Source organism: Staphylococcus sp. HMSC070D05 (genome assembly GCF_001815595.1).
GTDB lineage: Bacteria > Bacillota > Bacilli > Staphylococcales > Staphylococcaceae > Staphylococcus > Staphylococcus hominis.
On record NZ_KV821090.1, the window covers coordinates 1 to 115,343 of the forward strand.

104 protein-coding genes, 1 other RNA gene, 1 riboswitch and 3 other annotated features (1 of these 109 running past the window's edge) are annotated in these 115,343 nt (G+C 31.1%); of the genes, 90 read left to right on the forward strand and 15 right to left on the reverse strand.

Translation table 11 applies throughout. From position 1 onward, the window contains the following. Positions 1-142 precede the first annotated feature (142 nt). Positions 143-1,030 carry a transglycosylase domain-containing protein gene (locus HMPREF3046_RS00390; RefSeq protein ID WP_070715496.1) on the reverse strand — a complete coding sequence of 296 codons (888 nt, stop codon included), beginning with the start codon at positions 1,028-1,030 and terminating at the stop codon, positions 143-145. 348 nt (positions 1,031-1,378) lie between these two features. Between HMPREF3046_RS00390 and tyrS the strand changes: the two genes are divergently transcribed. Further along, positions 1,379-2,641: a tyrosine--tRNA ligase gene (gene tyrS / locus HMPREF3046_RS00395; protein ID WP_070715498.1), complete on the forward strand. Its 1,263-nt coding sequence runs from the start codon at positions 1,379-1,381 to the stop codon at positions 2,639-2,641. 66 nt (positions 2,642-2,707) lie between these two features. Here the strand turns inward: tyrS and HMPREF3046_RS00400 are convergent, their stop codons facing one another. Further along, positions 2,708-3,964, reverse strand: coding sequence for a S1C family serine protease (locus tag HMPREF3046_RS00400; RefSeq protein WP_070715499.1), 1,257 nt, complete (start codon positions 3,962-3,964; stop codon positions 2,708-2,710). 167 nt (positions 3,965-4,131) lie between these two features. Between HMPREF3046_RS00400 and HMPREF3046_RS00405 the strand changes: the two genes are divergently transcribed. The 3 genes from HMPREF3046_RS00405 (at position 4,132) to HMPREF3046_RS00415 (ending at position 8,053) form a co-directional block, all read left to right on the forward strand. After that, positions 4,132-4,749, forward strand: coding sequence for a lysophospholipid acyltransferase family protein (locus HMPREF3046_RS00405; RefSeq protein WP_070715502.1), 618 nt, complete (start codon positions 4,132-4,134; stop codon positions 4,747-4,749). Between the two features lie 520 nt (positions 4,750-5,269). Next, the gene (gene nagE / locus HMPREF3046_RS00410; RefSeq protein WP_070715503.1) at positions 5,270-6,730 is read left to right on the forward strand and encodes an N-acetylglucosamine-specific PTS transporter subunit IIBC; all 1,461 of its coding nucleotides are present in this window, start codon (positions 5,270-5,272) and stop codon (positions 6,728-6,730) included. Between the two features lie 195 nt (positions 6,731-6,925). Next, entirely contained in the window at positions 6,926-8,053 is a 1,128-nt protein-coding gene (locus HMPREF3046_RS00415) for an HAD family hydrolase (RefSeq protein WP_070715504.1), read from the forward strand. Between the two features lie 47 nt (positions 8,054-8,100). On the opposite strand, the gene serA is transcribed toward HMPREF3046_RS00415, so the two are convergent. The 3 genes from serA to HMPREF3046_RS00430 form a co-directional block, all read right to left on the reverse strand. Further along, positions 8,101-9,696: a phosphoglycerate dehydrogenase gene (gene serA / locus HMPREF3046_RS00420; protein ID WP_070715507.1), complete on the reverse strand. Its 1,596-nt coding sequence runs from the start codon at positions 9,694-9,696 to the stop codon at positions 8,101-8,103. Then, positions 9,686-10,849: a pyridoxal-phosphate-dependent aminotransferase family protein gene (locus tag HMPREF3046_RS00425; RefSeq protein ID WP_070715509.1), complete on the reverse strand. Its 1,164-nt coding sequence runs from the start codon at positions 10,847-10,849 to the stop codon at positions 9,686-9,688. Before HMPREF3046_RS00425 ends, serA begins: the two co-directional genes overlap by 11 nt. Positions 10,850-10,952: 103 nt before the next feature. Further along, positions 10,953-11,396 carry an OsmC family protein gene (locus tag HMPREF3046_RS00430; RefSeq protein WP_070715511.1) on the reverse strand — a complete coding sequence of 148 codons (444 nt, stop codon included), beginning with the start codon at positions 11,394-11,396 and terminating at the stop codon, positions 10,953-10,955. A gap of 78 nt (positions 11,397-11,474) precedes the next feature. On the opposite strand from HMPREF3046_RS00430, the gene HMPREF3046_RS00435 reads away from it, so the two are divergent. Then, positions 11,475-12,221: a glycerophosphodiester phosphodiesterase gene (locus HMPREF3046_RS00435; RefSeq protein WP_070715513.1), complete on the forward strand. Its 747-nt coding sequence runs from the start codon at positions 11,475-11,477 to the stop codon at positions 12,219-12,221. A gap of 52 nt (positions 12,222-12,273) precedes the next feature. Here the strand turns inward: HMPREF3046_RS00435 and rpsD are convergent, their stop codons facing one another. Together rpsD and HMPREF3046_RS00445 are read right to left on the reverse strand one after the other, a co-directional pair. Further along, positions 12,274-12,876, reverse strand: coding sequence for a 30S ribosomal protein S4 (gene rpsD, locus HMPREF3046_RS00440; protein ID WP_070715515.1), 603 nt, complete (start codon positions 12,874-12,876; stop codon positions 12,274-12,276). A gap of 231 nt (positions 12,877-13,107) precedes the next feature. Beyond that, positions 13,108-13,575, reverse strand: a complete 468-nt coding sequence (locus HMPREF3046_RS00445; protein WP_070715516.1) for a GAF domain-containing protein — start codon at positions 13,573-13,575, stop codon at positions 13,108-13,110. Between the two features lie 130 nt (positions 13,576-13,705). Here HMPREF3046_RS00445 and ezrA point away from each other — a divergent pair, with 130 nt between their 5' ends. From ezrA to HMPREF3046_RS00480, 7 genes are all read left to right on the forward strand, one after another. Beyond that, positions 13,706-15,400: a septation ring formation regulator EzrA gene (gene ezrA, locus HMPREF3046_RS00450; RefSeq protein ID WP_070715519.1), complete on the forward strand. Its 1,695-nt coding sequence runs from the start codon at positions 13,706-13,708 to the stop codon at positions 15,398-15,400. 164 nt (positions 15,401-15,564) lie between these two features. After that, entirely contained in the window at positions 15,565-16,701 is a 1,137-nt protein-coding gene (locus HMPREF3046_RS00455) for a cysteine desulfurase family protein (protein WP_070715521.1), read from the forward strand. Next, positions 16,702-17,925 (forward strand): tRNA uracil 4-sulfurtransferase ThiI, encoded by a 1,224-nt coding sequence (gene thiI / locus HMPREF3046_RS00460; protein WP_070715523.1) that lies wholly within the window; start codon positions 16,702-16,704, stop codon positions 17,923-17,925. Between the two features lie 31 nt (positions 17,926-17,956). Continuing rightward, a complete protein-coding gene (locus HMPREF3046_RS00465; protein WP_083316349.1) occupies positions 17,957-18,742 on the forward strand; it encodes a sulfite exporter TauE/SafE family protein in 786 nt (261 codons plus the stop codon). Positions 18,743-18,835: 93 nt separating this feature from the next. Continuing rightward, entirely contained in the window at positions 18,836-19,330 is a 495-nt protein-coding gene (gene tpx, locus HMPREF3046_RS00470; RefSeq protein WP_070715524.1) for a thiol peroxidase, read from the forward strand. A gap of 123 nt (positions 19,331-19,453) precedes the next feature. Then, on the forward strand, positions 19,454-20,401 hold the full coding sequence (locus HMPREF3046_RS00475) for a class I SAM-dependent methyltransferase (protein WP_070715527.1): 948 nt from the start codon (positions 19,454-19,456) through the stop codon (positions 20,399-20,401). Positions 20,402-20,483: 82 nt separating this feature from the next. Then, positions 20,484-21,680, forward strand: coding sequence for an acetate kinase (locus tag HMPREF3046_RS00480; RefSeq protein WP_070715529.1), 1,197 nt, complete (start codon positions 20,484-20,486; stop codon positions 21,678-21,680). Positions 21,681-21,861: 181 nt separating this feature from the next. Here HMPREF3046_RS00480 and HMPREF3046_RS00485 read toward each other — a convergent pair whose 3' ends face one another. Continuing rightward, complete coding sequence (locus tag HMPREF3046_RS00485) at positions 21,862-22,359, reverse strand: universal stress protein (protein WP_002448964.1); 498 nt, start codon at positions 22,357-22,359, stop codon at positions 21,862-21,864. Positions 22,360-22,511: 152 nt separating this feature from the next. Between HMPREF3046_RS00485 and ald the strand changes: the two genes are divergently transcribed. Further along, entirely contained in the window at positions 22,512-23,630 is a 1,119-nt protein-coding gene (ald, locus tag HMPREF3046_RS00490; RefSeq protein ID WP_070715530.1) for an alanine dehydrogenase, read from the forward strand. 89 nt (positions 23,631-23,719) lie between these two features. Here the strand turns inward: ald and HMPREF3046_RS00495 are convergent, their stop codons facing one another. After that, positions 23,720-24,775: a M24 family metallopeptidase gene (locus tag HMPREF3046_RS00495; RefSeq protein ID WP_070715532.1), complete on the reverse strand. Its 1,056-nt coding sequence runs from the start codon at positions 24,773-24,775 to the stop codon at positions 23,720-23,722. A gap of 129 nt (positions 24,776-24,904) precedes the next feature. On the opposite strand from HMPREF3046_RS00495, the gene HMPREF3046_RS00500 reads away from it, so the two are divergent. Beyond that, entirely contained in the window at positions 24,905-25,594 is a 690-nt protein-coding gene (locus HMPREF3046_RS00500; RefSeq protein WP_070715533.1) for a metal-dependent hydrolase, read from the forward strand. A gap of 57 nt (positions 25,595-25,651) precedes the next feature. On the opposite strand, the gene HMPREF3046_RS00505 is transcribed toward HMPREF3046_RS00500, so the two are convergent. Further along, positions 25,652-26,065 carry a universal stress protein gene (locus HMPREF3046_RS00505; RefSeq protein ID WP_070715535.1) on the reverse strand — a complete coding sequence of 138 codons (414 nt, stop codon included), beginning with the start codon at positions 26,063-26,065 and terminating at the stop codon, positions 25,652-25,654. Between the two features lie 216 nt (positions 26,066-26,281). On the opposite strand from HMPREF3046_RS00505, the gene HMPREF3046_RS00510 reads away from it, so the two are divergent. From HMPREF3046_RS00510 to pyk, 7 genes are all read left to right on the forward strand, one after another. Beyond that, complete coding sequence (locus HMPREF3046_RS00510; RefSeq protein WP_070715537.1) at positions 26,282-27,580, forward strand: DRTGG domain-containing protein; 1,299 nt, start codon at positions 26,282-26,284, stop codon at positions 27,578-27,580. Between the two features lie 30 nt (positions 27,581-27,610). Then, complete coding sequence (locus tag HMPREF3046_RS00515) at positions 27,611-28,549, forward strand: DHH family phosphoesterase (RefSeq protein WP_070715539.1); 939 nt, start codon at positions 27,611-27,613, stop codon at positions 28,547-28,549. A gap of 20 nt (positions 28,550-28,569) precedes the next feature. Then, positions 28,570-31,773, forward strand: a complete 3,204-nt coding sequence (locus HMPREF3046_RS00520; RefSeq protein ID WP_070715542.1) for a DNA polymerase III subunit alpha — start codon at positions 28,570-28,572, stop codon at positions 31,771-31,773. A gap of 451 nt (positions 31,774-32,224) precedes the next feature. After that, positions 32,225-33,091: an acetyl-CoA carboxylase, carboxyltransferase subunit beta gene (accD, locus tag HMPREF3046_RS00525; RefSeq protein WP_070715544.1), complete on the forward strand. Its 867-nt coding sequence runs from the start codon at positions 32,225-32,227 to the stop codon at positions 33,089-33,091. After that, positions 33,084-34,028, forward strand: coding sequence for an acetyl-CoA carboxylase carboxyltransferase subunit alpha (locus tag HMPREF3046_RS00530; RefSeq protein WP_070715547.1), 945 nt, complete (start codon positions 33,084-33,086; stop codon positions 34,026-34,028). The genes accD and HMPREF3046_RS00530 overlap by 8 nt, the downstream gene beginning before the upstream one ends. A gap of 171 nt (positions 34,029-34,199) precedes the next feature. After that, positions 34,200-35,168 (forward strand): 6-phosphofructokinase, encoded by a 969-nt coding sequence (gene pfkA, locus HMPREF3046_RS00535; protein WP_070715549.1) that lies wholly within the window; start codon positions 34,200-34,202, stop codon positions 35,166-35,168. 17 nt (positions 35,169-35,185) lie between these two features. Next, positions 35,186-36,946, forward strand: coding sequence for a pyruvate kinase (gene pyk, locus HMPREF3046_RS00540; RefSeq protein ID WP_070715552.1), 1,761 nt, complete (start codon positions 35,186-35,188; stop codon positions 36,944-36,946). A gap of 302 nt (positions 36,947-37,248) precedes the next feature. Here pyk and HMPREF3046_RS00545 read toward each other — a convergent pair whose 3' ends face one another. Continuing rightward, the gene (locus HMPREF3046_RS00545) at positions 37,249-38,607 is read right to left on the reverse strand and encodes an amino acid permease (RefSeq protein ID WP_070715555.1); all 1,359 of its coding nucleotides are present in this window, start codon (positions 38,605-38,607) and stop codon (positions 37,249-37,251) included. Positions 38,608-38,955: 348 nt separating this feature from the next. Between HMPREF3046_RS00545 and HMPREF3046_RS00550 the strand changes: the two genes are divergently transcribed. From HMPREF3046_RS00550 to HMPREF3046_RS00685, 28 genes are all read left to right on the forward strand, one after another. Then, positions 38,956-40,074 carry a citrate synthase gene (locus HMPREF3046_RS00550; protein WP_070715556.1) on the forward strand — a complete coding sequence of 373 codons (1,119 nt, stop codon included), beginning with the start codon at positions 38,956-38,958 and terminating at the stop codon, positions 40,072-40,074. Positions 40,075-40,109: 35 nt separating this feature from the next. Next, positions 40,110-41,381: an NADP-dependent isocitrate dehydrogenase gene (gene icd / locus HMPREF3046_RS00555; protein ID WP_070715558.1), complete on the forward strand. Its 1,272-nt coding sequence runs from the start codon at positions 40,110-40,112 to the stop codon at positions 41,379-41,381. A 230-nt stretch (positions 41,382-41,611) separates the two neighbouring features. Next, on the forward strand, positions 41,612-42,322 hold the full coding sequence (locus HMPREF3046_RS00560) for a response regulator transcription factor (RefSeq protein WP_070715562.1): 711 nt from the start codon (positions 41,612-41,614) through the stop codon (positions 42,320-42,322). Next, positions 42,322-44,019, forward strand: coding sequence for a two-component system histidine kinase PnpS (gene pnpS, locus HMPREF3046_RS00565; RefSeq protein WP_070715565.1), 1,698 nt, complete (start codon positions 42,322-42,324; stop codon positions 44,017-44,019). The genes HMPREF3046_RS00560 and pnpS overlap by 1 nt, the downstream gene beginning before the upstream one ends. Positions 44,020-44,197: 178 nt before the next feature. After that, positions 44,198-46,834 (forward strand): DNA polymerase I, encoded by a 2,637-nt coding sequence (gene polA, locus HMPREF3046_RS00570; protein WP_070715566.1) that lies wholly within the window; start codon positions 44,198-44,200, stop codon positions 46,832-46,834. Between the two features lie 15 nt (positions 46,835-46,849). Beyond that, entirely contained in the window at positions 46,850-47,722 is an 873-nt protein-coding gene (mutM, locus tag HMPREF3046_RS00575) for a bifunctional DNA-formamidopyrimidine glycosylase/DNA-(apurinic or apyrimidinic site) lyase (protein WP_070715568.1), read from the forward strand. Positions 47,723-47,743: 21 nt separating this feature from the next. Next, the gene (coaE, locus tag HMPREF3046_RS00580; RefSeq protein WP_070715572.1) at positions 47,744-48,343 is read left to right on the forward strand and encodes a dephospho-CoA kinase; all 600 of its coding nucleotides are present in this window, start codon (positions 47,744-47,746) and stop codon (positions 48,341-48,343) included. A 192-nt stretch (positions 48,344-48,535) separates the two neighbouring features. Beyond that, positions 48,536-49,561, forward strand: a complete 1,026-nt coding sequence (gene gap, locus HMPREF3046_RS00585) for a type I glyceraldehyde-3-phosphate dehydrogenase (RefSeq protein WP_070715574.1) — start codon at positions 48,536-48,538, stop codon at positions 49,559-49,561. A 282-nt stretch (positions 49,562-49,843) separates the two neighbouring features. Next, entirely contained in the window at positions 49,844-50,314 is a 471-nt protein-coding gene (nrdR, locus tag HMPREF3046_RS00590; RefSeq protein WP_017176137.1) for a transcriptional regulator NrdR, read from the forward strand. Beyond that, entirely contained in the window at positions 50,315-51,685 is a 1,371-nt protein-coding gene (locus HMPREF3046_RS00595) for a replication initiation and membrane attachment family protein (RefSeq protein WP_070715576.1), read from the forward strand. Further along, positions 51,686-52,606: a primosomal protein DnaI gene (dnaI, locus tag HMPREF3046_RS00600; RefSeq protein WP_070715578.1), complete on the forward strand. Its 921-nt coding sequence runs from the start codon at positions 51,686-51,688 to the stop codon at positions 52,604-52,606. A 310-nt stretch (positions 52,607-52,916) separates the two neighbouring features. Then, entirely contained in the window at positions 52,917-54,854 is a 1,938-nt protein-coding gene (gene thrS / locus HMPREF3046_RS00605) for a threonine--tRNA ligase (protein ID WP_070715580.1), read from the forward strand. Positions 54,855-54,902: 48 nt separating this feature from the next. Then, positions 54,903-55,078, forward strand: a riboswitch (Lysine riboswitch). Positions 55,079-55,230: 152 nt separating this feature from the next. Continuing rightward, complete coding sequence (locus HMPREF3046_RS00610) at positions 55,231-56,724, forward strand: amino acid permease (protein WP_070715582.1); 1,494 nt, start codon at positions 55,231-55,233, stop codon at positions 56,722-56,724. Positions 56,725-56,786: 62 nt separating this feature from the next. Next, positions 56,787-56,914 (forward strand) — a sequence feature (ribosomal protein L20 leader region). Between the two features lie 23 nt (positions 56,915-56,937). Beyond that, on the forward strand, positions 56,938-57,465 hold the full coding sequence (gene infC, locus HMPREF3046_RS00615; RefSeq protein WP_070715760.1) for a translation initiation factor IF-3: 528 nt from the start codon (positions 56,938-56,940) through the stop codon (positions 57,463-57,465). Positions 57,466-57,492: 27 nt separating this feature from the next. Beyond that, entirely contained in the window at positions 57,493-57,693 is a 201-nt protein-coding gene (gene rpmI / locus HMPREF3046_RS00620) for a 50S ribosomal protein L35 (protein ID WP_002448990.1), read from the forward strand. A gap of 53 nt (positions 57,694-57,746) precedes the next feature. Next, the gene (rplT, locus tag HMPREF3046_RS00625; protein WP_070715584.1) at positions 57,747-58,103 is read left to right on the forward strand and encodes a 50S ribosomal protein L20; all 357 of its coding nucleotides are present in this window, start codon (positions 57,747-57,749) and stop codon (positions 58,101-58,103) included. Between the two features lie 179 nt (positions 58,104-58,282). Next, positions 58,283-58,894, forward strand: a complete 612-nt coding sequence (locus HMPREF3046_RS00630; RefSeq protein ID WP_070715586.1) for an NUDIX domain-containing protein — start codon at positions 58,283-58,285, stop codon at positions 58,892-58,894. Between the two features lie 12 nt (positions 58,895-58,906). Beyond that, positions 58,907-59,824 carry a hypothetical protein gene (locus tag HMPREF3046_RS00635; RefSeq protein WP_070715590.1) on the forward strand — a complete coding sequence of 306 codons (918 nt, stop codon included), beginning with the start codon at positions 58,907-58,909 and terminating at the stop codon, positions 59,822-59,824. A gap of 154 nt (positions 59,825-59,978) precedes the next feature. Then, positions 59,979-61,295: a trigger factor gene (gene tig / locus HMPREF3046_RS00640; protein ID WP_070715592.1), complete on the forward strand. Its 1,317-nt coding sequence runs from the start codon at positions 59,979-59,981 to the stop codon at positions 61,293-61,295. A 156-nt stretch (positions 61,296-61,451) separates the two neighbouring features. Next, positions 61,452-62,714: an ATP-dependent Clp protease ATP-binding subunit ClpX gene (gene clpX, locus HMPREF3046_RS00645; protein ID WP_070715593.1), complete on the forward strand. Its 1,263-nt coding sequence runs from the start codon at positions 61,452-61,454 to the stop codon at positions 62,712-62,714. A gap of 152 nt (positions 62,715-62,866) precedes the next feature. Continuing rightward, a complete protein-coding gene (gene yihA, locus HMPREF3046_RS00650; protein WP_070715595.1) occupies positions 62,867-63,457 on the forward strand; it encodes a ribosome biogenesis GTP-binding protein YihA/YsxC in 591 nt (196 codons plus the stop codon). A 136-nt stretch (positions 63,458-63,593) separates the two neighbouring features. Further along, positions 63,594-64,931, forward strand: a complete 1,338-nt coding sequence (gene hemA / locus HMPREF3046_RS00655; protein ID WP_070715597.1) for a glutamyl-tRNA reductase — start codon at positions 63,594-63,596, stop codon at positions 64,929-64,931. Between the two features lie 21 nt (positions 64,932-64,952). After that, positions 64,953-65,765, forward strand: a complete 813-nt coding sequence (gene ccsA, locus HMPREF3046_RS00660) for a cytochrome c biogenesis protein CcsA (RefSeq protein WP_070715599.1) — start codon at positions 64,953-64,955, stop codon at positions 65,763-65,765. A 28-nt stretch (positions 65,766-65,793) separates the two neighbouring features. Then, positions 65,794-66,726 carry a hydroxymethylbilane synthase gene (gene hemC / locus HMPREF3046_RS00665; RefSeq protein ID WP_070715600.1) on the forward strand — a complete coding sequence of 311 codons (933 nt, stop codon included), beginning with the start codon at positions 65,794-65,796 and terminating at the stop codon, positions 66,724-66,726. A gap of 31 nt (positions 66,727-66,757) precedes the next feature. Continuing rightward, complete coding sequence (locus tag HMPREF3046_RS00670; protein WP_070715602.1) at positions 66,758-67,429, forward strand: uroporphyrinogen-III synthase; 672 nt, start codon at positions 66,758-66,760, stop codon at positions 67,427-67,429. Beyond that, on the forward strand, positions 67,429-68,403 hold the full coding sequence (gene hemB, locus HMPREF3046_RS00675) for a porphobilinogen synthase (protein ID WP_070715603.1): 975 nt from the start codon (positions 67,429-67,431) through the stop codon (positions 68,401-68,403). The genes HMPREF3046_RS00670 and hemB overlap by 1 nt, the downstream gene beginning before the upstream one ends. 21 nt (positions 68,404-68,424) lie before the next feature. Continuing rightward, entirely contained in the window at positions 68,425-69,708 is a 1,284-nt protein-coding gene (gene hemL / locus HMPREF3046_RS00680; RefSeq protein ID WP_064207065.1) for a glutamate-1-semialdehyde 2,1-aminomutase, read from the forward strand. A gap of 103 nt (positions 69,709-69,811) precedes the next feature. Further along, positions 69,812-70,879: an AbrB family transcriptional regulator gene (locus tag HMPREF3046_RS00685; protein ID WP_070715605.1), complete on the forward strand. Its 1,068-nt coding sequence runs from the start codon at positions 69,812-69,814 to the stop codon at positions 70,877-70,879. Between the two features lie 51 nt (positions 70,880-70,930). Here HMPREF3046_RS00685 and HMPREF3046_RS00690 read toward each other — a convergent pair whose 3' ends face one another. Continuing rightward, on the reverse strand, positions 70,931-71,488 hold the full coding sequence (locus HMPREF3046_RS00690) for a DNA-3-methyladenine glycosylase I (RefSeq protein WP_070715606.1): 558 nt from the start codon (positions 71,486-71,488) through the stop codon (positions 70,931-70,933). Positions 71,489-71,546: 58 nt separating this feature from the next. After that, positions 71,547-71,773, forward strand: a binding site (T-box leader). 39 nt (positions 71,774-71,812) lie between these two features. On the opposite strand from HMPREF3046_RS00690, the gene HMPREF3046_RS00695 reads away from it, so the two are divergent. The 5 genes from HMPREF3046_RS00695 (at position 71,813) to HMPREF3046_RS00710 (ending at position 77,722) form a co-directional block, all read left to right on the forward strand. Then, positions 71,813-74,443, forward strand: a complete 2,631-nt coding sequence (locus tag HMPREF3046_RS00695) for a valine--tRNA ligase (protein ID WP_070715608.1) — start codon at positions 71,813-71,815, stop codon at positions 74,441-74,443. 11 nt (positions 74,444-74,454) lie between these two features. Continuing rightward, positions 74,455-75,723 (forward strand): bifunctional folylpolyglutamate synthase/dihydrofolate synthase, encoded by a 1,269-nt coding sequence (locus HMPREF3046_RS00700; RefSeq protein ID WP_070715609.1) that lies wholly within the window; start codon positions 74,455-74,457, stop codon positions 75,721-75,723. A 249-nt stretch (positions 75,724-75,972) separates the two neighbouring features. Continuing rightward, positions 75,973-76,662: a prepilin peptidase gene (locus HMPREF3046_RS10925; RefSeq protein ID WP_083316350.1), complete on the forward strand. Its 690-nt coding sequence runs from the start codon at positions 75,973-75,975 to the stop codon at positions 76,660-76,662. A 23-nt stretch (positions 76,663-76,685) separates the two neighbouring features. After that, entirely contained in the window at positions 76,686-77,363 is a 678-nt protein-coding gene (radC, locus tag HMPREF3046_RS00705) for a RadC family protein (RefSeq protein WP_070715611.1), read from the forward strand. Between the two features lie 125 nt (positions 77,364-77,488). Next, the gene (locus HMPREF3046_RS00710) at positions 77,489-77,722 is read left to right on the forward strand and encodes a hypothetical protein (protein WP_242290604.1); all 234 of its coding nucleotides are present in this window, start codon (positions 77,489-77,491) and stop codon (positions 77,720-77,722) included. A 91-nt stretch (positions 77,723-77,813) separates the two neighbouring features. Here the strand turns inward: HMPREF3046_RS00710 and HMPREF3046_RS00715 are convergent, their stop codons facing one another. Further along, positions 77,814-77,993, reverse strand: coding sequence for a hypothetical protein (locus HMPREF3046_RS00715; RefSeq protein WP_070715613.1), 180 nt, complete (start codon positions 77,991-77,993; stop codon positions 77,814-77,816). Positions 77,994-78,166: 173 nt separating this feature from the next. On the opposite strand from HMPREF3046_RS00715, the gene HMPREF3046_RS00720 reads away from it, so the two are divergent. The 24 genes from HMPREF3046_RS00720 to HMPREF3046_RS00830 all read left to right on the forward strand — a co-directional run bounded on the left by HMPREF3046_RS00720 (position 78,167) and on the right by HMPREF3046_RS00830 (position 101,394). Further along, a complete protein-coding gene (locus HMPREF3046_RS00720; RefSeq protein WP_371093786.1) occupies positions 78,167-78,631 on the forward strand; it encodes a DUF4930 family protein in 465 nt (154 codons plus the stop codon). A gap of 80 nt (positions 78,632-78,711) precedes the next feature. After that, the gene (locus HMPREF3046_RS11450) at positions 78,712-78,840 is read left to right on the forward strand and encodes a hypothetical protein (RefSeq protein WP_017176153.1); all 129 of its coding nucleotides are present in this window, start codon (positions 78,712-78,714) and stop codon (positions 78,838-78,840) included. Positions 78,841-79,010: 170 nt separating this feature from the next. Beyond that, positions 79,011-79,847 carry a rod shape-determining protein MreC gene (mreC, locus tag HMPREF3046_RS00725; protein ID WP_070715615.1) on the forward strand — a complete coding sequence of 279 codons (837 nt, stop codon included), beginning with the start codon at positions 79,011-79,013 and terminating at the stop codon, positions 79,845-79,847. Next, the gene (gene mreD / locus HMPREF3046_RS00730; RefSeq protein ID WP_070715616.1) at positions 79,847-80,347 is read left to right on the forward strand and encodes a rod shape-determining protein MreD; all 501 of its coding nucleotides are present in this window, start codon (positions 79,847-79,849) and stop codon (positions 80,345-80,347) included. Before mreC ends, mreD begins: the two co-directional genes overlap by 1 nt. Before the next feature lie 54 nt (positions 80,348-80,401). Then, positions 80,402-80,486: a sequence feature (ribosomal protein L21 leader region), on the forward strand. Between the two features lie 13 nt (positions 80,487-80,499). Continuing rightward, the gene (gene rplU / locus HMPREF3046_RS00735; RefSeq protein ID WP_002448968.1) at positions 80,500-80,808 is read left to right on the forward strand and encodes a 50S ribosomal protein L21; all 309 of its coding nucleotides are present in this window, start codon (positions 80,500-80,502) and stop codon (positions 80,806-80,808) included. A 2-nt stretch (positions 80,809-80,810) separates the two neighbouring features. Continuing rightward, complete coding sequence (locus HMPREF3046_RS00740; RefSeq protein ID WP_070715618.1) at positions 80,811-81,131, forward strand: ribosomal-processing cysteine protease Prp; 321 nt, start codon at positions 80,811-80,813, stop codon at positions 81,129-81,131. Between the two features lie 11 nt (positions 81,132-81,142). Then, on the forward strand, positions 81,143-81,427 hold the full coding sequence (gene rpmA, locus HMPREF3046_RS00745) for a 50S ribosomal protein L27 (RefSeq protein ID WP_002449010.1): 285 nt from the start codon (positions 81,143-81,145) through the stop codon (positions 81,425-81,427). 143 nt (positions 81,428-81,570) lie between these two features. Continuing rightward, positions 81,571-82,863: a GTPase ObgE gene (gene obgE, locus HMPREF3046_RS00750; RefSeq protein WP_070715619.1), complete on the forward strand. Its 1,293-nt coding sequence runs from the start codon at positions 81,571-81,573 to the stop codon at positions 82,861-82,863. 12 nt (positions 82,864-82,875) lie between these two features. Continuing rightward, positions 82,876-83,331 (forward strand): ACT domain-containing protein, encoded by a 456-nt coding sequence (locus HMPREF3046_RS00755; protein ID WP_070715621.1) that lies wholly within the window; start codon positions 82,876-82,878, stop codon positions 83,329-83,331. A gap of 11 nt (positions 83,332-83,342) precedes the next feature. Beyond that, positions 83,343-83,948: a Holliday junction branch migration protein RuvA gene (gene ruvA / locus HMPREF3046_RS00760; protein ID WP_070715623.1), complete on the forward strand. Its 606-nt coding sequence runs from the start codon at positions 83,343-83,345 to the stop codon at positions 83,946-83,948. A gap of 29 nt (positions 83,949-83,977) precedes the next feature. Continuing rightward, positions 83,978-84,973: a Holliday junction branch migration DNA helicase RuvB gene (ruvB, locus tag HMPREF3046_RS00765; RefSeq protein WP_070715624.1), complete on the forward strand. Its 996-nt coding sequence runs from the start codon at positions 83,978-83,980 to the stop codon at positions 84,971-84,973. A 9-nt stretch (positions 84,974-84,982) separates the two neighbouring features. Further along, the gene (gene queA, locus HMPREF3046_RS00770; protein WP_070715627.1) at positions 84,983-86,008 is read left to right on the forward strand and encodes a tRNA preQ1(34) S-adenosylmethionine ribosyltransferase-isomerase QueA; all 1,026 of its coding nucleotides are present in this window, start codon (positions 84,983-84,985) and stop codon (positions 86,006-86,008) included. A gap of 19 nt (positions 86,009-86,027) precedes the next feature. Then, positions 86,028-87,167 carry a tRNA guanosine(34) transglycosylase Tgt gene (gene tgt / locus HMPREF3046_RS00775; protein ID WP_070715629.1) on the forward strand — a complete coding sequence of 380 codons (1,140 nt, stop codon included), beginning with the start codon at positions 86,028-86,030 and terminating at the stop codon, positions 87,165-87,167. A gap of 16 nt (positions 87,168-87,183) precedes the next feature. Next, positions 87,184-87,444 carry a preprotein translocase subunit YajC gene (yajC, locus tag HMPREF3046_RS00780; protein WP_002448938.1) on the forward strand — a complete coding sequence of 87 codons (261 nt, stop codon included), beginning with the start codon at positions 87,184-87,186 and terminating at the stop codon, positions 87,442-87,444. A gap of 195 nt (positions 87,445-87,639) precedes the next feature. Beyond that, positions 87,640-89,925, forward strand: coding sequence for a protein translocase subunit SecDF (gene secDF, locus HMPREF3046_RS00785; protein WP_070715630.1), 2,286 nt, complete (start codon positions 87,640-87,642; stop codon positions 89,923-89,925). A gap of 125 nt (positions 89,926-90,050) precedes the next feature. Further along, complete coding sequence (gene recJ, locus HMPREF3046_RS00790; RefSeq protein WP_070715631.1) at positions 90,051-92,324, forward strand: single-stranded-DNA-specific exonuclease RecJ; 2,274 nt, start codon at positions 90,051-90,053, stop codon at positions 92,322-92,324. Positions 92,325-92,345: 21 nt separating this feature from the next. Continuing rightward, on the forward strand, positions 92,346-92,864 hold the full coding sequence (locus HMPREF3046_RS00795; RefSeq protein ID WP_054105785.1) for an adenine phosphoribosyltransferase: 519 nt from the start codon (positions 92,346-92,348) through the stop codon (positions 92,862-92,864). 335 nt (positions 92,865-93,199) lie between these two features. Further along, complete coding sequence (locus HMPREF3046_RS00800; protein ID WP_070715633.1) at positions 93,200-95,389, forward strand: RelA/SpoT family protein; 2,190 nt, start codon at positions 93,200-93,202, stop codon at positions 95,387-95,389. 15 nt (positions 95,390-95,404) lie between these two features. Then, a complete protein-coding gene (gene dtd, locus HMPREF3046_RS00805; protein ID WP_070715634.1) occupies positions 95,405-95,857 on the forward strand; it encodes a D-aminoacyl-tRNA deacylase in 453 nt (150 codons plus the stop codon). Beyond that, positions 95,854-96,729 carry an N-acetylmuramoyl-L-alanine amidase family protein gene (locus HMPREF3046_RS00810; RefSeq protein WP_070715636.1) on the forward strand — a complete coding sequence of 292 codons (876 nt, stop codon included), beginning with the start codon at positions 95,854-95,856 and terminating at the stop codon, positions 96,727-96,729. The genes dtd and HMPREF3046_RS00810 overlap by 4 nt, the downstream gene beginning before the upstream one ends. Before the next feature lie 352 nt (positions 96,730-97,081). Further along, positions 97,082-98,359 carry a histidine--tRNA ligase gene (hisS, locus tag HMPREF3046_RS00815; RefSeq protein WP_070715637.1) on the forward strand — a complete coding sequence of 426 codons (1,278 nt, stop codon included), beginning with the start codon at positions 97,082-97,084 and terminating at the stop codon, positions 98,357-98,359. Continuing rightward, the gene (gene aspS, locus HMPREF3046_RS00820) at positions 98,359-100,125 is read left to right on the forward strand and encodes an aspartate--tRNA ligase (protein ID WP_070715638.1); all 1,767 of its coding nucleotides are present in this window, start codon (positions 98,359-98,361) and stop codon (positions 100,123-100,125) included. The genes hisS and aspS overlap by 1 nt, the downstream gene beginning before the upstream one ends. Positions 100,126-100,338: 213 nt before the next feature. Continuing rightward, positions 100,339-100,529: non-coding RNA, 6S RNA (gene ssrS, locus HMPREF3046_RS00825), on the forward strand. 88 nt (positions 100,530-100,617) lie between these two features. Continuing rightward, entirely contained in the window at positions 100,618-101,394 is a 777-nt protein-coding gene (locus HMPREF3046_RS00830; RefSeq protein WP_002487991.1) for a tRNA threonylcarbamoyladenosine dehydratase, read from the forward strand. Between the two features lie 55 nt (positions 101,395-101,449). On the opposite strand, the gene HMPREF3046_RS00835 is transcribed toward HMPREF3046_RS00830, so the two are convergent. Then, positions 101,450-102,718 (reverse strand): replication-associated recombination protein A, encoded by a 1,269-nt coding sequence (locus HMPREF3046_RS00835; RefSeq protein ID WP_002448955.1) that lies wholly within the window; start codon positions 102,716-102,718, stop codon positions 101,450-101,452. An 83-nt stretch (positions 102,719-102,801) separates the two neighbouring features. Here HMPREF3046_RS00835 and cymR point away from each other — a divergent pair, with 83 nt between their 5' ends. Further along, a complete protein-coding gene (gene cymR / locus HMPREF3046_RS00840; protein WP_002448977.1) occupies positions 102,802-103,224 on the forward strand; it encodes a cysteine metabolism transcriptional regulator CymR in 423 nt (140 codons plus the stop codon). Between the two features lie 109 nt (positions 103,225-103,333). Next, positions 103,334-103,477, forward strand: coding sequence for an SAS049 family protein (locus HMPREF3046_RS11170; RefSeq protein ID WP_141755509.1), 144 nt, complete (start codon positions 103,334-103,336; stop codon positions 103,475-103,477). Between the two features lie 98 nt (positions 103,478-103,575). On the opposite strand, the gene HMPREF3046_RS00845 is transcribed toward HMPREF3046_RS11170, so the two are convergent. Continuing rightward, positions 103,576-104,580, reverse strand: coding sequence for an LLM class flavin-dependent oxidoreductase (locus HMPREF3046_RS00845; protein WP_070715640.1), 1,005 nt, complete (start codon positions 104,578-104,580; stop codon positions 103,576-103,578). Between the two features lie 199 nt (positions 104,581-104,779). On the opposite strand from HMPREF3046_RS00845, the gene HMPREF3046_RS00850 reads away from it, so the two are divergent. The 10 genes from HMPREF3046_RS00850 to HMPREF3046_RS00895 form a co-directional block, all read left to right on the forward strand. Next, the gene (locus HMPREF3046_RS00850) at positions 104,780-105,919 is read left to right on the forward strand and encodes a cysteine desulfurase family protein (protein ID WP_070715642.1); all 1,140 of its coding nucleotides are present in this window, start codon (positions 104,780-104,782) and stop codon (positions 105,917-105,919) included. 3 nt (positions 105,920-105,922) lie between these two features. Beyond that, positions 105,923-107,035 carry a tRNA 2-thiouridine(34) synthase MnmA gene (gene mnmA / locus HMPREF3046_RS00855; protein ID WP_070715644.1) on the forward strand — a complete coding sequence of 371 codons (1,113 nt, stop codon included), beginning with the start codon at positions 105,923-105,925 and terminating at the stop codon, positions 107,033-107,035. 86 nt (positions 107,036-107,121) lie between these two features. Beyond that, entirely contained in the window at positions 107,122-107,793 is a 672-nt protein-coding gene (locus HMPREF3046_RS00860) for a tetratricopeptide repeat protein (protein ID WP_070715645.1), read from the forward strand. Position 107,794: 1 nt separating this feature from the next. After that, on the forward strand, positions 107,795-110,209 hold the full coding sequence (locus HMPREF3046_RS00865; protein ID WP_070715648.1) for an SF1B family DNA helicase RecD2: 2,415 nt from the start codon (positions 107,795-107,797) through the stop codon (positions 110,207-110,209). A gap of 279 nt (positions 110,210-110,488) precedes the next feature. After that, positions 110,489-113,119, forward strand: a complete 2,631-nt coding sequence (gene alaS / locus HMPREF3046_RS00870) for an alanine--tRNA ligase (protein WP_070715650.1) — start codon at positions 110,489-110,491, stop codon at positions 113,117-113,119. Positions 113,120-113,183: 64 nt separating this feature from the next. After that, positions 113,184-113,444, forward strand: coding sequence for an IreB family regulatory phosphoprotein (locus HMPREF3046_RS00875; RefSeq protein WP_002448947.1), 261 nt, complete (start codon positions 113,184-113,186; stop codon positions 113,442-113,444). After that, positions 113,445-113,873 carry a Holliday junction resolvase RuvX gene (gene ruvX, locus HMPREF3046_RS00880; RefSeq protein ID WP_017176179.1) on the forward strand — a complete coding sequence of 143 codons (429 nt, stop codon included), beginning with the start codon at positions 113,445-113,447 and terminating at the stop codon, positions 113,871-113,873. It abuts the gene before it with no gap. A 14-nt stretch (positions 113,874-113,887) separates the two neighbouring features. Beyond that, complete coding sequence (locus HMPREF3046_RS00885; protein ID WP_070715652.1) at positions 113,888-114,196, forward strand: DUF1292 domain-containing protein; 309 nt, start codon at positions 113,888-113,890, stop codon at positions 114,194-114,196. Between the two features lie 260 nt (positions 114,197-114,456). After that, the gene (locus tag HMPREF3046_RS00890) at positions 114,457-115,092 is read left to right on the forward strand and encodes an O-methyltransferase (protein ID WP_070715655.1); all 636 of its coding nucleotides are present in this window, start codon (positions 114,457-114,459) and stop codon (positions 115,090-115,092) included. Positions 115,093-115,094: 2 nt separating this feature from the next. Continuing rightward, positions 115,095-115,343, forward strand: partial view of a peptidase U32 family protein gene (locus HMPREF3046_RS00895; RefSeq protein ID WP_070715656.1) — the start only. The gene runs 675 nt beyond the window's last position; the window shows 249 of its 924 coding nt (coding positions 1-249); its start codon is at positions 115,095-115,097; its stop codon lies off the right edge, out of view.

A 115,343-nucleotide genomic window follows, 5' to 3' on the forward strand; every position in this document is an offset into this window, starting at 1 on the left:
TTAAGTTCCCATTTTAAGGGTTCAGTGCCTTTACTGTCTCAGACGTTTTTTGTTTTCCCATATTTATTTTAAAAATCTCTTGAATTTAGTACTCATAAACCATTTAAATTAGTATAATGTGCGATATAAGATATTGATTGGTTCATTGAGGCTTAGTTAATAAATGATCATAAATAGTATATTGTTTTGCTTGTTGATATGTCTTTTTAGTAATTATCCCTTCCACTAGCATTCGTTTTAATACATAATGCTGACGGTCAATACTAATTTTAACTTCGTTATAAGCCTTCAAATCACCATTATTTTCATACGGTGTATACGTATAAGGGCTCTGCAATAACCCAACAAGATAAGCGGATTGTGCAACATTTAACTTGGAGGGGGGAACGTTAAATAAACTATAGGAAGCAGACGCAATTCCAGTTATATTTGCACCATTATAATCGCGTCCAAACGGTACAATATTTAGATATGTATAAATAATTTCATTTTTAGATAATATTTTTTCAAGCCGCATCGCTAATATAATTTCATTTGCCTTACGACTGTATGTTTTTTCATTTGTTAAGACTTGATTCTTTATTAATTGTTGTGTAATTGTACTTCCTCCAGAACGAGAATTTAGACTTAAAACATCTTGTATCATTGCTCTTATTAACGCTTTTGGTAAAATTCCATCATGTTTAAAAAATAATGTGTCTTCAGAAGATATTAATGCTTTAATTACATTTGAACTTACATGTTTTGGACCTACGATGAGAGAGTTCTGAGAATGATCATATTCAGTTAAAATATTTTTATCATGATTCAACATCTCATCACCTGAAAAGTGTAATACACGGTGTTTTAATTCAGTATCACTTATATTTGAAGCTTCTTGAGTGAGATGATGAAAATATGTGGCAGTACCAAGAACAATAAGTATAGAACCTAAGACTATAATACTCAAAAGGCCTACCATAATATGTTTTATAAATTTATAATTTTTTTCAAACGTTTTAAATTGAACATCTTTAAATAATAATTTCATGGTAGCCCTCCTAAAATTTAAATACAGTATATCATATCTAGTATATTTGACTTTTAGAAGAGGTTTTTTTATAATTATTATCAATTCAATATGTATTGAATAAGAGGAGAAGTAATATATAAATTAACTTAACAGAGAGTTAGTGGATGCTGTGAACTAACATGTGTTTATATATGAATACACCTCATACCTATTTATTCAACGTTTATTAATGAGCGTATCATTAATAGAGTAAACAATTCTACTTGAATTGTTAAGTATGGTGGTAACGTGCATAAGCGCCCTTACATTGTTGTGAGGGCGCTTTTTTATTTAATAAAAAAATAAATTTTATAGGAGGATATAACTATGTCAAATGAATTACTAGAAGAATTACAATGGAGAGGTTTAATTTATCAACAAACTGATGAACAAGGTATTGAAGATTTATTAAATAAAGAGCAAGTAACGTTGTATTGTGGTGCAGATCCAACTGCTGATAGTTTACATATTGGTCATCTTTTACCATTTATGACATTACGTCGATTCCAAGAACATGGTCATCGTCCAATAGTACTGATTGGTGGAGGCACTGGTATGATTGGAGACCCATCTGGTAAATCTGAAGAACGTGTATTACAAACTGAAGATCAAGTAGCAAAAAATGTTGAAGGCTTAAGCGCTCAAATGCATAAATTATTTGAATTTGGTACAGATAAAGGAGCCGTACTCGTTAATAATAAAGACTGGTTAAGTCAAATTTCACTAATAAGTTTCCTACGTGATTATGGTAAACATGTAGGTGTCAATTATATGCTAGGTAAAGACTCAATTCAATCACGATTAGAAAATGGAATTTCATATACAGAATTTACGTATACTATTTTACAAGCAATTGACTTTGGTCACTTAAATCGTGAACTTAATTGTAAAATTCAAGTTGGTGGTTCTGATCAATGGGGTAATATTACAAGTGGTATTGAGTTAATGCGACGTATGTATGGTCAAACAGAAGTTTATGGTTTAACTATTCCATTAGTGACAAAGTCTGATGGTAAAAAGTTTGGGAAATCAGAATCTGGAGCTGTTTGGTTAGATGCTGAAAAAACAACACCATATGAATTTTATCAATTCTGGATTAATCAATCTGATGAAGATGTTATTAAATTCTTAAAATACTTTACATTCTTAGGTAAAGAAGATATTAATCGCCTTGAACAATCTAGAGATGAAGCACCACATTTACGAGAAGCTCAAAAAGCACTTGCTGAAAATGTAACAGAATTTATTCATGGTAAAGAAGCACTTGATGATGCAATTAGAATTTCAGAGGCATTATTTAAAGGTGATTTAAAATCTTTATCAAGTAAAGATATCAAAGTAGGGTTTAAAGAAGTACCTCAAGTTGAAGTTTCTAAAGCAACAACTAATCTTATTGATGTTTTAATTGAATCTGGAATTGCTTCCTCAAAACGACAAGCAAGAGAAGATGTAAACAACGGAGCAATTTATATTAATGGTGAAAGAAAACAGTCTGTTGATTACAACTTAACTGATGAAGATAAATTTGATAACGAATTTACAATTATTCGCCGTGGTAAGAAAAAATACTTCATGGTAAATTATAAATAATCTTATCTGAGAAGAATGTATTGAAAACGAGGTTAATCCATTATTTTGGATTAACCTCGTTATTTATTATCGAATAAATTGACTATTATTATCTTCAGAACTATATGATTGAGAAGATATTGATTTTTGATTTTTAAGAGTAACTGATACGTCTTGAGTTTTACCATCACGTATAACAGTCAGCTTCACGGTTTCACCGGGTTTTTTATTTTGATATAAGTACGTTCTTAAATCTGTATCATCATCTACTTTTTTACTATCCACTTTAGTAATAATATCACCAACTTTTAATTCACTAGAGTGGCTAACTTTTGCAACATACACGCCAGTATCACGATCAGTTTTCAATTCTTTTTTATAAGACTCTGGAATATCACTTAAATTAAGTAACCCTATTCCAATTGAAGGACGTTCTACTTTACCATGTTTAACAAGTTGTTCAATTGTAACTCTTACTTCATTACTTGGGATTGCAAAACCAATACCTTCAACTTGGTCAGCAGCAATTTTCATTGAATTAATACCTACTAAATTACCATTAACATCTACTAATGCACCACCAGAGTTACCAGGATTAATTGCTGCATCTGTTTGTATCACATTTACTTTAGTTCCACCAGAAGTGGTATTAGATTCAATTGTACGTTCATTTTCAGAAATAATACCTGATGTTACTGAGTTAGCAAATTCTAAGCCAAGTGGGTTACCCATTGCGAAAACACTATCGCCAGTTTGAACTTTAGAAGAATTTGCAAATTTCATTGCTTTAATGCCTTTTTGAGAATCAATTTTTAAAACTGCAATATCTGAAACTGCATCTGTACCTACAAGCTTTGCTTCTACTTGTTTACCGTTATGTAATTGTACTTTAATTTGTGATGCACCATCAATAACGTGATTATTAGTGACAATATAAGCAGAATTGTTGTTAATTTGATAAATAACACCAGAACCGACACCGGCTTCTTGAGCTTTAGTTGATTTACCTTGTAATAAATCGTCAAAACTTGTTGCCTTTTGCATATTGATGACACCTACAATAGCAGGAGAGACATCTTTGATCATGGCATTAACCGATTTATATTTATCACTTTTACCGTCTAACACATTGCCACCTTTATCATTCGTAGCTTGTTGGACTTGAGATCCACCACTATTTGAATCATCTCCATTCATAAGTCGATTAACTCCTAAAACAATTAATGCCCCTATGATACCAGCGATTAGAGCAATAATAATAATTCTAAACCATGGAAACTTCGGTTTAGGTGGACGTGAATGCTGATAATCACTGGATTGAAAATATTGATTATATTCTGTCATATTAAACCTCCGTATATATAATAACCATTATCTCAATTATGAAGAAAATATTTAAATATTTCTAGTAAATAGCTATCAGACTTAAGATGTATCTTTTAAAATCTTGTTCACGTGATAAGTTAATGATAAAATCGACTAAGTGTAGAAACTTAGAAGTAGGTGACAAAATGTATAAATTTATTAGTAAATTTTTAGAATTAATAATTGTAAAAATGGCACGCTCATTACATATTGTAGGTAAAGAGAACATTCCTAAAGATAGTAAATATGTTGTGACTTGTACCCATGAAAGTTATAATGAAGTGATTTTATTAGGATTAGCTTTAATTCCAAATGAAATTCATTATATGGCTAAAAAAGAATTATTTAGTAATAAATGGGGTGGCAAATTTTTAAGATCTTTAAATGCTTTTCCAGTAGATCGAGAAAATCCGGGACCTAGTACGTTAAAACAACCTGTAAAATTATTGAAAGATTATAAAACAGTAGGTATCTTCCCAACTGGTCATAGAACTTCAGTTGAAGGCGCGCCTTTAAAACGTGGAGCTGCAACGATTGCTATGCTAGGTAAAGCACCAATCTTACCAGCTGCTTATGTTGGACCAACGAAGCTACATGGTTTAGTCACTGGTCAAGCGATGATTAAATTTGGTAAACCTATTTATCAGTCTGACATACCTAATGATTTAAAGCGTAACGAAAAAATTGATTTTCTAACTAAAGAAATAGAAAGACGTACAGCACAGTTACAACATGAACTTTATATTATTCAAGAACGTCTTTAATAGATATTGATAGCGTTATTCATCAGAAGATTTTCTAAATAGAGAATCTTCTTTTTTTTATAAGTAATAATAATTAATTGGTAAATGAATGATAGAAGTACAATGAGTAAAAGTGACAAGTTTTTAAGAAATCTATTTTTCATTAGTAGCATATCTTACCAGATTTATTGAGTTTTTTATTATAGTTACAACAATTATGGTTATCTAACGTAGTGTTCTTGTTATTTTGACTTTAATCATTTTTATTTAATCAATGCAGAAAGATTATTTAGTAAAAAAATAGTTTTGAAATAAAATATCAGTTAATTATCTCAACCAATAATAAAAATCATTTATATTATCTTATTAAATATATACGTTTTAATCTTTATTGGTTAAAGCGTATCATTTTTATTTTGTCATCACATTGTCTATTTATATAATATGAACATATAGCGTAACCGCTTACAAATGTGATAAATTATATATTAGACTAAATACATAAAAAATATAATTTTTAATAAATAAAGGAGGATAAAAGATGTTTAAATTCTTTCAAAATCTCGGAAGATCGTTAATGCTCCCTGTAGCTGTTTTACCAGCAGGAGCGATCATAACTGGGATAGGCAACTTACTAAACGCACTTCATATTCTTCCTACAGTAGCCATGTTCTTTTCAATTGTAGGAACAGCTATTTTAGAACAATTAGGACTAATTTTTGCTATCGGTGTAGCTATTGGTATGGCTAAAAAGAACGATGGTGCGGTTGCTTTGGCAGGTGCGTTAGGATATGCTATGGTAACGAAAGTATTAAATCCAGAAAATGTGGCTAAGTTATTTAATATAAAAGAAAAAGCAGTTAACTTAGGGTTTACAAAAATGGATAATTCTAATGTATTTCTTGGTATTATTATCGGGTTAATTGCAGCATATTCTTTTAATAAATTTAGTGAAGTTGAATTACCTATGGCCTTATCATTTTTTAGTGGTAAACGATTAGTACCTATTATGACTGTATTTTTTAGTACCATATTAGCAGTAATACTATTATTTATTTGGCCTATGGTCTTTTCAGGCATTGTTGCATTTGGAGAATGGTTAGTAGATTTTGGTTCATTCGGTGCATTTTTATATGGTGTCTTTAATCGACTACTTATTCCTACTGGTTTACATCATGCATTGAATGCAGTATTTTGGTTCGATACAGCAGGAATTAATGATATCGGTAAATTCCAAACAGGTGTAGATGCAGTAAAAGGTATAACAGGACGTTATCAAGCAGGTTTCTTCCCAATTATGATGTTTGGTATACCAGCAGCAGCACTTGCAATGTATCACAGTGCTGAGACAAAGCAACAAAAGCAAGTATGGGGATGGTTTTTAGCAAGTGCTATTTCAGCATTTGTAGTAGGAGTTACAGAGCCAATTGAATTTGCATTTATGTTTGTTGCACCTGTACTTTTTATAATACATGCCTTATTAACAGGGCTTTCATTATTTGTTGCATCTCTATTTCATTGGACTGCAGGATTCTCATTTAGTGCAGGATTAATTGATTATGCTTTATCACTCATTAATCCAGTCGCAAATCATCCTTTAATGCTATTAGTTCAAGGTATTGTATTCTTTATTTTATATTATGTTATTTTTAGAGTTATGATTAAAGTATTGAATTTAAATACAATAGGACGTGGTGATAACTTACTTGCTGATCCAGTAGTAGAAGAAACGACGACTACAGATAAATCAAAAAGTGGAAAATATCATCAACTAGCTACACAAATATTAGAAGGTTTAGGTGGAAAATCTAATATTGATAGTTTAACAAACTGTGCTACACGACTTCGTTTAGAACTAAAAGATAATACGATTATTGATGAACAAAAAATTAGAAATGCTGGAGCTGTTGGGGTGACGAAAAATGGGCATCATTCAACACAGGTAATTATTGGTACACATGTTCAACAAGTAGCAGATGAAATTGAAAAACAGATGAAATAATTCAATAGAAACAATAAAAGCGACATTATATGTCCGAATCATTTGTTACACTATAGTCCTATTGATAAATATTGTTTATATAAAAGAGCTAATGCTAGATTTTAAGCATTGGCTCTTATTTTTATTACATTGACTTTATATAAATGTTCGTTATGATTATAAGTATCAGAATAGTCGAAAAATGGAGAGATGTCGATGAAATCAATTTTATTTGATGTAGATGGTGTGTTTTTAAGTGAAGAACGTTGCTTTGATGTATCCGCCTTAACAGTTGAAGAACTATTAAAGAGTGATGATTTTTTAGGTTTAGATAGTGCTCAACATTTTAATCATATGAATGATGAATTAATTGAAGATATAAGAACACGAGTATTTTTAAACGATCAAATTTTAAATCAATTAAAATCTTTAGGGCTTAATTCTAACTGGGATATGTTATTTGTTGTATTTAGTATTCATTTCATCCATCTCTTGAAACAGTTGGATTCAGAAACAATTAGACAAGTAACTCATGTTGAAACGTTTTCAGTTGAGATCCTACGTGACTTACAATCTTATAATTATCAATTTAAAGTTAATTATGCAGTACCGTTAGAATTTATTCAAAATAGTCAAAGTGGTAAAGAGAATATTTATCTTGAATTAGAAGATTACGCAAAAGATCAATTAAATATTGAAAATGCTAAATTATTTAATTTAAAAAGTCCGCTTTGGAATTTAGCTAGAGCAGTATATCAAGAATGGTATTTAGGGACAACTTTATATGAAAAAGTAGAAAAACTTACTCCTTTGTCTATTCCTAAGTCTGGTTTTATTTATGAAGAAATGATCTTACGTCCTGTGGAAGAAATTAAAACATTATTAAATGATATAAAACAAGCAGGTTTTAACATTGCCATTGCAACTGGTAGACCAAGAACAGAAACTATTGTTCCATTTGAATCCTTTGGTCTTAAATCTTTTTTTAATGAAAAGCATATTGTCACAGCGAGTGAAGTATTGAAAGCTGAGTCAATATTTCCAAAAGAAGGGCCACTAGGTAAACCTAATCCATTTAGTTATATTGCAACTCTTTATGGAAACAATAAGGAAGATTATTTGCACTATATTCAAAATCAAAAACATATTGTTAATAAGGATGATGTATTTATTGTTGGTGATTCATTAGCGGATTTATTATGTGCTAAAAAGATTGGGGCAACATTTATAGGTACTTTAACTGGTTTAAGTGGGGAAGCAGCAAAAGAAGCGCTAGAGCAACATGGTGCTGACTATATTGTTAATCATATTTGTGACATTAGACATATTCTACTTAATAAATAATAAAAAGAAAGGAACGCCGAATATTATCATCGTTCCTTTCTTATTTTTTATATTGATAAAGTAGTACCGTAGATTTTATCAAAATCACCAATTTCATATAATTCTTTAATAACTTGTTGAGTAATAGGTTGATCTATTGACAAAATCATCATTGCTTGTCCGCCTTCAGAACTTCTTCCTAAAGACATTGAAGCTATATTGATATCATGTTTACCGAGTAGTTGACCTGTTAAACCTACCATTCCTGGTAAGTCTTTATGATAAGAAATAAATTGATAAGCATTAGGTTTAAAATCTACTGAATAATCATTAATTCTTACAATACGTGCACCAAATCCGTCTATGACAGTTGCACCAATTTTTACTTCTTCATGTTCACTTATCACATTAATTTGAATATAGTTGCTGAATGTCCCCTGTGAAGCACGATTTTCAATATGATGAGTGATACCTTGTTCGTTTAATAATGCAATTGCATTAATTAAGTTCACGCGTTCACCTAAATTTTGTTTTAAAATTGACGTGACGATTGATCGAGTAATTAAATCAGCTTCTTTTTTAGCATTTTCTCCGTTAAAAGTCACTTTAATCTCTCTAGGCGCATCATCTAATAATTGTATAGCCAATTCACCTGAAAGCTGGCTAATACGAAGCCATTGTTGTGTCTTCTCATCAATATGGTTTAAGTTTAACTTAGGTGCATTGACTGCGTTTGTAACATGACCATTTTCTAAAATATCAACAATTTCTTTAGCAACTGATACAGCTACTTTTTCTTGTGCTTCGATCGTAGATGCACCTAAATGAGGAGTTACAATAATATTTTTATGATCGAGAAGTGGTGAATCTAGGGGAGGTTCATTTTCAAATACGTCTAATGCTGCTCTAGCAATTTGATGTTGATTTAAGGCATTAAGCAAGTCGTTTTCATTAATAATTCCGCCTCTAGCTACGTTAATGATTTGTAATGTTGGTTTAGCTTGATTAAAAAAATGAGCATCGATAATTCCTTTTGTTTTAGATGTTAACGGTGTGTGAACGGTAACAAAATCTGAACGTTGAGCAATTTCATCAATTGTTGCTAGTTCAATACCAAGTTGCTCTGCTTTTTCTTTAGTCAAAAAGGGGTCATAAGCTAAAACAGTCATACCAAAACTTTTTAATCTTTCTGCTACACCTAAACCAATACGTCCTGCTCCAATGACACCTAATACTTTTTGATATAATTCAACTCCTTTAAATGCTTTACGATTCCATTCTTTATTCTTTAGTGATGTGTAAGCTTGTGGAATATTTCGTGCCATTGCTAAAATCATAGCAACTGAGTGCTCAGTAGCAGAAATCGTATTTCCATCGGGAGCATTTACAACGAGTATACCGTTTAGAGTTGCTGATTTTATATCAATATTATCCACGCCTACACCGGCTCTAGCGATAACTTTTAAGTTTGAAGCATGGTTAATAATAGATTCTGTGACTTGAGTTTGACTACGTACGATTAACCCTTGATAGTTAGGAATAATATCGACAAGTTCTTCTTCAGTTAAACCTGACTTAAAATCAACTTTAAAATCAGGATGATTGATTAAACTTTGTAAACCTTCTTCTGAAATTGGATCTGAAACTAAAATATTATGCGTCATGTTGAATTACCTCCGTAAATTTTAGCGTAGCTTTACCAATATAATTGACTTTACGATAATCTGTAAGAATTATTTCTAAAGCTGAAACAACAGATAAAATATCAAAAGGTGACACTTTTCCCATGTGACCAATTCTCAAAATTGTTCCTTTTAGTTTGCCTTGACCACCAGCAATAGTAATATTAAATCTTGATTTTAGTGTTGCTTTAATATACGTTAATTCGTCTTTATCGTGAGGGATAAAAGAAGTAACAGTAGGAGAGGCATATGAATCTTTAGTAACTAATAATTTTAAATCTAATGCTTTTAAACTTTCTCTTAAACCATCTCTAATCAAATAATGTCTGTGAATGGTATTGTTAAATCCTTCTTTTTTAATAAGTGCAGCATAAGCGTTAACTGCTCTAAATAATCCAACATTTGGTGTGAATGGAGTAGAATTTTGTTCAATAGAATCAAAGTACTTATTTAAATTTAAATAAAAACGTGGTGTTTTAACTGCTTTAAATCGCTCTTGTGCACGATGATTATAAGCAACAAAAGATAGACCAGGCGGTAACATTAAAGCTTTCTGGCTACCTGACACAAGTACATCAATATTGTCTCTTTCTAAATCGACATCAACGGCACCAATACAACTTACGCCATCGACAACGAAGTAAATGTCTTGATTGAATCCTTTAATCACTTTTCCTAATTCGCGTATAGGATGAAGTACAGCAGTAGAAGTCTCGCAAAATTGAGTGAATACAGCAGTAATATCATGATTAAGTGAATGTAAATATGTTTCAAATGCTTCAATGTCGACAGCTTTTCCCCATTCTACATCATAAACATGTACATTCTTATAATATGTTTCAGCAATTTGTTTAAAACGATTGCCAAATGCGCCTGATACAATGACTATAAAATGATCCTCAGGATTGACTATATTTACCATACTAGCTTCTAAGACGCTAGTACCGCTTGAAGTAAGAATCATTACTTTATTTTTAGTTCCAAACATAGGTTTTAAATGATTAAATGCTTCTTCTGCGACAGCTTCAAAATCTGAAGAACGATGACCTACCATTGATAAATTGAGTGCATGTGTGATTTCATCAGGTACAGGGGTTGGTCCAGGTGTTAATAATAAAGGTTCATAATAATACATCGTAAATCTTCCTCCTGATATAAGATTTTTTAATTTTACCAAATATTCTGAAAATTTAAAAGTCTAAAATAAAAAGCGGCAGTTAAATCGACCGCTTTTAGTTCTAATCTTGAATGGTTGCTTGAATTTCTATTTCAACATTGTTCCGAATTGAGTTAGATATCATACAATGATGATCAGCAATATCTAAAAGTTTAGGAAGTCGTTTATTAAGATACGTTTTTTCTTCTTCCGGAAGAGATATTGTTGGATAATGAGTGATTTTTTCCATTTTAAATTTTCCATTTTCAAAAATTGCACTCCCGATTGACTTAATTTCTAAATGAATATGAGTAAATTTAGCTCTTTCAAGTGTAGCAGCTAAAGAGATAATATAACATGAGGAGGCTGCTGCAACTAACATTTCATCGGGATTTGTCCCAGTTCCATTACCACCAAGTGAAGAGGGAATAGAAATTTGTTCAGAAATTACATCGCCTTTAACTTTACCGATTTCTTCACGACCTCCACGCCATGAAGTATGAACTACAAAATCGTGTTTAACCATTATTATTGACCTCCTATATCATTATGGTAATTTAAGTGTAGTTGAACATATAATTAATTTAAAGGATGGTATTTAAAAATGAAAATACAAAAGCCTAATACATCATTTCAAATCGTTGCACACCGTGGATTATCGCAGAAATATCCTGAAAATACGTTGGAAGGTTTTAAAGCAGCTCTTATGCAACATATTGATATGTTAGAAATTGATGTACATTTTACAAAAGATAAACATTTAGTAGTCATTCATGACGATTCCATTGACCGCACATCGAATCAAAAGGGTAAAGTAAAAGATTTTACTTTAGAAGAATTAAAACAATTTGATTTTGGAATTAAACATGGTGAATCTTTTAAAAATACCTGTATTTCTACTTTTAGCGAAGTACTTTCTTTATTTAAAAATTATTCTAAAACATTACTTATTGAAATAAAAAAACCAGAACAGTATCCTGGCATTGAAAAAGCGTTACTTGAGGAACTAGATAAATTTCAAATTCCCTCTCATAGAGTCATTATTCAATCATTTGATGTGGAAAGTGTTAAAAGAATGTCTGAATACACAAAGAAATATGTACTAGGTGTTTTAATAAGTAAAAAGCAATACTGGTACAAACAACCTGATTTTGAAAATATAGCTTCTTTTGCGCAATTTATAAATCCTAACTATAAATTAATAAATAAAAAATTTATCAAACGTGCTCATGAACACCATTTAAAAGTAATACCTTATACAGTAAATAATGGGAAAGATGTGAAGAAACTGATTCATTTAGGAGTAGATGGAATTATCTCAGATATACCCGATGATATATTTAAGTTATAAATAAAAAAACCACCCTAACCAAAATGGGAAGGGTGGTAGAATATTAATCAACTTATCTTGAGTAGTACTCAACGATTAATTGTTCATTAATTTCAGCTGGTAATTCACTACGTTCTGGTAAGCGAACGAAAGTACCTTTTAAGCTGTCAGCATCGAAATCTAAATATTCTGGTACGAAATTGTTGATTTCAACAGATTCTTTAACGATATCTAAGTTTTGTGATTTTTCACGAACTGAGATAACTTGACCAGGTTTTAAAGTGTATGATGGGATATCAACACGTTTACCATCAACTTCAATGTGACCATGACCAACTAATTGACGGGCTTGACGACGTGTACGTGCTAAACCTAATGAGTAAACGACTGCATCTAAACGGCTAGCTAATAAAATCATAAAGTTTTCACCGTGTACACCGTGTTGTTTACCAGCAATATCAAATGTGTTACGGAATTGTCTTTCAGTTATTCCATATAAATAACGTAATTTTTGTTTTTCACGTAATTGTAAACCATATTCTGATAATTTTTTACGTTGGTTTGGACCATGTTGTCCTGGTGCGTAAGGACGTTTTTCTAATTCTTTACCAGTACCACTTAATGAGATACCTAAACGACGAGATTTTTTCCAATTAGAACCTCTGAAACGAGCCATAATAAGACTCCTCCTTTTTCTTTTTTGTTGGAATGAATAAACAAAAAAGGGTGTTGTATGCTCATTAAGATATATTGTTTTATGTGTCTTCACCTTATAGCTACAGTTACATGACACGTCCACATCGGGAACAACATAGAGCTTAATAATATACAACTGCTATTTTCGTTAATTCACACAAAATCCATTGTACCATTACTTTTTAAAGTGTCAAGGATTCATTTAAAGTTATTATTTTGATAATTGATGTTCTAAGATAGATACGATCTCTTCTAGTCCTTGTTGATCGTCTTTATTAAATCGTTGTGTAATAGGTGCATCAATATCTAATACACCTATTATTTCATTATTAACATGGATTGGAACGACAATTTCAGATTTACTATTAGCATCGCAAGCGATGTGACCAGGAAATGTATTTACATCATCTACAAGTTGTGTTTGGTTATGTGCAACTGCAGTTCCACATACACCTTTTCCTATAGAGATATGCATGCAAGCAGGATGTCCTTGGAAAGGACCTAAAATAAGTTCATTATTTTCAATTAAATAAAATCCTAGCCAATTGATTTGATCTAAGTTGTCATTGAGTAAAGCTGAAGTATTACTTAAAATTGCAATTAGATTTGTTTCATCTTCAATAAGACTTGCAAGTTGTTTACCTAATAAGTTGTAATTTGTTTCTTTAATTGTGGGCATATAAAAACCTCTCTATCAATATTTTGGTTATTAGTATAAATGTAAAAATTTTTTCAATCAATTTTTTGAATTTTATTTTAATGACGAGATAAGATACGTTATAATAATGATAATATAGGAGGAGAATGAGATGGTTTTATACATTATATTAGCAATTATTATTATTATATTGATTGCTGTCGGTATTGTGTTTTATTTACGTTCTAACAAACGTAAAATGGTTGAGCAAGCAGAAGAACGTAAATTAAAAGTTCAACAGTTACCTTTTGAAGATAATTTAGAAAAGTTATCAGCTTTAAATCTTAAAGGTGAAACGAGAACAAAATACGACGCGTTAAAACAAGATACATTAGATCACACTAATAACTATTTAGCACCAGTAGAAGAAAAAATTCATGACGCTGAGCTTCAACTTGATAAATTCCAATTTGCAGGAGCTCAAACTGAAATTGATGATGCTCATGAGTTAATGGATAGATATGAAGCTGGTTACCAGTCACAAGTAGATGAAGTAAATGAAATTCTTTCTCTACATAAAGATAACGAAGCAATCTATGAAAAATGTAAAACAGATTATCGTGAAATGAAAAGAGATGTTTTAGCAAATAGACATCAATTTGGAGAAGCGGCACCCCCTCTTGAAAAACGTATAGAGGCTTTTGAACCAGAACTTGATCAGTATGAAATGCTGAAAGAAGAAGGCAACTATGTACAGGCTCATAATCATATTAATGGATTAAATGAATCTATTAATGAAACGAAAGAATACATGGATGAAATTCCAGATTTAATTAGAGAAACTCAAAAGGAGTTACCAGGACAATTCCAAGATTTAAAATATGGTTGTAGAGATTTAAAAGTAAATGGTTATGACTTGGATCATGTAAAAATTGATGGTACATTACAAAGCTTAAAAACTGAATTAAACTTTGTAGAACCTATGATTAGTCGTCTTGAATTAAAGGAAGCTAATGACAAATTGCAACAAATTAATGATAAACTTGATGAAATGTATGATTTAATTGAGCATGAAGTAAAAGCTAAAAATGAAGTTGAAGAAACAAAAGAAGATATTACAAATGAATTATTCAAAGCGAGAGAAATGAACTATACACTTAGAACAGAAATCGATTATATTCGAGAAAACTATTTCATTAATGAAAGTGATGTTCATAGTATTAGACAACATGAAAATGAAATTCAAAATCTAGTTGTAGTATATGATGATATTCTAAAAGAAATGTCAAAATCTGCTGTGAGATACAGTGAAGTAAAAGATAATTTAGAATACTTAGATGAACATGTAAAAGTGATTAATGAAGAACAAGAAAAATTACAAAATCATCTGATTCAACTTAGAGAAGATGAAGCTGAGGCTGAAGATAATCTATTAAAAATTCAATCGAAAAAAGAAGAGATTTATCGTCGACTTCTTGCTTCGAACTTAACAAGTGTTCCAGAGCGATTTGTTATTATGAAAAATGAAATCGACCATGAAGTAAGAGCGGTCAGCGAACAATTTAACGAACGTCCGCTTCATGTTAAACAACTTAAAGATAAAGTTTCAAAAATTGTAATTCAAATGAATACTTTTGAAGATGAAGCGAATGATATATTAGTCAATGCAGTCTATGCAGAACGATTAATTCAATATGGAAACAGATATCGTAAAGATCATCATACTGTAGATAAAAGCTTAAACGAAGCAGAACGTTTATTTAAAAACAACCGTTATAAACGCTCAATTGAAGTATCAGAGCAAGCACTTGAAAGTGTAGAACCTGGTATAACAAAACATATTGAAAATGAAGTAATTAAAGAATAATACATTTTTATAGTTAGAGAATGACCTAGACATCCACATATTTCTAGGTTATTCTCTTTTATTTTTTAAAAAAAATAGTATAATGCTTGAGTGTCTATCTTTAAGTCGAGAAATCTAAAATATGTTTTAGATATGTTATTGATGAAAGTGAGTGTTCTATATATATGATTTATTTAGACAATGCTGCCACAACTAAACCAAACCAAGCGGTTTTAGATTCATTTCTAAAAGTAAGTGAGAAAGCTTATTATAATGCTAGTAGCCCTCATCAAATGGGTTTACAATCAGAAAAAATATTATTACAGGCTAAGTCGCGTGTAAAAGAGATGTTAAACCTCAATAAAAATACTGATGTCATATTTACAAGTGGTGCCACTGAGTCTAATAATATTGCACTCAAAGGTATTGCATTAAGAAAAAAACAGTTTGCGAATGTAATCATTACCTCAGTCTTAGAACATCCATCAGTATTAGAAGTGATGCGTTATTTAGAAACACAAGGGTTTATATTGAAATATGTGAATGTGACTTCAAATGGTCAAATAGATATTAATCATTTAGAACAATTAATGACGGATAATGTAGGCTTAGTTACATGTATGTATGTCAATAATGTTATGGGACAAATACAACCGATAAAAGAAATTGGATCATTATTAAAACAATATCCTAAGGCACATTTTCACGTAGATGGTGTACAAGCTTTAGGGAAAATTCCGATGCAATTAGAGGATGTAAACAGTATTAGTTTTAGTGGTCATAAATTTAATGGTTTAAAAGGGCAAGGCATATTAATTATCGATAATAAGGAAAAAATTGAACCAACAGTATTTGGCGGTGGCCAAGAATATGGAATTAGAAGTGGCACTGTAAATTTAGCAATGAATGTTTCACTTGTGAAAGCAATGGAAATTGCAATGCAAAATTTAAATGAGCTTAACCTTCGTCTATCACGCTATAATAAAGTAATTAGAGAATGTTTAAGTCAATATAAAGGAGTGTATATTAATTCTCCAGAAAATAGCGCTCCGCATATTTTAAATATCGCTTTTCCAGGAGTAAAAGGAGAAGTGCTTGTTAATGCGTTCTCAAAATTGGATATTATGGTGTCGACTACAAGTGCATGTTCGTCTAAAAGAGAAAAATTAAATGAAGTTTTGTTAGCAATGGGCATTAAGGATAACAGAATAGAGGGAAGCGTTCGCTTATCCATGGGTGAAACGACAACAGAAAAAGATATCGAACAATTTAAAGATAAATTTAAATTAATTTATGCTCAAATAAAGGAGTTGTTGAAATAAATGAAATATGACCATATTTTGGTAAGATATGGAGAACTTACGTTAAAAGGAACAAATAGAAGAAAATTCACAAATGTATTAAAAGAAAACGTTATTCAATCATTACGTTCATTAGAAGGTACACGAGTTAAATATGAGAGAGATCGCATGTTTATCTCGCTTTTTGAGGAAGCGGATGTTAATGAAGTCATGAATCGTTTAACAAAAATATTTGGTATAAAGTCTATCAGTCCAGTATTTAAAACAACACAGAATCTTGAAGATATAAAACAACTTTGTGTCTCTTTAGCTAAAGAGTTTGCAAATGGAGATACTTTTAAAGTTGATGTAAAACGTGTAGATAAATCATTTTCATTAGATACGTATCAACTACAAAGAGAACTAGGTGGCGCTATTTTAAAATCAGTTGATCATTTAAAAGTAGATGTTAAACGTCCAACACATAATATTAAAGTAGAAGTACGTAAAGAAGGCGTATATATCTATACTAAAGTTATCAATGGCGCTGGCGGATTACCTACCGGTACAGGTGGTAAAACACTTCTTCAGTTGTCAGGTGGAATTGATTCACCCGTAGCTGGTATGGAAATTATGAAACGTGGAGTAAAAATAGAAGCTATTCATTTTCACAGTCCACCATTTACAAGTGAAAAAGCGAAAGACAAAGTGATTGAACTGACACGCATATTATCTGAACGTGTAGGACCAATTAAACTACACATTGTTCCTTTCACAGCACTTCAAAAGCAAATCAATAAGTCTGTGCATCCACGATATACTATGACATCTACTAGACGCATGATGTTACGAGTGACAGATATTATCTTAGAACGTATTGGAGCGAATGCTATCGTAAATGGTGAAAATTTAGGTCAAGTAGCTAGCCAAACATTAAAGAGTATGTATGCAATCAATGATGTTACATCTACTCCTATTTTAAGACCACTTGTTTCTTTAGATAAAGAAGACATCATTAAAAAAGCAAAAGAAATAGGAACATTTGAAGTTTCAATACAGCCTTATGAAGATTGCTGTACGATTTTTACGCCTAAGAACCCTGTAACTGAACCAGATTTTGATAAAGTTATTAAATACGAAAGTGTGTTTAACTTTGATGATCTTGTTCAAGAAGCAGCAGACAACGTAGAAACGATAGAGATTAATAAAGATTATAAAACTGAAAAAGATAAACATACTGATGCGCTTATTGATGAATTATTTTAATATGAAAGTATTAAAGTGATTTAATAGGTGGGTGGACGTTATAGAATTAAGTTTTCATATTATTTTCATTATTATTAGTTTTGGTTTCTTGGCAGCATTTATAGATGCCGTTGTGGGTGGCGGTGGTTTAATATCAATTCCTGCACTCTTAGCTATAGGAATGCCGCCATCATTAGCATTAGGTACAAATAAATTAGCAAGTGCGTTTGGTTCATTAACGAGTGCAATCAAATTTTTAAAGTCTGGAAATGTTGATACAAAAATAGTATTTAGACTATTTCCGTTTGTATTTATATTTGCAGTTGGTGGAGCAAGTTTAGCAACTTTCTTACCATCAGAAGTTTTGAAACCACTCGTTATAGTCATATTGACACTTGTTTTAATTTACACCATTTTTAAGAACGATTGGGGTAATGTCAGAACGTTTTCTAAATTTACTATTAGTAAAGCGATTGCCTTTATATCACTCCTGCTTTTAATTGGATTTTATGATGGATTCTTAGGCGGTGGTACTGGATCATTTATGTTATTTGTATTATTAATGTTTGGATTTGATTTTTTAAGTGCAGCTGGAAATGCAAAAGTATTAAACTTTGCTTCAAACGTTGGTGCATTAATATTATTTATTATTCTTGGCCAAGTAAATATAGTATATGGATTAATTATGGCGGCCAGTATGGTGATTGGGTCGTATACTGGTGCACATTTTGCAATCAAAAAAGGTGTAGGATACGTTAAAATTTTATTTATAATTGTCACCATTTTACTTATTTTAAAAAATACCTTGGATTATATCATGCAAATTATTTCAAATTAAAATAGTAGTTAGCGTTTTAAATGATTGAAATAAGTTTAAATACTATCGTATCATTAAACTATAATTTAAATAACTAATGGGAGGTCATACAATATGACAGAGATTACTTTTAAAAATAACCCTATACATTTAGAAGGAACTGAGGTTTCAAAAGGAGATGAGGCTCCTAATTTTAAAGTTTTGGATAATAATTTAAATGAAGTTACATTAGATGATTTTAAAGGACAAAAGAAACTGATTAGTGTCGTTCCTTCTATTGATACTGGTGTATGTGATCAACAAACTCGAAAATTTAATGAAGAGGCTTCTCAAGAAAATGGTGTAGTACTTACAATTTCAGCGGATTTACCTTTCGCTCAAAAAAGATGGTGTGCATCAAATGGTCTAGAAAATGTAATTACGTTAAGTGACCATAAAGATTTATCATTTGGTGAACATTATGGTGTTGTTATGAAAGAAATGAGATTATTAGCTCGTTCTGTTTTCGTATTAGATGAAAACAATCGTGTAGTTTATAAAGAATTAGTTCAAGAAGGTACTGATTTTCCAAATTTTGAGGCTGCTTTAGAAGCATATCGTAATATTTAAGTTACTACTAAACGATTAAATTAAAGATATAATACTAATATTGTCCATATGTATTTTAAAATGAATGATTTCGTTTTAAGACATTTGCATTATGGACATTTTTTTATTGGAAAGGAATTAAATATGGCAGAAGAACAAACTATTATGGAAAGACTATTCCGAACTTTAGATGATAAAGCTAAGTCATTAAATGAAGAAAATGGACAAAGCTTTATAGAAAATTTAGGCTTAGCAATGGAAGATGTATATCGTAATCAACGTACCTTATTAGAACAAGCTACGCTTCAAGATCGTCGAAAAGCATTTCAATTTGCTTACTTAAGCTTATTACAAGAAGAAAATATTCAGGCAAATCATCAAATTACACCAGATTCTATTGGTTTAATTTTAGGTTTTTTAGTACAAAAATTCACAGAAAATAATAAAGAATTACAGATTGTTGATATTGCAAGTGGGGCTGGTCATTTAAGCGCTACAGTGAATGAAGTATTAAAAGATAGCGAAGTTATGCATCACTTAATTGAAGTAGATCCCGTTTTATCGAGAGTGAGTGTGCATCTAGCGAATTTTTTAGAAATACCATTCGATGTGTATCCTCAAGATGCGATTATGCCATTACCATTGGAGGAAGCTGATGTTGTTGTTGGAGATTTTCCTATTGGATATTATCCTTTAGATGAACGTAGTAAAGAAATGAAACTTGGATTTGAAGAAGGTCATAGTTATTCACACTTTTTACTTATCGAACAAGCCGTCTATGCTTTAAAACAAAGTGGCTATGCTTTTTTAGTAGTACCTAGTAATATTTTTGAAGATGAACATGTGAAACAGTTACAAAATTTTATTACTACAGAAACTGAAATGCAAGCATTTTTAAACCTTTCTAAAACATTGTTTAAAAATGAAAATGCACGTAAATCAATTTTAATATTACAAAAGAAAAAAGCAAATGAAACTAAGCCAATAGAAGTGTTATTAGCTAATATTCCGGATTTTAAAAATCCTAATCAATTCCATGGTTTTATTAACGAATTAAATGAATGGATGGACGCAAATCATTCACAAAAATAAACTGTGATATTCTTGAATTACTTCTGTATTAGTGGTTAAATAGATATGGATATTTAATATATAAATTGGAGGACAATGAATCATGTCTAAATTAGTTTTAGCGATTAATGCGGGAAGTTCTTCTTTAAAGTTCCAACTTATCAGAATGCCTGAAGAAGAATTAGTTACAAAGGGCTTAATTGAACGTATTGGTATTAAAGATTCAATATTTACTATTGAAGTAAATGGTGAAAAAGTAAAAAGAGTTAAAGATATTAAAGATCATGAAGAGGCAATTAATATCATGTTAGATAGCTTCAAAAAACATGGTATTATTAATGATATTAATGATATTGCTGGTACAGGGCATCGTGTTGTGCATGGTGGAGAATTATTCCCTAAATCTGCTTTAGTCACTGATGAAGTAGAAGAAAAAATTGAGTCATTAAGTGAATTAGCACCATTACATAATCCAGCAAACTTAATGGGAGTTCGTGCCTTTAGAAAGTTATTACCTAATATTCCACATGTTGTAGTGTTTGATACTTCATTCCATCAAACTATGCCAGAAAGTTCTTATTTGTATAGTTTACCGTATAACTATTACAAAGATTTTGGTATTCGTAAATACGGTTTCCATGGTACAAGCCATAAATATGTATCACGACGTGCGGCTGACATTTTAGAAAAACCTATTGAAGAATTACGTATTATTTCTTGTCATATTGGTAATGGTGCGTCAATTGCTGCAATTGATGGTGGGAAATCTATCGATACATCAATGGGCTTCACTCCATTAGCAGGTGTAACAATGGGTACACGTTCAGGAGATATTGACCCAGCTTTAATTCCATTTATTATGGAAAAAACAGGTAAAACTGCTGATGAAGTTTTAACAGTTTTAAACAAAGAATCTGGATTATTAGGTATCTCTGGTACTTCAAGTGATTTACGTGATTTATTAGGTGAAGCTGCAAATGGCGATGAACGAGCTGAACTTGCTTTAGATATTTTTGCTTCTAGAATTCACAAATACATTGGTTCTTATGCTGCAAGAATGCATGGTGTTGATGTTATTGTCTTCACAGCAGGTGTCGGTGAAAATTCATCACCAATACGTGCTAAAATTTTAGAAGGCTTAGAGTTTATGGGTGTTTATTGGGATCCTAAGAAAAATGAATCTACTCATGGTGAAGAAGCTTTCATAAATTACCCACACTCTCCAGTTAAAGTAATTGTTGTTCCAACTAATGAAGAAGTCATGATTGCAAGAGACACAGTAAAATTCGGTGAACTATAAGATATATATATAAAACGATGAGATTAAATTTATCTCATCGTTTTTTAGAACATAACAAGGGAATAGGATAAGATTCATGTTGGATTTGTTGTTCCACCTTGGTGATGTATCTCTAACATAATAAAGAGGTCTGAGACATTTCCTTATGTCTCAGACCTCTTTATTTAAATACATTACTTTATTAAGAAAATTGTTTTCTAAATTCAGGAGTTGCAACTTCAGGTTGGAAATCATCTGGAATTTCTTCAGTACGCACGACAAGTACGTCACATGGTGCATGACGAACGATTGCTTCTGAAACAGAACCAACGATAAATCGTTCTACTGCATTTAATCCTGAAGTACCACACATTATTAAGTCGACACCTAATTCATTTGCTAACTTTTTAGGTATAATCGCTTTAGGTGAGCCAAATTCTAGACGAGTTTCTACATTTGTAACACCAGCACGTGAAGCAACTTCTTTATAGCCTTTTAAAAGTTCATCAGAAAAACCTTTAGATTTTTCTGTGAATTGAGCATCGTACACTTCATAAGAAGAGTAAGTTCTTGAATCGATAATATTAACAATAGTTAATTGAGCATCATTACGTTTAGCAACGTCTAAAGCTTTGTTGAAAGCCCATTCTGCTTCATGTGACCCATCAACTGCGATTAAAATGTTTTTATAGGTTAACATCTTAATTCCCCCTTAACTTTTCTTAATTCAATTTTAACATAAATTTCTGAATATTTAATATTTATAATTCAACAATTATGTGGACATTGTGTATTTTCGATGATTGCGCTTTCATTAATTTAGCGTTACCATAAGGAGTGGAGGTGTATGGAATGAAAATCGGTATTCCAAAAGAAATAAAAAATAATGAAAATAGAGTAGGTTTATCACCAAGTGGTATACATGCATTAGTTGAACAAGGACATACAGTACTTGTTGAAACAAACGCAGGTTCTGGTTCATATTTTGAAGACGAAGATTATAAACAAGCTGGTGCAGAAATAGTTGATGATGCAAAAACAACTTGGGATGTAGACATGGTGATTAAAGTGAAAGAACCATTAGAAGAAGAATATAAATATTTCAGAGAAGGTCTTATCTTATTCACATACTTACATCTTGCTAATGAGGAAAAACTTACTCAAGCATTAGTTGATAATAAAGTAGTTAGTATTGCCTACGAAACAGTTCAATTATCAGATCGTTCTTTACCTTTATTAACTCCAATGAGTGAAGTTGCAGGACGTATGTCAGCTCAAATTGGTGCAGAATTTTTACAAAAAATTAACGGTGGAATGGGTATTCTACTTGGTGGCGTGCCAGGTGTACCAAAAGGTAAAGTTACCATTATTGGTGGCGGTCAAGCAGGTACAAATGCTGCTAAAATTGCTTTAGGATTAGGTGCAGATGTAACTATTTTAGATGTGAATCCTAAACGTTTAGCGGAATTAGAAGATTTGTTTGACGGTCGTGTTAATACAATAATGTCTAACCCACTTAATATTGAAAATGCAGTTAAAGAAAGTGACTTAGTTATTGGTGCAGTATTAATTCCTGGAGCGAAAGCACCAAGTTTAGTTACTGAAGATATGATTAAACAAATGAAAGACGGTTCGGTAGTAGTTGACATTGCTATTGACCAAGGTGGTATCTTTGAAACTACTGATAAAATCACGACACATGATAATCCAACTTATGTTAAACATGGCGTTGTACATTATGCAGTAGCGAATATGCCTGGTGCAGTTCCACGTACTTCTACTATTGCTCTTAATAATGCTACTTTACCTTATGCACAGTTACTTGCTAATAAAGGTTATAAAGAGGCATTTAAAGCAAATCAGCCTCTTTCATTAGGTTTAAATACGTATAAAGGTTATGTAACTAATAAAGGTGTTGCAGAAGCCTTTGATTTAACTTATACATCTATTGAAGATGCATTAAAAAAATAATCTAAATTAATTCAATAAAAAGCGGAATAGCATTCTTTATGAGTGCCTATTCCGCTTTTTTGATATAAAAGAGAGATGTAACTTTTAAATTACTTATTATAATGTGTAAGTACTTCAAACCCAGTATCAGTGACTAAAATATCATCTTCAATTCTGACGCCAGCGACATTAGGCACATAAATGCCAGGTTCAATTGTAATCACCATACCTGCTTCAAGTAAATTTGTATTTGTACTTGATACATCTTGATATTCATGTTCTTCTAAACCGAGTCCATGTCCCAATCGATGAGGGAAGAAATCACCGTAACCCGCTTCTGAAATAATGTCTCTAGCAATTTTATCAATATTTTGTAAAGGGATACCTGGTTTAATTGCTTCAATAGCACTTTGTTCAGCTTTTAATACAATATCATAAATCGTTCTTGCTTCTTTACTTGGTTCACCAAATTTTATAGTTCTTGTCATGTCACTACAATAATGATTATAGACTACACCTAAATCAAATAATACATATTCATTCTTAACTAATGTTCGATCTCCAGGGGTGCCATGTGGAGAGGCAGCATGGTCACCAAATAGTACCATTGTATCGAAACTCATTTCACTGACGCCATATTTTTTAATTTCATTTTCAATATGATTTACAACTTCTCTTTCAGTTACGCCTTCAGATAAAAATGAAACACCAATATCTATACATTTATCTGCAAGTTCAGCAGCCTTTTTTATATTTTTAACTTCATTTTCATCTTTAATATTTCTTAGCTTTTTAATAGTTAAATCGATATCTTCATACGTTTTAACGTTAAAGTTATTCGTAAGTTCTCGTTGACGTTTAACAGTAAGATGTTCACTTTCAATTAATAATTTATTAAATGTATGGGGTGCTAAATCGAAAGGACTCTCAGTATCTAAATAGCCAACAATATTTCCATTAAAAGGTGAATGATTAACTTCTTCAACTTCCATTTTAGGACAATATAATGTGCATTCACCATTTGAAGTTATAAGTAACGCAAACAATCTTTCATGAGGTTCACTTCTATAACCTGTGAAGTAGAATATATTAAGTGGAGTAGTAATCCATGCTGCATCAGCATTTCTATCTTTTAATGTTGCAATAATTTCGTCTGTTTTAATCATAATACGTATCCTCCTATAGTTTAATCAATTTAATTTTACGTCTAAATAGAAATGAATTCAAAGTGTTTCAAGTTATAAATAGAATTATCAGGGTATAATAATAGTATTAAAATATAGGAGGTTCTATATATGAAACTTTCATTTCATGGACAATCAACGATTTATTTTGAAAGTAATGGTAAAAAAGTAATTGTTGATCCGTTTATTTCTGGTAATGATAAAAGTGATTTAGATGAGCAGACATTAGATGTGGATTATATTATTTTAACGCATGGACATGGTGATCATTTTGGTGATGTAGTTGAATTAGCTAATCGCAACCATGCTACAGTGATTGGTTCTGCAGAAGTACAAGGCTATTTAACCACTTATCATGGAATTGAACACGCACATGGTATGAATATTGGCGGTAAATACAAATTTGATTTCGGTACAGTAAAATTTGTTCAAGCCTTCCACAGTTCAAGTTATACTAATGAAGATGGAATACCTGTTTATTTGGGTATGCCAATGGGCGTTATCATTGAAGCAGAAGGTAAAACGATTTACCATGCAGGAGATACTGGTTTATTTAGTGATATGAAATTAATTGCTGAACGTCATCCAGTAGATGTATGTTTTATTCCTATTGGTGATAATTTTACTATGGGTATTGAAGATGCAAGTTATGCAATAAATGAATTCATTAAACCTAAAATTTCAGTGCCGATTCATTACAATACATTCCCATTAATTGAACAAGATCCAGAGAAATTTAAAGAAGCAGTATCTCAGGGAGAAGTACAAATTTTACAACCTGGTGATGAAGTGACATTTTAATGATATATAGAAAAGACGGCAAATATAGTATTTACCGTCTTTTTTATAAGATTAAAATTATTTAACTATTAAAACAGGGATAGTAGCACGTTTAGCAACTTTATGACTAACACTACCTAAAACAAATTTCTTTTGTTGTTCAGCTTTACGGTTACTTAATACGACAATGTCATATTTACCACTATTTGCATGTTTCACTAATTCATCTTTTGGATTTCCACGAACGATAATTTGATCATAATTAATACCATAATCATCTAAAGTATGACGTGTTTGTTCAAGTCCTTGATCACGACGATGTGTCAATTTTTCGATGTGAGTCCCTCCTTTAATAGAGGCTTGGATGTCTTGTTCACCAATCGCATTCATGATTGTAACAACGGTATCTGGGCCAGCTAATTTTGAAATTTCTTTCAATGCTTTGTCATTTTTTAATTGAGTATCTACACCTAGTAATATGTTTTTATACATAGGTCATCCCTCCTTATATTTAATTATATAATTAGTGATTTAATATTTCCATCAAATATATATTTTTATTATTTAAATTAACTTCATTTATTTACATTAAAAACAAAATGATACCGATATATCAGTTTTTGACACTTTTGTTACATTCAAATCGATTTTTATAAATAAAAAAGTTATAATATATTAGACATTGTCTAAAAATGAAGAGGGTTGAAAATGACTAAACATGAACAAATTGTATCCTATATAGAATCATTAAATATAGGACAAAAAATTTCAGTTAGAAAAATAGCCAAAGTAATGAATGTTTCTGAAGGGACTGCTTATAGAGCAATTAAAGATGCTAGTCAACTTGGCTTTGTAACTACCATCGATAGAGTAGGTACGGTTCGGATAGATAAAAAGAGCCGTGAACAAATTGAACATCTTACTTTTCAAGAAATTGTGAATATTATTGAAGGTGACATCATAGGTGGGAAAAATGGTTTAAATAAAACTGTTGGTAAATTTGCAATAGGAGCTATGGAACTAAAAGATGTAGTAAAGTATATTGGAAATCAAACGTTATTGATTGTAGGTAACCGTCCTGAAGTTCAGATGGAAGCATTAAAAAGAGGAAGCGGTATACTTATTACCGGTGGATTTAGTACAGCTCAAAATATTATTGATTATGCAAATAAACAAGAGCTACCTATTATTTCTTCAAATTATGATACATTTTTAGTAGCTAATATCATTAATAGAGCCATGTATAATCAAATGATAAGAAAGGAAATACTTATTGTTGAAGATATCGTAAAACCTATCAATGATATGACGGTAGTGTTTGATGAAATGGGCTTAGATGACTATATTGCTCGTGCAAAAGTTACAGGACACTCTCGTTTTCCAGTAGTAAATAAAGATTGGAAACTTGTGGGAATTGTAACGAGTAAAGAAGTTATTCATATGAACGAAGATGTTAAGATTAATAAAGTCATGACAAGACGACCAATTAATGTTGAATTAACAACTACAGTAGCGAGTTGTGCTCATATAATGATTTGGGAAGGAATTGAAATTCTACCTGTCACAACAAGAAATAAAAAAGCAATAGGTGTTATTACACGAAATGATGTGTTAAAAGCAATGCAATTAATTGGAAGACAACCTCAAATCGGAGAAACCATTATCGATCAAATTGCCAAACACATCTCAATAAATCATAATGGGACTTCTGTTAAAATTTCACCAGTTTTAACCAACCAATATGGTACGTTGAGTAAAGCAATATGTGTCGCAATTATTGAAGAAACAATTAAACATGAATTACGTAAGTATAAAAAAGTAGATGTTATGATTGAAAGCTTGAATATCATTTATATTAAAAATGTCGCAATTGAAAGTACGCTTGATATAAAGTATAACATGTTAGATGTAGGAAGAAATTTTGCTAAATTAGAGGTCACTATGACTTGTAAAGATGAGAGAGTTGCAAATGCAATGATCATATGTCAGATGTTTGAAGATATTTAAAATAGTTTTTGAAATTAAAGGAGAAAAGAAATGGTAGAAATTTTTAATAAAATAATGAGTGAAATTGATAAATATGAAACTGTTATTATTCATAGACACGTTCGTCCTGATCCAGATGCATATGGTTCACAGTTAGGCTTAAAATATTATTTGCAACGTAAATTTCCAGAAAAGTCTATTTATGCAGTTGGACAACCAGAATCTTCTTTAGCATTTATAGGGGATTTAGACAGAGTTAGAGATGATATGTATCAAAACGCTCTAGTGATTGTTTGCGACACAGCAAATGCACCTCGTATCGATGATCAGAGATTTAATCAAGGCAAAGATTTAATTAAAATTGATCACCATCCTGCTACTGATCAATATGGCAAAATAAATTATGTCGATACCAATGCAAGTTCAACAAGCGAAATCATTTTTGATTTTATTACGCATTTTAATGATATTAATATTATCGATGAATCTGTCGCACGTGTTCTATATTTAGGAATTGTCGGAGACACAGGTCGTTTTTTATTTAATAATACTACACCACATACTATGAATGTTGCTAGTCGTTTGCTAGAATTTCCATTTAATCATAATGATGTATTAAATCAATTGGGTGAGAAAGATCCAAAACTTATGCCATTCCAAGGATATATTTTACAAAATTTCCAATTAAGTGAAAATCATCAATATTGTCAAATAAAGATTACTAAAGACGTCCTAAACCGATTTCAAATTGCACCTAATGAAGCATCTCAGTTTGTTAATACTGTTGCGGATATCAAAGGTCTAAAAATATGGATGTTTGGTGTTGATGAAGGTGATCAAATTAGATGTCGATTACGTTCTAAAGGAATTACTATTAATGATATAGCTAATCAATTTGGCGGTGGAGGACATCCAAATGCATCTGGAGTCTCTGTTGAAAATTGGGAACAATTTGAGACTTTAGGTGAAGCCTTGCGCCAAAAACTATAAATTACGAAAGGAAGTCATACATGTTTGTACATTTGAATATTCATTCAACATATGATTTATTATATTCAAGTTTAAAAATTAACGATGTCGTATCAAAGGCAAAAGCAAATAAATATCAAGCACTTGCAATTACAGATACGAACGTATTATATGGCTTCCCTAAGTTTTATGACGCATGTGTTAATGAGGGAATTAAGCCAATATTTGGAATGACTGTAATGGTTTCTGATGACATCAGCACAATTGAAACAGTATTATTTGCAAAGAATAATGAAGGCCTCCATGCTCTGTATCAACTTTCTTCTGCAATTAATATGAAACAAAAGACTACGATACCCTTAAAATGGCTACAAAAATATAGTTACCATCTTGCTATTGTTTTTAAAGATGCTAATGCGTCTCATCAATCATTAATTCAAACACTAAAGAATAATGAGTCTGTATTTATAAATCACACAAGTCAATTAGATTTTTCAGACGATAAAATTGTCTTTCTTAATAATGCAAGATATTTAAATCCTGAAGATGCAGATACAATACCTGCATTAAAAGCAATAAAAAATAATTCAAAATTAGATTTAGTAAATGATATCAAGGATGCTCATGAATATTTTCCAACTAGTGAAAATATTAAAGAACTTCAATTGTCTGAAAAAATAATAGCTAATACAAAGGCTTTAGCTGATAAGTGTAACGCAGAAATTCAATACCATCAAAATCTATTGCCTAACTTTAAAACGCCCAATCAACAAAGTGCTAAATCCTATCTTTTAGAAATGTTAAAATATCATCTTAAAGAATTTAAATTAGATAAAGATCAGCGATATATTGATCGATTACATCATGAATATTCAATAATAACGAATATGGGATTTGAAGATTATTTTTTGATAGTGAGCGACTTAATACATTTTGCTAAAACGCATGATGTGATGGTTGGACCTGGGCGTGGTTCATCTGCAGGATCTTTAGTTAGTTACTTATTAGGTATCACGACTATTGATCCAATTAAATTTGATTTATTATTCGAGCGCTTTTTAAATCCAGAACGTGTCACTATGCCAGACATCGATATCGATTTTGAGGATACGAAAAGAGAAAAAGTGATTCAGTACGTACAAGAAAAGTATGGTCAATATCACGTATCAGGTATCGTCACTTTTGGTCACTTATTAGCAAGAGCTGTAGCGAGAGATGTAGGCCGTATTATTGGTTTTGATGAAAAAACATTAAATGAAATATCGAATTTAATCCCTCATCAATTAGGTATTACACTAGAAGAAGCCTACCAAAATGAAAAATTTAAAGCATTTGTTCATAAAAGTTATCGTCATGAAAAATGGTTTGAAATTAGTAAAAAGCTAGAAGGCTTACCACGTCATACATCCACCCATGCTGCAGGAATAATTATTAATGATAAACCATTGTATCATTTTGCTCCTTTAACAATGGGAGATACAGGTATATTGACTCAATGGACAATGACTGAAGCGGAACGATTAGGTTTATTAAAAATTGACTTTCTTGGTCTTAGAAATTTAGCAATTATTCATCAAATTATCACTCAAGTAAAAAAAGATTTAGATATTGATATCGATATAGAACGAATCCCTTTTAATGATCAAAAAGTATTTAAATTATTATCTCTAGGAAACACTACAGGTATATTTCAATTAGAATCCGAAGGTGTTAGAAAAGTATTGATGGAATTACAGCCTGAACACTTTGAAGATATCGTTGCTGTAACATCATTGTATAGACCTGGTCCAATGCAAGAAATACCTACATACATATCAAGAAGACATCGTCAAAGTGACATTAAATACTTACATCCTGATTTAGAGCCTATTTTAAAGAAGACATATGGCGTCATTATTTATCAAGAGCAAATCATGCAAATTGCTAGTCAATTCGCTAATTTTAGTTATGGTCAAGCAGATATATTAAGACGTGCAATGAGTAAAAAAAATAGAGCTATTCTAGAAAGTGAACGTCAACACTTTATTGAAGGGGCTGTAAGTAATAATTATGATTCATCAATTAGTGAACGTATTTTCGAACTAATATTAAAGTTTGCTGATTATGGTTTTCCTAGAGCCCATGCGGTGAGTTATTCTAAAATTGCATATATCATGGCCTATTTAAAAGTGCATTATCCTAATTATTTCTACGCGAATATTCTCAGTAATGTTATAGGTAATGAAACAAAAACGGCAATAATAATAGAAGAAGCTAAAACACAAAGTTTAAATATTTTACCTCCAGATATTAATAAAAGTCATTGGTTTTACAAAGCGACAGAAAAAAATATTTATTTATCGTTAGGTGCAATAAAAGGTGTCGGATATCAAAGTGTCAAATCTATAGTAGACGAACGATTTGAAAATGGATTGTATAAAGACTTCTTTGATTTCACTAGAAGAATTCCTAAGAGAATTAAAACTAGAAAATTATTAGAAGCATTAATATGTGTGGGCGCATTTGACTCATTTGGTAAAACTAGATCAACACTATTATCTACAATTGACGAAGTTATTGATCAAGTTTCGAATGTTGAACAAGATGAATTTTTATTTAATATGTTAACACCAAAACAATCATATGAAGATAAAGAGGAATTCAGCGATCAAATCATTAGTGCTTATGAAAAAGAATACTTAGGATTTTATATTTCTAACCATCCGGTTGAAAAATTATTTTATACCAAACAATATTTAGGTATATTTACGATTAAGAATAGCTTAGATTATCAACCTATACTTGTTCAGATTAATCAATTTAAGCAAATAAGAACAAAAACTGGACAACATATGGCCTTCTTAGTTCTAGATGATGGTAGAACCACTATTGATGGTGTTTTGTTTCCAGATAAGTACAAACAATATGAGACAGTGATTCAACAACAAAATGATATTCTAGTCGTTCATGGCAAATTTGAAAAACGAAATCAAAAGAGACAAATTATCATTCAAAATATTGATACAATTAACGACTTTGAAAATAACAAATTATCTCAAGCCAAACAAATAATGATTCGAAACGTCAATCAATTAGAAGATATTAAATCATTTTTAATGGATAAAACTACACATAACGATTTAGAAGTAGTTTTATTTAATGAAAAGCAACAACAAACTCAATCTTTAGGATTTTTACAAAAAGAAATGGAACAAGTCGAAAGGTTTATAAAGATGTTCAAGCCAAGTGACATCAGAATTATATAACTTTTATATGCAAAAAAATTATGATATAGTTAGTTGATGGTTATAAAGAAGAATTAATAATTTTGTAGTAGAATCATTTAAAAAATCTATGAAGAACCAAAACTTGTATACGATCATACAATCCAGAAATCAAACCTGATGATGCAAAAGAAGTAGTACTAAAGTAGTAGGAACGAGACGACCTTATTTTTCAAATTAAATTAATAAGGGGTTAGCTTTTCTAGGTGTTTTTAGAGATATCTTAGATATTGAATCTACTCCCTTCAATTAAAGAGTGACACGAGATTTGACGCGATCTGCTATAGAATTAGGTGTTGCATGTATTGAAGTAGATTTCCAAGAAGTATATGATAAAACAATGAAGTTAACAGACTTAAAATAAAGTAAGCGAATTTAAAAGTAACTATTTAAAATAACGAAATTATTGAGTGAGTTATGCGGAGGTTTACGCATGTTTAAAGATTTTTTTAATAGAAGCAGTAAAAAAAAGAAATATTTAACGGTACCGGATTCTAAACAAAATGACGTACCAGCGGGTATCATGACTAAATGTCCTAATTGTAAAAAAATAATGTATACAAAAGAACTAACTGAAAATTTAAATGTATGTTTTAATTGTGATCATCATATCGCACTTCCTGCGTACAAAAGAATAGAAGCTATTTCAGATGAAAATTCGTTCATAGAATTCGATAAAGAAATGACATCTTCTAATCCTTTGGATTTTCCTGGTTATCAAGAAAAAGTCGAAAAAGATCAAAAGAAAACAGGTTTAAATGAAGCCATCGTAACTGGTACAGCAGAATTAGAAGGCGTGAAATATGGTATTGCAGTCATGGACTCACGATTTAGAATGGGAAGTATGGGTTCAGTCGTAGGGGAAAAAATCTGTAGAATTGTTGATTATTGTACTGAACATCGGTTACCATTTGTATTATTTTCTGCAAGTGGCGGTGCCAGAATGCAAGAAGGTATTATTTCATTAATGCAAATGGGAAAAACAAGTGTATCATTAAAACGACATTCTGATGCTGGATTATTATATGTTTCATATTTAACACATCCTACTACTGGTGGTGTATCAGCTAGTTTTGCCTCTGTGGGTGATATTAACCTAAGTGAACCTAAAGCTTTAATCGGTTTTGCTGGACGTAGAGTTATAGAACAAACAATTAACGAAAAATTGCCGGAAGATTTCCAAACTGCTGAGTTTTTATTAGAACATGGTCAATTAGATAAAGTTGTGCATAGAAAAGACATGAAAGCAACACTTTCTGAAATTTTAAAACTACATCAAGAGGTGAAGACGAATGCTTGATTTCGAGAAATCTTTATATGAGATTAAAGAAAAGATTAATTCATTGAAGGAATCTCAAGAAAAAAATGACGTCGACTTACAAGATGAAATTGATTTGTTAGAAGCCTCTTTGGAAAGAGAAAGAAAAAAAATATATACCAATTTAAAGCCTTGGGATCGAGTACAAATTGCAAGACTTCAAGAAAGACCTACAACACTTGATTATATTCCATATATTTTCGACTCATTCATTGAATTACATGGAGATCGTAATTTTAGAGATGATCCTGCGATGATTGGTGGAATAGGATATCTCAACAATCAACCGGTAACTATCATAGGTCAGCAACGAGGGAAAGATACGAAAGATAATATTTATCGTAATTTTGGAATGGCTCATCCTGAAGGTTACCGTAAAGCTTTACGCTTAATGAAACAAGCTGAAAAATTTAAACGTCCTATTTTTACATTTATTGATACAAAAGGTGCATATCCGGGAAAAGCAGCTGAAGAACGAGGACAAAGTGAATCAATTGCGAAAAATTTAATTGAGATGGCTTCGCTTAAAGTCCCTGTGATTGGTGTTGTCATCGGTGAAGGTGGAAGCGGTGGTGCGCTTGGTATTGGTATAACTAATAAATTATTAATGCTTGAAAATAGTACTTATTCTGTTATTTCTCCAGAAGGGGCGGCAGCATTACTTTGGAAAGATAGCTCTTTAGCAAAAATGGCTGCTGAAACGATGAAAATTACTGCAAAAGATTTACTGGAATTAAACGTGGTAGATGAAGTTATTAATGAACCACAAGGTGGCGCTCATAGAGACATCGTTTTTCAAGCAAAACAAATTAAACAATCTTTTATTCATCAGCTTAATGAATTAAATAAATTAGATGGACAAGCTTTAGCGAATCATCGATTTAATAAATTTAGAAATATTGGTACTTTTATTAATTAACATAGAATGACTAGAAATTTTAATTAAATTTCTAGTCATTTTTTTATATAAATTAAATTAAAAATTTAAAACGTTTACATATATATAATCTATCAATATTAATGGAATAGATAATAAAATTATGGTAATTTATACATGAAGATTATTATAGTTAGGAAAGGGTATGTCGCTATGAAGAGAATTGCGGTATTAACAAGTGGTGGAGATTCACCAGGCATGAATGCTGCTGTTAGAGCAGTCGTACGAAAAGCAATTTATAATAATATTGAAGTTTTTGGTATTTATCAGGGTTATCAAGGTTTACTTGATGATAATATCCATAAACTTGAATTAGGAAGTGTTGGAGATACGATTCAACGAGGAGGAACTTTTCTATATTCTGCTAGATGTCCTCAGTTTAAAGATGCGAGTGTAAGACAAAAAGGTATTGAGAACTTACACAAGCATGGTATTGAAGGACTTGTAGTAGTTGGTGGAGATGGCAGTTATAGAGGTGCTCAACGTATTAGCGAAGAAACAACCGATATAAAAACAATTGGTATCCCTGGAACAATTGATAATGATATTAATGGTACTGATTTCACTATTGGTTTCGATACAGCATTAAATACGATTATTGACTGTGTCGATAAAATCAGAGATACTGCTTCAAGTCATGCGAGAACTTTTGTTATAGAAGTAATGGGACGTGATTGTGGTGATTTAGCGCTGTGGGCTGGATTGTCAGTAGGTGCTGAAACTATCTTAGTTCCAGAAGAGCATACAGATATTAAAGATGTTGCTGAAAAAATTGAAAGTGGTCTTAAACGTGGAAAAAAACATTCTATCGTTATGGTAGCAGAAGGTTGTATGAGCGGCCATGAATGTGCAGAACAATTAACTAAATATATCAATGTTGATGCACGTGTATCTGTTCTTGGTCACATCCAACGTGGTGGTAGTCCATCTGGTGTTGATCGAGTGCTTGCTTCAAGATTAGGCGGTTATGCTGTAGAATTGTTAATGCAAGGTCAAACAGGACTTGGTGTAGGTATACAAAATAACCAACTTACAACAACACCATTTGATGAAATTTTCAATAATGAAAGCCATAAATTCAACACTCGTATTTATGACTTAGCAAAAGAATTATCTATTTAATTTAGGAGGCTTTTATAATGAGAAAGACTAAAATTGTATGTACTATAGGACCTGCTTCAGAGTCAGAAGAAATGTTAGAAAAATTAATGAATGCTGGAATGAACGTTGCGCGTTTAAATTTCTCTCATGGTAGTCATGAAGAACATAAAGCACGTATTGATTCAATTCGTAAAGTATCTAAAAAATTAGGTAAAACTATTGGTATTTTATTAGATACTAAAGGACCTGAAATTCGTACACATGATATGAAAGATGGCTTAATTGTACTTGAAAAAGGTAAAGAAGTTATTGTGAGTATGTCTCAAGTTGAAGGTACGCCTGAAAAATTCTCAGTCACATATGAAGATTTAATTAATGATGTTCAAATTGGATCATACATTTTATTGGATGATGGGTTGGTAGAATTACAAGTTAAAGATATTGATAAAGACAAAGGCGAAGTTAAATGTGATATCTTAAACACTGGTGAATTAAAAAACAAAAAAGGTGTAAACTTACCTGGTGTTAAAGTAAACTTACCTGGTATCACTGATAAAGATGCTGCAGATATTAAATTTGGTATTAAAGAAGATATTGATTACATTGCAGCAAGCTTTGTACGTCGTCCTAGTGATGTATTAGATATTCGCGAAATTTTAGAACAAGAAAATAATGATAATGTTACTATCTTCCCTAAAATTGAAAACCAAGAAGGTATTGACAATATCGAAGAAATTTTAGAAGTATCTGATGGTTTAATGGTTGCTCGTGGTGACATGGGTGTTGAAATTCCACCTGAATCTGTGCCAATCGTTCAAAAAGATTTAATTAGAAAATGTAATAAATTAGGAAAACCTGTTATTACTGCGACTCAAATGCTTGATTCAATGCAACGTAATCCACGTGCAACAAGAGCTGAAGCAAGTGACGTTGCTAATGCAATCTATGATGGTACAGATGCAGTTATGTTATCTGGTGAAACAGCTGCAGGACAATATCCTGAAGAAGCAGTTAAAACAATGAGAAATATTGCAATTTCAGCTGAAGCTGCTCAAGATTACAAAAAATTATTATCTGATCGTACTAAATTAGTAGAAACATCATTAGTAAATGCGATTGGTGTGTCAGTAGCACATACTGCTCTAAACTTAAATGTTAAAGCAATCGTAGCTGCAACTGAAAGTGGTTCAACAGCGATTACAATTTCTAAATATCGTCCACATTCAGATATTATTGCAGTAACACCTAGTGAACATACTGCAAGACAATTAGCACTAGTATGGGGTGCATATCCAGTTGTTAAAAAAGGACGTAAAACAACAGATGATTTATTAAATAATGCAGTCGCAACAGCTGTTGCGACTGAAAAAGTTGGTAATGGTGATTTAATTATCATTACTGCTGGCGTTCCAACTGGTGAAAAAGGTACGACTAATATGATGAAATTACACTTAGTAGGTGATGAAATTGCTAAAGGTCAAGGTGTTGGTCGTGGATCAACAACTGGTAAAACAGTGATTTCTAAAACTGCTAGTGATTTAGAAGGAAAAGACCTAAGTGAATCAATTATTGTGACTAATTCAGTAGACGAAAGCTATGTTCCATATGTTGAAAAAGCTGCAGGTTTAATTACTGAAGAAAACGGTATAACATCACCAAGTGCAATCGTTGGGCTTGAACAAGGTATTCCAACTATTATTGGTGTTGAAAATGCAACTAAAGAATTGAAAAATGACTTATTAGTTACTGTTGATGCAAATCAAGGTAGAATTTTTGAAGGGTATGCAAATGTCCTTTAATTAAACAACTGTATAAGTATTTTTAAATAGAAAAGTAGAAGAGTGAGAATCACCACGTTAGTGGATAAAATTCTCGCTCTTTTTTATATTATTTAAACACACTAGAAAAAAGTGGGATAGAGCCGTATTCGTCATCCCTCCCTTACGTTGAACGTAGATTTTCATTAAGAAAATCTCTATGTTGGGGATAGTAATGTCTAAAAAAGCTTGTTACAAGAGTATTTCTATTCAGACATCAAGTGCATTAACATAAAAATGACTGGACATTATTAATTGTTCCAGTCATTTTTTATATTGATATTTTAATATTGTTTTGCTACTTTTTTATATCTTAAATACATAATACCTAAAATAATAAACCAAATAGGTGTTAGGAAAATAGCGTTTCTTGTTGTTGCATTTACAAATAGTAAACAAAACACAAATAAGAAGAACGCTAAAATAATATAGGCCATATATTTTCCACCAGGAAGTTTGAATTTTGCATTTTTATGTAATTCAGGATTTTTTCTATGATAATTAATATAAGCCCAAATAATTAAAGCCCAGACGATAATAAATAATACTGTTGAAATTGTTGTAACATATGTAAATACTAGCGTTGCATTTGGGAAAATATAGTTTAATAATGCTGTCACCAATAATAACGCAGATGATACAATAATTGCGATATGTGGTACACCTTGTTTGTTAGTACTTTTAAATATAGAAGGCGCTTGTTTTTGTTCAGATAATCCAAATAACATACGACTATTTGAGAAGATACCACTATTACAAGATGAAGCAGCAGCAGTTAAAACTACAAAGTTAATTAATCCAGCTGCAAACGGAATACCAATTAATGAGAACAATCTAACAAATGGGCTCTCATTTGGATCCACTTTATCCCAAGGAATAATAGACATAATGACTGCTAAAGCACCTACATAGAAAATTAAAATTCTAATTGGTACTGCATCTATAGCTTTAGGTATTGTTTTTTCTGGATCTTTAGTTTCACCAGCCGTTACCCCAATCATTTCAATACCAACAAATGAGAATAAAGCCATTTGGAATGACATAAAGAAACCAGAGATTCCATTGGTAAAAATACCATGTTTATAAAGATTAGTTAAACTTGCATGTCCAAATTGAGTTTTATAAGCGAATAAAATCATTATTGCACCAATGACGATTAAAGCTATAATAGTTATAATTTTAATAATTGCAAACCAGAATTCTAATTCTCCAAATAATTTTGCACTTAATAAGTTAAAAACCATTAATATTAATACGCAAAACAGAGCAGTAATCCAGTTTGGTATAGTTGGAAACCAGAAACTAACATATTTGGCAACTGCAGTTACTTCTGCCATTCCCGTTATAATCCAGCATAACCAATATGTCCATCCAGTAACGAATCCCGCAAAAGGTCCAATATACTCGTTTGTTACATCAGCAAATGATTTAAAACGAGTGTTTTGAATGATGATTTCTCCAAGGCCTCTCATAAACATAAATAGCATAAATCCAATAATGATATAGGTTAATAGAATAGAAGGTCCAGTCATAGCTATAGTTTGACCTGCACCTAAGAATAATCCAGTTCCGATAGCGCCACCAAGAGCAATCAACTGTACATGACGATTACTTAATCCTCTTTGTAATTTTTCTTCTGCCATAAGACAACTCCCTTACATTTAATTAATATTAATTATGCACTTATATATTAAATTCGACAATTATTTTTCTAAATTTTTTCTAAAAATTTTATTAACATTGACTTAATAAAAGATAATCATTGTTGATAAACAATTAAAATATTTATTATTTTCACATAAGTCAACCTTGTCTTAATACTCATAAATAGCTTTATAACAATTTTTATAATCATTATAATTAAAATTCATATATAAATAATTTACTAATGAAAATTTAACCCACATATATAATTATTCACAAAACTTATAATTTTAGATATACTGTTTATGAAAGCCATTACATTATGTAAAAGAAAAGGGGAATTACTTATGGCAGAATTACAAAAAGGTTTAGAAGGGGTTATTGCAGCAGAAACTAAAATTAGTTCAATTATTGACAGTCAATTAACTTATTCAGGATATGATATTGATGATTTAGCTGAAAATGCTCAATTTGAAGAAATCTTGTTCTTATTATGGAATTATAGATTACCCACACAAGAAGAACTTGAAGAATTGAAAGAAAAACTTAAAAAATATATGACATTAAATCCAAGGGTATATAAGCATTTTGAAGAATATGCTACAGATGATGTCCATCCAATGACTGCATTACGTACCTCTGTTTCTTATATTGCACACTTTGATCCAGATGCTGAAGAGGAAACAGATGAAAGTCGAAAAGATCGAGCTATTCGTATACAAGCAAAGATTGCATCATTAGTTACAGCGTTTTCACGCGTACGAAAAGGAAAGGAACCTGTTAAACCCAATTCTGATTTAAGCTATGCAGCAAACTTCTTGTATATGTTAAAAGGGAAATTGCCATCTGATACTGAAGTTGAAGCTTTTAATAAAGCTTTAATATTACATGCCGATCATGAACTCAATGCTTCAGCATTTACAGCAAGATGTGCAGTATCATCTTTATCTGATATGTATTCAGGTATTGTAGCAGCAATTGGTTCATTAAAAGGGCCTTTACATGGTGGAGCAAATGAACAAGTAATGAAAATGTTATCAGAAGTTAAATCACTTGATGAAGTAGATAATTATTTAGATAAGAAACTTGCTAACAAAGAAAAGATTATGGGATTCGGTCATCGTGTATATAAAGAGGGAGATCCACGTGCTAAGTACTTAAAAGAAATGAGTCGAAAAATAACTTCTGAAACCGGACATAACGAATTATATGAAATTTCTCTTGCAATTGAGAAACGTATGCACGAGGAAAAAGGCTTAATTCCAAATGTAGACTTCTTTAGCGCAACTGTTTATCATAGCATGGAAATTCCACACGATATTTTTACACCTATCTTTGCAGTGAGTCGTACTGCAGGATGGACCGCGCATATTTTAGAACAATATCGTGATAATCGAATTATTCGTCCGCGTGCAAAATATGTTGGAGAAACAAATCGTAAATATGTACCCGTTGAAGAAAGATAAAATATTTCAAAATTTAATTTATGGAGGCTTTTATAATGGCAGCTGAAAAGATTACTAGAGCAAATGATGAATTATTAAATGTACCTAATGAACCAATTATTCCATTTATTATTGGGGATGGTATCGGTCCTGATATTTGGAAAGCAGCTAGTCGTGTTGTTGATGCGGCGGTTGAAAAAGCATATAACGGTGAAAAGCGTATTGAGTGGAAAGAGGTATTAGCTGGTCAAAAAGCGTACGATGAAACTGGTGAATGGTTACCACAAGAAACTTTAGAAACCATCAAAGAATACTTAATCGCAATTAAAGGGCCATTAACTACACCAATTGGTGGAGGCATTCGTTCTTTAAATGTAGCATTAAGACAAGAACTAGATTTGTTTACTTGCCTTCGTCCAGTACGTTGGTTTAAAGGTGTACCTTCACCGGTTAAACGTCCTCAAGATGTTGATATGGTTATCTTCCGTGAAAATACTGAGGATATTTATGCTGGAATTGAATTTAAAGAAGGAACAGAAGAAGTTAAAAAAGTTATTGACTTTTTACAAAATGAAATGGGTGCTACAAATATTCGTTTTCCCGAAACTTCTGGTATTGGTATTAAACCAGTTTCTAAAGAAGGGACTGAACGTTTAGTAAGATCTGCTATTCAATATGCAATTGATAATAACCGTAAATCAGTAACATTAGTTCACAAAGGTAATATTATGAAGTTTACAGAAGGATCATTTAAACAATGGGGTTATGATTTAGCTCATAACGAATTTTCTGATAAAGTATTCACTTGGCAACAATATGATGAAATTGCTGAAAAAGATGGTAAAGATGTTGCAAATGAAGCACAACAAAAAGCTGAAAAAGACGGTAAAATTATTATTAAAGATTCAATAGCAGATATTTTCTTACAACAAATTTTAACACGTCCAGCAGAACATGATGTAGTAGCTACGATGAATTTAAATGGCGACTATATCTCAGATGCACTTGCTGCACAAGTAGGTGGAATCGGTATTGCTCCTGGTGCTAATATTAACTATGAGACAGGGCATGCTATTTTTGAAGCAACTCATGGTACAGCACCGAAGTATGCTAACTTAAATAAAGTGAATCCATCATCTGAATTATTAAGTTCTGTATTAATGTTAGAACATTTAGGATGGCAAGAAGCGGCTGATAAAATTACTGATGCTATCGAAGCTACAATTGCTTCTAAAATTGTGACATATGATTTTGCTCGCTTAATGGACGGAGCTACTGAAGTATCAACTTCAGAATTTGCTGATGAACTTATTAAAAACTTAAAATAAAAATAATATTTATTTTGATAAAACAGTCTAAGATGGATTTTGATGTCTTAGACTGTTTTTGTTCATTATTAATAAATATCAAAGCAAGATTAACAAAAAATATTCTTAACAAATAGAAAATAATAAGTAAATGTTAAGTTTATGTAAATTCAATATGTTGTATGTTATTTTTATTTAAATTTCAGTTATAATAAATTTGAAATTGTTAATTCTATTTAGGGAGGCAAATCATGTCACAAAAAGTATTAGTGGTTGATGACGAGCAATCAATAGTAACGTTACTAAAATATAACTTAGAAACAGCAGGCTATATTGTAGATGTAGCGTATGATGGTGAAGAAGCACTAAAAAAAGTTAAAGAGGCTAAACCTGAACTGATTGTATTAGATGTCATGTTACCTAAAAAAGATGGAATAGAAGTATGTAAAACGATTCGCTCTGATAAAAATCTTGTACCTATTTTAATGTTAACAGCTAAAGATGATGAGTTTGATCGTGTTTTAGGCTTAGAACTAGGTGCTGATGATTACATGACTAAACCTTTCTCTCCAAGAGAAGTTGTAGCAAGAGTAAAAGCTATTTTAAGACGCTCTCAAATTGCTAATGAAGTAGTAAAAGATGATGTGGATGATGAAGATATTGTAATTGATAATATTAGAATTCGTCCCGAATTCTTTGAAGTCTATAGAGATGATACCTTGCTCGAACTTACTCCTAAAGAATTTGAGTTACTACTTTATCTTATTGAACGTCAAGGACGCGTAATTACTAGAGAACATATGTTAAATTCAGTGTGGAATTATGAGTTTGCAGGAGATTCAAGAATTGTAGATGTTCATATTAGTCATTTAAGAGATAAATTAGAAGAAAATCCTAAACAACCTAAGTTGATAAAAACAGTTCGTGGATTAGGTTATAAATTAGAAAGACCTAAGGCTTAATGATTAAATTTCATCATAGATTATTGCTTCTACTATGTACAATAACAATCATTAGTTTTATAGGCTTAGGTGCAATTCTTCATCATACAATCTATCAAATATTATCAGATACTCAAACTAGAGAATTAAATCATCTGTCAGAAAATATCGTAAATTTAAATAATCGAAATAAACAAGCAGACATTCAGCGTATAGCACAAAATCAAAATTTAGTTGTTGAAATTTCTGAAAATGGACAAGTGTTATATCAAACTGGCAATCAACATCAAATTAATCATAATATTGATAATGCAGCTAATCCTTCGAATATTATATATCATAAAAATAAGGATAAGGTGGATTATACATTCAAAAATACTGTAAATAATCAAACAATATACATAAGTGGTATTAATACTGAAACTTTAGACTTACAAAAAAATATGTGGAAGTACTTATCATTAATTGGAATCATTGTGTTAATTGCTATTTATTTAGCTGTAAGAAGCATTAATCGCACTTACATACGACCAATCAACGAAGTGACTTATGCGACATCTTTAATTGCAGATGGATATTATCATGTTAGAGTACCTGAAAGTAATGTAAAAGAAACAAAAGCATTATTTGTCACTACCAATGATTTAGCAAGACGATTGCAAAAATTAAATAATAAACAAAAAATGCAATCTAATCGTCTTAAAACAACATTAGAAAATATTCCTAGTTCGGTATTAATGATAGATAAGCAAGGTGAAATTGTTATTGCAAACCATGCTTATTACGAGGTATTCAAACCAGATAGTAAAGTCGAAAATAAAGATTATACTGTACATTTAGATAAAGAAATTCAACATCTTATTATTGAAAGCTTTAAAACTGAAAAACCGTTGTATGAACAAATTGAGTTATACATTAATGATGTTCATCAAAAATATTTTGATGTTTCTTGTATCCCCATCTTAAGTAAATCAAAAAAGAAACTTCAAGGTATGGTTGTAGTATTACATGATATCACTAATCTAAAAAAATTAGAGAATTTGAGACGTGAGTTTGTTGCAAATGTTTCACATGAACTAAAAACTCCAATTACTTCAATTAAAGGATTTGCAGAAACCTTAATTGAAGGTGCCAAGAATGATGAACAATCTCTTGATATGTTTTTAAATATTATTTTAAAAGAATCAAATCGTATAGAATCACTTGTCATGGATTTATTAGATTTATCTCATATTGAACAACAAACTGAGATTGAGACTGCTTATGTCAATCTTTCAGATTTAGCACATAATACAATCCATAATTTACAAACTCAAGCTAAGTATAAAAACATCGCTATTAAATCTGAAATAGAAAATGATGTTATTATTGAAACGCATGAAGGAAAGTTGTCTCAAGTTATCACAAATTTACTTTCAAATGCCATTAACTATTCATACGAAAATAATAAAGTTATTGTTAGAGTTTACAGAGAAGATATAAAGGTTAATTTAGAAATCCAAGATTATGGTATTGGGATAGACAAAAAAGATCAAAAGCATATTTTTGAGAGATTTTATAGAGTAGATAAAGCAAGAAGTCGTGACTCTGGTGGAACAGGTTTAGGATTATCGATTACAAAACATATTGTAGAAGCACTTCACGGTACAATTATGGTCGAAAGTGAACTGAATAAAGGGTCGCTATTTAGAGTCTCATTTATAGATAAAATCGAATAACTATTTTGTCCTACAATTTAGGTCATCCAACTTTAAAATACTTTTTTATGTTTTTAGAATTTTAAAGGGATCTAAACCTGTAGGACTTTATTTTTCGAAATTCGTAAAATATCGTTCAGTCGTTATGACCAAAGGTTTATGCTAAAATATAATTAAACTCATTCTGGAGGTTTAAAATTTGAATAAATTAGTATTGATAGATGGCAATAGTTTAAGTTTTAGAGCTTTTTACGCACTGCCACTTTTATCTAATAAAGCAGGTATTCATACAAATGCGATTCTTGGGTTCGCCAAATTACTCGAAAAAATTATCAGAGAAGAACAACCTACACATTTCTTAGTAGCCTTTGACGCAGGTAAGACTACTTTTAGACATTCTAAATATAGTGAATACAAAGGTGGACGTCAAAAAACACCACCCGAATTAAGCGAACAATTTCCTTATATTAGACAATTGTTAGATGCATATCATATTAAACATTATGAATTAGAAAACTACGAAGCAGATGACATTATTGGTACGCTAAGTAAAGAAGCAGATCAAAATGATTTTGAAACTATTATTGTAACTGGAGATAGAGACTTAACACAGTTAGCAACTCACAATGTGACCATCTATTATACTAAAAAAGGGGTCACAGACGTTGATCACTATACTCCAGAATTTATAGCAGAAAAATATAATGGTTTAAAACCAATGCAAATCATTGATATGAAAGGTTTAATGGGAGATAGTTCAGACAATATACCTGGTGTAGCTGGAGTAGGAGAAAAAACAGCAATTAAACTTCTAAATCAATTTGATTCTGTAGAAGGTGTCTATAAGAATATTGATAAAGTATCTGGTAAAAAATTAAAAGAAAAGCTCGAACTCAGTCATGAAGATGCATTAATGAGTAAAGATCTTGCTACAATTAATCGTCATAGTCCAATAGAAGTAACTTTAGATGATACTAAATTAAGTGATATCAAAGATAATCATGAAAAAATTGAACTTTTCAAGAAATTAGAATTTAAACAATTATTAGCAGATATAGATAATGAAACATCTGAGTTTGGGCAAGAACAAAAACAAATTTCTTTTGATATTTTGCCTACATTTGAATATGTTGATTTTAATCACCTTGATGAAGCGGTGATTCATTTTGAAATAGATGGTTCTAATTATTTAAAAGATAATATTTTAAAGTTTGGATTTTACGATAAAGAGCGTTATATCGTAGTTGATGCAGATAATATTAAAGATTATCCAGAACTTATTAAATGGTTGGAAAATGAAAATTCTAAAAAGGTAGTTTATGATGCAAAGAAAACTTTTGTTATAGCACACAGACTAAATATTAAGATTCAAAATATCGTTTTTGATGCGATGTTAGCAAGCTACATTATTGATCCATCACGAACGATTGATGATGTTTATTCGGTTGTAACAAATTATCATCAAACTTATGTTAAAGAAGATGTCTCTATTTATGGGAAAGGTAAAAAGCGACAAGTTCCTAATGCTGAAATTTTAAATACGCATATTGCATCTATTACTAAATCTATTGATGCTGTTAAACCGTTAATGGAAAAAGAACTAGAATCACATCAACAAATGAATTTACTAAAAGATTTAGAACTTCCGCTAGCACGTATTTTAAGTAAAATGGAAGAAATTGGTATTTATACAGATGTAAATGATTTACAACGCATGCAACAAGAATTACAAGAAAAGTTAGAATTGTTAGTTCAGCGCATTCATGATGCAGCAGGTGAAGAATTTAACATTAATTCACCTAAACAACTCGGTGTTGTTTTATTTGAAACATTAAAACTACCTGTTATTAAAAAAACAAAAACAGGTTATTCTACAGCAGTCGATGTTCTAGAACAGTTACAGAATGAACATCCTATTATTAATGATATTTTAGAATATCGTCAATTAGCTAAATTACAATCTACTTATGTGGAAGGTTTACAAAAAGTTATTAGTAATGATAAGCGTATACACACTCGTTTTAATCAAACATTAGCACAAACTGGACGATTATCTTCAGTTGATCCTAATTTACAAAATATACCTATTCGACTTGAAGAAGGGCGTAAAATACGTAAGGCATTTAAACCTTCATCTGAAGACAGTGTTATTTTATCTGCAGATTATTCTCAAATTGAATTACGTGTCTTAGCGCATATTACACAAGATGACAGCTTAAAAGAAGCATTCATTCATGGACAGGATATTCATACTGCTACAGCACGAAAAGTATTTGGTGTTGAAGCGGAGGAAGTCACTGATTTAATGCGTAGACAAGCCAAAGCTGTAAATTTTGGAATTGTTTATGGTATTAGTGATTATGGCTTAAGTCAAAGCTTAAATATAACACGTAAAGAGGCAAAATTATTTATTGATGATTATTTAGCAAGTTTCCCTGGAGTTAAGCAATATATGAGTGACATTGTAAAGGATGCTAAAGCAAATGGCTACGTTGAAACATTATTGCATCGTAGACGTTATATTCCTGACATTACTAGTCGTAATTTTAATTTAAGAGGTTTTGCGGAACGCACAGCAATGAACACTCCAATTCAAGGAAGTGCAGCTGATATTATTAAACTTGCTATGGTTGAATTTGATAAGCAAATTCAACATACTTCTTACAAAGCTAAATTACTTTTACAAGTACACGATGAGTTAATATTTGAAGTGCCTAAGTCTGAAGTTGAAGAATTTAGTTTATTTGTTGAAGATATAATGGAGCATGCATTAGATCTAGATGTTCCATTAAAAGTAGACTCTAATTATGGTCCTACTTGGTATGATGCGAAATAGAAAGAGGAATGAATAATGCCAGAATTACCAGAAGTTGAACACGTTAAAAGGGGAATAGAACCTTTTATTGTAAATACTACAATTAAAAGTATTTCATTTTCTAAAAAAGTAATTGAAGGTAAAAGTCAGAATAAAGAAACGATTATCAAAGGAATGAATTTAGATGGTTTTCGTTTGAATTGCGAAGGCTATAAGATAATTAAAGTCGAACGAAGAAGTAAATATATTGTTTTTCATATTGAAAAACATAATCGTAAACGTGTGTTACTTAGTCATTTAGGTATGGCTGGTGGATTTTTCATTGTTAATCACCTATCTGAGATAGCAATCCCCAACTACCGTAAACATTGGCACGTGATTTTCCATTTAAATAATGGGAAAAAATTAGTGTTTTCAGATATACGTCGATTTGGTGAGATTAGAAATCTAAATTCATTTGAAGATTATCCTTCATTTTTAGAAATAGCGCCTGAGCCTTTTGACGAAGAAGCGTTACAACATTTTAATCACTATTTATCTCAAAAAAAAGTAGCCAATAAACCTATTAAACAGATGTTACTGGATCATAAAATCATAGCAGGATGTGGAAATATCTATGCTTGTGAAGCGTTGTTTAGAGCAGGTATCCATCCTGCTAGAAAAGTAAAAGATACATCTCATCAAGAAAGACAAATGCTCTTTTATTATGTACAAGAAGTTTTAAAAGAGGGTATTGATAATGGTGGAACAAGCATTTCAGATTATCGTCATGCGGACGGAAGAACTGGAAAAATGCAATTACATTTAAATGTATACAAACAAAAGACATGTAAAGTATGTGGTCATGATATTGAACAAAAAGTTATAGCATCTAGAAACAGTCATTTTTGCCCATATTGTCAGAAATAAATAAAGTGAGCGGTGATACAAATGCCTAAAGTAATTGGATTAACAGGTGGAATAGCTACCGGAAAATCAACAGTTTCTAAATTATTATCAGAATATGGATTCAAAATTATCGATGCAGATATAGCTTCAAGAAAAGCAGTAGAGAAAGGATCAACTGCTTTAGAACAAATAAAAGAAACGTTTGGTGACGAAGCAATCACAAGTGATGGGGAAATGAATCGACAATACATTGGAGAGTTAGTATTTAATCATCCAGAAAAACGATTAGAACTTAATAAAATTATTCATCCTATTGTAAGAACGATTATGGAACAAGAAAAGCAACAGTATTTACAACAGGGATATAATGTGATTATGGATATTCCGCTTCTGTTTGAGAATGATTTACAAGATACTGTGGATGAAGTTTGGCTCGTCTACACATCTGAAAGTGTACAAATTGAACGTTTAATGAAACGTAACAATTTAGACTTGGATCAAGCAAAAGCGAGAGTTCATAGTCAAATATCAATTGATAAAAAAAGCAGAATGGCTGATTATGTTATAGATAATTTAGGAAGTAAACCTGAATTAGAAACACTTCTTAAACAACTATTGATTGAAAAAGGATACATTCATTAATACTATGAAAAAAAGAGTTTAGGGCTTTATTTTAAGTCTTAAACTCTTTTTATTAATACAATAAAATATATGAGTTATATAAACTTAAAATGTAAAAAACATGACATTATTTTAGGTAAACGCTTTCAATAGAAATTTATTATGTTATACTAATTTTATAAAGTATAACATATAAAACAAGGGGTGCTTTAAATGTCAACAAATATTGCAATTAATGGAATGGGTAGAATAGGAAGAATGGTTTTAAGAATTGCATTACATAATGAAAATGTTAATGTGGTTGCGATTAATGCAAGCTATCCACCTGAAACAATTGCACATCTAATTAACTATGATACAACGCATGGACGTTATGATAAAAAAGTAGAACCAATTGATAATGGTATACGTGTTGATAATCATGACATTAAGTTAGTGTCAGATAGAAATCCTGAAAATTTACCATGGAAGGATTTAAATATAGATATCGTAATTGAAGCAACTGGAAAATTTAATCATGGTGATAAAGCAGTTGGACATATTCATGCTGGAGCTAAAAAAGTATTACTAACTGGCCCATCTAAAGGTGGAGAAGTCCAAATGATTGTTAAAGGGGTAAATGATGACAAATTAGATGTTGAAAAGTATGACATTTTCAGTAATGCTTCATGTACGACAAATTGTATAGGACCAGTTGCTAAAGTTTTAAATGATCAATTTGGTATTGTAAATGGATTAATGACTACTGTTCATGCAATTACTAATGATCAAAAAAATATTGATAATCCCCATAAAGATTTACGTAGAGCACGTTCATGTAATGAAAGTATTATTCCAACTTCTACTGGAGCAGCAAAAGCATTAAAAGAAGTTTTACCAGAACTAGAAGGTAAACTTCATGGGTTAGCTTTACGTGTACCTACAAAAAATGTTTCTTTAGTTGATTTAGTTGTAGATTTAGAAAAACCAGTAACTGTTGACGAAATTAATAATGCATTTCGTCATGCAGATTTAGAAGGTGTTTTAGAAGTAGAAAATGCACCTTTAGTATCTGTCGATTTCAATACAAATCCACATTCAGCTATCATCGATGCTGAGAATACAATTGTAATGGATGACCATAAGGTAAAAGTGATTGCTTGGTATGATAATGAATGGGGTTATTCTAATAGAGTAGTAGAAGTAGCTGAAATGATTGGTGAACAACTAGTAGAAAAGTCTACTGTGACTGCAGTTTAAGCCTTCAATAAATAAAAGATTGTTAACTTTAGAGTTGATATCCTAATATAATGTCATTGATAAAAAATTATAAAAACATTAAATATTCTTTTTTAATGAGTCATATATAGGAAAGTGAAAAAAGAATTTATATTGAATTCTTTTTTCACTTTCCTTTTTATATTCTATTATAAGTTTAGACAGCTAAGTTGTATCAATTTATTATCAATACATATGAGTTCTTTTGTCATAAATCGTTTTTATAGTATAATGGAGCATAATCTATTCAAGAGGGTGACAGATATGAAATGCCCAAAATGTAGCGCCACACATTCACGTGTGGTAGATTCAAGACATGCTGATGAAGCTAACGCAATACGTAGAAGACGTGAATGTGAGAATTGTGGGACAAGATTTACAACATTTGAACATATTGAAGTGAGTCCACTTATTGTGGTCAAAAAAGATGGCACACGTGAACAATTTTTAAGAGAAAAAATATTAAATGGTCTTGTAAGATCTTGTGAAAAAAGACCCGTTAGATATCAGCAATTGGAAGACATTACTAATAAAGTAGAATGGCAATTACGCGATAAAGGTCATACAGAAATTTCATCTAGAGATATAGGTGAACATGTAATGAATTTGCTCATGCATGTAGATCAAGTCTCTTATGTACGATTTGCGTCAGTATATAAAGAGTTTAAAGATGTGGATCAATTATTAGCATCGATGCAAGGTATTTTGGATGATAACAAACGGAGTGATTCATAAATGAGTTTTAAATCTTATGAGTATGGTTTAAGTCCACACGATGGATTTAAAGTATATCGACATTTTTTCTTTAATCATCAACAATTAGAGATATTAAATCGATTGTACATACCGTTAATTGGCTTTAAAGCTATTGGTGTATATCATTTCATGAACCAATTTATCGATGAAGTTGAAGATACTATTCTCACACATTACACTATCATGAATGAGCTTAAAATAAATTTATTAGAATTCCGTGAATATATGGATTTACTTGAAGGTATTGGGTTAATTAAAACATTTGTAAAACATGATAGTAATCAGTCTTTGTTTATATATGAATTGATTCAACCTCCAACAGCATACCAATTTTTTAATGATCCAATGTTATCTATATACTTATACAATGAAGTTGATAATCGAAGATATAAAGATTTAAAAGCGTATTTTGAAAAAGATGAACCAGATTTAAAAGAATTTCAACAAGTAACGCGAAAATTTACTGATGTATTCAAGGTTCCACATAAAAATATATCTATTGATGCTTCAACAATTCAAAAGGAAAATTATTCAGCTACTATAGATTTAGATAATGAATCATTTGACTTTGATATGTTGAGAGATATGTTACAACATCATTTTATAAGTGGAGAAATTATCACTAAAGAGGCAAAACAATTAATTTTACAATTGGCTACTTTATATGGGTTAACGCCTACTTCTATGAAACGAATCATTCTTAACTCTATCACACAAAATCAAACGTTATCATTTGAAGAGATGAGAAAACAAGCAAGGTCTCATTACTTAATTGAGCATCAACAACAGCTTCCTAAGTTACAAACTAAAGCTCATCCTTCTAATCATTTAGAACAATCACAGAGTCCAAATGAGACTGCTGATGATATAAAGGAAAGTGATAGTTGGTTTAAGTTATTAGAAGACACAAGTCCTATCGATATGTTAGCGTCTTGGTCAGAATCAGAACCAACTTTACAACAAAAAAGAATGGTAGAAGAGTTAATAGAGCGTGAAAAACTATCATTTGGTGTAATTAATATTTTATTACAATTTGTAATGCTTAAGAATGAAATGAAGCTTCCTAAATCCTATATATTTGAAATTGCTTCAAATTGGAAAAAGTTAGGTATTAAAACCGCACAACAAGCATATGATTATGCGCTGAAAACTAATCAACAACTCAATGATAGTATAACTAAAAAAGCAAAACATCAGTATAAACAACATGAAGTTGCATCAATAGAAAAAACACCAAAATGGTTAAAAAATAAAAATCAACAAGATGAAAAACCAAACAATAATGATGCGCAATTTGAAAAAGATAGAGAAGCGTTTCGTGCTCAATTAGAACAAGATTGGGAGGATTAGATGAAACCATTTAGTAAACTTATAAAAAATCAAGATAATTTAAACAAAAGAATTGCTAAAATAAAAAATCAAGTCATTAATGATTCTGATGTTAAACAATTTTTAAATCAACACCAATCAGAACTTACTAATGAAATGATTGATAAAGATTTAAATGTACTTCAAGAATATAAAGATCAACAAAAACACTATGATGGTCACGATTATGCACACTGTCCAAACTTTGTTAAAGGTCATATCCCAGAATTATATATAGAAAATGAGCGTATTAAAGTTCGTTATCGATTATGTCCTTGCAAAATTAAATATGATGAAGAACGCTTAAGTTCACAACTCATTACTGCTCATCACATGCAACGAGATACGTTGAATGCAAAAGTTAAAGATATCTATACCAATGATAGAAGTCGACTTGAAATAGCTATGGAAGTTAACAATATTTGTAAAAAATTAGTTAACGGTGAACGCGTTAAGGGGCTTTATATACATGGCCCTTTTGGAACAGGCAAATCTTTTATTTTAGGAGCTATCGCAAACCAGCTTAAGTCAAAACATGTGCCATCTACAATAGTATACTTACCTGAATACATTCGTATACTAAAAAGTGGTTTTAAAGATGGAAGCTATAATGAAAAGTTAGAGCGTATACGAGAAGCAAATATATTAATGTTAGATGATATCGGAGCTGAGGATGTCACAACTTGGGTAAGGGATGAGGTGATAGGTCCCTTATTACATTATCGTATGGTTCATGAATTACCAACATTCTTTAGTTCAAATCTAAATTTGGAAGAATTAGAACATCATTTATCTATTTCAAGTAAAGGGGCAGAAATAACGAAAGCTGCTCGAATTATCGAACGTATCAAAAGTTTAGCAAACGAATTTTATTTAGATGGAAAAAATTTACGAAATAATTGAAATTTATAATGTGTGATGTATAATAAAGATAAATCTAAATCGTTGAAATAAATGAAGATATGATAATTTAATCTCTATCATACAGCAAGCCAATCATTGATGAGAATTTGGTTGATATATTAAATTATTACTCCTTCATATTTAGATGCTGGTAATCAGTATCCGGCTCAAGACCGTTATCTTATGAAGAGATATCTAGAATACATCTAGATAACTAGGGTGGTACCGCGACAAACTCGTCCCTTTTATAGGGAGGAGTTTTTTTATTTTCTTCAGCGATCATAGAATAAAATTTATGGAGGGATTCGATATGGAACAAATTAATATTAAGTTTCCAGATGGCAATTCAAAATCATTTGACAAAGGAACTACTACAGAAGACATTGCACAATCAATTAGTCCTGGACTTCGAAAAAAAGCAGTGGCAGGAAAATTTAATAATCAACTTGTTGATTTAACTCGTCCACTTGAAGAAGATGGGGCAATTGAAATTGTTACACCTGGTACTGATGAAGCTCTAGAGGTATTACGTCATTCAACTGCCCATTTAATGGCTCAAGCATTAAAACGAATTTATGGAGATGTTAAATTCGGCGTTGGTCCAGTGATTGACGGTGGTTTTTACTACGACTTTGATATGGATGAAAAAGTATCATCAGATGACTTTGAAAAAATCGAAAAAACAATGAAACAAATTGTTAACGAAAATTATAAAATTGAACGTAAAGTGGTTTCTCGTGAGGAAGCAAAAGAGTTCTTTAAAGATGATCCATATAAATTAGAATTAATTGATGCAATTCCTGAAGATGAGAATGTAACATTATACACTCAAGGTGAATTTACAGATTTATGCCGTGGTGTTCATGTACCATCAACTTCAAAAATTAAAGAATTTAAACTGCTTTCTACGGCAGGTGCATATTGGCGTGGAGATAGTGACAATAAAATGTTACAACGTATATATGGTACTGCTTTCTTTGATAAAAAAGATTTAAAAGCACATTTAGAAATGTTAGAAGAACGTCGTGAACGTGATCATCGTCGTATTGGTAAAGATTTGGAGTTATTTACAAATAATCAACTTGTTGGTGCTGGTCTTCCACTATGGTTACCAAATGGCGCAACAATTCGCCGTGAAATTGAACGTTATATTGTAGATAAGGAAGTAAGCATGGGATATGATCATGTATATACTCCAGTTCTAGCTAATGTTGAACTTTATAAAACTTCAGGTCATTGGGATCACTATAGAGATGATATGTTCCCACCAATGAAATTAGATGAAACTGAAGAAATGGTATTACGTCCAATGAACTGTCCACACCATATGATGGTTTATAATAATAAACCACATTCTTATCGTGAATTACCAATTCGTATTGCTGAATTAGGTACTATGCATAGATATGAAGCAAGTGGTGCAGTATCAGGCTTACAACGTGTAAGGGGTATGACTTTAAATGATTCTCATATCTTTGTACGTCCTGACCAAATTAAAGATGAATTCAAACGCGTTGTTCATATGATACAAGATGTTTATGAAGACTTTGGTTTTGAAGATTACACTTTCAGATTAAGTTACAGAGACCCTGAAGATAAAGAAAAATATATGGACGATGATGACATGTGGAATAAAGCTGAATCTATGCTTAAAGAAGCAGTAGATGAAATGGGATTACCATATGTTGAAGCCATTGGAGAAGCAGCATTCTATGGTCCTAAATTAGATGTTCAAGTTAAAACTGCAATGGGTAAAGAAGAAACACTTTCAACTGCACAAATTGATTTCTTACTACCTGAACGATTTGATCTATCTTATATTGGTAGTGATGGTGAAAATCACCGTCCTGTTGTTATTCATCGTGGCGTAGTTTCAACTATGGAACGTTTTGTAGCTTTCTTAACTGAAGAAACTAAAGGTGCTTTCCCAACATGGTTAGCTCCAAAACAAGTTGAGATTATCCCTGTAAATGTAGATTTACATTATGACTATGCAAGAAATTTACAAGACGAATTAAAATCTCAAGGCGTTCGTGTAGAGATTGATGATCGTAACGAAAAAATGGGCTATAAAATTCGAGAGGCACAAATGCAAAAAATTCCTTATCAAATTGTAGTAGGAGATAAAGAAGTTGAAAACAACGAAGTGAATGTTCGTAAGTATGGCTCACAAGATCAAGAAACAATAGAAAGAGATGAATTTATCTGGAACTTAGTAGATGAAATTCGTCTAAAAAAACGTAGATAGTCTTGATAAAATAATATCCTTAATGTATATTACAAAGTAGTTAAATAAAAATGAGTTAGAGGTTGCATCTTTAAAAAGTAATACTTCAGAAGTTGATATGGAACGTATGTTGAAAGTATGAAAGGTAAAGATGCCGAAACAAATGATAACCATACTTATGATTTGTTGGGACAGTTATCGAATAGAAACTGTACTGTCACAGTTTGTGATGTGCTACCGATATAGATTAAGTAATGGGTGCATATCTTAACGGTATGTACCTATTTTTTAATTTGTAATTTGATTTACATATCATTTATAAAAATTAAGTATGTTAATTATCTTCACATAACAAATAAATACTTAGCTAACCTCTACATTAAGAAAGGGAGCTTATATGAGTAAAGTTGAAAATCAAGATAGCGGTATGAAGAGAGGGTTAAAAGATCGTCATATCTCTATGATTGCAATGGGAGGCTGTATTGGTACAGGTCTATTTATGACATCAGGTGGTGCTATTCACGATGCTGGTGCATTAGGTGCGCTTATTGCATATGCAATTATTGGAGCTATGGTCTTCTTTTTAATGACTTCTTTAGGAGAAATGGCTACGTATTTACCTGTTTCAGGTTCATTTAGTACCTATGCAACACGATTTGTAGATCCATCATTAGGATTCGCATTAGGTTGGAACTATTGGTTTAACTGGGTAATTACTGTAGCGGCAGATGTAACTATTGCAGCGCAAGTCATTCAGTATTGGACACCTATGGCGGGGATTCCAGCATGGGTATGGAGTTGTATCTTTATAGTTATTATTTTCGCATTAAATTCTTTATCTGTAAGAGTATATGGTGAAAGTGAATATTGGTTTGCACTTATAAAAGTGATTACAGTAATTATTTTTATAATTATCGGTATTTTAACTATATTAGGAATTATGGGTGGACATTTTGTAGGATTTGAGACATTTACTAAAGGTGATGGGCCAATCCTAGGTGGAAATCTTGGCGGTAGTTTACTTTCAATCCTAGGTGTATTCTTAGTTGCTGGGTTCTCATTCCAAGGTACTGAATTAATAGGTATTACTGCTGGAGAATCTGAGAATCCAGAACGTGCTGTACCAAAAGCAATTAAACAAGTTTTCTGGAGAATATTATTATTTTACATTTTAGCCATCTTTGTTATTGGTATGTTAATTCCTTATAATAGTAATGCTCTAATGGGTGGAGATAACGATGTTGCAACATCTCCATTTACACTTGTCTTTAAAAATGCAGGCTTAGCATTCGCTGCTTCATTTATGAATGCAGTTATTTTAACTTCAGTATTATCAGCTGGTAATTCAGGGATGTACGCATCAACACGTATGTTATATTCAATGAGTAAAGATAAATTAGCTTTCGCTTCGTTTGGTAAAACGAATAAACACGGCGTGCCATATTTATCATTGATTGCTACTGGCGTACTTGTAGTCGTTATTTTCTTAGTACAAAAGTTAAGCGGAAATGCTTATGAATATATTGTGGCTGCTAGTGGTATGACAGGTTTTATTGCTTGGGTAGGTATTGCCGTAAGTCACTATCGCTTTAGACGAGCATTTAATGTTCAACATCATCACAAATCAGAATTGAAATATAAAGCGAAATGGTTCCCATTCGGTCCAATATTTGCAGGTATATTATGTGTGATTGTGATTGTTGGACAAGATGTGGATTTCATTAAAACAGGTCACTTTGATCTTAATCGATTTATTATTACGTATATGGGTATTCCAGTATTTTTAGTATTCTTTATTTATCATAAATTAAGATATAAAACTAAAAAAATACCTCTTGAAGAAGTTGATTTAAGTCAAGATGTCTCAATGAATGAAGTAAAACATCACTAATTTAAAAAAACATTTGACATGCTTAATAAAAATTGATATGATTAATATCGTTGATTACGAAACGAACCAAGTAGAAACACCCGTTTCTCACCTGTAGCGACGCAAAAAGCTGTTGGCAGGTTAATCATGTCACACAATTATTGTGTATGAGTGAAGAGCGGGCAAGTATTGTCCGCTCTTTTTGCTTGGGAAAATTTCGTAAAATTTTGGGAGGTGTCAACCATAGCAAAAGATCAAACGCAAGTTAACGAAAAAATTCGCGCAAAAGAATTACGTTTAATTGGACAAAATGGTGACCAAATTGGTGTTAAATCTAAAAGAGAAGCTCTTGAGATGGCTGAAAGAGTTGCATTAGATTTAGTAGTTGTTGCACCAAATGCTAAACCACCTGTTGCAAGAATTATGGATTATGGTAAATATAAATTCGAACAACAGAAAAAAGAAAAAGAAATGAAGAAAAAACAAAAAGTTATCAATGTTAAAGAAATTCGTTTAAGTCCAACTATTGAGGAACACGATTTCCAAACTAAGTTGAAAAATGGACGTAAGTTCTTAACTAAAGGTGACAAATGTAAAGTTTCTATTCGTTTTAGAGGTCGGGCAATTACACACAAAGAAATTGGTCAACGTGTTTTAGAAAAATTTGCAGACGAATGTAAAGATATTGCCACTGTTGAACAAAAACCTAAAATGGAAGGGCGCCAAATGTTTATTATGCTAGCGCCTGTAAATGAAAAATAATTTACTTTTATTAGGAGGAAATGAATCATGCCAAAAATGAAAACTCACCGTGGAGCAGCTAAACGTGTTAAAAGAACTGGTTCAGGTCAATTAAAACGTTCTAGAGCTTTCACATCTCACTTATTTGCAAATAAAAATACTAAACAAAAACGTAAATTACGTAAAGCTAAACTAGTATCTAAAAGCGATATGAAACGCGTAAAACAATTATTAGCTTACAAAAAATAATTAATATTACTTTCGAACGATGATAAAGCGATATATTTAAGGAGGAATTTAACATGCCACGAGTTAAAGGTGGAACAGTAACAAGAGCACGTCGTAAAAAAACGATTAAATTAGCTAAAGGTTACTTCGGTTCAAAACATACATTATATAAAGTAGCAAAACAACAAGTTATGAAATCAGGTCAATATGCATTTCGTGACCGTCGTCAACGTAAACGTGATTTCCGTAAATTATGGATTACACGTATTAATGCAGCTGCACGTCAACATGACATCAGCTATTCTCGTTTAATGAACGGCTTGAAAAAAGCTGACATTAATATTAACCGTAAAATGCTTTCTGAAATTGCTATTTCAGACGATAAAGCTTTCAGTGAATTAGTATCAAAAGCTAAAGATGCTTTAAAATAATTAATATTTAAAAGCCATTAAGGTAACTATAAAACCTTATTGGCTTTTTTATTTTTTTATTCATCAAATATGCTTTAATAGAAATATGATAAATAAAAGAACCAGTTAAATATCATTGAGATTTAAATCATTGGTTTGTTAAACTATTAAAAAAGAATATTAATTTCAAGGAGTTAACTATGTCTAAATTTGATGAACAAATCATCGTCGTGTCAAGAGAATTATTATTTGATAATGAAAAAAATGCATTTAATGGATTCTTATCGAAAAACGATGTTCAAGGTGAAGAAATATTTAATACGTTTAAAAATTATGAAGTAAAAAGACGTGGAGATATGGAAGAAGATCCATCTTATAAACAACTTATTTCATATTGTCTTTTAGAAAATGAAAATGATGAAATCTTAGTATATCAACGTTTAAGTGGTGGCGGAGAAGAACGCTTACACGGACAGTCTTCAGTGGGTGTTGGTGGACATATGAATAATGTTGTTGGCGCTGATTCAATTAATGAAGTTTTAAGAGTGAATGCACAAAGAGAACTTAATGAAGAAGTAGGATTATCTGACGATAGATCTCAAAATATGGAATATATTGGTTTTATTAATGATGATACTAATGCAGTAGGTAAAGTTCATATAGGCGTTGTTTTTAAAATTAAGGTGAAATCTAGTGATGTAGAAGTTAGAGAAACAGACACTTTAAAAATTAATTGGGTATCACAAGATGAAATAAATGATTTAAATCGTTTTGAATCATGGAGTGCGTTAATTTTAAAAGATTTAAAATAAAGGGGGCTCAATATGTCTGATATTATCCCTTTTCCTCAATCAAAGCAAAAATTATATCATAATATTTTAAATGCACAACAACAAAATAAATATAAAGAAATGTATCAATTGTTTGATATATATGAAGCTTCATTCGAGTTAGATAATCAATTATCTTTGATTAAATGTGACATGTTAAATGAATTAGGGTTATATTTAGAATTAAGAGAAGAAGCAATTATTTTCTTAAAAAAAGGTATACCTCATTACGACGAACTGATCATTTTCTATATTAAAGCATTAATAGGTTTAAATCAGAATTATGAAGCAATTGAAGTCATTAATCAAATCATTAATGAAGTGAAAGAACATAAAACTAGAATGGCACTCTTTCCATTAAAAGAATATGCACAATTTAAATTAGATGAAGACAAGAAACTTTCTAGTCAATTATTATCAGAATTTACTAGCTTAGATTTAAATCGTCAAACTAAGTTAATGATTAAACTCATTGATAACGGACATTATGAGTTTAGAAAGACGGTTGCTTTTTTATTATCTAGTCAAATAGAATCTTATAATTTGAAAAGTCTCATGCTTGAGTATTTACGTTTTTCAAATTATGATAGTGAAATAAAAATTGAAAAGTATGGTTATGAAGCCAACATCATACCTGCAACATTAAAAGGTTTAGAACACACAGATATGAAAACTACTGTTATTCCCAAAGTTCTCGATAGATTAGAAAATGGAGCTTTGAATATACAAAATGAAGCTCAGTATGTGTTGAATAATCATTCAATAAAACTATATCCACTTGATATATTTTCACTTTTTAATGAAGAAGATTGGGTAATAGCTTATGATGTTTATTTTAAGTCAATGATTGGTATAGAAGTAAGTGAAGCAAATCAAGAATTATTAACATTAATTTACCAGTTAGATAATTAAATGTGAGCAAATCATTTTAATTTACTTAAATGATTCTGTAAAGTTGAATTATTATTTAAAATCCCCTATAAAACATTGTTTGTGTCCATATTGGACCTATGATATAATAGGGAAGTTGAAAAAATTAAAAATGTAAGCATGGAGGTATTTATACATGACAGCAACTTGGGAAAAAAAAGAAGGTAACGAAGGTTTATTAAAAGTTACTGTTCCAGCAGAAAAAGTAAATAAAGCATTAGATCAAGCATTTAAAAAAGTGGTTAAACAAATTAACGTGCCTGGTTTCCGTAAAGGTAAAGTGCCTCGTCCAATTTTCGAACAACGCTTTGGCGTTGAAGCATTATATCAAGATGCAGTAGATATTCTTTTACCTGAAGCTTATGGTGAAGCAATTGAAGAAACTAAAATCAATCCAGTAGCTCAACCTGAAATTAATGTAACCCAAATTGAAAAAGGTAAAGATTTTGAATTTGAAGCAACAGTGACTGTTGAACCTGAAGTTAAATTAGGAGATTATAAAGGTCTTGAAGTTGAAAAACAAGATTCTGAATTAACTGATAAAGATTTACAAGATGCAATTGATCATAGTTTAGGTCATTTAGCTGATATGGTTGTTAAAGAAGATGGTGCAGTTGAAGAAGGAGACACTGTAAATATTGACTTTGATGGTTATGTAGATGGCGAACAATTTGAAGGTGGCCAAGCTGATGGTTATGATTTAGAAATCGGTTCAGGTTCATTTATTCCAGGATTTGAAGATCAATTAGTAGGTGTTAAAACTGGAGAAGAAAAAGAAGTTGTTGTAACATTCCCAGAAGAATATCACGCTGAAGAATTAGCTGGTAAAGAAGCTACATTCAAAACTAAAGTAAATGAAATTAAATACAAAGAAGTACCTGAATTAACTGATGAAATTGCAAATGAATTAGATTCAGATGCTAATTCAGTAGATGAGTATAAAGAAAACTTACGCAAACGTTTATCAGAACAAAAAGCACAAGATGCTGAAAATGCGGAAAAAGAAGAAGCAATTAATAAGGCAACTGAAAATACAACAATTGATATTCCACAAGCTATGGTTGACACTGAATTAGATCGTATGGTTCAAGAATTTGGTCAAAGAATCCAACAACAAGGTTTAGACTTACAAACTTACTTCCAAATTTCTGGTCAAGATGAATCTCAATTAAGAGAACAAATGAAAGATGATGCAGAGCAACGTGTTAAAACAAATTTAACATTATCGGCAATTGCAGATGAAGAAAATATCGAAGTCACAGATGAAGATATTGATAAAGAATTAGAAAAAATGAGCAGTCAATTTAATATCTCAGTAGAAGATATTAAACAAACTCTTGGTAATACTGATATCATTAAAAATGATGTACGTATTCAAAAAGTGATTGACTTATTAAGAGACAACGCTAAATATGTTGATTCAGCTAAAGACGATAAAAAAGAAGACAAATAATAAACTTTTAAATTGATATAAAGTTTAAAAATAAGTAGCAGGTGCATCATTATATGTATCTGCTACTATATGTTTTAAGCATTTTAGTTGTTAACTATTAATTTGCATTGTAGAATGCTATCTAGTATAGTCGTTTAAGGATAGAGGTGTAAATGAATGTTTAAATTTAATGAAGATGAAGAAAATTTAAAATGTTCTTTCTGTGGTAAGGACCAAGATCAAGTTAAAAAATTAGTAGCAGGCAGTGGTGTATACATTTGCAATGAATGTATCGAACTATGTTCTGAAATTGTTGAAGAAGAATTAGCTCAAGCTACTTCAGAAGAATTTACTGAATTACCGACGCCTAAAGAAATTATGGATCATTTAAATGAATATGTTATTGGCCAAGAAAAAGCTAAAAAATCTTTAGCAGTGGCAGTTTACAATCATTACAAACGTATTCAACAATTAGGTCCAAATGAAGATGATGTTGAGTTACAAAAAAGTAATATCGCTTTAATTGGACCAACGGGTAGTGGTAAAACTTTACTTGCACAAACACTTGCTAAAACATTGAATGTACCATTTGCTATTGCAGATGCAACAAGTTTAACTGAAGCAGGTTATGTTGGTGATGATGTTGAAAATATTTTACTACGTTTAATTCAAGCTGCTGATTTTGATATTGATAAAGCAGAAAAAGGAATTATTTATGTAGACGAAATTGATAAAATTGCTAGAAAATCTGAAAATACTTCAATTACGCGTGATGTTTCTGGTGAAGGTGTGCAACAAGCATTACTTAAAATTTTAGAAGGTACAACAGCAAGTGTACCACCTCAAGGTGGACGTAAACATCCTAACCAAGAATTGATTCAAATTGACACAACTAATATTTTATTTATATTAGGTGGTGCGTTTGATGGTATTGATGAAGTGATTAAACGCCGTTTAGGTGAAAAAGTCATTGGTTTTGCTAGCAACGAAGCAGATAAGTACAATGAAGAAGCTTTATTAGCACAAATTCGTCCTGAAGATTTACAAGCATATGGTTTAATTCCAGAATTTATTGGACGTGTACCAATTGTTGCTAATTTAGAAACACTAGATGTTGAAGCACTTAAAAATATTTTAACGCAACCTAAAAACGCGTTAGTTAAGCAATATACAAAAATGTTAGCTCTTGATAATGTTGAATTAGAATTTACTGAAGAAGCTTTGGCAGCAGTCAGTGAAAAAGCAATTGAACGAAAAACTGGAGCGCGTGGATTACGATCAATTATAGAAGAATCTTTAATTGATATTATGTATGATGTACCTTCAACAACTGATGTTGCTAAAGTGGTAGTAACTGCTCAAACAATTAATGAGGAAATCGAGCCTGAAATGTATGATTCAGAGGGGAATTTATTGAACGGTACTAAAACTTCAGCTTAATGATCAACCATATAATAAGGAAGTGGTGATAGAATTCATTTGAGTTCGAAACTGCTTCCTTATTTTTATACATATCATTTTAAAAAAAAATTTAGATTTTTAAACATTTATATTATAATAAAGCAGCTATAACAATGAAGAGGTGTTTGAATATGAATATTAACCCAAATAATATAGAAATAATGATTAGTGCAGTGAAAGAAGAACAATATCCTGAAACCAATTTAACTGAAATCGCTTTAAGTGGACGTTCTAATGTGGGTAAGTCTTCTTTTATTAATAGTATGATTGGTAGAAAAAATATGGCTCGTACTTCACAGCAGCCTGGAAAAACGCAAACTCTAAACTTCTATAATATTGATGAACAACTTATTTTTGTTGATGTTCCTGGATATGGATATGCAAAAGTAAGTAAATCACAGCGTGAAAAATTTGGGAAAATGATAGAAGAGTATTTAACTAAACGAGAAAATTTAGGTTTAGTCATTCAACTTGTAGATTTACGACATAATCCTACCGAAGATGATGTATTAATGTATAATTATTTGAAACATTTCGATTTGCCAACACTAGTCATTTGTACTAAGGAAGATAAAATTGCGAAAGGTAAAGTTCAGAAACATATAAAAAATATAAAACAAAAATTAGATTTAGATCCAAACGATACAATTATAAGTTACTCTTCTATTCAAAACTCTAAACAGCAATATATTTGGGATATGATTTCTAACTATATAAATTAAAAGAAATATTTTGTAATTAAGTGACGAAATTTTGACTTCACATTAGAATGTTTCTAATTTATTTGAGCATCAAACTTAAATTCATTATAAAATGTGTTATACTATCGGTATTGTTAGTATATGGAGGGCGTTATAAATGCATTTTATTGCTATTAGCATAAATCATCGTACTGCTGATGTAGCTTTAAGAGAGCAAGTTGCTTTTAGAGATGATGCCTTACGATTAGCCAATGAAGATTTATTCGAAACTAAAGCAATTTTAGAAAATGTAATATTATCGACATGTAATCGTACAGAGGTATATGCTGTAGTGGATCAAATTCATACAGGACGATATTATATTCAACGATTTTTAGCTCGTTCATTTGGATTTGAAGTAGATGATATTAAAGCAATGGCTGAAGTGAAAGTAGGGGACGAAGCAGTAGAACATCTATTGCGTGTAACTTCAGGGTTAGATTCAATTGTGTTAGGAGAAACACAAATTTTAGGGCAAATGCGTGATGCATTTTTCTTAGCGCAAGATTTAAAAACAACTGGAACTATCTTTAACCATCTATTTAAACAAGCAATTACTTTTGCTAAAAAAGCGCATAATGAAACAGATATCGCAGATAATGCTGTAAGTGTTTCATATGCTGCTGTGGAATTATCAAAAAAAGTATTAGGTAGATTAAAAAATAAACATGCTGTTATTATTGGTGCAGGCGAAATGAGTGAATTGTCGTTATTAAATTTACTTGGCTCAGGCATTAATGATATTACAATTGTAAATCGAACAGAAAGTAAAGCTAGAATTTTAGCTGAAAAACATCAAGTCAGTTATGATAAGCTAGAATCTTTACCTAGTTTATTAACTTCAACTGATATTGTTATTAGTTCTACGAATTCACCAGATTATATGATTACTAAAAGTATGATTAATCAGGCATTATCATATAGAAAATCTAAATTATTATTATTAGACATTGCAGTACCACGAGATATTGAACCATGTCATAATTTAAGTGATGACGTATTTAATTATGATGTAGATGATTTAAAAGGTTTAGTTGATGCTAACTTAAAAGAACGACAAATGGCGGCTGAAGCTATTTCTAATGAAATTCCTGCTGAAATTAAAGCACATAATGATTGGGTAAATATGTTGGGTGTAGTTCCTGTAATAAGAGCTTTACGTGAAAAAGCAATGACTATTCAAGCTGAAACAATGGATAGTATTGATAGAAAATTACCAAATCTATCTGAACGAGAGCGAACAGTCATTTCTAAGCATACTAAAAGTATTATTAATCAAATGTTGAAAGATCCAATTAAACAAGCTAAGGAATTGAGTAACGATAAAAAGAGTAATGAAAAATTAGAGCTATTTCAAAATATATTTGATATTGAAGCCGAAGATCCTTATAAAGCAGTGAAAGAATGTAAAAAAGAAAAGGAACTTTCAATACGACATATCTTTAGTTTTGAATAAGCATATTAAAATGGTGATAATATGCAAGAAACGCTATTTATTAGATTTCATGAAATTATATTAATTGTATATTTAATTAGCATTCTTTGTTATTTTATTGACTTTGTTCGAAAAAGTCATAAGATTAGAGTACTTGGAATTTATGCCTTAGGGATTGTTTGGTTTTTACAAACAATCTCTTTGTCTATGTATATTACTTCGCATAGTGATGTATTGCTTAATTCCATATTTGATGTTTTTTTCTTCTTGTCATGGATTATTATTTCTATTTCTTTAGTTTTAAATATTATTAAAGTTCTAAGTTTTTCCGTGTTTTTTTTGAATGTAATTGGATTTGTCTTATTAACGATGAATACATTTAGACCTGAACACTATACAAACAGTATACAAAGAGTACAAGTTATAAATGAATTATTACTTGTACATGTAGGGCTTGCAGTATTGAGTTATGCTTTTTTTGCACTTGCATTTGTAAATGCATTGCTATACATCATTCAATATAAAAACCTTAAAGAAAAAAACTTTAATCAGAAATATTTTAGAATTGGCAGTGTAGCAACGCTTGAGAAAATTATATTTTTTTCAACTTTGGGTGGTTTAGTGATATTAATATTGAGTATAATTTTAATTGCTCAATGGGGAATCTATGCGGTTGGTGTGTCAATATTTAAAGATCCGAAGGTTATGTTGTCTGTCATTATTACTCTTCTTTATACAGGATATATTGTTATGTATTTAAAAAAGAAAATTATCTCAATTAATTTAATTTATTTTAATATTATGATATTTTGCCTGTGTATGGTGAATTTATTCTTCACTACTCATTTTAATTAAAAGAAAACTTATGTAGGAGGCCTTATTTATGCGTAAATTAGTTGTGGGTTCACGTAGAAGTAAACTTGCTTTAACACAAAGTAAACAATTCATTGATAAATTAAAAGCTATTGATCCATCTTTAGAAATTGAAATTAAAGAGATTGTCACAAAGGGAGATCGAATTGTGAATCAACAACTATCTAAGGTTGGAGGAAAAGGCCTATTTGTTAAAGAGATTCAAAATGAACTATTTAACAACGACATCGATATGGCAATACACTCATTAAAAGATGTTCCTAGTATTATTCCAGAAGGTTTAACATTAGGTTGTATTCCTGATAGAGAAATACCATTTGATGCCTATATTGCTAAAAATCATGTACCATTAGAAGAACTTCCTAAGAATAGTATAGTTGGTACAAGTTCATTAAGAAGAGGCGCACAAATATTATCTAAATATCCTCATCTGAAAATTAAATGGATTCGTGGTAATATTGATACACGTTTAAATAAATTAGAAACTGAAGATTATGATGCAATTATTTTAGCAGCAGCTGGACTCAAACGTATGGGTTGGTCTGATGACGTAGTAACAGCTTATTTAGATAAAGACACATTACTACCTGCAATCGGTCAAGGCGCTCTTGGCATTGAGTGCCGTAGTAACGATATTGAACTTCTCGAGTTATTGCAAAAAGTTCACAATAATGAAGTAGCAAATTGTGTAACGGCCGAACGAACATTTTTAGCTGCAATGGATGGAAGTTGCCAAGTTCCAATTGGTGGATACGCGAATTATAACAATAATAATGAAATTGAGTTTACAGGTTTAATCATGACACCAGATGGTAAGAAACGTTATGAACATACTGAAGTAGGGACTGACCCTGTAAAAATAGGGAACAGAGTAAGTGAGATACTTAAAGAACAAGGTGCGTATGAAATTATAAGAAAATTAAACGAAGAAGCATCGCATTAATACTAAATCTTAGTAGAGGTGTTATAGTTAGATGAAACCAGTGATAGTTATGACGCAAACGAGTAAAGTACAGAGTGATATGGTAGAAGTCATTCATAAGCCATTTATCAAAATTCAATCACTTGAATTTGATACTCAACTCTTGCATGATAATTATGACTGGCTTATTTTTTCTTCAAAGAATGCCGTACATTTATTTTATAAATATTTAGAGTACGTGAATGTAAAACATATTGCAGCAGTAGGCGCTAAAACTGCACAGTTATGTAAACAGTTAGGTATAAATGTAGATTTTATACCAAATGATTATTCTCAAGAAGGTTTGTTAGAAGGATTAAATCTAGAAAAATCATCTATTTTAATTCCGAGTAGTGCACAGGCAAGGTCAAAATTGCAACAAACACTCGCTGAACATAATAATGTTGTGAAAATTGACTTGTATACGCCTATAGCAGATAGAGAGAATATTATTGAAGTTATCAATCTAATTCGACACAATCAAGTTGAAGCATTAACATTTTCAAGTTCATCTGCAGTGCGTTATTATTTTAGTGAGGCTTTTCCTAAGCATTTTAAAAATTACTATGCTATAGGTCAACAAACTGCAAATAGCATTAGAGCCTATGGTTATGAACCTTATATTGCAGATAAACAAACTTCTGAAGCATTAATAAACACATTTTTAGAAAGTAGGAATAAATAATGAAATTCGATAGACATAGAAGATTACGCTCTTCAGCTACAATGAGAAGTTTAGTAAGAGAAAATCATGTTAGAAAAGAAGATTTAATTTATCCAATCTTTGTAGTAGAAAAAGATAATGTTAGAAGCGAAATTAAATCGTTACCTGGTGTATATCAAATAAGTTTAAATCTATTAGATGATGAAATTAATGAAGCGTATGAGTTAGGTATTAGAGCGATTATGTTCTTTGGCGTACCTAATGAAAAAGATGATGTGGGTTCTGGCGCATACGATCATAATGGCATCGTTCAAGAAGCAACACGTAGAGCAAAAAAACTTCATAAAGATTTATTAATCGTTGCTGATACTTGTTTATGTGAATATACGGATCATGGTCATTGCGGTATCATTGATGATCATACGCATGATGTTGATAACGACAAATCTTTACCATTATTAGTTAAAACAGCAATTTCCCAAGTCGAAGCTGGCGCTGACATTATTGCTCCAAGTAATATGATGGATGGTTTTGTTACCGAAATTCGACAAGGTTTAGATGAAGCTGGGTACTATAATATTCCAATTATGAGCTATGGCATTAAGTATGCTTCTAGTTTCTTTGGACCATTTAGAGATGCTGCAGATTCAACTCCTTCATTTGGAGATAGAAAAACGTATCAAATGGATCCAGCTAATCGTTTAGAAGCACTAAGAGAATTAGAAAGTGACTTAAAAGAAGGCGCGGACATGATGATTGTTAAACCAGCTTTAAGTTATTTAGATATTGTTAGAGATGTAAAAAATAACACTAATATTCCTGTTATTGCTTATAATGTTAGTGGTGAATATGCTATGACTAAAGCAGCGTCTCAAAATGGTTGGATAGATGAAGAACGTGTGGTTATGGAACAAATGGTATCAATGAAACGTGCAGGCGCAGATATGATTATTACTTATTTCGCGAAAGATATTTGCCGTTACTTAGATAAATAATGGTTAAGGAGGAACGAGTTAATGACTTATGAAAAATCACAAGAAGCAATGCACATTGCTGAAACACTTATGCCTGGTGGTGTCAATAGCCCTGTAAGAGCATTTAAATCAGTAGATACACCAGCAATTTTTATGGATCATGGTGAAGGTTCGAAAATTTATGATATAGATGGCAATGAATACATTGATTACGTATTAAGTTGGGGACCATTAATTTTAGGTCATAAAAATAAACAAGTCATTAGTAAATTACATGATGCTGTAGATAAAGGTACTAGTTTTGGTGCTTCAACACTAGAAGAAAACAAATTAGCTGAACTTGTTATTGAAAGAGTGCCTTCAATTGAAAAAGTAAGAATGGTTTCTTCAGGTACTGAAGCTACTTTAGCGGCATTAAGACTTGCTAGAGGTTACACTGGTAGAAATAAAATTGTTAAGTTTGAAGGATGCTATCACGGACATAGCGATTCATTGCTTATCAAAGCAGGTTCAGGTGTAGCAACTTTAGGTCTTCCAGATTCACCAGGAGTACCTGAAGGCACAGCTAAAAACACAATTACAGTACCTTATAATGATTTAGAGGCGATTAAAGTAGCATTTGAAAATTATGGAGATGATATTGCTGGTGTGATAGTAGAACCAGTTGCAGGAAATATGGGGGTTGTTCCTCCTAAAAAAGGTTTCTTAGAAGGATTAAGGGAAGTCACTAAAGAATATGGTTCTTTACTTATCTTTGATGAAGTCATGACAGGTTTCCGAGTAGGGTATAACTGTGCTCAAGGTTATTTTGGAGTGACACCAGATATCACATGCTTAGGAAAAGTGATTGGCGGTGGTTTACCTGTAGGTGCTTTTGGAGGCAAAAAAGAAATTATGGATAAAATTGCTCCAGTAGGTAATATTTATCAAGCGGGAACTCTGTCTGGTAATCCTTTAGCAATGACAAGTGGTTATGAAACACTAAATCAATTAACGCCTGAATCATATGAGTATTTCCAAGAATTAGGCGATATATTAGAAAAAGGACTTAAAGAGGTATTTGCTAAACATAATGTTCCTATTACAGTAAATAGAGCTGGTTCTATGATTGGTTATTTCTTAAATAAAGGACCTGTAACCAACTTTGAAGAAGCGAATCAAAGTGATTTAGAGCTATTTAGTAATATGTATAGAGAAATGGCTAAAGAAGGCATATTTTTACCACCTTCTCAGTTTGAAGGAACATTCTTATCTACCGCACATACCAAAGAAGATATTGAAAAAACGATTCATGCTTTTGATAATGCATTAAGCAGAATTGTTTAATATTTAAAAGTTAATATAATAAAAGTGGAACAAAGATGAGATCATATCATCGTTCCACTTTTTTTAATTTAAATGCTTTTACTCTAGAAAGAAGTGATGATTTTTGAGGCGAATTTGGCTAAATAATATTATATTATTAATAATAGCGATGATCATGAGTTTAATATTAAAATTATCTCATATGCTTTTACCCTTTATGTTTGGGCCCATTATTGCCTCAATTCTTGTGGTTAAAGTACTAAAACTAAATATTAAATGGCCTTTTTGGATGAGTCAAATTGGCTTAATATTACTTGGAGTACAAATAGGATCTACGTTTACATCACAAGTCATTAACGATATCAAAAATGATTGGTTAACCATTGTGACGGTGACTGTTTTACTCATCACGTTATCATTATTGATTGCTTATTTTTTCAAAAAAATTGCAAGAGTTAATACTGAAACTGCTATCTTGAGTGTAATACCTGGTGCTTTAAGTCAAATGTTAATTATGGCTGAAGAAGATAAAAAAGCGAATATCTTAGTAGTAAGTTTAACCCAAACATCTAGAGTTATTTTTGTAGTCGTACTTGTACCACTGATTTCTTTTTTGTTTAGCAATTCATCGTCAAGTGAAGAGATGATTCATAAAGCTACACCATTAACAAGAGCTTTAACTGTGCCTCAAATTGCTTTAATTATGATTACTATAGTTGTTGTTTATTTCTTAATGTCAAAAATAAATTTTCCAACAAAACAATTACTAGCTCCAATTATCGTTTTAATTGTTTGGAATTTATCAACTCATCTGACTTTTACTTTAGATAATTATATTCTTGCTTTTGCACAAGTGATTTATATGATTAGAATTGGTTTACAAATTGCACATTTATTAGGTGATTTAAAAGGTCGCATTGCTATAGCAATTATGTATCAAAATATAAGTTTAATTTTAGGGTCATTTTTGATGGTTTTTATTGTTCATTTGTTTACTCATAATTCATTAAATGAATTATTTTTAGGTGGAGCTCCTGGAGGTATGAGTCAAATTGTGCTAGTTGCCATAGCTACCGGTGCAGATGTTGCTAAGATATCAAGTTTTCACATATTTAGGATATTTTTTATATTATTTTTAGTAGCACCAATAATTAATTACTTTTTAAAACGAAAAAAAAGTAATAATAAATAATAAGGAGTAGAACTACGAATTCAAAATAATCTGTTCTACTCTTTTTAATATTTAATGATTAGGCTTTGAAGGACATCCTTCTAAGTGAGCATCATATAGACCAGCCGCTTCCATAAAAGAGAATATAGTCACAGGTCCTAAAAATTTAAAACCATAAGCTTTTAAATCTTTTGAAAGTTGTTTTGCTCTTTCATCAACAGTGATACGTTCTGAAGGAGTTTTATAGTGCAAATCAATAGGATGTCCATCAACATATGACCATAAAAACTTACTGAAGCTACCATATTCTTTTTCAATTTGTAAATAACCCTTAGCTTGAGATACTATGGCTTCTAATTTCTTTCTATTATGTACGATATTTGGAAAGGTCATTAAAGCATTAATATCTTTCTCTGTCATTTTAGAAATTTTTATAGGATCAAATTGATGAAATGCTTTTTCATAAGCCTTTTTCTTTTTTAATATAGTTAACCAAGATAAACCAGCGTGTTGAGATTCAAGTGCAAGTAATTTGAAAAGTGACAGACTATTAAAATCTGGTTGTCCCCATACTTTATTATGATAATCTAAATAAATAGGGTCTGTAGTTCCAAAGGCACATGCGTTCATAAATATTCCTCCAAAAGATTGACTTATCATTGTTTTCTATTATACTATTAATTAGTAATTAAATATATTTTTTGGGAAGAGTACGTTTGATACTTATCAAAGAGAGCATATGGACGGTGTAAATATGTATAATGATCAAACTGAAGGTAGCCCACAAGTTCTTTTATTGAATACACATATAATAGTAGATAGAAGCGTGTATGAGCGTTAATCATAAATAAGTGCAAGAAGATATGGAGGTATCGTCTTGAATTTAGGTGGTACCACGGAGCATCCGTCCTATATATTAGGAAGGATGCTTTTTTATTTTAGGAGGTTATTTCAATGAAAATGGAATCAAAGTATAATCCTCGTGAAGTTGAAGCGGGGCGTTATGAAGAATGGGTAAAAAATGAATACTTTAAACCTCTAGAAGATGAATCTAGAGAAGCATATACAATTGTTATTCCACCACCGAATGTGACTGGTAAATTACATTTAGGACATGCTTGGGATACGACATTACAAGATATTATTACTCGAATGAAACGTATGCAAGGATACGATACGCTTTATTTACCTGGTATGGATCATGCGGGTATTGCAACACAAGCTAAAGTAGATGCTAAATTAAAAGAACAAGGTATTTCTCGTCATGATATAGGACGTGAAAAATTTTTAGAACATGCTTGGTCTTGGAAAGAAGAGTATGCATCTTTTATTCGTAAACAATGGGCTAAATTAGGCTTAGGTCTTGATTATAGTAGAGAACGTTTTACTCTTGATGACGGCTTAAGTAAAGCGGTTAGAAAAGTATTTGTTGATTTATATAATAAAGGAATTATTTATCGTGGAGAGCGAATTATAAATTGGGATCCAGTCGCACGTACAGCATTGTCAGATATAGAAGTGATTCACGAAGATGTGCAAGGTCATTTTTATCATTTTAAATATCCTTATGCTGATGGTAATGGATATATTGAAATTGCCACTACTCGTCCTGAAACAATGCTAGGGGATACTGCTATAGTCGTTAATCCAAATGATGATCGTTATAAAGATGTCATCGGAAAAAAAGTGATTTTACCAATTATTGGTAGAGAATTACCAATTTTAGCAGATGAATATGTTGATATTGAATTTGGTAGTGGTGCTATGAAAGTTACACCTGCACATGATCCTAATGATTTTGAAATTGGTCAGAGACATCATTTAGAAAATATTATCGTAATGGATGAAAATGGAAAAATGAATGACAATGCATCTCAGTATGCTGGTTTAGATCGTTTCGAATGTCGTAAAAAATTAGTAGAAGATTTAAAAGCTCAAGATTTAGTGATTAAAATTGAAGAACATATGCATTCTGTAGGTCATTCAGAACGTTCTGGTGCAGTAGTAGAACCTTATTTATCTACACAATGGTTTGTAAAAATGAAACCCCTTGCGCAACAAGCACTAGATAATCAAAAAACAGATAATCGAATTGATTTTTATCCACCACGCTTTGAAAATACATTTAATCGTTGGATGGAAGAAATTAGAGATTGGACTATTTCTAGACAATTATGGTGGGGTCACCAAATTCCAGCTTGGTATCATAATGAAACAGGTGAAGTATATGTTGGAGAAGAAGCACCTGCTGATATCGAAAATTGGACTCAAGATGAAGATGTGTTAGATACATGGTTCTCAAGTGCGTTATGGCCATTCTCAACTTTAGGTTGGCCTAATGAAGAAGCAAAAGATTATCAACATTACTATCCAACGAATGTTCTTGTAACCGGTTATGATATTATCTTCTTCTGGGTAGCAAGAATGATTTTCCAAGGATTAGAATTTACTGGTAAGCGACCATTTAATGATGTACTTCTTCATGGTTTAGTAAGAGCTGAAGATGGTCGTAAAATGAGTAAATCACTTGGTAATGGTGTAGATCCAATGGATGTTATCGAAGAATATGGAGCAGATAGTTTACGTTACTTCTTAGCAACAGGTTCTTCTCCAGGTAATGACTTACGTTATTCTACCGAAAAAGTTGAATCTGTATGGAACTTTATTAATAAAATTTGGAATGGCGCTCGCTTTAGCTTGATGAATATTGGAGAAGACTTTAAAGTGGAAGACATTGATTTATCTGGTAATTTATCTTTAGCGGATAAATGGATTTTAACACGACTAAATGAAACAATAGAGACCGTTACTAATCTGAGTGAAAAATATGAATTTGGTGAAGTTGGACGTGCTCTATATAACTTTATCTGGGATGAATTCTGTGATTGGTATATTGAAATGAGTAAAATACCAATGAATGGTGAAGATGAAGCTCAAAAACAAACAACACGTTCTGTTCTAAGTTATACACTCGATCAAATAATGAGAATGCTACATCCATTTATGCCATTTGTAACTGAAAAAATTTGGCAAAGTTTACCGCATGAAGGAGAAACAATTGTAAAAGCAGCATGGCCGACAGTTAAAGAAGAGTTTGTGTTTGATGAAAGTAAACAGACAATGGAACAATTAGTTGAAATTATTAAATCTGTGAGACAATCACGCGTGGAAGTAAATACACCACTTTCTAAATCAATCCCTATTCTCATTCAAGCTAAAAATGAAGAAATTAAAACAATCTTAGAAAAAAATGCTGATTATATTCATAGATTTTGTAATCCAAGTGAATTAACCATTGATACAAACGTAGATATTCCTGAAAAAGCGATGACAGCGGTAGTAGTTGCTGGTAAAGTAATTTTACCGTTAGAGGGACTTATTGATATGGATAAAGAAATTGAACGTTTAGAGAAAGAGTTAGACAAACTTCAAAAAGAGTTAGACCGTGTTGATAAAAAATTATCAAATGAGAATTTTGTTAATAAAGCACCTGAAAAGATTATAAATGAAGAGCGTGAAAAACAACAAAAATATCAAGAAAAATATAATGGTGTTAAAAACAGAATTGAACAATTAAAAGCATAGGAGAATTGTCAATGAATTACCTAGATAGCTTATATTGGATACATGAGCGCACTAAGTTTGGTATTAAACCTGGTGTTAAAAGAATGGAATGGATGCTTAACCACTTAAATAATCCTCAATTAAATATTCGCGGTATTCATGTGGGTGGAACAAATGGTAAAGGTTCTACAGTAGCTTATTTAAGAGCTGCATTAGTTGAGAATGGATATGAAGTTGGAACATTTACTTCTCCTTTTATTGAAACGTTTAATGAACGAATTAGTTTAAATGGTTATCCGATTTCAAATGACGAAATAGTTGAATTAGTAAAGCGAGTTAAACCAGTAAGTGAAGCGTTAGAACAAGAAACCGAACTCGGTTCTGCAACAGAATTTGAAATTATAACAACAATGATGTTTTTATATTTTGGAGATATACATCCTGTAGATTTCGTTATTGTAGAAGCGGGACTAGGAATTAAAAATGATTCAACTAATGTGTTTACTCCTATTCTTTCAATTTTGACAAGTATAGGATTAGATCATACTGATATTTTAGGAAGTACGTATTTAGATATTGCAAAAGATAAAGGTGCTATCATAAAACCTGATGTACCCGTCATCTATGCAGTGAAAAATGAAGAAGCTTTAAAATACATTAGAGATTTAGCAGAAAATCAGAATGCAAAGCCAATTGAACTAGATAGAGAAATCATTATTGTATCTGAAGATGATGAATTTACTTATAGATATAAAGATTATGAGTTAGAAACAATTATCTTAGATATGATAGGTGATCATCAAAAAGAAAATGCTTCATTAGCTATTACAGCTTTAATAGAGTTGAACGAAGAAAATATGATTGAATTAGATTTTAATAAAATGATTGATGCTATTGAAAGTGTTTGTTGGACAGGACGTATTGAGCAAGTTAAAGAAAATCCTCTTATTATTATTGACGGAGCACATAATAACGAAAGTGTTGAGGCATTAGTTTCAACAATCAAAAATTATTATGATCTTGAGAAAATGGATGTCTTATTTTCAGCAATTAAAGGTAAACCTGTAAATGAAATGTTAAGTAAATTACAAAATTTAGCTGGTACATTTTATTTTACTGAATTTGATTTTCATAAAGCCTTATCTAAACAAGAATTACTTGAGAGTATGGATGCTGATAATATCGAATATATTGATGATTATGTAGATTTTATAAATCACTATGATGGTAATGGCTTATTGATTACAGGTAGTTTATATTTTATAAGTGAAGTGAAATCGAAAGTTGAATTTGATTCATAATATATAGTATGTTAAATATTTAAATATGGCTATGAAGAAAGTTGTAAATTAAACTTCTTCATAGCTTTTTTATTAGTTATATCGTTGATAGATTAAGAGTGGGCTGATTATTTTTTATGAAGGTTTTATTCATTTTATCGAATTTAAAATACTTTAAAGAAGATATATATATTTATTGAAATGAATTTAATCTAATCCTCGTTATTCTATTTACTTAGACCATATTTTAGTTATAATGAAGGATATGAGGTGATCAGTATAATAGTATTATTAGCATTTACGTGTAGTGTCATATTTAGTTTTTTATATCAATTTTCAAGTATAGAGAAAGTGAATCTTCAATATTTCAAGCGACGATCACAATGTGATTATTGTCATACATCATTAAAGTGGTTTGATATTATACCATTATTAAGTTTCATATCCTTAAAAGGACGCTCGAGATGCTGTTCAAAGCCTTTAAAACGCTCCTATATTATAGGTGAATTATCCTCGTTTCTTATTGTCCCATATTTAATATTTATCGATATACATATAAATTATTCTCTCTTTATATTAACTTGTTTAATGTTGATAACGATGTCTCTAACCGATATTCAAACATTAACAATCAACAGTAACTTAATCCTCGTTTTTTTCTTTGTCGGTATATATATTTCTTCATTACATTTGATTTCATTTATATTTATTTTCTTTCTATTACATACATTTTTTCTATTAAATTCTAAAAGTATCGGGTACGGTGATATTTTATTACTTAGTATACTTTCTTTATTTTATACTTATGAATTTATGCTTCATCTAATATTATTAACTTGTGCAATTGGTCTCATATTTTATATCATCATGTTTCGTTTTAAGATACGTAAAATCCCACTTATTCCATTTATTTCAATCTCATATATTTTATTAATTAATTTTTCCAACAATATGATGTAACTAATAAAGAAAAGGTGATGTTTTTGAAAATTAAAGATATGGCCAAAAGTGAGCTTCCTAAAGAGAGACTCATTCAATATGGTGAAAAAAGTTTGTCTAACAGTGAATTATTAGCAATTTTAATTAACACTGGACGACAAGGGTTTTCAAGTATTGATATTGCGAATGAAATAATTAATAAAGTAAATAATTTAAAAGAATTAAAGTTACTTTCAATACATGATTTGTTAAAAATAAAAGGTATAGGACTGCATAAAGCTGTGACATTAAAAGCCGCTTTCGAATTGGGAGAAAGAATAAATAAACGTAATTCGATTGAAAAAGTAAAGATTAAATCTCCTAAAGATGTCGCAGATATGATGATGTCTAAAATGAAAGATTTAACTCAAGAGCATTTAATTGCTTTATTTTTAAATACTAAAAATATAGTGATTAAAGAGGAAACGATATTTATAGGAACATTAAACTCTTCAGTGATACACCCAAGAGAAGTCTTTAATGCTGCCATTAGAGCTTCATGTAATGCAATAATTGTGATTCATAATCATCCATCTGGAGATGTGACGCCTTCAAAAGAAGATATTGCTACTACAATTAGACTTAAAGAATGTGGAAAAATTCTAGGCATTGAATTACTTGACCACATTGTTATCGGTGATCAAAAATTTACTAGTTTAGTAGAGGAGGGATATGTCGTTTAAAAGATGAAAAATTATGTATAGTCTCATTGTTAAAATTTTAGTATAATAAGCCTTAATTACATATTTAGAGGTGTATGATGACTTTATTCTTAATCATAGGGGTATTAATACCTATTATTTACATAATGAGATTGAATATTAAACAAAAAACAATTCGTTTAAAAGAAACGCTTAATACTGTGTTATTATCGATTGTTGGTATTACAATTTTTTCTTTTATTGCAGTATTCGTCAATCATACGCATACTCAATTATATATTTTACTCATTAGTGATATAGTAACTGGAACGATATTTGGGGTACTATTAGCAACAATATATAAAATTTATGAATACTTGTCTCAAAGCAATCGTAAATAAAGCTAGTTAACTTTTCATACAATACAATCATAAACTAATTAATAAAGAGGTAGATTGTATCAATTACATTGAAAAGCAACTAGCTTTTTCATTATTTGATATAAGCTGAAAGCACATTAAAATTTTCTAAAATCCAAAGAACACCTTGATAGGCTAAATACAGTCCGAGAATAATAAAAGCAGCAGAGATTAAAAATCTTAAAAGTGCAAACCCTACTTTAAAAAGTATCACTGCAAGCAAGATAAGTAAAATAATTGTAAGAATGTTCATTTCTCACACTCCTCTAAATTTATTTTACGAGTGATATTAATTATTATAATATATTTTAAGAAAATGTTAATCAGTCTAAAGAATTTACTTAATTTACTTCTTTAGACCGATGGATAAAATCTATTTTATATTTATAATAATTTCGGTTTGAAATTGGAGGGATTTTATTGCGAATGGTATTTGGTATTTTTAAAAATATAGTAGCAGTTATTGCAATACTTAGTATTGTTTATTTTGCATTAAAATATGCTCCATTTTTAAGAGAACAGGACTGGAATCCTATGAATCAACATCACAGTAACCAATTCAGTCTTCCGCCAAGTAATCAAACATCGACACCAGTGCCTACTAATGGAAAAAGTTATACTATAGAAGAAAATAATTTACTTCAAAATATTCCTGCTAGTCAAACGAAAAATGTATTTAAATTTATAGATAAAAAAGAATTTATGGAAGTTTCAGGTATAGTTAGGATGGGATATAATGAAAATTATATTGTGGGGCAAAGAGATAATGAATTTATCATCTATAAATTTGGAAGTGATACGATTAAAGTCTTTAGTACGGAAATTGAAATGGATCAGGAATTAAATCGTCTAGGACAATCAATTACTTTAAAACCTCAGAATGAGTATTAAAAAATATAATTTGAAAAAAATAAATAAATGCGTTAATGTCTAAAATAGATACAATAATCTTTTGAAGGTTGGTGTAATATATGTCTGAACAATCTAAAGAAAAACAAGCAAATGAACAAGCAAAAGCACAAAATTTATTTTCTAAATGGAGAAAAGACGAAACGCTCTATGAAGAAGATAAAAAAGATAAGCCCAATAAAGAATCGTAAAATTAAATAAGATGACATTTGATAGGAGCAAGTACTAGAATTCAATGAAGATTCTGACTTGTTCCTTTTTTCTTCTTTGAAGATAATATTTAATATTATTCTTTATTTCAATCCTAGAGTAATATAAAATAGGATATAATAGTTTAAAATAAATAGTAGAGGTGTTATGAGTGTTAAATTTTTTCAAAAATAACAAGTTAATTGTTGTTTTTTGTGCAATAATTATTTTTATTGCATTGATTGGTTTGTCCATTCGTTCACAAACTCAATCACCTCCTGAGCAATATGTGGGGGACTCAGTGTCATTTGGTCAGAGAGTAATTAGTTACCCGGTAAATTTTGTGACTGGAGCTATAGGTGACTTCTTTAAATCTAACAAATCAAATAATAATAATGAAGTTAATCAATTAAAAGCAAAAAACGAAGCATTAGAAGCTGAAAATAAAAATTTAAAAAAAGAACTTGATATGACCGATGCTTCAAAATATGATGCAATTTCAGGTGCCATCATAGCACGTAATCCAGATCAATGGATGAATACAGTGATTATTGATAAAGGTAAAAAAGCTGGTGTAAGTAATAATATGGCAGTGTTTACTAGTGATGGTTTAATTGGAAGAGTAACTAGAGTGAATCAATTTTCTTCTCAAGTTGATTTACTTTCAACGAATACAAGAGCTGGAAAACTATCAGTCAATATTCAACATCATTCTAAAAATGTTTTTGGATTAATTGATCACTATGATAATAAAACTCAGGAATTAATTATTAGTAATATCAATAATAAGGATAAAATTTCAAAAGGTGACAAAGTAGTAACAAGTGGATTAGCCGATCAATTGCCAAGTGATTTATACATAGGAGAAGTGACGAAGGTAGAAAATGATGAATATGGTTTAGCAAAAGAAGTGAGAGTGAAAACTGGAGCTAATTTATCAGACATTCAACATGTATACATAGCGAAAAAAAGTAATAACACGGATTTCAATGAAAGAGAGACCCGATAATGAAAGCGTTCGTTTATATAATTATCGGTATCATCGTTTTTTATCTTGATACACTTATTAGTTTAGTTATTCCATTTCATATAGGCAACCTAACATTTATCTTAGTTCCTCATTTAACTCTAATGTATTTATTACTTTTATCCATTTATAGACCATTTATGGTCACATTATTACTAAGCATTTTTTTAGGTATTCTAACTGATATCTACTTTGGCAGTGTATATGGCTTATATTTGTTTGGTTATATATTCTTAATAACAATATTTAATAAATTTTTAAAGATTTTTTACCGAGACTATATTATGGTATATTGGTTCAGTATCATTGGTGTAATGATTCTTGAAATATTTGTAGCAATTATATATTCTGTCATTAGCTATGTAGAATTTGATTTACTAAGTTTTATATTACTACGTATTATTCCAACACTTATACTAAATATTATTTTATTAATTATTTTGATGCCTATATTCTTTAAATTTTTTAAAAAGCCAATATAATAGATTGACATTGAATATAAGTAATGGTAAGATGCAGTAGTTGAGTAGTTTTATAGCTACATACAACCGCTCAAATATAGGTTTAAGTGTTAAAATATTATTATTTTATCACCTGTATATGGCGTGACTTATAATTATAGGAGGTGCAAGGTATGTTTGCTATTATCGAAACAGGCGGTAAACAAATTAAAGTAGAAGAAGGTCAAGAAATCTTCGTTGAAAAATTAGATGTTAATGAAGGTGATTCATTCACATTTGATAAAGTATTATTTGTAGGTGGAGATTCAGTTAAAGTTGGTGCTCCAACTGTTGAAGGAGCTACAGTAACTGCTACTGTGAACAAACAAGGTCGCGGTAAAAAAATTACTGTTTTCACTTACAAACGTCGTAAAGATTCAAAACGTAAAAAAGGTCATCGTCAACCTTATACTAAATTAACAATTGATAAAATCAACGCTTAATTATGATTACTGTTGACATTTCAATTAATGATGAAGGTAAAGTAACAGACGTCATTATGGATGGTCATGCTAATCATGGTGATTATGGCTATGATATTGTTTGTGCAGGCGCTTCAGCTGTTCTTTTTGGAAGTGTGAATGCTATTTTAAGTTTAACTTCTGAAAAGCCAGATATTGATTATAATGATGATGGTGGTCATTTTCACATTAGATCAGTAGATACTAACAATGAGCAAGCACAATTAATTCTTCAAGCAATGCTTGTATCTTTACAAACGATTGAAGATGAATATAATGAAAATATAAGATTAAATTATAAGTGAGGTGTATCCTGATGTTAAAATTAAACTTACAATTCTTCGCATCTAAAAAAGGGGTAAGTTCTACAAAAAACGGTCGTGACTCAGAATCAAAACGTTTAGGTGCTAAACGTGCAGACGGTCAATTCGTAACAGGTGGCTCAATTTTATATCGTCAACGCGGTACTAAAATTTATGCTGGTGAAAATGTAGGTCGTGGTGGCGATGATACATTATTCGCTAAAATCGACGGCGTTGTTCGTTTCGAACGTAAAGGTCGCGACAAAAAACAAGTTTCTGTATATGCAGTAGCTGAATAATTTTTGTCTAATTAACACCAGAAGTGAAGACTTCTGGTGTTTTATTTTTGTTTAAAAATGATTATAATAGAATCTAATGTTTTAGAGTTAATGATATAATATTAGCGATGAATTAATAAAATATATAAAAAGAGGTGAGATATATGTTTGTCGATCAAGTAAAAATATCTCTAAAAGCAGGTGATGGAGGTAATGGTATTACTGCTTATCGTAGAGAAAAATATGTACCATTTGGTGGCCCTGCCGGTGGCGATGGCGGTAAAGGTGCTTCAGTCATTTTTGAAGTTGATGAAGGTTTAAGAACACTTTTAGACTTTAGATTTCAACGTCATTTTAAAGCTAAAAAAGGTGAAAATGGTCAAAGTAGTAATATGCATGGTAAAAATGCGGAAGACTTAGTTTTAAAAGTGCCTCCTGGTACCATTATTAAAAGTGTAGAAACAGAAGAAGTTTTAGCAGATTTAGTTGAAGAAGGTCAACGTGCAGTCATTGCTCGAGGAGGTCGAGGAGGTCGAGGAAATTCACGTTTTGCAACCCCTCGAAATCCAGCTCCAGACTTTAGTGAAAATGGAGAACCTGGAGAAGAGCTAGATGTTACCTTAGAATTAAAGCTACTTGCTGATGTGGGACTCGTTGGATTCCCAAGTGTAGGGAAATCAACATTGTTATCTATTGTATCTAAGGCAAAACCTAAAATTGGTGCTTATCATTTTACAACAATTAAACCAAATTTAGGTGTGGTTTCAACACCTGATCATAGAAGTTTTGTAATGGCAGATTTACCAGGTTTAATTGAAGGAGCTTCAGAAGGAGTCGGTTTAGGTCACCAATTTTTACGTCATGTTGAGAGAACAAAAGTTATTGTTCATATGATAGATATGAGTGGTTCTGAAGGAAGAGATCCACTTGAAGATTATCAAATCATTAATACTGAACTGATAAATTATAAACAAAGATTAGAAGATAGACCTCAAATTATAGTGGCAAATAAAATGGATATACCGGAATCAAAAGATAATCTAGAATTATTTAAAAAAGAAATTGATGAAGATGTAACTATTATTCCAGTTTCTACAATTACAAGAGATAATATTGATCAATTATTATATACAATTGCTGATAAATTAGAAGAAGTAAAAGATATTGATTTTAGTGTAGAAGAAGACGAAGATGCAGGTATTAATCGTGTATTATATAAACATACACCATCTCAAGATAAATTTACGATTACAAGAGATGATGATGGCGCCTATGTAGTAAGCGGTAATGCAATCGAGCGCATGTTTAAAATGACAGACTTTAATAGTGATCCAGCAGTAAGACGCTTTGCACGTCAAATGCGCTCTATGGGTATTGATGATGCATTAAGAGAACGTGGATGTAGTAATGGGGATATTGTTAGAATACTTGGAGGAGAATTTGAATTCGTTGAATAGGAGGACTTTGTAGTGGACAGCAAAGATTATAAAAAGTTTTATTTAATACGTGAAGACGTTTTACCAGAATCAGTGGTTAAAACGCTTAAAATTAAAGACGCTTTAAAAAAAGATTCCACACTGTCCATTTATGAAGCAGTTAAGCAGTTTAATCTATCAAGAAGTGCTTTTTATAAATATAGAGATACTATTTTTCCTGTAGATGAAAAGATTTTTGAACACCGTGAATTCACTTTAATTCTCTATGTTAATGATATAGTAGGAATGCTTGCTCAAGTATTACAAACTATTTCAAAATTAGCGTTATCCGTTTTAACTATTCATCAAAGTGTCCCAATGGAAGAAAAAGCAACGATTACACTCTCTTTGAGTGCAAACGATCAATCATTATCAATAGAAAAGGTCATGGGCACTTTGAGAAATATTCAACATGTTTACAAAGTTGAATTAATTAGTATGAGTATGTAAGGAAGGTATCTATGTACGCTTATATAAAAGGACATTTATCTCAATTGTTTCCAACGCATATTGTTGTAGAAACGTCTAATGGTATCGGTTATGAAATTCAAACTCCAAATTCATATCGATTTCAAAAATATTTAAATCAAGAATGTAAAGTCTTTACTTCACTTATTGTAAGAGAAGACGCTCAATTATTATATGGTTTTATTAGCGAAGAAGAAAAAGAGATGTTCTTAAGCTTAATAAAAGTTACAGGTATAGGTCCTAAATCAGCTTTAGCTATTCTAGCAACAAGTACACCTAACGAAGTTAAACGTGCAATCGAAAGTGAAAATGATACTTATCTAACTAAATTTCCTGGTATAGGTAAAAAGACTGCACGACAAATTGTATTAGATTTAAAAGGTAAAGTTAAGATTACAGAAGAGACTAGTGAGACCTTATTACAGGTTGAGGGACAAGTTGAAGAAAATGACAATATAATTAAGGAAGCGTTATTAGCGCTTGCAGCTTTAGGATACTCTAAGAGAGAGCTTTCTAAAGTTGAGAAAGTGCTTAATAAAACATCCATCCACTCTGTTGATGAAGCAGTTAAGATTGGTTTGAAAACGCTTGTATCTTAATATTATGAACGATAACTGGGGGGATAATTATGGATGATAGAATGGTAGATCAATCATTACACAATGAAGAATCTTCTTTTGAATTCTCACTCAGACCAACTAAATTAAAACAATATATTGGGCAATCATCAATAAAGAATAATTTAGAAGTTTTTATAAAAGCGGCTAAACTAAGGGATGAGCCATTAGATCATGTATTACTTTTTGGTCCTCCAGGATTAGGTAAAACAACACTTTCCAATATTATTGCTAATGAAATGGAAGTAAATATAAGAACTGTATCTGGTCCATCATTAGAGCGGCCTGGCGATTTAGCGGCAATTTTATCAGGTTTACAACCTGGCGATGTTTTATTTATTGATGAAATTCATCGCTTAAGTAGTGTAGTAGAAGAAGTTTTATACTCTGCTATGGAGGATTTTTTCTTAGATATTATTATCGGTAAAGGTGATGAAGCACGTAGTATACGTATTGATTTACCACCTTTTACTCTAGTAGGTGCGACAACACGTGCTGGAAGTTTAACAGGTCCTTTAAGAGATCGATTTGGTGTCCATTTAAGATTAGAGTACTATTCGGAATCAGATTTAAAAGAAATCATTATTCGAACTGCTGAAGTATTAGGTACAAAAATTGATGATGAAAGTGCAGTTGAGCTTGCTAAGCGTTCAAGAGGAACACCTCGTGTTGCAAATCGACTACTAAAAAGAGTAAGAGATTTTCAACAAGTAAATGAAGATGAACAAATCTATATCGAAACAACAAAGCAAGCTCTAAACTTACTGCAAGTGGATGCTGAAGGTTTAGATTACATTGATCATAAAATGATGAATTGTATTATTAATCAATATAATGGGGGCCCTGTGGGATTGGATACAATAGCAGTGTCAATTGGAGAAGAACGTATTACAATTGAAGATGTCTATGAACCCTTTTTAATACAAAAAGGATTTATAGAACGAACACCAAGAGGTAGAAAAGCAACACCATTTGCCTATGAACATTTCAAAAAAACTAAAGAATGAGGGAATAATATGAACGTTGAGGAGTTTGATTATCATTTACCTGAATCGTTGATTGCTCAGACACCTTTAAAAAATAGAGATCAAAGTAGATTACTTGTGTTAGGTAGAAAGACCGGAAATATTGCACATAAACACTTTACAGATATTATGGATTATTTTGAACCTGGAGATACATTAGTATTAAATGACACACGTGTTATGCCAGCGCGTTTATTCGGTTTAAAAGAAGAAACAGGTGCAAAAGTAGAAATGTTAATGCTTACTAGGATAGAGGACAATGACTGGGAAGTATTATTAAAACCAGCAAAACGTATTAAAGTAGGTAATACTTTATCATTTGGTAACGGCAAAATCATAGCTGAATGTATAAAAGAATTAGAACAAGGTGGACGTATTATGCGTCTACATTATGAAGGTATTTTAGAAGAACGCTTAGATGAGTTAGGTGAAATGCCTTTACCACCTTATATTAAAGAACGTTTAGATGATCCAGATAGATATCAAACTGTGTATGCTAAAGAAAATGGTTCCGCTGCAGCGCCTACTGCAGGGTTACATTTTACAGATGAGCTTTTACAGAAAATAAAAGATAAAGGTGTCAATATTGCATTTATTACACTACACGTTGGTCTAGGTACCTTTAGACCAGTAAGTGTGGAGGATATTAATAATCATGAAATGCATAGTGAATACTATCAAATGACTAAAGAAACGGCAGATATTCTGAATAAAACTAAAGAAAATGGGAATAGAATTATTTCTGTAGGTACGACGTCTACTAGAACGTTAGAAACAATTCGTCGTGATCATGAACAATTTGTTGCCACAAGTGGTTGGACAGATATATTTATTTATCCAGGGTTTGAATATAAAGCAATTGATGGGTTAATTACTAATTTTCATTTGCCCAAATCAACATTAGTGATGTTAGTCTCTGCTTTTAGTAGTCGAGAATATATTTTGAATGCTTATAAAGAAGCGGTAAAACTTAAATATAGATTCTTTAGTTTTGGAGATGCAATGTTAATAATTTAATGAATGAGAGGTACAGATTATGCCAGCAGTAACTTATGAGCACATTAAAACATGTAAGCAATCAGGTGCACGTTTAGGGATTATTCATACACCCCACGGCTCATTTGAAACACCCATGTTTATGCCAGTAGGTACAAAAGCAACAGTTAAAACAATGAGTCCAGAAGAATTAAGACAAATTGAAGCTAAAATTATATTAGGAAATACGTATCATTTGTGGTTACAACCTGGAAATGATATTATCAAACAAGCTGGGGGCTTACATAAGTTCATGAATTGGGATGGCCCTATTCTTACAGATTCTGGTGGTTTTCAAGTGTTTAGCTTGAGTAATCTTAGAAAAATATCAGAAGAGGGTGTCGAATTTAGACATCATACAAATGGCTCTAAGTTGTTTTTAAGTCCAGAAAAATCAATGCAAATTCAAAATGACTTAGGTTCAGATATTATGATGGCATTTGATGAGTGTCCACCTATGCCTGCCGAATATAAATATGTAAAAGATTCAATTGAACGTACAACGAGATGGGCTAAACGATGTCTTGAAGCACATCAACGTCCAAAAGACCAAGCATTATTTGGTATTATACAAGGTGGAGAGTATAAAGACTTAAGAGAACAAAGTGCTAAAGAACTTGTATCGTTGGATTTTCCTGGATATGCTATTGGGGGTTTATCTGTAGGTGAACCTAAACCAGTGATGTACGATATGGTTGAACATACAGTCCAATTTATGCCAGAAGACAAACCAAGATACTTAATGGGAGTAGGATCCCCTGATGCATTAATAGAATGTAGCATTCGCGGTATGGATATGTTTGATTGTGTGTTGCCAACACGCATAGCTAGAAATGGAACATGTATGACATCTCAAGGACGATTGGTTATAAAAAATGCTAAATATGCAGATGATTTTAGTCCGATAGATGCGAATTGTGATTGCTATACTTGTAAGAATTATACACGTGCATATATTAGACATCTAATTAAAGCAGAGGAAACATTTGGTATCCGTCTTACTACTATTCATAATTTACATTTTCTGCTAAAATTAATGGAAGATATTAGACAGGCCATTCGAGAAGATCGTTTATTAGATTTTAAAGAAGAATTTTTCGAACAATATGGGCTAAATGTAGAGAACCCTAAAAACTTTTAATAAGGAGAACAACATAATGAATGTTTCAGCATTAATCTTGCCTATAATTTTAATTATAGTATTTTATTTCTTTTTAATTAGACCGCAACAAAAACGTGCGAAAGAGCATCGTGAAATGATTAGTCGTATCGAAGCAGGTCAAAAAATTACAACTATAGGTGGAATCAAAGGAACAGTTAAAGCTGTGGATGAAACAGCAGTTGTAATCACAGTAAATGGTCATGGTACTGAAATGACATTTGAAAAACCTGCGATTAAACAAGTTGATCCATCATAAATTATAATAAAAAGACATTCCAGACAACAAATTGTCTTGGAATGTCTTTTTATTAACTATCTATCTCGATTACACTAATAAAGAGGTTATGTTAAGATAGATAAGTCTTGTCACATAGATGTAATCTTTAATTCACTTGCACATGGTTTATTAAAAGATTATTCTAATTACATAAGTAAATAATGAGGTGTTCATGTGAAAAAAACAAGTAGAATAATTACATTCATACTCATTGTAGCGCTACTGTTTGTAGGTATGGGCTTTACATATAAGAATGTAGTTAAAAATGTAAATCTAGGTTTGGATTTACAAGGTGGTTTCGAAGTATTATATCAAGTTAAACCGCTTGGCGGTGATGGTAAAATCGACGATAAAGCTTTACAATCTACTGCTCAAACTTTAGAAAATCGTGTTAATGTATTAGGCGTATCTGAGCCTCATATTCAAGTTGAAGACCCTGATAGAATTAGGGTGCAGCTCGCAGGGGTGAAAAATCCTGATGAAGCTCGAAAAATTTTGTCTTCACAAGCAAATCTGACTATACGTGATGCAGATGATCACGTTAAATTAACAGGTAAAGATATTGTACAAGGTTCTGCAAAACAAGAATTTAAACAAGGTACAAACGAACCTGCAGTTACGTTTAAATTAAAAGACCGTGCGAAATTCAAAAAAGTTACAGAAGAAATTTCCAAAAAACAAGAAAATATGATGGTAGTGTGGTTAGACTATAAAAAAGGTGATAGCTATCATAAAGAGTTGGAAAAACCTGAAGATAAACGGAAATACGTTTCAGCCGCTTCAGTGGATCAACCCATTAATTCAGACAGTGTAGAAATTTCAGGTGGCTTCCAGGGTCAACAAGGCGTAGAGCGTGCTAAACAAATTGCAGAATTATTAAATGCAGGTTCATTACCAGTTGATCTAAAAGAAGTTTATTCTAATTCAGTAGGTGCGCAATTTGGTCAAGATGCATTAGATAAAACAATCTTTGCATCAATGGTTGGTGTTGCAATTATCTATTTATTTATGGTAGGTTTTTACAGATTACCAGGTATTGTAGCAGTGATTGCTTTAACAGTATATATTTATTTAACATTAGTAGCATTTAACTTTATATCAGGTGTACTTACGTTACCAGGTTTAGCTGCATTAGTATTAGGTGTTGGTATGGCTGTAGATGCAAACATCATCATGTATGAACGGATTAAAGATGAACTTAGAGTAGGACGAACGCTTAAACAGGCTTATTCTAAAGCAAATAAAAGTTCTTTCTTAACGATTTTTGATTCAAACTTAACAACGGTTATAGCAGCAGCAGTGTTATTCTTCTTTGGTCAAAGTTCAGTTAAAGGATTTGCTACGATGTTATTATTAGGTATTTTAATGATATTCATCACAGCTGTCTTCTTATCAAGAGGATTATTATCACTTTTAGTTTCTTCTAATTACTTTAAGAAGAAATATTGGATGTTTGGTGTAAATAAAAACAATCGCCATGATATCAATGAAGGTGTAGATGTTCATGACTTAAAAACAGCTTTTGAAAAATGGAATTTTGTTAAATTAGCAAAACCATTAATTGGAGTAAGTATTTTTATTTTAGTCATTGGTATAATGATTCTAAGTATATTTAAACTTAACTTAGGAATTGATTTCTCATCTGGTACAAGAGTAGATCTTGATTCTGATACGAAGTTATCTCAAACTAAAGTTGAACGTACGATTAAAGATGTTGGTTTGACACCTGATCAAATTCAAATTAATGGTAATGACAATAAACAAGCAACAATTCAATTTAAAAATGATTTATCTAAAGATGAAACTTTGAAACTTAATAAAGTTATTAATGATCAATATGGCCATAAACCGACAGTGAACACAGTGTCTCCAATGATTGGTCAAGAGTTAGCTAAAAATGCAATGAAAGCATTAATTTATGCAGCTATTGGTATTATTATCTATGTTTCATTAAGATTCGAATGGAGAATGGGGCTTTCTGCTGTCTTAGCATTACTTCATGACGTATTTATTATCGTTGCTTTATTTAGTTTATTAAGACTTGAAGTAGATATTACGTTTATCGCTGCAATCTTAACGATTGTAGGTTACTCAATAAATGATACAATTGTTACTTTCGACCGTGTAAGAGAAAATCTTCATAAAATTAAAGTAATAACAGAACCTCATCAAATTGATGATATTGTTAACCAATCTATTAGACAAACAATGACTCGTTCTGTTAATACAGTTCTTACAGTCGTGGTAGTCGTTATCGCCATACTTATCTTTGGAGCATCAAGTCTGTTTAACTTCTCATTAGCATTACTTATTGGATTATTATCTGGTGTATTCTCTTCTATCTTTATTGCAGTTCCACTATGGGGCATCATGAAGAAACATCAGTTAAAAAAATCTGAGAACGGTAAGCTTGTAGTTTATAAAGAGAAAAAATCAAACGATGAAAAAATCTTAGTATAATTAAATACGTGATATAAAATTAGTGGAAGAAACAAAAGAATTCTAATTGAATTCAATGTTTCTTCCTCTTTTTATTTATTCTTTTTTTAGGTATAATTGCTTGTGGAAAAAGGAAGGATAACTTTATGATTCAATCTAAATATAAATGGCTTTATGAAGCACCTAAACAAAACATATCGTCTGAGATGATTAAGGAATTTAATTTATCTCCTATTGTAAGAAAGATTTTAGAAAGTAAATCGATTACACAGTACGATGAGATAAATACATTAATTAATGGTACAAATAAAAAACATGATTCATGGCTAATGAGTGATATGCGAAAAGCTGTTGATCGAATTAATTTAGCGATTGATAAAAATGAAAGGATATTAGTATATGGAGACTATGATGCCGATGGCGTAACATCTACAACGATATTAGTTCAAACATTGCAGAAATTGGGCGCTGAAGTTGGTTGGTATATTCCTAATCGATTTAGCGAAGGTTATGGCCCAAATAAATACGCCTTTCAAAATGCTTATGATGAAGGCGTATCACTTATTATTACAGTTGATAACGGAATACAAGGTCATGAAGAAATAGAAATGGTACAAGCATTAGGAGTCGATGTAATTGTTACAGACCATCATGAAATAGGCCGTACGTTACCAAAAGCATATGCCATTATTCATCCTATGCATCCAGAATTTGAGTATCCATTTAAATATTTATGTGGAGCCGGTGTCGCATACAAATTATCGCAATGTTTAATCGATCATCCTCCAGAATATTTCATAGTTCTTGCAACTATTGGGACAATTGCAGATTTAGTGTCACTGACTGATGAAAACAGAGCGATTGTTCAAGAAGGTCTTAAATATTTAAATCAATCCTGTCCATTTCAAATTCAATCATTATTAAATCAAGCAGAATTTAATGATGAGATAGATGAAGAAACAATTGGTTTTATTATTGGACCTCGTTTAAATGCGGTAGGTAGATTAGAAGATGCGTCATTAGCAGCGGAATTACTAATGGCAGAAGATTCTGAAGAGGCGAGTTTTTTAGCTGAACAAGTAGAAGCATTTAACATTGAACGTAAAGATATTGTAGCTCAAATAACAGAAGAAGCACTATTGATGGCTAATGAAAAAGTTGAAAATGGCGACAAATTTTTACTTTTAGCTAAAGAAGGATGGCATGAGGGAGTATTAGGTATTGTAGCTTCAAAAATTGTAGAAACTTATGCTTTACCCACGCTTATTTTAAATATAGATTTAGAACAACATCATGCAAAAGGTTCAGCTAGAAGTATTGAACAAGTGTCTATGTTTGAAATATTAAGTGCACATCAAGATTTGATATCTAAATTTGGTGGTCATCATATGGCAGCTGGAATGACGATGGAGATTGATAATATTGATGCATTATCAAAAGGACTAAATGAGTGGATGGTTCAGCTTTCTAAACATACTTCTTTAGAACCAACAAAACATATTACGACTAAACTTTCAGAAGATGACATTACTGTATCAAATATTCATGATATTAAAATACTGAAACCATTTGGCACTGATTTTGAAAAACCTTTATTTGAATTGGATGATACAGAAGTTAATGATGTTAAAGCGATTGGAAAAGATAAACATCATTTAAAATTAGTAACTGGTCAAGCTAAGTTACAACATTTATTTTGGAAAAATGGTGATTTAATTACACAAATAGAATTAGGCCAACCCGTCAATATCATAGGACATTTACAAATAAATGAGTGGAATGGCAATCAGACGCCTCAAATGATTATACAAGACTTAGCGACTCAAAATGAGCAAATATTAGATTATAGAAGTAAACGTAAACAACTTAATATTGATACGTCATCTAACAATATTGCTTTTGTCATTCATTCTAAAAAAGAGAAACTAGGGGAGAATTATTTCCACTACGGTGAAACAATTGATTCATCATATAATACGATTGTATTTCGTGATTTACCAACTGATTTAGATAGTGTTAAACAATCTTTAAAACATTTAGAATACTCACAACTCTATTTAGTATTAAATCATCAACATTCAATTTATTTTGAGGGGTTACCGAGTAGTCACCTATTTAAACAAAGTTATAAGGCACTATTTACTAAGAAAGAAATGAATTTAGAAAAAGAAGGTTTACAATTATGCCAATACTTAAATATTAAGCCAAATACTTTAAAGTTTATTTTAAAAGTATTTCTTGACCTAAGTTTTATTTACGAAGAAAATGGTATAATTAAAATAAATGATCATCCAAATAAACAATCTATTGAGTCGAGTCAAGTTTATAAATCGAGACAGTCAAGAATTGAAGTTGAAAAATTAATGCTTTATGATGACTTTTCACATCTTAAGAATTGGATTAAAGCTCAAAAAGTGTAACGCATAGGAGGAAATTTTTAAATGGATTTAAAGCAATACGTATCTGAAGTACAAGGCTGGCCTAAACCAGGTGTTAGTTTCAAGGATATTACAACTATTATGGACAATGGTGAAGCATACGGTTATGCAACTGATCAAATTGTAAAGTATGCAAAAGATCGTAACGTTGATATTGTGGTAGGCCCTGAAGCAAGAGGATTTATTATTGGCTGTCCAGTTGCGTACTCAATGGGAATTGGATTTGCACCTGTAAGAAAAGAAGGAAAATTACCACGTGAAGTTATTCGCTATGAATATGACTTAGAATATGGGACAAATGTTTTAACAATGCATAAAGATGCAATTAAACCAGGGCAACGTGTTTTAATCACCGATGATTTATTAGCCACAGGTGGAACAATCGAAGCGGCTATTAAATTAGTAGAAGAATTAGGTGGTATTGTGGTTGGAATAGCTTTTATTATTGAATTAAAATATTTAAATGGTATGGAAAAAATTAAAGACTATGATGTCATGAGTTTGATTTCTTACGATGAATAGTCTTTAATTTAGTAACTAGATTAATATAGACTTTAAAGCGAGTGTAGGAATTCAGATTGAATACTATCTCGCTTTTTTATTTATGGTTGCACCATCATTAATCCAATCACATTTATTTATTTAAAAACTTGTAGTATTATATAACTATTATTTAAAACAAAGTTAATCTTTTAAAGATTTTGATACTTTTGTTAAAATTACATTAATACTCACGTATCTTTAATTAATAGGAGTGGTACTCGGATTAATTAAGTAATGAAAAGAAATGTCTTGATTTTCAATGATTCGGTTATCGGTAGAGTATTTGAAATATTAAAAAGTCGGGGTGTCATATATTGAATAACGAGTATCCATATAGTGCTGATGAAGTACTAAATAAAGCTAAATCCTATTTATCAGCAGATGATTATCAATATGTTTTAAAAAGTTATCATATTGCTTATGAAGCACATCAAGGACAGTTTCGAAAAAATGGGCTACCTTATATTATGCATCCAATTCAAGTAGCAGGTATATTAACAGAAATGCGCTTAGATGGACCAACCATTGTAGCTGGCTTTTTACACGATGTGATAGAGGATACACCATATACATTTGAAGATGTAAAGAATATGTTTAATGAAGAAATAGCACGAATTGTAGATGGTGTAACTAAGTTAAAAAAAGTTAAATACCGTTCTAAAGAGGAACAACAAGCTGAAAATCATAGAAAGTTATTTATTGCGATAGCTAAGGATGTTCGTGTCATATTAGTTAAATTAGCTGATCGCTTACATAATATGAGAACGCTAAAAGCAATGGCTAGAGAAAAACAAATTCGTATTTCCAAAGAAACATTAGAAATCTATGCACCTTTAGCGCATCGTCTAGGTATTAATACTATTAAATGGGAATTGGAAGATATTGCGTTACGTTATATTGATAGTGTTCAGTATTTTAGAATTGTTAATTTAATGAAGAAAAAACGTAGTGAACGTGAAGCTTATATTCAAAATGCTATGGACAAAATTCAAACTGAAATGAATAAAATGAATATCCAAGGTGAAATAAGCGGTCGTCCTAAACATATTTACAGTATTTATCGTAAGATGGTAAAACAAAAAAAACAATTTGATCAAATATTTGATTTATTAGCTATACGAGTGATTGTGAATTCAATTAATGATTGTTATGCTATTTTAGGTCTAGTTCATACATTATGGAAACCTATGCCAGGTCGTTTTAAAGACTATATCGCTATGCCAAAGCAAAATATGTATCAATCATTACACACTACTGTTGTTGGACCTAATGGTGATCCTTTAGAAATTCAAATTCGAACATTTGAAATGCACGAAATTGCTGAGCATGGGGTGGCAGCGCATTGGGCATATAAAGAAGGTAAAACAATAAATTCTAAAACACAAGATTTCCAAAATAAACTTAACTGGTTAAAAGAACTTGCAGAAACTGATCATACATCTTCAGATGCACAAGAATTTATGGAATCACTCAAATATGATTTACAAAGTGATAAAGTATATGCGTTTACGCCAGCAAGTGATGTGATTGAATTACCTTATGGTGCAGTCCCTATTGATTTTGCTTATGCCATCCATAGCGAAGTTGGTAATAAAATGATTGGTGCAAAAGTCAATGGTAAAATTGTGCCTATAGATTATATGCTTAAGACAGGCGATATTATTGAGATTCGCACAAGTAAACATTCATATGGTCCAAGTAGAGATTGGTTGAAAATTGTTAAATCATCTGGAGCAAAAAGTAAAATAAAAAGTTTCTTTAAAAAGCAAGATCGTTCTTCTAATATAGAAAAAGGTAAATTTATGGTAGAAGCGGAAATTAAAGAACAAGGTTATCGAGTTGATGAGATTCTAACAGAAAAAAATATTGAAGTCGTTAACGAAAAATATCATTTTGCCAATGATGATGATTTATATGCTGCAGTAGGTTTTGGTGGTGTTACTGCATTACAAGTAGTGAATAAATTAACAGAAAGACAGCGTATACAAGATAAACAAAAAGTATTAAATGAAGCACAAGAAGTTATTAAAACGTCACCAATTAAAGAAGATATCATTACTGATAGCGGGGTTTATGTCGAGGGGTTAGAGAATGTTTTAATAAAACTATCTAAATGTTGTAATCCAATTCCTGGTGATGATATTGTTGGATATATCACTAAAGGACATGGTATTAAAGTTCATAGATCAGATTGCCCAAATATTAAAAATGAAAACGAGAGATTAATTAATGTCGAATGGGTTAAATCTAAAGATTCAACACAACGTTATCAAGTAGATTTAGAAGTCAATGCATATGACCGAAATGGATTACTCAATGAAGTGATTCAAGCCGTGAATTCAACAGTGGGAAGTATTATTAAAATGAATGCACGATCTGATATTGACAAAAATGCAATCATTACAATTAGTGTTATGGTTAAAAATGTAAATGATGTATTTCGTGTAGTTGAAAAACTTAAACAATTGAGTGATATTTATACAGTTTCTAGAGTATGGAATTAAAAGAGGTGCTAAGATATGAAAATAGTTGTACAAAGAGTAAAACGAGCATCTGTCACTAATAATTCTATTCATAACCAAATTGAAAAAGGTTATTGTTTATTAGTAGGTGTTGGGAAAAATTCGACGGAAGCTGATATAGAAGTATTAGCTAAGAAAATTGTTAACGCACGTTTGTTTGAAGATGATAACGGAAAATTAAATTTAAATATTCAACAAATTAATGGTGCGATTTTATCTATTTCTCAATTTACACTTTATGCAGAAGTTAAAAAAGGTAATAGACCAGGTTTCTCACAATCCATGCGACCTGAAGATGCCAAAATGTTATACAATAAGTTTAACTCTGAACTTCAAAAGTATGATATTGAGGTTCAAACTGGTGAATTTGGGACAGATATGGAAGTAGAAATTATTAATGATGGTCCCGTAACGATTATATATGAAAGTCAGGATGGCAAAGTAATATGAGTAAATTAGATACATGGTTAACTAAACATGATCTAAAAAATATGTTGACGTTAGTAGTAGTGTCATTATTTATTCTTTTTATAATATTATTATTTATGTTTATGAATCATAATGACCAAGATAGTAATAGACTAACAATAACGGAAGATGCTGAAATAAGAACAGGGCCTAATGCAGGATATCCGGTGATATATAAAGTAGAAAAGGGAGATAGTTTTAAAAAATTAAAAACTTCAGGAAAATGGATTGAAGTCCAAAATGCTAAAGGAGATAAAAAAGGATGGGTTGCTGGTTGGCATACGAGTTTGAATATTAAAGCCGATGTCAGTAAACAGGAAAATCCTTTTAAGAATAAAACGGTGGTACTTGATCCTGGTCATGGAGGTAGTGATCAGGGAGCCTCAAGTTCCACGTCTCTTAAATCTCTCGAAAAAAACTATACTTTGAAAACAGCACTTGAATTAAAACGTGCATTAGAAAAAGCAGGAGCGCAGGTTAAATTGACAAGAACTGATGATAGTTATGTAAGCTTAGATAATAGAAAAGCGACAGGTGATGTATTTATAAGTATTCATAATGACTCATTAGATAGTCATAATGCTAATGGTGCTACTGTATATTGGTATCAAAATAGTCAAGAAACATTAGCAGAAATAATAAATGCAAATATTCAAAAAAAGTCATTACTTTCTAATCGTGGTGTTCGTCAACAAAATTATCAAGTTTTAAGACAAACGAATAAACCAGCTGTGTTACTTGAATTAGGCTATATAAGTAATCCTACTGATGAAAAAATGATTAGAAATCAATTACATAGACAGGTGGTAGAAGAAGCGGTCGTAGATGGATTAAAACAATATTTTGCTTCATAATACTTGCAAACTTTTCCTAAAATCGGTATCATGATTAGTGAACTTTATAAATAATACCGTTTGTATTCTTGAAAAGACTAATGAAATAGTGAACAATCATATTGATTGTGAAGAGAAGTAATCCTAGGCTGAAAGATTATACTAGTACATTGGTATCTTTGAACACAAGAAAAGGTGCTTTGATAAAATAAAGCCGGTTTGCGTACGTTACACGTGATGAGTGGAGAATATTTTTTATTCTCAATTAGGGTGGCAACACGGCATATCGTCCCTTATATAGCATGAAGCTATATAAGGGACTTTTTTATTAAAGACATTTAATAGTTAACAACAATTTAGAAGGAGTGATTGTATGATTAAGATTCCTAGAGGAACGCAAGATATTTTACCTCAAGAGTCTGCAAAATGGCGATATATTGAAAATAAATTAGATGAATTGATGAAATTATACAATTATAAAGAGATCCGTACACCAATATTTGAAAGTACTGACTTATTTGCTAGAGGTGTAGGAGATTCTACTGATGTAGTTCAAAAAGAGATGTATACGTTTAAAGACAAAGGCGATAGAAGTATTACATTAAGACCTGAAGGAACTGCAGCCGTAGTGCGATCATATATTGAAAATAAAATGCAAGGTGAACCTAATCAACCTATTAAGCTTTACTATAATGGACCAATGTTTAGATACGAACGAAAACAAAAAGGACGTTATCGACAATTTAATCAATTTGGTGTAGAAGCAATAGGAGCAGAAAATCCAAGTATTGATGCAGAAGTATTAGCAATGGTAATGCATATATATGAATCATTTGGTTTAAAACATCTAAAGCTAGTGATTAATAGTATAGGAGATCAAGCATCTCGTAAAGAATATAATGAAGCATTAATTAAGCATTTTGAACCTGTCATTGATACATTCTGTAATGATTGTCAATCACGTTTGCATACAAATCCAATGAGAATCTTAGATTGTAAGATTGATAGAGACAAAGAAGCAGTTAAAAATGCTCCAAGAATTACAGATTACTTAAATGATGACTCAAAGGCATATTATGAAGCGGTTAAACATTATTTAGATCAACTAGATATCAATTATGTTGAAGATCCTAATTTAGTGCGTGGACTTGATTATTATACTCATACTGCATTTGAACTCATGATGGATAATCCAAATTATGACGGTGCTATTACTACACTATGTGGTGGTGGTCGTTATAATGGACTTCTTGAGTTATTAGATGGTCCTAAGCAAACAGGAATAGGTTTTGCCCTTAGTATTGAACGATTACTTCTTGCACTTGAAGAAGAAGACATAGAATTGAATGTGGATGAAGATTTCGATTTATTTGTCGTAACGATGGGTAAAAAAGCAGAACAATATAGCGTGAAACTTTTAAATGATTTAAGAAAACATGGCGTGAAAGCTGATAAAGATTACTTAAATCGAAAAATTAAGGGACAAATGAAGCAAGCTGATCGTTTAAATGCTAAATATACGATTGTAATAGGTGACCAAGAGCTAGAAAATAATAAAATTGATGTTAAAGAAATGTCTACAGGTGAAACAAAAACAATTCAATTAGATGAAGTAGTTAGTTTCTTTAATAAAGAAAAGGAGAATAAATAATGGGTAAAAGAACAACATACTGTGGTTTAGTAACTGAAGAATTATTAGGTCAGAAAGTAACACTAAAAGGTTGGATTCATAACCGACGTGATTTAGGAGGCCTTATTTTTGTTGATTTACGTGATAGAGAAGGGATTGTACAAATTGTATTCAATCCAGATTTTTCAAAAGAAGCTCTATCTATTGCTGAAACTGTAAGATCAGAATATGTGGTCGAAGTTGAAGGTTCAGTAACTAAAAGAGACCCAGAAACAGTTAATCCAAAAATTAAAACGGGGCAAGTAGAAGTTCAAGTATCTAATATTCGTATAATTAATAAATCAGCGACACCTCCATTTTCAATTAATGAAGAAAATCAAAGTGTTGATGAAAATATTCGTCTTAAATATCGCTATTTAGATTTAAGAAGACCAGAATTAGCTCAAACATTCAAAATGAGACATCAAACGACTCGTTCAATTCGTCAATATCTTGATAATAATGGCTTCTTTGATATTGAAACACCTGTATTAACAAAATCTACACCAGAAGGTGCGAGAGACTATTTAGTGCCATCTCGTGTACATGAAGGAGAATTTTACGCTTTACCACAATCACCACAGTTATTTAAACAATTATTGATGATTAGTGGTTTTGATAAATACTATCAAATTGTAAAATGTTTCCGTGATGAGGATTTACGTGCTGATCGTCAACCAGAATTTACACAAGTAGATATCGAAATGAGTTTTGTTGATCAAGAAGATATTATTCAAATGGGCGAGGAAATGCTTTCTAAAGTTGTAAAAGATGTAAAAGGTATTGATATCCAAACACCATTCCCTCGTATGACATATGATGAAGCAATGAAACGATATGGTTCTGATAAACCAGATACACGTTTTGGTATGGAATTGCAAGATGTGTCTCAATTAGGAAAAGAAATGGATTTCAAAGTGTTTAAAGATACTGTAGAACACGACGGAGAAGTTAAAGCAATCGTTGCTGAAGGTGCTGCAGATAACTATACACGTAAAGATATGGATGGATTAACAGAATTTGTAAATATCTATGGTGCTAAGGGTCTAGCTTGGGTGAAAGTTGTAGATGAAGGCTTAAGTGGTCCGATAGCAAGATTCTTTGAAGAAGAAAATGTTAACACATTAAAAGAATTAACAGGTGCTAAACCTGGAGATTTAGTAATGTTTGTTGCAGATAAGCCAAATGTTGTGGCACAAAGTTTAGGTGCACTTCGAATTAAAATTGCAAAAGAATTAAAATTAATTGATGAATCAAAATTAAACTTCTTATGGGTAACAGATTGGCCTTTATTAGAATATGACGAAGATGCTAAACGTTATGTTGCTGCGCATCATCCGTTTACATCACCTAAAGAAGAAGATATTGCTAAACTAGACTCTGAACCCGAAAAAGTTCAAGCAAACGCTTATGACGTTGTATTAAATGGATACGAATTAGGCGGTGGATCAATAAGAATCTCTGATGGAGAATTACAAGAAAAAATGTTTGAAGTTTTAGGATTTACTAAAGAACAAGCTAGAGAGCAATTCGGTTTCTTATTAGATGCTTTTAAATACGGCGCACCACCACATGGAGGTATCGCTTTAGGTCTAGATAGATTAGTTATGTTACTTACAAATAGAACTAATTTACGTGATACCATTGCTTTCCCTAAAACTGCTTCTGCAACTTGCTTATTAACAGATGCACCAAGTGAAGTATCAGATAAACAATTAGAAGAATTATCATTAAGAATTCGTCATTAATCTTCAATTTTAAAATAGAATAATTTAGCGCTAAATTGGGACGGAATTGAATTTCTGTCCCAATTTTTTGTAGAAACCACCTTAAACATTAAATAACAATAATTATATTATGTAAACTTATGAATTTGATAATTTTTAAATGATAAATTATCCTCGTACAATATTTAAGGATTTATTTAATAAACTCTTTATGATAAAATATGTCTATAAGATAGTCATCTGTGTTGTTCGTATGTTTGCTTTTTATTTGGGCCTAACACTTTTTGATCAGGGAGCCCAATAGGTTTTCTTGCAGCGCACACGCCTCATTTGGAGGACTTGCAAAACAAGAAACAGGGCACCCACCTGTATATAGCAGGCCGAATGATCAAGCTTTTTATAACTACGGCAACTACGGACTCTATCGGTACGTAAGGCTTTTGGCCTTACGTATTTTTTTTTGCTTTTTTCTGTTAATATAGTATTAACATTTGCTAAGTAAAGGAGTTAATTATGAAACATCAATTTTCTAGAAATGAATTAGCCTATGGACAAGAAGGACTAGATTTACTAAAAGATAAGACTGTAGCGGTCTTAGGGGTAGGTGGAGTTGGTTCATTTGCTGCTGAAGCTTTAGCAAGAACTAACATTGGTCACATTATTCTTATTGATAAAGATGACGTTGATATCACTAATGTAAACCGTCAAATTCATGCATTAACTACTACCATAGGTCAAAGTAAAGTAACATTAATGGAAGAACGAATTAAACTCATCAATCCAGATTGTAAAGTTACTCCTCTTCATATGTTTTATACTGAAGAGACATATAAAGACATTTTTAATAATTACAATATTGATTATTTTATCGATGCAAGTGATACGATTATATACAAAGTTCATTTAATGAAAGAGTGTTTAAATAGAGGAATCAAGTTGATTTCAAGTATGGGCGCTGCGAATAAAATTGATCCGACACGTTTCAAAATTGCTGATATTTCAAAAACATATATGGATCCAATGGCAAAAATTATTCGCAATAAATTGAAAAAATTTGGAATAAAAAAAGGCGTTCCTGTCGTTTTTTCAGATGAGAGTCCAATAGTTATTCGTGAAGATGTTAAGAAAACAGTTGGAGATGCAAATGCAATAAATCGAAAAGGTCAAATGCCTCCATCATCGAATGCATTTGTACCAAGTACAGTAGGTTTAATTTGTGCTAGTTATGTCGTAAATGATATTTTAAAAGATATTCCTGTACGTAGAATTAAAGATAAAGGTAATAATTAATAAAAACCTATGGAAGAGATGAAAGAAGTATTGTCATCTTTTCCATAGGTTTTTATTAGTTTTTATGATTTAAATTATCATACACTATTTTAAACTGTTGTTCACTTTTAGACGTTGTTTTGGGTTCATAATATATTTTATTTTTTAAAGCATCAGGTAAATATTGCTGTTTAATATAACCATTCTCATAATCGTGGGGATATTTATAACCGATAGATCGGCCTAAGTCTCTTGCTCCTTGATAGTGACCATCACGTAGATGATTAGGTATTTGACCAATTTTACCTTTTCTGATATCACTTAATGCACTATCAATTGCTTTTATAGCTGAATTAGACTTAGGGGATAGTGATAATTCAATTACTGCCTGACTTAGAGGAATCCGTGCTTCAGGCAATCCGAGTCGTTCAGCTGATTGAATAGCTGCTAGTGTTCTTTGACCAGCACTTGGAGAAGCTAAACCAATATCTTCATAACTAATGACGAGTAAACGTCGTATGATGGTTGGAAGATCACCTGCTTCGATTAATCTTGCTAAATAATGTAAAGCAGCATTAACGTCACTTCCACGAATAGATTTTTGAAATGCACTCATGACATCATAATGCATGTCGCCATCTTTATCACTGATAAAAGCCCCTTTTTGTAAACAATCTTTCGCATCCTCTAAAGTAACATGACGTTGATTATTGGATACTTTAGCACTTAATACTGCTAATTCCAAAGCATTTAAAGCGCTTCTTACATCACCATGACTTTGAGTTGAGAAATATTTTAGTGCATCTTCATCAATTTTTGGTTGATACAATTTTAAACCATTTTGATCATCGTTTAATGCTCTAGTTAATGCTTGATATACATCCTTTTCATCAAGTGGATATAATTCGAAAATTTGTACACGCGAGCGAATCGCTGGATTAATTGCATGGTAAGGGTTAGAAGTTGTAGCACCAATTAAAATAATTTTACCATTTTCTAAATGTGGTAATAGAAAATCTTGTTTTGCTTTATCTAAGCGGTGAATCTCATCTAACAATAAAATGACTTGTCCTGACATTTTAGCTTCTTCCACTATCATTTGCATATCTTTTTTTGTATTAGTTACTGCATTTAATTGTCTAAATTTATATTCAGTACTGCCAGCTATGGCTTTAGCAATACTGGTTTTGCCAATTCCAGGAGGTCCATAAAAAATCATAGAAGATAATTTTTTAGTTTCTACCATACGTCTTATAATGCCTCTTGGACCAACTAGATGTTGTTGTGAAATAATTTCATTTATATTTGTAGGCCTCATTCTTGAAGCTAAAGGTTCTGTATTCAATTTTTTCACACCTTTCTATTACTATATTAACTGAAAAAATGATAGAATGGGACTATATTATTCGAATTAAGTGAGGTAAAACTATGAAAATATCAACGAAAGGAAGATATGGGTTAACTTTAATGATTTCCCTAGCAAAAAGAGAGGGGCAGGGGTGTGTATCATTAAAAACAATTGCTGAAGAAAATCATTTAAGTGATTTATATTTAGAACAACTCGTGGGTCCTTTAAGAAATGCTGGATTAATTCGAAGTATTCGTGGCGCTAAGGGTGGATATCAATTAAGAGTCCCATCTGAAGAAATTTCAGCTGGCGATATTATTCGCTTATTAGAAGGACCTATTACTATTGTAGAAAGTATAGATTCTGAACCCCCAGCACAAAAAGAATTATGGTTGCGAATGAGAGATGCTGTTAGAGAAGTTTTAGATAATACAACATTAAAATATTTAGCTGATTTTGTAGAATCAGATAATGATTTAGATGGTTATATGTTTTACATTTAAAAATTTAAATGAATTATGTTTAAAACTTTTTTACTGTGGTATTGGATTAATATAAGTAAAAATTACTTATTAAAAATTAAGTGCTTAAATTCGAAAGGAGAATTTCAATATGGGATTCATGGATAAAGCAAAAGATGCAGCAGAGAAATTTAAAAATAGCGATAACGAACAAGTGAATAAAGTAAAAGATAAAATTAATGAATATACTGGTGGAAATAACGACGGTAAAGACGACAAAAAAGATAATAAATAATTAAAATTGTGAGTGATGATTTTAGCCATCACTCTTTTTTTATGAAAAATTTAAAACCTGTTGACAATTTATTTATATTCAACAGGTTTTAATCAATATTACTTATTTAATTTTTGAATTACTCGTTTAAAACGCTCATATGATTCAAATTGTCTATCTTGGTCATAAATATAGCTTACGGCCATTATTTCATCAATATCACCATATTCTTCTAAAAATGCTTCTAATTTAGCTTTTACAGTTTCTTCAGAACCAATAAGAGAATCCTCAAATCTTTGTTTTGCCATTTCATACTCTCTTGGTGTTAAAAGACCTTTTAAATCATCAGTCGGTGGTTGAACTGGTTGCATTTTTCCACGAGCAATACTAATGAATACTTGTGCTAAAGAACTAGCTAAATATTCTGCTTCTTTATCAGTTTCTGTCACGATAGCATTTAAACATACAATCATGTATGGTTTATCTAATGCTTCAGATGGTTCAAATAAGTCGTGATAAATTTCAATTGCTTCTTTCATTTGCTGTGGTGCAAAATGACCTGCAAAAACATAGGGTAGACCTTTTCTAGCTGCTAAATGTGCTGAGTCAGTTGATGAACCGAGTATATATAACGGTACATTTTTATCTACTGCAGGATAAGCTCTTACATAAGCTTGTTTATTTCCTGGACCAAAATAAGTTTGTAATTGTTCTACTTCTTCAGGGAAAGCATACACGCCATTATGTTGATCTCGTCTCAATGCACTTGCTGTCATCATATCAGTACCAGGTGCTCTACCTAATCCTAAATCTACACGATTGGGATAAATAGTTTCTAAGGTACCAAATTGCTCAGCAACAACTAAAGGTGCATGGTTTGGAAGCATGATGCCACCTGAACCAACTTTAATATTATGAGTATGTTCAAGTGTATGTTGTATTAACAATGATGTAGCTGAGCTTACTAAATTAGGCGCATTATGATGTTCTGCAATCCAATAACGCTCATAATCTAATTCATCTAATTTCTGAGCTAAAACCACCATATCATTTATTGCATCTTTATCAGTTTGACCTTCTCGTATAGGAACTAAATTTAATGCAGAAAATTTTATATCAGACATAGACTATTTCTCCTTTTTATCTTTATTACCTAATAGTTTAACAACTTAAAACAATTACAGTTATTAAATTGCTCATACTTAAAATGATTATTGAAAGAAAAATAGTTAATATATTAATTCATAAACAAGAAGGTAGAAAATTTTAGAATGAGGTGCTATTATAGGAACATTGATAATATTGTGAGGAGTGTACTTAATAATGGAAGTATATGCAGATTATGCTGCAACTACACCAGTCAAACCAGAAGTTATAGAAGCAATGATGGATATATATCAATCACACTACGGCAATCCATCTTCTATTCACTCAGTAGGTAGAGATGCTAGACGCTATTTAGATGAATCTAGAAGAAATGTTGCTCAATTACTAGGTGCTAAACCGAGCGAAGTTATTTTTACTAGTGGTGCTACAGAATCAAATAATACTGCTATTAAAGGTTTAGTCTATGCTAATGAGCATTTAGGTAATCATATTATTACTACAAAAATTGAACATCATTCTGTATTACACGTATTCGAGCAACTAGAGAAAGAAGGCTATGAAGTCACATATTTAGACGTAGATGATACAGGTAAAGTTGATTTGGGTCAATTGGAAGAAGCTTTAACAGATGATACTATCTTAGTATCTATTATGTTTGTCAATAATGAAGTGGGCACAGTAGAACCTATTTACGATATCGAAAACATTGTTTCTAATTCAAATGCTCTATTACATGTGGATGCAGTCCAAGCAATTAGCCATTTAGATATTAAATTTAATGAGTTTAATATTGATACCATGAGTATTACTGCTCATAAATTTGGTGGACCTAAAGGTGTAGGTATTTTATTAGTAAAAAACAATACACCAATCGAGTATTCTCAATTAGGCGGCGAACAAGAAACCAAACGTCGTGCTGGAACGGAAAGTGTTCCACAAATAGTTGGAATGACAAAAGCTCTAGAAATAGCTACTAAAAATCGAGATCAAAATAATATTCATTTAATGCAACTAAAAGAACTTTTTTTAGTAAGTTTGCAAGAACGTGCAATTCCATTTGAAGTCAACGGCTCAATGGTAGAAACGACTGGCCATATACTTAATTTATATTTTCCATTTATAGATGTAGAAACAATGTTAACTTTATTAGATTTAGCAAATATTTATGTTTCGTCTGGTTCTGCATGTACAGCTGGCTCAACAACTCCGTCACATGTACTTGCTGCGATGTATGAAGATGACGATCGTGCAAAACATTCAGTCAGATTTAGTTTTAATGAAATCACAAACGAACAAGATATAAAATATATTGTTGCTGAAATTCATAAAATATATCATAAATTTAAGGAGGAATAGAATTTGTCAAATAAAGATATACGTGTTGTAGTTGGTATGTCTGGAGGGGTAGATAGTTCAGTTACAGCATATCTTTTAAAAGAACAAGGATATGATGTCATTGGCATCTTCATGAAAAACTGGGACGGCACAGATGAAAATGGGGTATGTACAGCTACAGAAGATTATAATGATGTCATAGCAGTATGTAATCAAATTGGTATACCATATTATGCTGTGAATTTTGAAAAAGAATATTGGGATAAAGTATTCACATATTTCTTAGATGAATATAAAAAAGGTCGTACTCCTAATCCAGACGTCATGTGTAATAAAGAAATTAAATTTAAAGCATTTTTAGAACATGCATTGAAATTAGGAGCCGATTATGTGGCTACTGGTCATTATGCACGAATCCATAGACATGAAGATGGTCACGTAGAAATGTTACGTGGAGTAGATAATAATAAGGATCAAACATACTTTTTAAATCAATTATCTCAAGAACAATTATCTAAAGTCATGTTTCCTATTGGAGACTTAGAAAAAAAAGAAGTTCGTAAAATCGCTGAAGAACAAGACTTAGCAACAGCTAAGAAAAAAGATTCTACAGGTATTTGCTTTATTGGGGAACGTAATTTTAAATCATTTCTTTCTCAATATTTACCGGCACAATCTGGTGAGATGAGAACACTTAACGGTAAAAAAAAGGGTATACACAGTGGTTTAATGTACTATACTATTGGCCAACGTCATGGACTAGGTATTGGAGGAGATGGAGATCCATGGTTTGTTGTTGGTAAAAATCTTGAAGATAATATTTTGTATGTCGAGCAAGGCTTCCATCATGATGCATTATATAGTGATTATTTAATTGCTTCGGACGTATCATTTGTTAATCCAGTTGATTTAGAAAATGGATTTGAATGTACTGCTAAATTTAGATATCGTCAAAAAGACACTAAAGTATTTGTTCAAAAAGAAGATGAACAATCTATTCGAGTTACTTTCGACGAACCCGTTCGAGCTATTACACCAGGCCAAGCAGTGGTATTCTATAATGGAGAAGTTTGTTTAGGTGGCGCTACTATAGATGATGTATATAAAACAACAGGTCAACTTAGCTATGTTGTTTAATTTTTAGTAAACCGTTAACTCATTGTAAATGAGAATTAGCGGTTTCTTTTTAATTGTAAATTTATGTTAGAAATGGAGACATGGAAATGATTGAACAAGAAACAATATATCAGTGGATGAATAATGGTAATTATGAAGAAGCCATTAAAGCATTATTTAATAACATTGAAGAGAATCCTAATATTATTGAAAATTATATTAATGCTGGTATCGTTTTAGCTGATGTTGGTGAGATTGAGAAAGCAGAAAGATTTTTTCAAAAAGCAATAACATTAGATGACAAAAATGGCGCTGTTTACTATAATTTAGCTAATCTATATTATGAACAATCGCGTTTTCAAGAAGCGATAAAACTTTATCAACGAGCTTTAAAATATAGTATGAATCCCGTTGATACTAATTATATGATTGGTATGTCTTTTAGCCAACTAGATGCGCAAAGAGAAGCATTACCCTTTTTTATGACTGCTGCTGAATTAGATCAAACTTTGGACACAGAAGTTCAATTTCAATATGGTTTAACATTATGTCATTTAGAAATGTTTCAAGAAGCCATTAAACAATTAAACTACGTTTTATCTATTCATCCTAATCATGTAGATGCATTATATAATTTAGGTCTTGCAACGTATATGGAAACTGAGGATGCTGATAAAGCAATTCAGTATTTTGATAAAGCAATTCAAATTGATCCTAAACATTTATTAAGTCAGCATGCTAAACAAACTTTTAAATCTCTAAAAAATGAGGAGGAATAATATGTCAAACCCTACACTATTTGATTACTCAATGGTTAAAGGAACAGTTGATACTATTTTATTTCAAAATAAAGATAACTTTTATACTGTTTTAAAAGTAGATTCCATTGAAACTAATGAATCATTTGATAATCTGCCTACAGTTGTAGGGTTTTTTCCTAATATTGTTGAAGGAGATGTCTATACATTTAAAGGACAAATTGTTCAACATCCTCGTTATGGTAAACAACTTAAAGCTGAAACATTTGAAAAAGAATTGCCTCAAACTAAAGATGCCATTATAAGTTATTTATCTAGTGACTTATTTAAAGGTATTGGTAAAAAGACTGCTCAGAATATTGTAAATACATTAGGAGAAAATGCAATAAATGATATTTTAACTGATCCTTCTGTTCTTGAAAATGTTCCTAGTTTAGCAAAATCAAAACAAAAACAGATTGCAGAACAGATTAGTGCAAATCAAGAGTCAGAAAAAATAATGATTCGCTTACATGACTTAGGTTTTGGTCCAAAATTATCCATGGCGATTTATCAATTTTATCAATCAGAGACTTTAAAAGTTTTAGAAAACAATCCATACCAATTAGTTTATGATGTAAAAGGTATTGGTTTTCAAAAAGCTGATACATTAGCTAGAAATAATGGTATTGCTTATAACGATTCAGAACGTTTAAAAGCTGGATTATTATATACTCTTGAAGAAGAATGTATAAAACAGGGGCATACGTATTTAGATGAAAATGCTGTATTAGAAATTACAGAAGATATGCTTTCAGATAAACATTTAGATGAAACAATTGAACAACAACAATTAAAACATGTACTACAAACACTTTTTGAAGAAAAGAAAATTATTTTAGAGAATAGTCATGTTGCGATTCCAAGTTTATACTATTCAGAACTTAAAAGTGTTCAAAATTTGTATCGTATCAAAACATACAAAAATCACTTTAAAATAATAGAGCAATCAGATTTACAGATACATATTGGTGAAATAGAAGATCAAAATAATGTTAATTATGCTAAATCACAACAAGAAGCACTTGAAACGGCGATTAATTCGAAAATAATGTTACTGACTGGAGGGCCAGGGACAGGTAAAACAACTGTTATTAAAGGGATTGTAGAATTATATGCTGAAATTCATGGTCTATCTCTTAAGTATTCTGATTATCAAGAAGATGATTATCCAATCGTATTAACCGCCCCAACTGGAAGAGCATCAAAGCGTTTACAAGAATCAACTGGCTTAGAAGCAATGACGATTCATCGATTAATAGGATGGAATCAAGATACTCAACCAGAAGATAGTCTTGAGAATGAAATTAAAGCTAAGCTGATTATAATTGATGAAATGTCAATGGTTGATACTTGGTTGTTCCATCAATTTTTAAGTGCCGTTCCACTAGATGCACAAATCATTCTAGTAGGCGATGAAGATCAATTACCATCTGTCGGTCCTGGCCAAGTATTTAAAGATTTAATTGAGTCTAAAGCATTTCCAAGAGTTAATTTAACTGAAGTTTATCGCCAACAAGATGGTTCTAGCATTATTGACTTAGCTCATCGCATGAAACATCATGAGCCAATAGATATTACAAAACGTTATCATGACAGAAGTTTTATTCATTGTAATGTAGAACAAATTCCAACTGTAGTGGAGAAAGTAGTATCTAGCGCTGTAAACAAAGGATATGATATGAGTGATATTCAAGTTTTAGCCCCTATGTACAAAGGAAGTGCAGGAATAAAAAGACTTAATCAAGTGTTACAAAATATTTTAAATCCTAAAGAAAAAGATACAAGAGAAGTAGAGTTTGGCGATATAAAATTTAGAAAAGGAGACAAAGTTTTACAACTAGTCAATCGACCCAATGACAATATTTTTAATGGTGATATTGGCGTCATAGTAGGTATATTCTGGGCTAAAGAAAATGCACTTAATAAAGATGTACTGATTGTCGATTTTGAAGGAAATGAAATTACATTTACTAGACAAGATTTATTAGAACTCACACATGCTTATTGCACCTCAATACATAAATCACAAGGGTCAGAATTTCCTATTGTTATTATGCCTATTGTCAAACAATATTTTAGAATGTTGCAAAGACCAATTTTATATACAGGTCTGACACGTGCAAAACAATCTTTAGTACTATTAGGAGATTCAAAGGCATTTGACATTGCCTTAAATACACAAGGTCAAGAAAGACATACACAATTAAAAACACTAATTATAAGTTATTTTGGTATGAGTCAGGTTAATATAGACGTAGAAGAGAATGATGAACAGATAAATATAGATGATAATAATGCAAGTGAACACATTACTTTAAGTGAAGACACAATTTATCAAATTAATCCAATGATTAATATGGGAAATGTTTCACCTTACGACTTTGTTGAACATTGACAATTTAAACAAAAATACTTAAAATAAATTTGAATTCGCATAAAGACGAGTAAACTTTTTAACTTAAGTAGAGATGTACTGGTCGGTGAAAAGTACAAGTTAATTTGTTGAACGCTACTTTGTGTTATCGTTAATATGATAATGAAGTGATGAGAAATTAAATATATTTCAAAAGTATTTATTTCTTGTAACTAGGGTGGTACCGCGAAAACGTTCGTCCCTTTGTTGGATGAACGTTTTTTTATTTATAAATGTATTAATTATATTAGGAGTGAAAAAATGAAAAAACTTAAAGCAAGTGATATACGTCAAAAATATATTGATTTCTTTGTTGAAAAAGGTCATATGGTAGAACCATCTGCACCACTTGTGCCTATTGATGATGATTCGTTACTTTGGATAAACTCTGGTGTTGCAACTTTAAAAAAATACTTTGATGGACGAGAAACACCTAAAAAGCCTAGAATAGTTAACTCTCAAAAAGCAATCAGAACAAATGATATTGAAAACGTAGGTTTTACTGCGCGTCACCATACTTTCTTTGAAATGCTTGGAAACTTCTCAATTGGTGACTATTTTAAAAAAGAAGCAATTGAATTTGCTTGGGAATTTTTAACTAGTGACAAATGGATGGGAATGGAACCAGAAAAGCTATATGTAACAATTCATCCAGAAGATGTTGAAGCCTATCGTTTATGGCATGAAGATATTGGCTTAGAAGAAAGTCGTATTATTAGAATTGAGGGGAATTTCTGGGATATTGGAGAAGGACCATCAGGACCTAACACCGAAATTTTCTATGATCGTGGTGAAGCATATGGTCAAAATGATCCAGCAGAAGAAATGTATCCTGGCGGTGAAAATGAGAGATATTTAGAAGTATGGAACTTAGTATTTAGTGAATACAATCATAATAAGGATCATACTTATACGCCACTTCCAAATAAAAATATTGATACCGGCATGGGATTAGAACGTATGACGTCTATTTCCCAAAATGTTCGTACCAATTATGAAACAGATTTATTTATGCCAATTATTGAAGAAGTAGAGCATATATCAGGAAAAAAATATCTTGAAAATAACGAACAAGATGTAGCATTTAAAGTTATCGCTGATCATATTAGAACAATCTCATTCGCAATCTCTGATGGCGCTTTACCTGCAAATGAAGGTCGTGGTTATGTTTTACGTCGTCTCTTACGTCGTGCCGTACGTTTTAGTCAAACGCTTGGCATTAATGAGCCATTTATGTACAAATTGGTTGATATCGTTGCTGATATTATGGAGCCATATTATCCAAATGTAAAAGAAAAATCGGATTTTATTAAACGTGTTATTAAATCTGAAGAAGAACGTTTCCATGAAACACTTCAAGAGGGTGTATCTATATTAAATCAACTCATTACGCAAGCAAAAGAATCTACACATCAGATTAATGGTTCTGATGCGTTTAAATTATATGATACGTATGGATTCCCAATTGAGTTAACTGAAGAACTAGCAAGTCAAGAAGGTATTACAGTCGACATGGCAACATTTGAAGCTGAAATGGAACAACAACGTACTAGAGCGAGAGAAGCTAGACAAAGTTCACAATCTATGCAAGTTCAAAGTGATGTTTTAAAAAACATTAATACTGAAAGTCAATTTGTTGGGTATGAAACAACAGAATATCAAACAATTTTAACTGATTTAATTTATAACGGTAAAACTGTTACATCTGCTGAAGCTGGAGAAACAGTTTACTTTATCTTAAAAGAAACACCATTTTATGCAGTAAGTGGTGGACAAGTTGCAGATAAAGGAACAGTAGGAAATGATCAGTTCGAAATAGCCGTTCAAGAAGTTACAAAGGCACCAAACGGACAAAATTTACACCAAGGTATAGTTCAATTTGGACAAGTAAGTGTAAATAGTCATGTAGATGCAACTGTAAATAAAGAAGAACGTAAAGATATACAAAAAAATCATAGTGCCACTCACTTACTACATGCTGCATTAAAAGAGATTTTAGGTGAACATGTTAATCAAGCGGGTTCACTCGTTGAAAGTGAACGATTAAGATTTGACTTTTCTCACTTTGGTCCAATGACTGAAGAAGAGATTGATCAAGTTGAAAGAAGAGTAAATGAAGAAATTTGGAGAGGAATTTCAGTTCATATTCAAGAAATGCCTATTCAAGAAGCTAAAGAAATGGGTGCTATGGCTCTGTTTGGTGAAAAATACGGTGATATTGTAAGAGTAGTTAACATGGCTCCATTTTCAATTGAATTATGTGGTGGTATTCATGTAGATAATACGGCTGAAATAGGGTTGTTTAAAATTGTAAGCGAATCAGGTACAGGTGCAGGTGTTAGACGTATTGAGGCACTTACCGGTAAATCTGCATTTTTATATTTTGAAGATATTCAAAATAAATTTAATTCTGTCAAAGAACAACTTAAAGTAAAATCAGATAAACAAGTTTATGATAAAGTTATTCAAATTCAAGAAAATGAAAAACAATTGAATAAGCAATTAGAGCAACGTAATAAGGAAATTACTTCACTTAAAATGGGTAATATAGAGGATCAAGTAGAAATGATTAATGGATTTAAAGTATTAGCTACAGAGGTAGAAGTATCTAATCCAAAAGAAATCCGTCAAACAATGGATGATTTTAAATCAAAACAACAAGATACAATTATTATTTTAGCAGGTCATGTTGGTGAAAAGGTTTCGTTAATTGCCGCTGTACCTAAAGAGTTTACAAGTCAGATTAAAGCCGGAGATATCATTAAAAACATGGCTCCAATTGTAGGAGGAAAAGGTGGCGGTCGTCCAGATATGGCACAAGGTGGCGGCACACAACCTGAAAACATCTCAGAATCATTACGCTTTATTAAAGATTATATTAAAAACCTATAACTTTTTAATCAACTGGTGTAAAATCAATATGTAAGTTAATACATGTCAGAGGAGTGTCGCATCTATGGAAAATATTGATAAAACTATGAAATTCGATTATGATGAAATTCCAAAAGAAAATGTCCAAACAGTTTTAAAAAATGTACATCAGACTCTAGAAGAACGAGGCTACAATGCTGTAAATCAAATTGTCGGCTATTTACTTTCAGGAGATCCTGCCTACATTCCTCGTCAAAATGATGCACGTAATCAAATACGACACATTGATAGAGATGTAATTATGGAAGAACTCGTTTCAAACTACTTAAAAGAGAATAATAAATAAATGTTAAGTCATAAAATTTTAGGATTAGATGTAGGTAGTAGAACTGTAGGTATCGCAATTAGTGATTTGATGGGCTGGACTGCTCAAGGACTAGACACTCTAAGAATAAATGAAGAAAATGAAGAATTTGGTATTGATAGACTGGTTTCAATCATAAAAGACAATAATGTTGGTTCAGTAGTCATAGGATTACCGAAAAACATGAATAATTCTATTGGTTTTCGTGGAGAAGCCTCCCTTAAATACAAAGAATTGCTTCAAGAGGCTTTACCAAATATTGAAATTATAATGTGGGATGAACGTTTAAGTACCATGGCTGCTGAGCGCTCATTATTAGAAGCTGATGTCTCAAGACAAAAAAGAAAAAAAGTAATTGATAAAATGGCAGCAGTTTTCATACTGCAAGGCTATTTAGATTCAATTCAATAAAGGAGAATCTCATTATGACTGAACATAATCACGATACAGAATTAAATATTAGTAATGAAGAAGAATTATTAACGTTATTCGATGAAAATGGAAATGAAGTTTTATATCGAAAAATGCTAGAATTTTATCATCCAGAATTTAAAAAAGAGTATGTTATTTTAGCTGAGGAAGGTGCTCAATCTGATGATGATGATATGATTGAGCTCATTCCAATGATTAATGAACCAGATGAATCTGGTGATGGTGGTAAACTTGTTCCTATTGAAACAGATGAAGAATGGGATATGATTGAAGAAGTTGTAAATACAAATATGGAAGACTAAACAGTCTTTTGTCAATAATAAATCTCTAATCAATTCACTTTGGTTAGAGATTTTTAACATTTCAGACTTAAATTTAATTTAGAATTATGATAAAATATTTAAAGTTAAATTACTGTAAGCATAAATTTTTAAATATACAGTCAGTTACTATATTTATACATTAAAACATAAAGTAGGTTTATTATTTTATTTTAAAAAATGTAATATTAGTTGACTGATTTATTTTTATGCCTATTGATATTAAAAGGGAAGTTATAGAAGTGGAATCAAATCAATCCTATTTATTAAATCTTCATGAACAGTTAAATAATAATATTGAAGACCTAAGAGTTTATGCAGAAGAACACGCTGTTCCTATAGTGGATAAATTAACTTTAGAGATGATAAAACAATTAATTAGAATTCATCATTCGAAAAATATTTTGGAGATTGGAACTGCTATTGGATATAGTTCGATGCAATTTGCTTCTGTTTCACCAGATATTTCTATTACTACTATTGAACGTAATGAGAATATGATAAAACAAGCAAAATTTAATTTTAAAAAATTTGAATACGAAAATCAAATTCGTCTGATAGAGGGCGATGCGCTATCACAGTACGATAAAGTGAGCAATCATTTATATGATATGATATTTATCGATGCAGCTAAAGCGCAATCTCAAAAATTTTTTGAATACTATACACCGTTATTAAAAAAAGGTGGCTTAGTTATTACTGATAATGTTTTGTATCATGGATTTGTATCTGATATAGATATCGTACGATCAAGAAATGTTAAGCAAATGGTAAAAAAGGTACAAAAATATAATACTTGGCTTATGAAACAAAAGAACTATAAAACAAATTTTTTAAATATGGATGATGGTTTAGCCATATCTATTAAAGGAGAATGAATATGACTGAATTACTTGTCACTCCAAAAACTTTAAATCATATGAAAACATTGATAGAAATCGGTGCTGATGCATTTGTGATTGGAGAGCAAAAATTTGGATTGAGATTACCTGGAGAATTTAATCGTGAAGATGTTCGAAAAGCAGTTAATTTAGCACACGAACATGATAAAAAAGTATATGTGGCAGTTAATGGTATTTTTCATAATTATCATTTAAATGCCTTAGAAAACTATATTGAATTTTTACAT

Coding starts and splice junctions, on each gene's coding strand:
- HMPREF3046_RS00545 (WP_070715555.1), bottom strand. CDS start 38,607: ATGGCAGAAGAAAAATTACAAAGAGGATTAAGTAATCGTCATGTACAG.
- ruvX (WP_017176179.1), top strand. CDS start 113,445: ATGTTAAGTCATAAAATTTTAGGATTAGATGTAGGTAGTAGAACTGTA.
- HMPREF3046_RS00510 (WP_070715537.1), top strand. CDS start 26,282: ATGACTAAACATGAACAAATTGTATCCTATATAGAATCATTAAATATA.
- tgt (WP_070715629.1), top strand. CDS start 86,028: ATGCCAGCAGTAACTTATGAGCACATTAAAACATGTAAGCAATCAGGT.
- rpmI (WP_002448990.1), top strand. CDS start 57,493: ATGCCAAAAATGAAAACTCACCGTGGAGCAGCTAAACGTGTTAAAAGA.
- HMPREF3046_RS00550 (WP_070715556.1), top strand. CDS start 38,956: ATGGCAGAATTACAAAAAGGTTTAGAAGGGGTTATTGCAGCAGAAACT.
- tyrS (WP_070715498.1), top strand. CDS start 1,379: ATGTCAAATGAATTACTAGAAGAATTACAATGGAGAGGTTTAATTTAT.
- HMPREF3046_RS00445 (WP_070715516.1), bottom strand. CDS start 13,575: ATGCCCACAATTAAAGAAACAAATTACAACTTATTAGGTAAACAACTT.
- HMPREF3046_RS00810 (WP_070715636.1), top strand. CDS start 95,854: ATGAGTAAATTAGATACATGGTTAACTAAACATGATCTAAAAAATATG.
- mreD (WP_070715616.1), top strand. CDS start 79,847: ATGAAAGCGTTCGTTTATATAATTATCGGTATCATCGTTTTTTATCTT.
- pfkA (WP_070715549.1), top strand. CDS start 34,200: ATGAAGAGAATTGCGGTATTAACAAGTGGTGGAGATTCACCAGGCATG.
- HMPREF3046_RS00520 (WP_070715542.1), top strand. CDS start 28,570: ATGTTTGTACATTTGAATATTCATTCAACATATGATTTATTATATTCA.
- HMPREF3046_RS00700 (WP_070715609.1), top strand. CDS start 74,455: ATGAATTACCTAGATAGCTTATATTGGATACATGAGCGCACTAAGTTT.
- HMPREF3046_RS00795 (WP_054105785.1), top strand. CDS start 92,346: ATGGATTTAAAGCAATACGTATCTGAAGTACAAGGCTGGCCTAAACCA.
- hisS (WP_070715637.1), top strand. CDS start 97,082: ATGATTAAGATTCCTAGAGGAACGCAAGATATTTTACCTCAAGAGTCT.
- HMPREF3046_RS11170 (WP_141755509.1), top strand. CDS start 103,334: ATGGGATTCATGGATAAAGCAAAAGATGCAGCAGAGAAATTTAAAAAT.
- serA (WP_070715507.1), bottom strand. CDS start 9,696: ATGACGCATAATATTTTAGTTTCAGATCCAATTTCAGAAGAAGGTTTA.
- dnaI (WP_070715578.1), top strand. CDS start 51,686: ATGAAACCATTTAGTAAACTTATAAAAAATCAAGATAATTTAAACAAA.
- pnpS (WP_070715565.1), top strand. CDS start 42,322: ATGATTAAATTTCATCATAGATTATTGCTTCTACTATGTACAATAACA.
- HMPREF3046_RS11450 (WP_017176153.1), top strand. CDS start 78,712: ATGTCTGAACAATCTAAAGAAAAACAAGCAAATGAACAAGCAAAAGCA.
- HMPREF3046_RS00690 (WP_070715606.1), bottom strand. CDS start 71,488: ATGAACGCATGTGCCTTTGGAACTACAGACCCTATTTATTTAGATTAT.
- HMPREF3046_RS00430 (WP_070715511.1), bottom strand. CDS start 11,396: ATGGTTAAACACGATTTTGTAGTTCATACTTCATGGCGTGGAGGTCGT.
- HMPREF3046_RS00715 (WP_070715613.1), bottom strand. CDS start 77,993: ATGAACATTCTTACAATTATTTTACTTATCTTGCTTGCAGTGATACTT.
- HMPREF3046_RS00390 (WP_070715496.1), bottom strand. CDS start 1,030: ATGAAATTATTATTTAAAGATGTTCAATTTAAAACGTTTGAAAAAAAT.
- yihA (WP_070715595.1), top strand. CDS start 62,867: ATGAATATTAACCCAAATAATATAGAAATAATGATTAGTGCAGTGAAA.
- rpsD (WP_070715515.1), bottom strand. CDS start 12,876: ATGGCTCGTTTCAGAGGTTCTAATTGGAAAAAATCTCGTCGTTTAGGT.
- alaS (WP_070715650.1), top strand. CDS start 110,489: ATGAAAAAACTTAAAGCAAGTGATATACGTCAAAAATATATTGATTTC.
- HMPREF3046_RS00875 (WP_002448947.1), top strand. CDS start 113,184: ATGGAAAATATTGATAAAACTATGAAATTCGATTATGATGAAATTCCA.
- HMPREF3046_RS00495 (WP_070715532.1), bottom strand. CDS start 24,775: ATGATTAAAACAGACGAAATTATTGCAACATTAAAAGATAGAAATGCT.
- yajC (WP_002448938.1), top strand. CDS start 87,184: ATGAATGTTTCAGCATTAATCTTGCCTATAATTTTAATTATAGTATTT.
- HMPREF3046_RS00670 (WP_070715602.1), top strand. CDS start 66,758: ATGAAACCAGTGATAGTTATGACGCAAACGAGTAAAGTACAGAGTGAT.
- HMPREF3046_RS00610 (WP_070715582.1), top strand. CDS start 55,231: ATGAGTAAAGTTGAAAATCAAGATAGCGGTATGAAGAGAGGGTTAAAA.
- aspS (WP_070715638.1), top strand. CDS start 98,359: ATGGGTAAAAGAACAACATACTGTGGTTTAGTAACTGAAGAATTATTA.
- nrdR (WP_017176137.1), top strand. CDS start 49,844: ATGAAATGCCCAAAATGTAGCGCCACACATTCACGTGTGGTAGATTCA.
- hemL (WP_064207065.1), top strand. CDS start 68,425: ATGACTTATGAAAAATCACAAGAAGCAATGCACATTGCTGAAACACTT.
- ald (WP_070715530.1), top strand. CDS start 22,512: ATGAAAATCGGTATTCCAAAAGAAATAAAAAATAATGAAAATAGAGTA.
- HMPREF3046_RS00405 (WP_070715502.1), top strand. CDS start 4,132: ATGTATAAATTTATTAGTAAATTTTTAGAATTAATAATTGTAAAAATG.
- hemB (WP_070715603.1), top strand. CDS start 67,429: ATGAAATTCGATAGACATAGAAGATTACGCTCTTCAGCTACAATGAGA.
- queA (WP_070715627.1), top strand. CDS start 84,983: ATGAACGTTGAGGAGTTTGATTATCATTTACCTGAATCGTTGATTGCT.
- rpmA (WP_002449010.1), top strand. CDS start 81,143: ATGTTAAAATTAAACTTACAATTCTTCGCATCTAAAAAAGGGGTAAGT.
- nagE (WP_070715503.1), top strand. CDS start 5,270: ATGTTTAAATTCTTTCAAAATCTCGGAAGATCGTTAATGCTCCCTGTA.
- dtd (WP_070715634.1), top strand. CDS start 95,405: ATGAAAATAGTTGTACAAAGAGTAAAACGAGCATCTGTCACTAATAAT.
- ruvA (WP_070715623.1), top strand. CDS start 83,343: ATGTACGCTTATATAAAAGGACATTTATCTCAATTGTTTCCAACGCAT.
- thiI (WP_070715523.1), top strand. CDS start 16,702: ATGAAATATGACCATATTTTGGTAAGATATGGAGAACTTACGTTAAAA.
- HMPREF3046_RS00635 (WP_070715590.1), top strand. CDS start 58,907: ATGTCTGATATTATCCCTTTTCCTCAATCAAAGCAAAAATTATATCAT.
- HMPREF3046_RS00630 (WP_070715586.1), top strand. CDS start 58,283: ATGTCTAAATTTGATGAACAAATCATCGTCGTGTCAAGAGAATTATTA.
- tig (WP_070715592.1), top strand. CDS start 59,979: ATGACAGCAACTTGGGAAAAAAAAGAAGGTAACGAAGGTTTATTAAAA.
- HMPREF3046_RS00865 (WP_070715648.1), top strand. CDS start 107,795: ATGTCAAACCCTACACTATTTGATTACTCAATGGTTAAAGGAACAGTT.
- HMPREF3046_RS00830 (WP_002487991.1), top strand. CDS start 100,618: ATGAAACATCAATTTTCTAGAAATGAATTAGCCTATGGACAAGAAGGA.
- HMPREF3046_RS00740 (WP_070715618.1), top strand. CDS start 80,811: ATGATTACTGTTGACATTTCAATTAATGATGAAGGTAAAGTAACAGAC.
- clpX (WP_070715593.1), top strand. CDS start 61,452: ATGTTTAAATTTAATGAAGATGAAGAAAATTTAAAATGTTCTTTCTGT.
- HMPREF3046_RS00720 (WP_371093786.1), top strand. CDS start 78,167: ATGGTATTTGGTATTTTTAAAAATATAGTAGCAGTTATTGCAATACTT.
- HMPREF3046_RS00560 (WP_070715562.1), top strand. CDS start 41,612: ATGTCACAAAAAGTATTAGTGGTTGATGACGAGCAATCAATAGTAACG.
- HMPREF3046_RS00500 (WP_070715533.1), top strand. CDS start 24,905: ATGAAACTTTCATTTCATGGACAATCAACGATTTATTTTGAAAGTAAT.
- icd (WP_070715558.1), top strand. CDS start 40,110: ATGGCAGCTGAAAAGATTACTAGAGCAAATGATGAATTATTAAATGTA.
- gap (WP_070715574.1), top strand. CDS start 48,536: ATGTCAACAAATATTGCAATTAATGGAATGGGTAGAATAGGAAGAATG.
- HMPREF3046_RS00850 (WP_070715642.1), top strand. CDS start 104,780: ATGGAAGTATATGCAGATTATGCTGCAACTACACCAGTCAAACCAGAA.
- HMPREF3046_RS00455 (WP_070715521.1), top strand. CDS start 15,565: ATGATTTATTTAGACAATGCTGCCACAACTAAACCAAACCAAGCGGTT.
- thrS (WP_070715580.1), top strand. CDS start 52,917: ATGGAACAAATTAATATTAAGTTTCCAGATGGCAATTCAAAATCATTT.
- HMPREF3046_RS00595 (WP_070715576.1), top strand. CDS start 50,315: ATGAGTTTTAAATCTTATGAGTATGGTTTAAGTCCACACGATGGATTT.
- HMPREF3046_RS00695 (WP_070715608.1), top strand. CDS start 71,813: ATGAAAATGGAATCAAAGTATAATCCTCGTGAAGTTGAAGCGGGGCGT.
- HMPREF3046_RS00480 (WP_070715529.1), top strand. CDS start 20,484: ATGTCTAAATTAGTTTTAGCGATTAATGCGGGAAGTTCTTCTTTAAAG.
- HMPREF3046_RS00475 (WP_070715527.1), top strand. CDS start 19,454: ATGGCAGAAGAACAAACTATTATGGAAAGACTATTCCGAACTTTAGAT.
- accD (WP_070715544.1), top strand. CDS start 32,225: ATGTTTAAAGATTTTTTTAATAGAAGCAGTAAAAAAAAGAAATATTTA.
- recJ (WP_070715631.1), top strand. CDS start 90,051: ATGATTCAATCTAAATATAAATGGCTTTATGAAGCACCTAAACAAAAC.
- obgE (WP_070715619.1), top strand. CDS start 81,571: ATGTTTGTCGATCAAGTAAAAATATCTCTAAAAGCAGGTGATGGAGGT.
- HMPREF3046_RS00505 (WP_070715535.1), bottom strand. CDS start 26,065: ATGTATAAAAACATATTACTAGGTGTAGATACTCAATTAAAAAATGAC.
- HMPREF3046_RS00860 (WP_070715645.1), top strand. CDS start 107,122: ATGATTGAACAAGAAACAATATATCAGTGGATGAATAATGGTAATTAT.
- ezrA (WP_070715519.1), top strand. CDS start 13,706: ATGGTTTTATACATTATATTAGCAATTATTATTATTATATTGATTGCT.
- pyk (WP_070715552.1), top strand. CDS start 35,186: ATGAGAAAGACTAAAATTGTATGTACTATAGGACCTGCTTCAGAGTCA.
- coaE (WP_070715572.1), top strand. CDS start 47,744: ATGCCTAAAGTAATTGGATTAACAGGTGGAATAGCTACCGGAAAATCA.
- HMPREF3046_RS00485 (WP_002448964.1), bottom strand. CDS start 22,359: ATGTTAACCTATAAAAACATTTTAATCGCAGTTGATGGGTCACATGAA.
- tpx (WP_070715524.1), top strand. CDS start 18,836: ATGACAGAGATTACTTTTAAAAATAACCCTATACATTTAGAAGGAACT.
- HMPREF3046_RS00845 (WP_070715640.1), bottom strand. CDS start 104,580: ATGTCTGATATAAAATTTTCTGCATTAAATTTAGTTCCTATACGAGAA.
- HMPREF3046_RS00710 (WP_242290604.1), top strand. CDS start 77,489: ATGAGATTGAATATTAAACAAAAAACAATTCGTTTAAAAGAAACGCTT.
- HMPREF3046_RS00885 (WP_070715652.1), top strand. CDS start 113,888: ATGACTGAACATAATCACGATACAGAATTAAATATTAGTAATGAAGAA.
- hemC (WP_070715600.1), top strand. CDS start 65,794: ATGCGTAAATTAGTTGTGGGTTCACGTAGAAGTAAACTTGCTTTAACA.
- HMPREF3046_RS00435 (WP_070715513.1), top strand. CDS start 11,475: ATGAAAATACAAAAGCCTAATACATCATTTCAAATCGTTGCACACCGT.
- HMPREF3046_RS00515 (WP_070715539.1), top strand. CDS start 27,611: ATGGTAGAAATTTTTAATAAAATAATGAGTGAAATTGATAAATATGAA.
- rplT (WP_070715584.1), top strand. CDS start 57,747: ATGCCACGAGTTAAAGGTGGAACAGTAACAAGAGCACGTCGTAAAAAA.
- mutM (WP_070715568.1), top strand. CDS start 46,850: ATGCCAGAATTACCAGAAGTTGAACACGTTAAAAGGGGAATAGAACCT.
- HMPREF3046_RS00425 (WP_070715509.1), bottom strand. CDS start 10,849: ATGTATTATTATGAACCTTTATTATTAACACCTGGACCAACCCCTGTA.
- ccsA (WP_070715599.1), top strand. CDS start 64,953: ATGCAAGAAACGCTATTTATTAGATTTCATGAAATTATATTAATTGTA.
- HMPREF3046_RS00530 (WP_070715547.1), top strand. CDS start 33,084: ATGCTTGATTTCGAGAAATCTTTATATGAGATTAAAGAAAAGATTAAT.
- ruvB (WP_070715624.1), top strand. CDS start 83,978: ATGGATGATAGAATGGTAGATCAATCATTACACAATGAAGAATCTTCT.
- HMPREF3046_RS00415 (WP_070715504.1), top strand. CDS start 6,926: ATGAAATCAATTTTATTTGATGTAGATGGTGTGTTTTTAAGTGAAGAA.
- rplU (WP_002448968.1), top strand. CDS start 80,500: ATGTTTGCTATTATCGAAACAGGCGGTAAACAAATTAAAGTAGAAGAA.
- hemA (WP_070715597.1), top strand. CDS start 63,594: ATGCATTTTATTGCTATTAGCATAAATCATCGTACTGCTGATGTAGCT.
- HMPREF3046_RS00400 (WP_070715499.1), bottom strand. CDS start 3,964: ATGACAGAATATAATCAATATTTTCAATCCAGTGATTATCAGCATTCA.
- cymR (WP_002448977.1), top strand. CDS start 102,802: ATGAAAATATCAACGAAAGGAAGATATGGGTTAACTTTAATGATTTCC.